General features: G+C 74.9%; 86 protein-coding genes and 1 tRNA gene (2 of these 87 only partly in view). 47 read left to right on the top strand and 40 right to left on the bottom strand.

The features are described from left to right. Positions 1-1,388: the 3' portion of an ATP-binding protein gene (locus ACFPP6_RS00660; RefSeq protein ID WP_382035677.1), read on the top strand. The gene continues 1,390 nt to the left of window position 1, outside the view; only the last 1,388 of its 2,778 coding nucleotides appear in the window; its start codon lies beyond the left edge, outside the window; the stop codon is at positions 1,386-1,388. Between the two features lie 68 nt (positions 1,389-1,456). On the opposite strand, the gene ACFPP6_RS00655 is transcribed toward ACFPP6_RS00660, so the two are convergent. The 10 genes from ACFPP6_RS00655 to ACFPP6_RS00610 form a co-directional block, all read right to left on the bottom strand. Further along, positions 1,457-12,007 carry an SDR family NAD(P)-dependent oxidoreductase gene (locus tag ACFPP6_RS00655; protein WP_382035674.1) on the bottom strand — a complete coding sequence of 3,517 codons (10,551 nt, stop codon included), beginning with the start codon at positions 12,005-12,007 and terminating at the stop codon, positions 1,457-1,459. A 19-nt stretch (positions 12,008-12,026) separates the two neighbouring features. Then, positions 12,027-22,904 carry an SDR family NAD(P)-dependent oxidoreductase gene (locus ACFPP6_RS00650; protein ID WP_382035671.1) on the bottom strand — a complete coding sequence of 3,626 codons (10,878 nt, stop codon included), beginning with the start codon at positions 22,902-22,904 and terminating at the stop codon, positions 12,027-12,029. Between the two features lie 82 nt (positions 22,905-22,986). Continuing rightward, positions 22,987-24,285, bottom strand: coding sequence for a methylaspartate mutase (locus ACFPP6_RS00645; RefSeq protein ID WP_382035668.1), 1,299 nt, complete (start codon positions 24,283-24,285; stop codon positions 22,987-22,989). Continuing rightward, on the bottom strand, positions 24,282-24,779 hold the full coding sequence (locus tag ACFPP6_RS00640; RefSeq protein ID WP_382035666.1) for a cobalamin B12-binding domain-containing protein: 498 nt from the start codon (positions 24,777-24,779) through the stop codon (positions 24,282-24,284). Before ACFPP6_RS00640 ends, ACFPP6_RS00645 begins: the two co-directional genes overlap by 4 nt. Then, complete coding sequence (locus ACFPP6_RS00635; protein ID WP_382035663.1) at positions 24,776-26,017, bottom strand: type III PLP-dependent enzyme domain-containing protein; 1,242 nt, start codon at positions 26,015-26,017, stop codon at positions 24,776-24,778. The genes ACFPP6_RS00640 and ACFPP6_RS00635 overlap by 4 nt, the downstream gene beginning before the upstream one ends. Next, positions 26,014-27,552 carry an AMP-binding protein gene (locus ACFPP6_RS00630; protein ID WP_382035660.1) on the bottom strand — a complete coding sequence of 513 codons (1,539 nt, stop codon included), beginning with the start codon at positions 27,550-27,552 and terminating at the stop codon, positions 26,014-26,016. The genes ACFPP6_RS00635 and ACFPP6_RS00630 overlap by 4 nt, the downstream gene beginning before the upstream one ends. A 54-nt stretch (positions 27,553-27,606) precedes the next feature. Then, complete coding sequence (locus ACFPP6_RS00625) at positions 27,607-29,133, bottom strand: AMP-binding protein (protein ID WP_382035658.1); 1,527 nt, start codon at positions 29,131-29,133, stop codon at positions 27,607-27,609. A gap of 20 nt (positions 29,134-29,153) precedes the next feature. Then, positions 29,154-29,405 (bottom strand): acyl carrier protein, encoded by a 252-nt coding sequence (locus ACFPP6_RS00620; RefSeq protein ID WP_382036760.1) that lies wholly within the window; start codon positions 29,403-29,405, stop codon positions 29,154-29,156. Between the two features lie 25 nt (positions 29,406-29,430). Further along, positions 29,431-30,375 carry an ACP S-malonyltransferase gene (locus ACFPP6_RS00615; protein WP_382035655.1) on the bottom strand — a complete coding sequence of 315 codons (945 nt, stop codon included), beginning with the start codon at positions 30,373-30,375 and terminating at the stop codon, positions 29,431-29,433. A 16-nt stretch (positions 30,376-30,391) separates the two neighbouring features. Next, complete coding sequence (locus ACFPP6_RS00610) at positions 30,392-31,288, bottom strand: proline iminopeptidase-family hydrolase (protein WP_382035652.1); 897 nt, start codon at positions 31,286-31,288, stop codon at positions 30,392-30,394. A gap of 240 nt (positions 31,289-31,528) precedes the next feature. Between ACFPP6_RS00610 and ACFPP6_RS00605 the strand changes: the two genes are divergently transcribed. From ACFPP6_RS00605 to ACFPP6_RS00580, 7 genes are all read left to right on the top strand, one after another. Further along, complete coding sequence (locus ACFPP6_RS00605) at positions 31,529-32,743, top strand: cytochrome P450 (RefSeq protein WP_382035649.1); 1,215 nt, start codon at positions 31,529-31,531, stop codon at positions 32,741-32,743. A gap of 35 nt (positions 32,744-32,778) precedes the next feature. Further along, the gene (locus ACFPP6_RS00600) at positions 32,779-33,999 is read left to right on the top strand and encodes a cytochrome P450 (RefSeq protein WP_382035646.1); all 1,221 of its coding nucleotides are present in this window, start codon (positions 32,779-32,781) and stop codon (positions 33,997-33,999) included. Positions 34,000-34,025: 26 nt separating this feature from the next. Then, a complete protein-coding gene (locus tag ACFPP6_RS00595; RefSeq protein ID WP_382035643.1) occupies positions 34,026-34,217 on the top strand; it encodes a ferredoxin in 192 nt (63 codons plus the stop codon). 21 nt (positions 34,218-34,238) lie between these two features. Next, positions 34,239-35,360 carry a thioredoxin family protein gene (locus ACFPP6_RS00590; protein ID WP_382035641.1) on the top strand — a complete coding sequence of 374 codons (1,122 nt, stop codon included), beginning with the start codon at positions 34,239-34,241 and terminating at the stop codon, positions 35,358-35,360. Between the two features lie 179 nt (positions 35,361-35,539). Continuing rightward, complete coding sequence (locus tag ACFPP6_RS00585) at positions 35,540-36,907, top strand: L-lactate MFS transporter (RefSeq protein WP_382035638.1); 1,368 nt, start codon at positions 35,540-35,542, stop codon at positions 36,905-36,907. After that, entirely contained in the window at positions 36,904-37,017 is a 114-nt protein-coding gene (locus ACFPP6_RS36545) for an MFS transporter small subunit (RefSeq protein WP_417801527.1), read from the top strand. Before ACFPP6_RS00585 ends, ACFPP6_RS36545 begins: the two co-directional genes overlap by 4 nt. Before the next feature lie 154 nt (positions 37,018-37,171). Then, entirely contained in the window at positions 37,172-39,394 is a 2,223-nt protein-coding gene (locus tag ACFPP6_RS00580; RefSeq protein ID WP_382035635.1) for a HelD family protein, read from the top strand. A 275-nt stretch (positions 39,395-39,669) separates the two neighbouring features. Here ACFPP6_RS00580 and ACFPP6_RS00575 read toward each other — a convergent pair whose 3' ends face one another. Next, positions 39,670-40,788 (bottom strand): GNAT family N-acetyltransferase, encoded by a 1,119-nt coding sequence (locus ACFPP6_RS00575; protein WP_382035632.1) that lies wholly within the window; start codon positions 40,786-40,788, stop codon positions 39,670-39,672. 286 nt (positions 40,789-41,074) lie between these two features. Between ACFPP6_RS00575 and ACFPP6_RS00570 the strand changes: the two genes are divergently transcribed. Beyond that, positions 41,075-41,278: a cold-shock protein gene (locus ACFPP6_RS00570; RefSeq protein ID WP_382035629.1), complete on the top strand. Its 204-nt coding sequence runs from the start codon at positions 41,075-41,077 to the stop codon at positions 41,276-41,278. Between the two features lie 18 nt (positions 41,279-41,296). On the opposite strand, the gene ACFPP6_RS00565 is transcribed toward ACFPP6_RS00570, so the two are convergent. From ACFPP6_RS00565 to ACFPP6_RS00545, 5 genes are all read right to left on the bottom strand, one after another. Continuing rightward, positions 41,297-42,304 (bottom strand): quinone oxidoreductase family protein, encoded by a 1,008-nt coding sequence (locus ACFPP6_RS00565; protein ID WP_382035626.1) that lies wholly within the window; start codon positions 42,302-42,304, stop codon positions 41,297-41,299. 42 nt (positions 42,305-42,346) lie between these two features. Next, complete coding sequence (locus ACFPP6_RS00560; protein WP_382035623.1) at positions 42,347-42,784, bottom strand: Rrf2 family transcriptional regulator; 438 nt, start codon at positions 42,782-42,784, stop codon at positions 42,347-42,349. A 126-nt stretch (positions 42,785-42,910) separates the two neighbouring features. After that, positions 42,911-44,149 carry a MalY/PatB family protein gene (locus tag ACFPP6_RS00555; RefSeq protein WP_382035620.1) on the bottom strand — a complete coding sequence of 413 codons (1,239 nt, stop codon included), beginning with the start codon at positions 44,147-44,149 and terminating at the stop codon, positions 42,911-42,913. 58 nt (positions 44,150-44,207) lie between these two features. Beyond that, positions 44,208-46,592 (bottom strand): glycoside hydrolase family 65 protein, encoded by a 2,385-nt coding sequence (locus ACFPP6_RS00550; RefSeq protein WP_382035617.1) that lies wholly within the window; start codon positions 46,590-46,592, stop codon positions 44,208-44,210. Further along, entirely contained in the window at positions 46,589-47,341 is a 753-nt protein-coding gene (locus ACFPP6_RS00545) for an HAD family hydrolase (protein WP_382035614.1), read from the bottom strand. The genes ACFPP6_RS00550 and ACFPP6_RS00545 overlap by 4 nt, the downstream gene beginning before the upstream one ends. Positions 47,342-47,491: 150 nt before the next feature. Between ACFPP6_RS00545 and ACFPP6_RS00540 the strand changes: the two genes are divergently transcribed. After that, on the top strand, positions 47,492-48,010 hold the full coding sequence (locus ACFPP6_RS00540) for a hypothetical protein (RefSeq protein WP_382035611.1): 519 nt from the start codon (positions 47,492-47,494) through the stop codon (positions 48,008-48,010). A 308-nt stretch (positions 48,011-48,318) separates the two neighbouring features. Here ACFPP6_RS00540 and ACFPP6_RS00535 read toward each other — a convergent pair whose 3' ends face one another. Continuing rightward, complete coding sequence (locus tag ACFPP6_RS00535; protein WP_382035608.1) at positions 48,319-48,978, bottom strand: TMEM175 family protein; 660 nt, start codon at positions 48,976-48,978, stop codon at positions 48,319-48,321. 200 nt (positions 48,979-49,178) lie between these two features. On the opposite strand from ACFPP6_RS00535, the gene ACFPP6_RS00530 reads away from it, so the two are divergent. After that, a complete protein-coding gene (locus ACFPP6_RS00530; protein WP_382035605.1) occupies positions 49,179-49,916 on the top strand; it encodes a dienelactone hydrolase family protein in 738 nt (245 codons plus the stop codon). A gap of 121 nt (positions 49,917-50,037) precedes the next feature. Here ACFPP6_RS00530 and ACFPP6_RS00525 read toward each other — a convergent pair whose 3' ends face one another. Continuing rightward, positions 50,038-50,589: a cupredoxin domain-containing protein gene (locus ACFPP6_RS00525; protein ID WP_168096794.1), complete on the bottom strand. Its 552-nt coding sequence runs from the start codon at positions 50,587-50,589 to the stop codon at positions 50,038-50,040. A gap of 303 nt (positions 50,590-50,892) precedes the next feature. On the opposite strand from ACFPP6_RS00525, the gene ACFPP6_RS00520 reads away from it, so the two are divergent. The 4 genes from ACFPP6_RS00520 (at position 50,893) to ACFPP6_RS00505 (ending at position 54,210) form a co-directional block, all read left to right on the top strand. Further along, positions 50,893-51,777, top strand: a complete 885-nt coding sequence (locus ACFPP6_RS00520; RefSeq protein ID WP_382035602.1) for a LysR family transcriptional regulator — start codon at positions 50,893-50,895, stop codon at positions 51,775-51,777. Between the two features lie 115 nt (positions 51,778-51,892). After that, positions 51,893-52,978 carry an S-(hydroxymethyl)mycothiol dehydrogenase gene (locus ACFPP6_RS00515; RefSeq protein ID WP_382035599.1) on the top strand — a complete coding sequence of 362 codons (1,086 nt, stop codon included), beginning with the start codon at positions 51,893-51,895 and terminating at the stop codon, positions 52,976-52,978. 62 nt (positions 52,979-53,040) lie between these two features. Then, entirely contained in the window at positions 53,041-53,634 is a 594-nt protein-coding gene (locus tag ACFPP6_RS00510; protein ID WP_382036757.1) for an MBL fold metallo-hydrolase, read from the top strand. A 189-nt stretch (positions 53,635-53,823) separates the two neighbouring features. Then, the gene (locus ACFPP6_RS00505; protein WP_382035596.1) at positions 53,824-54,210 is read left to right on the top strand and encodes a VOC family protein; all 387 of its coding nucleotides are present in this window, start codon (positions 53,824-53,826) and stop codon (positions 54,208-54,210) included. Positions 54,211-54,266: 56 nt separating this feature from the next. Here ACFPP6_RS00505 and ACFPP6_RS00500 read toward each other — a convergent pair whose 3' ends face one another. Then, positions 54,267-55,061: an SDR family oxidoreductase gene (locus ACFPP6_RS00500; protein ID WP_382035593.1), complete on the bottom strand. Its 795-nt coding sequence runs from the start codon at positions 55,059-55,061 to the stop codon at positions 54,267-54,269. Between the two features lie 182 nt (positions 55,062-55,243). Here ACFPP6_RS00500 and ACFPP6_RS00495 point away from each other — a divergent pair, with 182 nt between their 5' ends. The 3 genes from ACFPP6_RS00495 to ACFPP6_RS00485 are packed head-to-tail and all read left to right on the top strand — an operon-like array spanning position 55,244 to position 58,868. Next, on the top strand, positions 55,244-55,774 hold the full coding sequence (locus ACFPP6_RS00495; protein WP_382035590.1) for a 2Fe-2S iron-sulfur cluster-binding protein: 531 nt from the start codon (positions 55,244-55,246) through the stop codon (positions 55,772-55,774). Next, positions 55,771-56,772 (top strand): FAD binding domain-containing protein, encoded by a 1,002-nt coding sequence (locus ACFPP6_RS00490; protein WP_382035587.1) that lies wholly within the window; start codon positions 55,771-55,773, stop codon positions 56,770-56,772. The genes ACFPP6_RS00495 and ACFPP6_RS00490 overlap by 4 nt, the downstream gene beginning before the upstream one ends. Next, a complete protein-coding gene (locus tag ACFPP6_RS00485) occupies positions 56,769-58,868 on the top strand; it encodes a xanthine dehydrogenase family protein molybdopterin-binding subunit (protein ID WP_382035584.1) in 2,100 nt (699 codons plus the stop codon). The genes ACFPP6_RS00490 and ACFPP6_RS00485 overlap by 4 nt, the downstream gene beginning before the upstream one ends. A gap of 215 nt (positions 58,869-59,083) precedes the next feature. Here ACFPP6_RS00485 and ACFPP6_RS00480 read toward each other — a convergent pair whose 3' ends face one another. From ACFPP6_RS00480 to ACFPP6_RS00470, 3 genes are all read right to left on the bottom strand, one after another. Next, positions 59,084-59,206 (bottom strand): DUF6126 family protein, encoded by a 123-nt coding sequence (locus ACFPP6_RS00480; RefSeq protein ID WP_246430231.1) that lies wholly within the window; start codon positions 59,204-59,206, stop codon positions 59,084-59,086. Between the two features lie 120 nt (positions 59,207-59,326). Then, positions 59,327-60,148 carry an ABC transporter permease subunit gene (locus ACFPP6_RS00475; RefSeq protein WP_382035581.1) on the bottom strand — a complete coding sequence of 274 codons (822 nt, stop codon included), beginning with the start codon at positions 60,146-60,148 and terminating at the stop codon, positions 59,327-59,329. After that, positions 60,145-61,116 carry an ABC transporter ATP-binding protein gene (locus tag ACFPP6_RS00470; protein WP_382035578.1) on the bottom strand — a complete coding sequence of 324 codons (972 nt, stop codon included), beginning with the start codon at positions 61,114-61,116 and terminating at the stop codon, positions 60,145-60,147. The genes ACFPP6_RS00475 and ACFPP6_RS00470 overlap by 4 nt, the downstream gene beginning before the upstream one ends. Positions 61,117-61,354: 238 nt before the next feature. Between ACFPP6_RS00470 and ACFPP6_RS00465 the strand changes: the two genes are divergently transcribed. Continuing rightward, positions 61,355-61,642, top strand: a complete 288-nt coding sequence (locus ACFPP6_RS00465; protein ID WP_058041646.1) for a DUF1876 domain-containing protein — start codon at positions 61,355-61,357, stop codon at positions 61,640-61,642. A gap of 24 nt (positions 61,643-61,666) precedes the next feature. On the opposite strand, the gene ACFPP6_RS00460 is transcribed toward ACFPP6_RS00465, so the two are convergent. Next, positions 61,667-62,695 (bottom strand): hypothetical protein, encoded by a 1,029-nt coding sequence (locus ACFPP6_RS00460; protein WP_382035575.1) that lies wholly within the window; start codon positions 62,693-62,695, stop codon positions 61,667-61,669. Positions 62,696-62,804: 109 nt separating this feature from the next. On the opposite strand from ACFPP6_RS00460, the gene ACFPP6_RS00455 reads away from it, so the two are divergent. The 9 genes from ACFPP6_RS00455 to ACFPP6_RS00415 all read left to right on the top strand — a co-directional run bounded on the left by ACFPP6_RS00455 (position 62,805) and on the right by ACFPP6_RS00415 (position 73,782). Further along, positions 62,805-63,239, top strand: a complete 435-nt coding sequence (locus ACFPP6_RS00455) for a MarR family winged helix-turn-helix transcriptional regulator (RefSeq protein WP_382035573.1) — start codon at positions 62,805-62,807, stop codon at positions 63,237-63,239. Positions 63,240-63,408: 169 nt separating this feature from the next. Next, positions 63,409-67,272: an nSTAND1 domain-containing NTPase gene (locus ACFPP6_RS00450; protein ID WP_382035571.1), complete on the top strand. Its 3,864-nt coding sequence runs from the start codon at positions 63,409-63,411 to the stop codon at positions 67,270-67,272. A 256-nt stretch (positions 67,273-67,528) separates the two neighbouring features. After that, entirely contained in the window at positions 67,529-68,233 is a 705-nt protein-coding gene (locus tag ACFPP6_RS00445; RefSeq protein ID WP_382035568.1) for a CHAP domain-containing protein, read from the top strand. Between the two features lie 64 nt (positions 68,234-68,297). Next, entirely contained in the window at positions 68,298-68,498 is a 201-nt protein-coding gene (locus tag ACFPP6_RS00440; protein WP_382035565.1) for a hypothetical protein, read from the top strand. Positions 68,499-68,651: 153 nt separating this feature from the next. After that, positions 68,652-69,326, top strand: a complete 675-nt coding sequence (locus ACFPP6_RS00435; protein WP_382035562.1) for an AIM24 family protein — start codon at positions 68,652-68,654, stop codon at positions 69,324-69,326. Between the two features lie 16 nt (positions 69,327-69,342). Continuing rightward, positions 69,343-69,999: a lysophospholipid acyltransferase family protein gene (locus ACFPP6_RS00430; RefSeq protein ID WP_382035559.1), complete on the top strand. Its 657-nt coding sequence runs from the start codon at positions 69,343-69,345 to the stop codon at positions 69,997-69,999. 548 nt (positions 70,000-70,547) lie between these two features. Continuing rightward, positions 70,548-71,306: a response regulator transcription factor gene (locus ACFPP6_RS00425; RefSeq protein ID WP_382035557.1), complete on the top strand. Its 759-nt coding sequence runs from the start codon at positions 70,548-70,550 to the stop codon at positions 71,304-71,306. Beyond that, complete coding sequence (locus ACFPP6_RS00420) at positions 71,299-72,408, top strand: sensor histidine kinase (protein WP_382035554.1); 1,110 nt, start codon at positions 71,299-71,301, stop codon at positions 72,406-72,408. The genes ACFPP6_RS00425 and ACFPP6_RS00420 overlap by 8 nt, the downstream gene beginning before the upstream one ends. A gap of 78 nt (positions 72,409-72,486) precedes the next feature. Next, a complete protein-coding gene (locus ACFPP6_RS00415) occupies positions 72,487-73,782 on the top strand; it encodes a benzoate/H(+) symporter BenE family transporter (RefSeq protein WP_382035551.1) in 1,296 nt (431 codons plus the stop codon). 22 nt (positions 73,783-73,804) lie between these two features. Here ACFPP6_RS00415 and ACFPP6_RS00410 read toward each other — a convergent pair whose 3' ends face one another. The 6 genes from ACFPP6_RS00410 to ACFPP6_RS00385 form a co-directional block, all read right to left on the bottom strand. Then, entirely contained in the window at positions 73,805-74,302 is a 498-nt protein-coding gene (locus ACFPP6_RS00410; RefSeq protein ID WP_382035548.1) for a nucleoside deaminase, read from the bottom strand. Positions 74,303-74,407: 105 nt separating this feature from the next. After that, positions 74,408-74,881 (bottom strand): cyanase, encoded by a 474-nt coding sequence (cynS, locus tag ACFPP6_RS00405; RefSeq protein ID WP_382035545.1) that lies wholly within the window; start codon positions 74,879-74,881, stop codon positions 74,408-74,410. 55 nt (positions 74,882-74,936) lie between these two features. Next, positions 74,937-75,545: a carbonic anhydrase gene (locus tag ACFPP6_RS00400; protein ID WP_382035542.1), complete on the bottom strand. Its 609-nt coding sequence runs from the start codon at positions 75,543-75,545 to the stop codon at positions 74,937-74,939. 141 nt (positions 75,546-75,686) lie between these two features. Next, positions 75,687-78,101 (bottom strand): SpoIIE family protein phosphatase, encoded by a 2,415-nt coding sequence (locus tag ACFPP6_RS00395; RefSeq protein WP_382036755.1) that lies wholly within the window; start codon positions 78,099-78,101, stop codon positions 75,687-75,689. A 118-nt stretch (positions 78,102-78,219) separates the two neighbouring features. After that, positions 78,220-78,372: a hypothetical protein gene (locus tag ACFPP6_RS00390; RefSeq protein ID WP_382035540.1), complete on the bottom strand. Its 153-nt coding sequence runs from the start codon at positions 78,370-78,372 to the stop codon at positions 78,220-78,222. A gap of 203 nt (positions 78,373-78,575) precedes the next feature. Next, positions 78,576-79,109, bottom strand: a complete 534-nt coding sequence (locus ACFPP6_RS00385) for a MarR family winged helix-turn-helix transcriptional regulator (RefSeq protein ID WP_382035537.1) — start codon at positions 79,107-79,109, stop codon at positions 78,576-78,578. 70 nt (positions 79,110-79,179) lie between these two features. On the opposite strand from ACFPP6_RS00385, the gene pip reads away from it, so the two are divergent. Continuing rightward, positions 79,180-80,193: a prolyl aminopeptidase gene (gene pip / locus ACFPP6_RS00380; RefSeq protein WP_382035534.1), complete on the top strand. Its 1,014-nt coding sequence runs from the start codon at positions 79,180-79,182 to the stop codon at positions 80,191-80,193. Here the strand turns inward: pip and ACFPP6_RS00375 are convergent. The 3 genes from ACFPP6_RS00375 to ACFPP6_RS00365 form a co-directional block, all read right to left on the bottom strand. Continuing rightward, positions 80,190-80,999, bottom strand: coding sequence for an HAD family hydrolase (locus ACFPP6_RS00375; protein ID WP_382035531.1), 810 nt, complete (start codon positions 80,997-80,999; stop codon positions 80,190-80,192). The genes pip and ACFPP6_RS00375 overlap by 4 nt on opposite strands. Positions 81,000-81,060: 61 nt before the next feature. Continuing rightward, positions 81,061-81,501 (bottom strand): thiol-disulfide oxidoreductase DCC family protein, encoded by a 441-nt coding sequence (locus ACFPP6_RS00370; RefSeq protein ID WP_382035529.1) that lies wholly within the window; start codon positions 81,499-81,501, stop codon positions 81,061-81,063. An 80-nt stretch (positions 81,502-81,581) separates the two neighbouring features. Beyond that, positions 81,582-82,709, bottom strand: coding sequence for an FAD-dependent monooxygenase (locus ACFPP6_RS00365; RefSeq protein WP_382035526.1), 1,128 nt, complete (start codon positions 82,707-82,709; stop codon positions 81,582-81,584). Positions 82,710-82,877: 168 nt separating this feature from the next. Here ACFPP6_RS00365 and ACFPP6_RS00360 point away from each other — a divergent pair, with 168 nt between their 5' ends. From ACFPP6_RS00360 to ACFPP6_RS00340, 5 genes are all read left to right on the top strand, one after another. Then, positions 82,878-83,915 carry a GntR family transcriptional regulator gene (locus ACFPP6_RS00360; protein ID WP_382035523.1) on the top strand — a complete coding sequence of 346 codons (1,038 nt, stop codon included), beginning with the start codon at positions 82,878-82,880 and terminating at the stop codon, positions 83,913-83,915. A gap of 87 nt (positions 83,916-84,002) precedes the next feature. Beyond that, positions 84,003-84,710: a YoaK family protein gene (locus tag ACFPP6_RS00355; protein ID WP_382035520.1), complete on the top strand. Its 708-nt coding sequence runs from the start codon at positions 84,003-84,005 to the stop codon at positions 84,708-84,710. A 116-nt stretch (positions 84,711-84,826) separates the two neighbouring features. Beyond that, positions 84,827-86,050, top strand: coding sequence for an acyltransferase family protein (locus ACFPP6_RS00350; protein ID WP_382035518.1), 1,224 nt, complete (start codon positions 84,827-84,829; stop codon positions 86,048-86,050). Between the two features lie 47 nt (positions 86,051-86,097). Continuing rightward, positions 86,098-87,426 (top strand): sensor histidine kinase, encoded by a 1,329-nt coding sequence (locus ACFPP6_RS00345; protein WP_382035515.1) that lies wholly within the window; start codon positions 86,098-86,100, stop codon positions 87,424-87,426. Next, positions 87,423-88,094 carry a response regulator gene (locus tag ACFPP6_RS00340; RefSeq protein WP_382035512.1) on the top strand — a complete coding sequence of 224 codons (672 nt, stop codon included), beginning with the start codon at positions 87,423-87,425 and terminating at the stop codon, positions 88,092-88,094. Before ACFPP6_RS00345 ends, ACFPP6_RS00340 begins: the two co-directional genes overlap by 4 nt. Positions 88,095-88,130: 36 nt before the next feature. On the opposite strand, the gene ACFPP6_RS00335 is transcribed toward ACFPP6_RS00340, so the two are convergent. The 4 genes from ACFPP6_RS00335 to ACFPP6_RS00320 all read right to left on the bottom strand — a co-directional run bounded on the left by ACFPP6_RS00335 (position 88,131) and on the right by ACFPP6_RS00320 (position 91,193). Further along, positions 88,131-88,778 carry a DUF4360 domain-containing protein gene (locus tag ACFPP6_RS00335; protein WP_382035509.1) on the bottom strand — a complete coding sequence of 216 codons (648 nt, stop codon included), beginning with the start codon at positions 88,776-88,778 and terminating at the stop codon, positions 88,131-88,133. A 60-nt stretch (positions 88,779-88,838) separates the two neighbouring features. Further along, on the bottom strand, positions 88,839-89,486 hold the full coding sequence (locus ACFPP6_RS00330) for a DUF4360 domain-containing protein (protein WP_382035507.1): 648 nt from the start codon (positions 89,484-89,486) through the stop codon (positions 88,839-88,841). Between the two features lie 173 nt (positions 89,487-89,659). After that, a complete protein-coding gene (locus tag ACFPP6_RS00325) occupies positions 89,660-90,454 on the bottom strand; it encodes a GNAT family N-acetyltransferase (protein ID WP_382035504.1) in 795 nt (264 codons plus the stop codon). Positions 90,455-90,512: 58 nt separating this feature from the next. Then, positions 90,513-91,193 carry a ribonuclease H family protein gene (locus tag ACFPP6_RS00320; protein ID WP_382035501.1) on the bottom strand — a complete coding sequence of 227 codons (681 nt, stop codon included), beginning with the start codon at positions 91,191-91,193 and terminating at the stop codon, positions 90,513-90,515. Between the two features lie 372 nt (positions 91,194-91,565). On the opposite strand from ACFPP6_RS00320, the gene ACFPP6_RS00315 reads away from it, so the two are divergent. From ACFPP6_RS00315 to ACFPP6_RS00275, 9 genes are all read left to right on the top strand, one after another. Further along, on the top strand, positions 91,566-92,771 hold the full coding sequence (locus ACFPP6_RS00315) for an MFS transporter (protein WP_382035499.1): 1,206 nt from the start codon (positions 91,566-91,568) through the stop codon (positions 92,769-92,771). Between the two features lie 562 nt (positions 92,772-93,333). Next, entirely contained in the window at positions 93,334-94,650 is a 1,317-nt protein-coding gene (locus ACFPP6_RS00310; protein WP_382035497.1) for a condensation domain-containing protein, read from the top strand. A 131-nt stretch (positions 94,651-94,781) separates the two neighbouring features. Next, positions 94,782-97,943 carry a non-ribosomal peptide synthetase gene (locus tag ACFPP6_RS00305; RefSeq protein ID WP_382035494.1) on the top strand — a complete coding sequence of 1,054 codons (3,162 nt, stop codon included), beginning with the start codon at positions 94,782-94,784 and terminating at the stop codon, positions 97,941-97,943. Continuing rightward, positions 97,940-99,118 (top strand): acyl-CoA dehydrogenase family protein, encoded by a 1,179-nt coding sequence (locus ACFPP6_RS00300; RefSeq protein WP_382035491.1) that lies wholly within the window; start codon positions 97,940-97,942, stop codon positions 99,116-99,118. The genes ACFPP6_RS00305 and ACFPP6_RS00300 overlap by 4 nt, the downstream gene beginning before the upstream one ends. 59 nt (positions 99,119-99,177) lie before the next feature. After that, entirely contained in the window at positions 99,178-103,260 is a 4,083-nt protein-coding gene (locus ACFPP6_RS00295; protein ID WP_382035489.1) for an amino acid adenylation domain-containing protein, read from the top strand. Continuing rightward, complete coding sequence (locus tag ACFPP6_RS00290) at positions 103,257-105,944, top strand: condensation domain-containing protein (RefSeq protein ID WP_382035486.1); 2,688 nt, start codon at positions 103,257-103,259, stop codon at positions 105,942-105,944. Before ACFPP6_RS00295 ends, ACFPP6_RS00290 begins: the two co-directional genes overlap by 4 nt. Positions 105,945-106,219: 275 nt before the next feature. Beyond that, positions 106,220-106,849 (top strand): TetR/AcrR family transcriptional regulator, encoded by a 630-nt coding sequence (locus tag ACFPP6_RS00285; RefSeq protein ID WP_382035484.1) that lies wholly within the window; start codon positions 106,220-106,222, stop codon positions 106,847-106,849. A 91-nt stretch (positions 106,850-106,940) separates the two neighbouring features. Then, the gene (locus ACFPP6_RS00280) at positions 106,941-107,369 is read left to right on the top strand and encodes a hypothetical protein (protein WP_382035481.1); all 429 of its coding nucleotides are present in this window, start codon (positions 106,941-106,943) and stop codon (positions 107,367-107,369) included. Positions 107,370-107,457: 88 nt separating this feature from the next. Beyond that, positions 107,458-108,798 carry a PP2C family protein-serine/threonine phosphatase gene (locus ACFPP6_RS00275; RefSeq protein ID WP_382035478.1) on the top strand — a complete coding sequence of 447 codons (1,341 nt, stop codon included), beginning with the start codon at positions 107,458-107,460 and terminating at the stop codon, positions 108,796-108,798. A gap of 31 nt (positions 108,799-108,829) precedes the next feature. Here ACFPP6_RS00275 and ACFPP6_RS00270 read toward each other — a convergent pair whose 3' ends face one another. The 3 genes from ACFPP6_RS00270 to ACFPP6_RS00260 all read right to left on the bottom strand — a co-directional run bounded on the left by ACFPP6_RS00270 (position 108,830) and on the right by ACFPP6_RS00260 (position 113,255). Further along, complete coding sequence (locus tag ACFPP6_RS00270) at positions 108,830-112,219, bottom strand: NACHT domain-containing protein (protein ID WP_382035475.1); 3,390 nt, start codon at positions 112,217-112,219, stop codon at positions 108,830-108,832. 16 nt (positions 112,220-112,235) lie between these two features. Beyond that, positions 112,236-113,048 carry an AfsR/SARP family transcriptional regulator gene (locus ACFPP6_RS00265; protein ID WP_382035472.1) on the bottom strand — a complete coding sequence of 271 codons (813 nt, stop codon included), beginning with the start codon at positions 113,046-113,048 and terminating at the stop codon, positions 112,236-112,238. A gap of 133 nt (positions 113,049-113,181) precedes the next feature. Beyond that, a tRNA-Lys gene (locus ACFPP6_RS00260) sits at positions 113,182-113,255 on the bottom strand. Positions 113,256-113,433: 178 nt separating this feature from the next. On the opposite strand from ACFPP6_RS00260, the gene ACFPP6_RS00255 reads away from it, so the two are divergent. Both ACFPP6_RS00255 and ACFPP6_RS00250 read left to right on the top strand, forming a co-directional pair. Beyond that, positions 113,434-113,853 (top strand): DUF7144 family membrane protein, encoded by a 420-nt coding sequence (locus ACFPP6_RS00255; protein WP_382035469.1) that lies wholly within the window; start codon positions 113,434-113,436, stop codon positions 113,851-113,853. Positions 113,854-113,973: 120 nt separating this feature from the next. Next, positions 113,974-114,318 (top strand): hypothetical protein, encoded by a 345-nt coding sequence (locus ACFPP6_RS00250; protein ID WP_382035466.1) that lies wholly within the window; start codon positions 113,974-113,976, stop codon positions 114,316-114,318. Positions 114,319-114,382: 64 nt separating this feature from the next. On the opposite strand, the gene ACFPP6_RS00245 is transcribed toward ACFPP6_RS00250, so the two are convergent. Then, positions 114,383-114,646 (bottom strand): hypothetical protein, encoded by a 264-nt coding sequence (locus ACFPP6_RS00245; protein WP_382035463.1) that lies wholly within the window; start codon positions 114,644-114,646, stop codon positions 114,383-114,385. A 49-nt stretch (positions 114,647-114,695) separates the two neighbouring features. Between ACFPP6_RS00245 and ACFPP6_RS00240 the strand changes: the two genes are divergently transcribed. Both ACFPP6_RS00240 and ACFPP6_RS00235 read left to right on the top strand, forming a co-directional pair. Further along, complete coding sequence (locus ACFPP6_RS00240; protein ID WP_382035461.1) at positions 114,696-115,013, top strand: hypothetical protein; 318 nt, start codon at positions 114,696-114,698, stop codon at positions 115,011-115,013. 156 nt (positions 115,014-115,169) lie between these two features. Beyond that, a protein-coding gene (locus tag ACFPP6_RS00235) for a MurR/RpiR family transcriptional regulator (RefSeq protein ID WP_382036752.1) crosses the window boundary here: on the top strand, positions 115,170-115,343 show its beginning. Its footprint extends 768 nt past the window's final position; 174 of the gene's 942 nt are visible here — the first part of the coding sequence; it begins with the start codon at positions 115,170-115,172; its stop codon lies beyond the right edge, outside the window.

The raw sequence follows: 115,343 nt of genomic DNA, 5'->3' as shown, positions 1-115,343 counted from the left end.
CGGCGGAGACGATCAGCGCGTTAGGCGGCCTGCGCACGCGGACGGACGCCCGGCTCCTGGCCGAGATGGAGTTCGTCAGACAGTGGTTCTACGGCATGCCGCGAGCCCCGCAGCGCGCCGACGCCGGCCGGACCGGTCCCCTCGAACCCACCATGGCGGACCACACCAGCAGCCTCTGGGCCAGCGTCGCCCTCATGGCCGGCGGCACCGTCACCGACGAATCCGTGACGCACGTGGCCGAGGCCCTGCAGGCCCACCAGCTCAGCGACCTGCGGCTCGAACTCACCACGATCTCCCTGATGGTCATCGCGCACGCGGACCGGCCCGCGACCGCGGCGGAGGTGTGCGATTCCCTCCTGGCCGACGCCGGGCGGCGCGAGTCGACCACCTGGCAGGCCGTCCTCGGTGCCGTGCGGGCCGAAATCGCCCTGCTGCAGGGCGACGTGGAGACCGCCTCGGAGAAGGCCACCGAATCCCTCGGTCTGCTGCACCCGCAGGGCTGGGGCGTGCTGGCCGGCCTGCCGCTGTCGACGGCCCTGTTCGCGTACACGGCCCGCGGCCGCCACGAGGCCGCGGCGGACCTGCTCCAGCGCAAGGTGCCGGACAGCATGTTCCAGACGCTCTTCGGCGTGCAGTACCTGCGCGCCAGGGGACACCACTACCTGGCCACCGGGCGGGCCTTCGCCGCGCTCAACGACTTCGAGACCTGCGGCCAGCTCATGCAGGACCGCAGCCCGGAGCTGCAGGCGGGGATCCCCTGGCGGACCGACCTCGCCCAGGCCAACCTGCGCATCGGCAAGCAGCGCGCCGCCAAGGACTGGGCGCAGAAGCAGCTCAGGCTGCGCGGGAACTTCGGCTCCCGGACGCGCGCGATCACCCTGCGCGTCCTGGCCGGGGCGAGCCAGCTGCGTCACCGCACCGCCCTCCTCCGCGAAGCGGTCGACCTCCTCCAGGCCTGCGGCGACCGGCTGGAGCTCGCCCTCGCCTACGGCGAACTGTCCGCCGCCCACTACGAGCTGGGCGAGTTCGCCCGCGCCCGGCTCCTGGCGCAGCAGGCCGCCCAGGAGGCCGCGGTGTGCCGGATCGATTCGCCGGTCGGCAACCGCCTGGAGCGGGCCGAGCCGGAGGGCCCCGGCGCCGCTCCGGCCCTCAGCGACGCGGAGTGCCGGGTCGCGGCGCTGGCCGCGCTCGGCTACACCAACCGCGAGATCAGCAGCCGCATCCACGTCACCATCAGCACGGTCGAGCAGCACCTGACGCGCGTCTACCGCAAGCTGAACGTCGCCAGCCGCACCGAGCTGCCGTCCAAGGTGATCGAGTACCGGATACCGACGCCGTCGGACCCGGCCCCCGCGGGCCGGTCGGCCGCGGTGCGCGGCACCGCCTGAGCGGAGACGCGCCTCGCCGCGGCGGGCGGGCCGGGAGCTCCGAGGAGTTCCCGGCCCGCCCGCCGTTCTCACTTGTACGTCTCCAGCTCGTCGTCCAGGATGCCGAACAGCTCGTCCGCGGTCGCGGTCTCCAGTCCCGGACCGCTCTCCCGCTCCTCCTCCCGGGAGCCGGCGCCGGTCCACTTGGCCGTGAGGGCCCGCAGCCGGACCGCGACCCTGGCCCGCTGCTCCCCGTCCACGACCGCGGCGTCCAGCAGGGCTTCGAGGCGCAGCACTTCGGCCTCGGCGTCCGGCGCGGCCGCGGCCGCGTCCCCGACGAGCTCGCCGAAGAGGTGTCCGGCGATGGCGGCGGGGGTGGGGTGGTCGAAGGTCAGGGTCGCCGACAGCCGCAGCCCGGTGTCCGCGCCGATGCGGTTGCGGAGCTCCAGGGCGGACAGCGAGTCCACGCCCAGTTCGCCGAAGCCCCGCTCCGGGTCGACGGCGTCGGCGCGTGCGTGCCCGAGCACGTCGGCGACGTGCCCGCACACCATCTCCAGCAGCAGCTTCCTGCTCTCCGCGGGCGGCATTCCCGCGAGGCGCTGCGGGAGGGCGGCGGCCTGCTGCTGCCCTCCCGCGGCGACGGCGGGTGCGGCCTGCGCGGTCCGCCGGGCCGGTGCGCCGCCGAGGGCACGCACCATCGGCGGCGCGTCCTCGGTGGGCCGCACCCGCATGGGCAGGAGCACGGCGCGGTCCGCGGTCAGGGCCCGGTCGAAGAGGGCCAGCGCGCGGTCGGCCGGCAGCGGCTCGACGCCGTCGCGGGCCAGCCGCCGCAGCTCGGCCTCGCCGAGCGATCCGGCCATGCCCGAGGCGGTGTCCCACAGGCCCCAGCCCAGGGAGAGGGCGGGCAGCCCGGCCGCGCGCCGCCGGGCCGCGAGGGCGTCCAGGAAGCCGTTGGCGGCCGCGTAGTTGGCCTGGCCCGCGGCCCCCAGGGCGGCAGCGGCGGAGGAGAAGAGCACGAACGAGGCGAGGCCGAGGTCCCGGGTGAGCTCGTGCAGGTTCCAGGCCGCGTCGGCCTTGGGCCGCAGGACCGCGTCGAGGCGGTCCGGCGTCAGCGACGGCAGGAGGCCGTCGTCCAGCACGCCGGCGGCGTGCACCACGGCCGTGAGCGGGTGCGCCTCCGGTATCGCGGCGAGCAGCGCGGCCAGGGCCTCGCGGTCGGCCGCGTCGCAGGCGGCGACGGTCACCGTCGCGCCGAGCTCGCGGAGGTCGCCGAGGTCCCCCGGGTCGCCGCCGCGGCTGCTCAGCACCAGGTGCCGCACGCCGTGTCCGGTGATCAGGTGCCGGGCGAGCAGCCGGCCGAGGCTGCCGGTGCCGCCCGTGATGAGGACGGTTCCGTCCGGGTCCGGCCCGGTGAGGGCGGGGGCGGCGCCGGGGACCGGGACGGCCGGGGTCAGCGCGGGGGCGTACGCCTTGCCCGCGCGCACGGCGAGCTCCGGTTCCCCTGCGGCCACCGCCGCGGGCAGGGCGGCCAGGGAGGCCGGGTCGTCGTCGAGGTCGACGAGCGCGAGCCGGCCGGGGTGTTCGACGGCCGCGGACCGCACGAGGCCCTGAAGCCCGGCCTGGGCGAGTCCGGGTGCGCCCTCCAGGCCTGCCGCTCCCCGGGTGACGACCACCAGCCGCGCGTCGCCGGTGGACTCGTCGGCGAGGCGCTCCTGGAGCGTGGCCAGCATCGTGTGCAGGGCTTCCCGGGCGGCGGCGGGCCCGTCCTCGGCCGTGGGCTCCGGGGCGAACAGCACGGTCGCGGGAAGGGGGCCGGCCGCAGCGGGCAGCGGCACCGGCTTCCACGACAGTTCGTACAGGTCTCCCGGTGCCGGGGCGGCCGCGTTCAGCTGCTCCGCGGTCACCGGCCGGATGCGCAGCGAGGACACCGCGGCGACCGGCGAGCCCGCGCCGTCGTACAGGTGGAGGCCCATCTGCTCGGTGCCGTACGGGGTGAGCCGCAGCCGCACCGCCGAGGCGCCCGCCGCGTGGAGCGACACGCCCTCCCAGGCGAACGGCAGGGTCATGACCGTCGGGTCCTGGCCGTCGACCAGGTCGATGGCGTGCAGCGCCGAGTCGAGCAGCGCCGGGTGCAGCCCGAAGCCTGCGGTCTCCGCGCCCTCGGGCAGGGCGAGTTCCGCGTAGACCTCCTCGCCGGCCCGCCAGGCGGTGCGCAGGCACCGGAACAGGGGGCCGTAGCCGTAGCCCTGCTCGGCGAGGTGGTCGTAGGTGCCGGTCAGGTCGACGGGGACGGCGCCCGCGGGCGGCCAGGCGCCGAGCGCCTCGGGCTCGGCCGCGGGGGCGGGTGCGAGGACGCCGGTGACGTGCCGGGTCCAGGCCTCCCCGGCGCCCTCGATGCGCGCGTGGACGGTGACCGTCCTGCGCCCGGTCGGATCGGGGGCTCCGGCGACCACCTGGAGCTGCACCGCGCCCTGCGCGGGCAGCACCAGCGGCCGCTCGACGGTGAGTTCCTCGACCAGGCCGCAGCCCGTACGGTCCCCGGCCTGGACGGCCAGTTCGACGAAGGCGCTGCCCGGCAGGAGGACCACTCCGGCGACGGCGTGGCCGGCCAGCCAGGGGTGTGTGTCCAGCGAGACCCGGCCGGTCAGCGCGACGGCGTCGTCGTCCGCCAGCCGGATCTCCGCGCCCAGCAGGGGGTGGTCCGCGGGCGTCTGCCCGACCCCGCCGGCGCCGGCGGGTGCGGCCGGCTCGTCGTCGAGCCACAGCCGCTGCCGCTGGAAGGCGTACGTGGGCAGGTCGATCCGGCGGGCGCCGGCCGCGGCGAAGACCCGCTCCCGGTCGAAGGGCACCCCGCGGACCTGCAGCGTCGCCAGGGCGGTGGCCAGGGCGACGGGCTCCTCCCGGTCGCGGCGCAGCACGGGGACGAACAGCGAGCGTTCGGCGTCGTCCACGCACTGGGCGCCCATGGTGGAGAGCACCGCGTCGGGCCCGACCTCCAGGAAGGTCCGGACGCCCGCCGCCTCCAGGGTGCGGATGCCGTCGGCGAAGCGGACGGCCTCGCGGGCGTGGCGCACCCAGTACCCGGGCGAGGTCAGCTCCTCGTCCGTGGCCTGCACGCCGGTCAGGCCGGAGACGACGGGCACGGACGGCGGCGCGAACCGCAGGCTCCGCGCGACCTCCTCGAACTCCCCGAGCATCGGCTCCATGCGGGGCGAGTGGAAGGCGTGGCTGACCCGCAGCCGCTTGGTCCTGCGGTCGCCGAAGGCGGCGCCGACGGCGGCCACCGCCTCCTCGTCGCCGGACACCACCACGGCGCGGGGCCCGTTGACGGCGGCGATGTCGACACCGGCGCCGAGGTGCGCCCGCACCTCCTCCTCCGTCGCGTCGACGGCCAGCATCGCGCCGCCGGCGGGCAGCGCCTCCATGAGCCGTCCCCTGGCCGCGACCAGGCGGGCGGCGTCCTCCAGGGTGAGCACGCCCGCGACGTGGGCCGCGGTCAGCTCGCCGACGGAGTGTCCGGCGAGGAGGTCCGGCCGGATCCCCCAGGACTCCAGCAGCCGGAACAGGGCGGTCTCGACGGCGAAGAGGGCGCTCTGGGTGTACACGGTCCGGTCGAGCAGGCCGGCTTCGGCGCTGTCCGGCCCGGCGAAGACCACCTCGCGCAGCGGGCGGTCGAGGTGGGCGTCGCAGTGGCGGCACGCCTCGTCGAACGCGGCGCGGAACACGGGGTGCTGCGCGTACAGCTCCCGTCCCATCCCGGGGCGCTGGGCGCCCTGCCCGGTGAACAGGAAGGCGACCTTGCCGGCGACGGGCCTGCCGCGCACCACCCCCGGCGCCGTGGTGCCTGCCGCCAGCGCGGCGAGGCCCGTGGCGAGTTCGTCCCGGTCGCGGGCGACCACGGCGGCCCGGTGGCCGAGGGCGGCCCGGCCGGTGGCCAGGGAGAAGGCGAGGCCGGGAAGGGGGGCGTCCTCGACGGCCGCCAGGCGGGCGGCCTGCGCTGCGAGGGCCTCCGGGGTGTTCCCGGACAGCAGGACGGGCAGCAGGGGTGCCCCGGCCGCGGGCGCGGCGGCCTCCGCGGAACCGTCACCGGGCGCTGCGGAGCCGTCACCGGACTCCGCGGCCGGGGCCGGGGCCGGGGCCGGGGCCTCGATGATGGTGTGGGCGTTGGTGCCGCTGATGCCGAACGAGGAGATGCCGGCCCGGCGCGGGCGCCCGTCGGCCTCCGGCCAGTCCCGTGCCTCCGTCAGCAGTTCGACGCTGCCCACGGTCCAGTCGACCTGCCGCGAGGGCTCGCCCACGTGGAGCGTGGCGGGCAGGACGCCGTGGCGCATGGCCAGCACCATCTTGATCACACCCGCCACACCGGCGGCGGCCTGCGTGTGGCCGATGTTCGACTTGATGGAGCCGAGCCACAGCGGCCGGTCCCCGGGCCGGTCCTGGCCGTAGGTGGCGAGCAGCGCCTGGGCCTCGATCGGGTCGCCGAGCGTGGTGCCGGTGCCGTGCGCCTCCACCGCGTCGACATCGGCCGCCGACAGCCCCGCGCTCTCCAGCGCCTGCCGGATCACCCGCTGCTGGGACGGGCCGTTGGGTGCCGTCAGACCGTTGGACGCGCCGTCCTGGTTCACCGCCGAACCCCGTACGACGGCCAGCACCTCGTGCCCGTTGCGCCGCGCGTCCGACAGCCGCTCCAGGAGCAGCATGCCGGCGCCCTCGGAGAGGGCGGTGCCGTCGGCGCCGTCCGCGAAGGACTTGGCCCGGCCGTCCCCGGCGAGGTTGCGCTGCCTGCTGAAGTCCACGAACGTGTCCACGGTGGACATCACGGACACGCCGCCGGCCAGGGCCAGGGTGCACTCCCCCTGCCGCAGGGCCTGCACCGCCAGGTGCAGGGCGACCAGCGACGAGGAGCACGCGGTGTCCACGGTGAGCGTCGGGCCCTCCAGGCCCAGGGTGTAGGCGACCCGGCCGGAGGCGACGCTGCCGAGGCTGCCGTTGCCGAGGTAGTCCCGTACGGACTCGGGCGCGTTGCTGAGCCTGCTGCCGTAGTCGTGGTACATCACGCCGGTGAAGACGCCGGTGCGGCTGCCCCGTACCGCGTGCGGGTCGATGCCCGCGCGCTCCAGGGCCTCCCAGGAGGTCTCCAGCAGCAGCCGCTGCTGCGGGTCGGTGGCGAGGGCCTCGCGCGGCGAGATGCCGAAGAAGTCCGGGTCGAAGTCGGCGGCGTCGTGCAGGAATCCGCCCTCGCGGGTGCTGCACCGGCCGGCCTTGCCCGGCTCGGGGTCGTAGAGGCCGTCGAGGTCCCAGCCGCGGTCGGCCGGGAAGGGCGACATGCCGTCCCCGCCGTCGGCCAGCAGGCGCCACAGCTCCTCGGGGGTGGTGACGCCGCCGGGGTATCGGCAGGCCATGGCCACGATCGCGATGGGCTCGTCCGTCCCGGCGGGCGCCGCGGCGGGTGCGGCCCCGGCCGCGTCCGGGTCGTCGGGGCCGATCAGCTCGGCCTTGAGGTGGCGCACCAGCGCGGTGGAGTCGGGGTGGTCGAAGACGAGGGTCGCGGGCAGCCGGAGGCCGAGCGCGCCGGAGAGGCGGTTGCGCAGTTCGACCGCGGTCAGCGAGTCGAAGCCGGTCTCGCGGAAGGCGCGGCGCGGGTCGAGGACCATGTCGGCGTCGTGGCCGAGGACGGCGGCGACGTGGGTGCGGACGAGTTCGAGGAGCAGCGCGTCGCGCTCGGCGGGCGCCGCGGCGGTCAGCCGGTCCCGCAGACCGCCGCCCGCCGTGCTCGCCGCCGCGGTGCGCCGGGCGGGGGCCCGGACCAGTCCGCGGAGCACGGGCGGTACGGAGTCCGCGCGCCGGAGGGCGGGCAGGTCGAGGCCGACCGGCAGCAGCAGCGGTTCGCCCGCGGTCAGCGCGGTGTCGAACAGCCCGAGCCCGTCCTCGGTGGCCAGCGGCCGGACCCCGGAGCGCGCCATGCGCTCGACGTCGGCGTCGGTGAGGTGCGCGGTCATGCCGGTGCGCTGCTCCCAGAAGCCCCAGGCCAGGGAGACGGCGGGCAGGCCCCGGGCGGCGCGGTGGTGGGCCAGGCCGTCGAGGAAGGCGTTGGCGGCGGCGTAGCCGGACTGGCCCGCGCCGTCCACGGTGCCGACCGCCGAGGAGAACAGCACGAAGGCGGCGAGGTCGAGTCCCTCGGTGAGTTCGTGCAGGTGCCAGGCGGCGTCGGCCTTGGGCTTCAGGACGGCGTCGAGCCGTTCGGGGGTGAGGCCGGTGACGAGGCCGTCGTCCAGGGCGCCCGCCAGGTGGACGACCGCGGTCAGCGGGTGTTCGGCGGGGACCGCGGCGAGCAGGCCGGCGAGCCGGTCCCGGTCGGAGGCGTCGCACCGGGCCACGGTCACGTGCGCGTCCAGGCCGGCGAGGTCGTCGGACGGGACGCCGCTGCGGCCGGCGATCAGCAGGTGGCGCACGCCGTGCGCGGTGACCAGGTGACGGGCGATCAGGCCGCCGAGCACGCCGGTGCCGCCGGTGATCAGGACGGTGCCCCCGGGGTCGAGCGCGAGGTCCCCGGCGCCGCGGCCCGCCCGGGCCATCCTGGGCACGTGGGCCCTGCCCTCGCGGAGGGCGAGCTGGGGTTCGCCGGACGTCTCGGCCGCGGCGGCGGCGTCGCCGGGCGTGGCCGCGGCGTCCGCGTCGACCAGGACGAGGCGGCCGGGGTTCTCGGCCTGGGCCGCGCGGACCAGGCCCCAGACGGCGGCCGCGGCCAGGTCGGTGACGTCCTCGGCGCCGACGGCCACGGCGCCGCGGGTGAGCACGATCAGCCGGGAGGAGGCGGCGCGGTCGTCGGCCAGCCACCGGCGTACGGTCTCCAGCACCCGTCCGGCCTCCTCGCGCGTGGCGGCGAGGGGGTCGCCGGATCCGCTCACGGGGAGGACGGCGTACGCGGGCACCTCGTCCAGTTCGTCGAGGCCGCCGTCGCCGAGCACGGCGTGGGCGGCGGTGGCGGATCCGGCGGCGGGCAGGGCGGGCCAGTCGAGGCGGTAGAGGTCGTCGGAGCGGCCGGCCGCGGCGAGCGCGCCGGGGTCGACGGTGCGGGAGACCAGGCCGTCGACCGCGGCCACGGGCGCCCCGGTGGCGTCGGCCAGCTGGAGCGTCGTGACGTCGGTGCCGCTGATCCGTACGCGCAGGGCGGTGGCCCCGGCCGCGTACAGCGAGACGCCGGTCCAGGAGAAGGGCAGCCGGGCCGCCCCCTCTTCCGGTTCGCCGAGCCCCACGGCGTGCAGGGCGGCGTCGAACAGGGCGGGGTGGAGGCCGAAGCGCTCCGCCTCCACGGGCAGTTCGATCTCGGCGAAGGTCTCCTCGCCGCGCCGCCAGGCCGCGCGGAGCCCCTGGAAGGCGGGGCCGTAGTGGTAGCCCTGTCCGGCGAGCCGGTCGTAGACGTCGTCGACGGCGACCGGCCGCGCGCCGGCGGGCGGCCAGGCGGCGAGGTCGAAGCCGGCGTCCGCGGCGTCGGGTTCGAGCAGGCCGGAGGCGTGCCGGGTCCAGCCGGCGGCGCCGTCCTCCGGGCGGGAGTGCACGGACAGGGGGCGCTGCCCCGCCCCGTCGGCGTCGCCGACGCGGACCTGCACCTGGACGGCTCCCCGTGCGGGCAGCAGCAGCGGCGCCTCCAGCGTCAGTTCGCCGACGTGGCCGCAGCCGAGCTCGTCGCCCGCCGCGATCGCGAGCTCCACGAACGCCGTGCCGGGCAGCAGGACCGTCTCCCCGACGGCGTGGTCGGCGAGCCAGGGCGCGGTGGCGGTGGAGAGCCGGCCGGTGAAGAGCATGCCCCCGCCGTCGGCGACGGTGACCGCGGCGCCGAGCAGCGGGTGCCCCGGGGCCGCGAGCCCGGCCGCGGCCACGTCGCCCGCGGCGGCCGAGCGGCCGAGCCAGAACCGCTCGCGCTGGAAGGCGTAGGTCGGCAGGTCGGCCGGGCGGACGGGCATGCCGTCGAAGGCGGGCCGCCAGTCCACGGGGACGCCGTGCACGAACGCTTCGGCCAGCGACGCCAGCCACCGGGCCGGGCCGCCCTCGTCGCGGCGCAGCGAGCCGAGGCCGGTGATGGCCGCGCCGGCGGCGTCGGCGGTCTCCTCGATGCTGTGCAGGAGCACGGGGTGCGGGCTGCACTCGGCGAAGACGCCGTAGCCGCCGGCGAGCAGCACCCGGGTGGTGGGCTCGAAGAGCACGGTGCGGCGCAGGTTCGTGTACCAGTACCCGGCGTCGAGCCCGGCGGTGTCGAACAGGGCCCCGGTGACGGTGGAGTAGAACGGCACGTCCGCGGAGCGCGGGCTGACGGGCGCCAGTTCGGTCAGCAGCCGCTCGCGGATCGTCTCGACCTGCGCGGAGTGCGAGGCGTAGTCGACGGGCAGCCGCTTGACGCGGACGCCGTCGGCTTTGAGCAGCTCCTCCAGCGCGTCGAGGGCGTCGGTGTCGCCGGAGAGGACCACGGAGGCGGCCCCGTTGACGGCTGCCACCGAGATCCTGCCGTCGTAGGCGGCGAGCCGCTCCCCGATCCGCTCCTCGGGCAGGGCGACCGAGAGCATCCCCCCGCGGGCGGAGAGCTCGTCGGCGATGGCCCGGCTGCGCAGGGCCACGACGCGGGCGCCGTCGGAGAGGGAGAGCGCCCCGGCGACGCACGCGGCGGCGATCTCGCCCTGGGAGTGCCCGATGACGGCGGCGGGGCGGATGCCGTACGAACGCCACAGCCCGGCGAGCGACACCATGACCGCCCAGAGGGCGGGCTGGACGACGTCCACGCGCTCCAGGGGCGCCGCGTCGCGCACGGTGTCGAGCAGGTCCCAGTCGGTGAAGGGGGCGAGGGCCTCGGCGCACTCGGCCATCCTGGCGGCGAACACCGGGGAGGTGTCGAGGAGTTCGGCGGCCATGCCGGCCCACTGGGAGCCCTGGCCGGGGAAGACGAAGGCGATGCGGGACTCGCTCGCCCGCCGGCCCTGGACGACGTGGGGCGCGGTGGTCCCCTCGGCGAGGGCGGCGAGCCCCGCGAGCAGGGTCTCGCGGTCGTCGCCGATCACCACGGCGCGGTGGTCCAGGGCCGCCCGCGAAGTCGCCAGCGTGTGGGCGACGTCGGGGAGCGGGGCCGCGGCCGGGCCCTCCCCGGCGGCGCCGGTGAGGTGGGCGAGCAGCTGCCGGGCCTGGGCGGCCGGCCCCTGCTCGCCCTGGCCGGAGAGGACCAGCGGGACGGGCCCGGTGAGCGCGGTCGGCGCCTCGGGCCGTTCGGGCTCGGGGACGCTCTCCAGGATCACGTGGGCGTTGGTGCCGCTGATGCCGAACGAGGAGACGCCCGCCCGGCGGGGGCCGCCGGTGCCGGGCCACGCGCGGGCCTCGGCGAGCAGTTCGACGGCGCCGGAGTCCCAGTCGACCTGGGGCGTGGGCTCGTCGGCGTGCAGCGTCTTCGGCAGCCTGCCGTGGCGCATGGCCATGACCATCTTGATGACGCCGGCGACGCCGGCCGCGGCCTGGGTGTGCCCGATGTTCGACTTGACCGAGCCCAGCCACAGCGGCTGTTCGCGGTCCTGCCCGTAGGTGGCGAGCAGGGCCTGCGCCTCGATGGGGTCGCCCAGGGGCGTGCCGGTGCCGTGGGCCTCGACGGCGTGCACCTCGTCGGCGCGCAGCCCTGCCTCGGCCAGGGCCTGGCGGATGACGCGCTGCTGGGACGGGCCGTTGGGCGCGGTCAGCCCGTTGGAGGCGCCGTCCTGGTTGATGGCACTGCCCTTGACGACGGCGAGGACCGGGTGCCCGTTGCGCCGGGCGTCGGAGAGCCGCTCCAGGAGGAGCATGCCGGCGCCCTCGCCCCAGCCCGTGCCGTCGGCCCCGGCCGCGAACGACTTGCAGCGGCCGTCCAGGGACAGCCCGCGCTGGCGGCTGAAGTCCACGAACGTGTCGGGGGTCGACATCACCGTCACCCCGCCCGCCAGCGCCAGGGAGCACTCCCCCGTGCGCAGCGCCCGGACCGCGAGGTGCAGGGCGACCAGCGACGACGAGCAGGCCGTGTCGACGGTGACCGCGGGGCCCTCCAGGCCGAGGGTGTACGAGACCCGGCCAGAGGCGACGCTGCCGAGGTTGCCGTTGCCGAGGTACCCCTCGACGCCCTCGGGCACGTCCGTCAGCCAGCTGCCGTAGTCGTGGTACATGACGCCGGCGAAGACGCCGGTCCGGCTCCCCCGGACGGTGTGCGGGTCGATGCCCGCCCGCTCGAAGGCCTCCCAGGAGGTCTCCAGCAGCAGCCGCTGCTGCGGGTCCATCGCGATGGCCTCGCGCGGCGATATCCCGAAGAACGCCGCGTCGAACCCGGCGGCCCCGTAGAGGAACCCGCCCTCGCGGACGTGGGTTTTGCCGGGGGTGTCGGGGTCCGGGTCGTAGAGCCCTTCGACGTCCCAGCCGCGGTCGGCCGGGAAGTCCCCGATGGCGTCGGTGCCCTCGTCGACGAGGCGCCACAGCTGTTCGGGCGAGCCCACGCCGCCGGGGTAGCGGCAGCTCATCGCCACGATCGCCACGGGCTCCGAGGCGGCCGCCGTGATCTCGGCGTTCTGCCGGCGCAGCCGCTCGTTCTCCAGCAGTGACTCGCGCAGCGCCTCGACGATCTGCTCGACGGATGTGTCCACGGTAGGTGTCGCTCCCTGATTACTTGGCGTCGCTGCGGTCGAGTGCGGTCCGCACGAGATCGGCGATGTTCATGCTCTTGATGTCCGTCAGGCTCCGGGCGGCCGCGGCCGCGGCGTCGTCGTCCGGGCCCGGGCCGGGGTCCGGGGCGGGGCCGGCGGCGGTGTCCGGTCCGGACAGCGCCCGCAGGGAATCCAGCAGGCCGGCTTCGCGGATCCGAGCCAGGGGGATGCCCGCCAGCAGGTCGCGCAGGCGTGCGTCGTCGGCTTCCGCGGCCGGTGCCGCAGCGGTGCCCGGCGGGTCCGGTACGAGCCGGGTGAGCAGGTAACCCGCCAGCGCGGCCGGGGTGGCGTAGTCGAAGATCATCGTGGAGGGGAGCCGCAGCCCGCTCACCGCGTTGAGCTTGTTGCGCAGTTCCACGGCGGCGAGCGAGTCGAAGCCCAGCTCGGTGAAGGCGCGTCTGGGTTCGACCGACGCCGCGCCGTCGTGGCCGAGCACGGCGGCGACCTCGGCGCGGACCGCCTCCAGGACCGCGTGGTCGTGGTCGGCGGCCGGCAGGGTCTCCAGCCGGCGGGCCAGCGGCGCCCTGCCGGCGTCCCCCGGGCCGCTCTCGCCGCTCGCCTCGCGCCGGGGCGGGGCGGCGACGAGGCCGCGCAGGACGGCCGGTACGTCGCCGGCCCGGCGGCGCAGTGCCCCGAGGTCCAGCCTGACGGGCACGAGCGTCGCGGCGTCGGCCAGGAGGGCGGCGTCGAGGAGCGCGAGTCCGTCGGCGGGTTCGAGGGCGCCGATGCCGGCCCGGGCGATGCGCTGCCGGTCCGCCTCGTCGAGCTGCCCGCCCATGCCCCCGGGCTGGTCCCACAGGCCCCAGGCCAGGGAGAGGGCGGGCAGGCCGGCGGCCCTGCGGTGCGCGGCGAGCGCGTCGAGAAACACGTTGGCGGCCGCGTAGTTGCCCTGGCCCGTGGCGTCCAGCGTGCCCGCCGCCGAGGAGAACAGGACGAAGTTCGCCAGGTCCTGACCCTCGGTCAGCTCGTGCAGGTGCCACGCGGCGTCGGCCTTGGGTGCGAGCACCGTGTCGATCCGCGCGGGCGTCAGCGAGCCGATCAGGCCGTCGTCCAGGACGCCCGCGGTGTGCACGACGCTGCGGACGGGGTGCTCGGCGAGCAGGGCGGCGAGGGCGGCCCGGTCCGCGACGTCGCAGGCGACCACGTGGGCCTGCGCGCCGAGTCCGGCCAGTTCCTCCTGCAGCTGCCGCGCTCCCGGGGCGTCGGGGCCGCGGCGCCCGGCGAGGACCAGGCTGCGGACCCCGTGGCGCTGCACGAGGTGGCGGGCCACCAGCGCGCCGAGGCCGCCGGTGCCGCCGGTGATCAGCGTGGTGCCCCAGTCCGGGGCGTCGTCCCGGTCGCCGGGAGCGCCGTCCGGAGCGGCGGCCGCGGCCAGCCGCGGCACCAGCACCTCGCCGTCGCGCAGCACGACTTCGGGCTCCCCCGAGTCGAGGGCGGCGGCCAGGGCGGCCAGGGACGGCGGCCCGTCGCCGGTGCGGGCGAGGACGATCCGGCCCGGGTCCTCGGCCTGCGCCGCACGGACCAGGCCGCGTACGGGGGCCCCGGCGAGTCCGGTCCCGCTCAGCACGACGAGCTTCGCCGCGGCGAACCGCTCGTCCGCCGACCACTGCTGGAGGGTGCCGAGCACGCCGTGCAGGGCCGACCGTACGGCCGCGGGCACGTCGCCGGATTCCGGCCGTACGGGCAGGAGGACCGCGTCGGGCGCGGTGGCGCCGAGCGAGGCGAGGTCCGGGGACGCGGGCAGGCCGAGCCCGAGGTCGTCGGTGCCCAGCACCGCGAACCGGCGGTCGCTGCCGCTCCCTGCGGGCGCCTGCGGCAGCGGCAGCGGCACCTGCTCCACGGCGAACAGCGCGTCGTGGCCCGCGGTCAGGCGGCCGGCGGCGACGGGCCGGGTGGCGTAGGACCCGATGGTCGCGAGCGGCCGGCCGGAGGGGTCCGCCAGCTCGATCCGTACGCTCCCGGCCGCCGCCCCGCCCCCGCCGCCGGTGCGGGAGAGCCGGACGCGGGCCGCCGAGGCGCCGGTGGCGTGCAGGGCGACGTCCTCCCAGGCGAAGGGGAGCCGCACCCGGCCGTCGTCCTCCGCGGTCCCGTCGTCGAAGAGCGAGGTGACGTGCAGGGCCGCGTCGAGGAGCGCGGGGTGCAGGCCGTAGGCGGCCGCTTCGGCCCTGGCCGGGGCGGGGAGCGCGAGTTCGGCGAAGAGCTCCTCGCCGCGGCGCCAGACGGCCCGGACGCCGCGGAAGACGGGCCCGTAGGCGAAGCCGTCGGCCTGCAGGCTGTCGTAGAGCCCGGCGGCGTCGACCGGGTCGGCGCCCGGCGGCGGCCACTCGGCGAGGGGCTGCGGCTGCGGTCCGTCCCGGTCGGTGAGGAGCGCGGTCGCGTTGCGGGTCCAGCCCGCGCCGGGCGCGGCGCCCTCGGGCCGCGAGAAGATCTCCGCCGTGCCGCCTTGGGCCACCACCTGGAGCTGTACGGCTCCGCGCTGCGGAATGACCAGGGGCGCTTCGAGCGTGAGCTCCTCCAGGACGGGGCGTCCCGTCAGGTCGCCGGCGCGGATGGCGAGGTCGACCAGCGCGGCCCCGGGCAGCAGCACGGTGCCGAGGACGGCGTGTTCGGCGAGCACGGGGTGGGTGGCGAGGGAGAGCCGCCCGGTCAGCAGGACGCCGTCGGAGCCGGCCATCCGGATCTCCGCGCCGACCAGCGGGTGGTCGAGCGGGGTCTGGCCGAGCCCGCCCGCGTCGCCCTTGCGCGCGGGGACGTCGAGCCAGAAGCGCCGGTGCTGGAAGGCGTACGTCGGCAGGTCGGTCCGCAGGTCGGCCGGCCGGCCGGTGCGGCCGCCGTGGAGCACGGACCAGTCGACGCCGGCGCCGCGCGTGTGGACCCGGGCCAGGGCGCCGAGCAGTTCGCGCACCTCGGGCCGGTCCTTGCGGGAGACCGCCGTGAACTCGGCGGCGTCGGTGCAGTCCCGGCCCATCGCGGCGAGCACCGCGTCGGGGCCCAGCTCCAGGAAGGTGGTGACGCCCTGCGCCTGCAGGGCGGCGACGGCGTCCGCGAAGCGCACGGTCTCGCGCACGTGCCGGACCCAGTACTGCGGGGAGCGCAGCTCCGCTCCGGTGGCCGGGCGGCCGGTCAGCGTCGAGACGAGCGGGATGACGGGGTCGGCGGCCGTGAGCCCGGCCATGACCTCGCCGAACTCCGCCAGCATGGCGTCCATGTGGTGCGAGTGGAAGGCGTGGGAGACCCGCAGCCGCTTGGACCTGCCGAAGCCCTCCGCGAGGGCGAGGACCGCGTCGGCGTCACCGGACACCACGACCGAGCGCGGCCCGTTGACGGCGGCGATGCTCATCCCCTCGTCCAGCAGGGGCGCCACCTCGTCCTCCGCCGCCCGCACCGCGACCATCGCGCCGCCCTCGGGCAGCGCCTGCATCAGGCGGCCGCGCGCCGAGACGGCCGCCACCGCGTCCTCCAGCGACCAGACCCCCGCGACGTGCGCGGCCGCGAACTCGCCGACGGAGTGGCCCGCCAGCCAGTCCGGGCGCAGCCCGAAGGACTCCAGCAGGCGGAACAGCGCCACCTCCGTGGCGAACAGGGCGGCCTGGGTGCAGGCCGTCCGCTCCAGCAGCCCGGCGCGGTCGAAGCCGTCGTCGGGGCTGCCGAACAGGACCTCGGCCAGCGGCCGTTCCAGCGACTTGTCCAGCAGCGCGGCGGCCCGGTCGAAGTGCTCGGCGAAGACGGGGAAGGCCTCGTACAGCTCACGGCCCATGCCGAGCCGCTGCGAGCCCTGGCCGGAGAACAGGAACGCGAGCCCGCCCTCGGTGACCGAGCCGGTGACCAGGCCCGGCGCGGACGTCCCCTGCGCGAGCGCGGAGAGGCCGGCCTCGGCCTCGGCGCGGTCGGCCGCCAGGATCACCGCGCGGTCCCGGTGCGCGGTGCGGGCCGTCGCCAGCGCGAGGGCCAGGTCGGCCACTCCGGTGCCGGTCAGGGGCAGCAGCCGGGCGGCCTGGTCGCGCAGGGCGGCGGTGCCGCGGGCCGAGACGGGCAGCGCCACGAGCGCGGGGGCCGGGGCCTCGCCGGGCCCGGTCTCCGCTGCGGGTACGGCCTCCTCCGCCGCGGCCTCCTCCAGGATCACGTGGGCGTTGGTGCCGCTGATGCCGAACGAGGACACCCCGGCCCGGCGCGGGCGGCCGTCCTGCTCCCACGGCCGGGCCTCGGTGAGCAGGTCCACCGCCCCGGCCGACCAGTCCACCTGGTCCGAGGGGGCGTCCACGTGCAGCGTCCGGGGCAGCACCCCGTGGCGCATCGCCATCACCATCTTGATCACACCGGCGACGCCGGCCGCCGCCTGGGTGTGACCGATGTTCGACTTGATCGAGCCGAGCCACAGCGGCCGGTCCGCCGGCCGCTCCTGCCCGTACGTGGCGAGCAGGGCCTGGGCCTCGATCGGGTCGCCGAGCGTGGTGCCGGTGCCGTGGGCCTCGACGGCGTCGACGTCGGCGGCGGTCAGCCCCGCGCCGGACAGGGCGGCGCGGATCACCCGCTGCTGGGACGGCCCGTTGGGGGCGGTCAGGCCGTTGGAGGCGCCGTCGGAGTTGATCGCGCTGCCCTTGAGGACGGCCAGGACGCGGTGGCCGTTGCGGCGGGCGTCGGAGAGCCGCTCCACCACCAGGACGCCGACGCCCTCGCCCCAGCCGGTGCCGTCGGCCGCGGCGGCGAAGGACTTGCAGCGGCCGTCGGCGGCCAGGCCGCGCTGCCGGCTGAAGTCCACGAACGTGTCGGGGGTCGACATGACGGTCACGCCCCCGGCCAGGGCCAGGGAGCACTCGCCCTGCCGCAGGGCCTGCGCCGCGAGGTGCAGGGTGACCAGCGAGGACGAGCAGGCCGTGTCGACGGTGACGGCCGGTCCCTCCAGCCCGAGCGCGTAGGCGACCCGGCCGGAGACGACGCTGCCGAGGTTGCCGTTGCCGAAGTACGCGGCGACGTCCTCGGGCACGTCCGTCAGCCAGGTGCCGTAGTCGTGGTACATCACGCCGGCGAACACGCCGGTGCGCGAGCCGCGGACGGCCGCGGGGTCGATGCCGGCCCGTTCCAGCGCCTCCCAGGAGACCTCCAGCAGCAGGCGCTGCTGGGGGTCCATGGCGACGGCCTCGCGCGGGCTGATGCCGAAGAAGTCGGCGTCGAACTCCGCGGCGTCGTAGAGGAAGCCGCCCTCGCGGGCGTACGTCTTCCCGGGCGTGCCCGGCTCGGGGTCGTAGAGCGCGTCGGCGTCCCAGCCGCGGTCCCCGGGGAAGGCCCCGATGCCGTCGACGCCGTCGGCGACGAGCTGCCACAGCTCCTCGGGCGAGCACACGCCGCCGGGGTAGCGGCAGCTCATGCCGACGATGGCGATGGGCTCGTCCGCGGCGGCGGGGAGCTCCGTGGGCCGCGGCGGGGCGTCCTGTGCGGTGCCGAAGAGCGTGTCGCGGATGTGGTCGGCCAGGATCACCGGGGTGGGGTAGTCGAAGACGAGGGTGGCGGGCAGGCGCAGCCCGGTCGCCGTGTTCAGCCGGTTGCGGAGCTCGACGGCCGACAGCGAGTCGAAGCCGGTCTCGGTGAAGGCCCTGGCCGGGTCGACGGCGGCGGCGCCCTCGTGCCGCAGGACGGCCGCGACCTCGGTGCGGACGAGCTCCAGCAGCGTGCGGTCCCGCTCGGCGGGCGGCAGTGCGGCCAGTGGGCCGCCGGTGGTGGGCAGGGCCGGTGCCTGCGCCGCGGCGGCCCGCCGCGCGAGGGGACGCACCAGCCCGCTGAGCAGCGGGGGTATGCCGCCCGGCCGGGCCCGTACGGCGGCGGCGTCGACCTCGGCGGGTACGAGCCGGGGTTCGCCGGAGCGGACGGCGGCGTCGAACAGGCGCAGGGACCGCTCGGCGCTCAGCCCGGGCAGCCCGTACTGCGCGATGCGCGCCAGTGCCGTCGCGTCGAGGTCCGCGCCCATCCCGGCGTCGGTCGCCCACAGGCCCCACGACAGTGCGGTGACGGGCAGTCCGAGGGAGGCCCGGTGGTCGGCGAGGGCGTCGAGGAAGGCGTTGGCCGCGGCGTAGTTGCCCTGTCCGGCGCCGTCGAGCACGGCGGCCAGGGAGGAGAAGAGGACGAATGCCTTCAGGTCCCGGCCGCGGGTGAGCTCGTGCAGGTGCCAGGCTCCCTCCGCCTTGGCCCGGAACACCTCGTCGAGCAGCTCGCCGGTGAGCGAGCCGATCACGCCGTCGCGCACGGTGCCCGCGGCGTGGACGACCGAGTCGACGGGGTGGGCGGCGAGGAGCCCCTCGACGGCGGCCCGGTCGCCCACGTCGCAGGCCACGACGGTCACGCCGGCGCCCAGCGCGGTGAGTTCGGCCTCCAGCGCGGGCGCGGATCCCCTCCTGCCGGCCAGCACCAGGCTGCGGACGCCGTGGGTGCGCACCAGGTGCCGGGCCAGGATGCCGCCGAGGCCGCCCGTGCCGCCGGTGATCAGTACGGTGCCCCAGTCCGGTGCCGCGCCCCGCGCGGGCTGCACGGCGGTCAGCCGGGGGACGCTCAGTTCCCCGCCGGAGAGGGTGAGTTCGGGCTCCCCGGTGGCCAGGGCGGCGCTCAGGTCGGCGTCGGAGGGGGCGGCGTGCGGGCCGTCGTGCTCCAGCAGGACGAAGCGGCCCGGGTTCTCCGCCTGGGCCGAGCGCACCAGGCCGCGGACCGGCGCGTGGGCCGGTCCCGCGGAGGTGACGACGACCAGGCGCGCGGCGGCGAAGCGGTCGTCGGACAGCCAGGACTGCAGGGCGCGCAGGGCGTCTGCGGCGGCGGCCCGCCCCGCGGTGGCGAAGTCGCCCTCGTGGTCCCCGGCGCGGTGGACGACCGCGTCCGGCACCGGCCCGGTCCATGCGTCGTCCAGCACGTCGCCGAGCGCGGCCGTGCTCAGCGGCGGGGCCTGCGCGGGCCGGGCCGCGGGCACCGGCCGTACCGCGTAGAGCGGTTCGGCGTCCGGCACCGGGCGTGAGGTGAGGCCGCCGATGGTGGCGACGGGGGCCCCGGTGGCGTCGGCGAGCCGGAGGGAGAGCGTGTCCTTGCCGTCGCGGGAGATCCGGACCCGCACCGCCGAGGCACCGACCGCGTGCAGGCGGACCTCGCTCCAGGCGAACGGGACGAGTACCTCCGGGCGGGCCTGCTCCCCGAGGTCGGCGGCGTGCAGGGCCGCGTCGAGCAGCGCGGGGTGCAGTCCGAATCCGGCCGCGTCCGCCGCCGTGGCCGGGTCCAGGGCGACTTCGGCGCAGATGTCGTCGCCGTGCCGCCAGGCCGCGCGCAGACCCTGGAAGGCGGGCCCGTATCCGTAGCCCTGGGCGGCCAGGTCCGCGTAGACGCCGTCGAGGCCGATGGGCTCGGCGCCCTCCGGCGGCCAGGCGTCGAGGGGTGCCCCGGGCGGCGCGGCGGCGGCGACGAGGACGCCGGTGGCGTGCCGGGTCCACGCGCCGGGCTCCGCTCCGTCGGGCCGGGAGTGGACGGTCAGCGGGTGGCGTCCCGAGGCGTCGGGTTCGCCGACGGCGACCTGCACCGCCACTCCCCCGTCGGCGGGCAGTTCCAGCGGGGCGCCGAGGGTCAGCTCCTCGAGGGTGGTCGCGCCGGCGTGGTCGCCCGCGCGCAGGGCCAGTTCCACGAACGCCGTGCCGGGGAAGAGCACGCGGCCGGAGATGACGTGGTCGGCCAGCCAGGGGTGCGTACGGAGCGAGAGGCGGCCGGTCAGGACCACCTGGTCGGCGCCGACGGCGACGACGGCGCCCAGCAGCGGGTGGCCGGCGGGGAGCTGTCCGAGGCCGGTGGCGTCCGCGCCGGCCGTGCCCGGCTCCAGCCAGAACCGCTTGCGCTGGAAGCGGTAGGTGGGCAGGTCGATCCGCCGGCCGCCGCGGCCGGCGTGGAAGCGCGCCCAGTCGACGTGCACGCCGCGGCCGTGGGCCAGGGCGAGGGCCGATACGGTCTCGTGCTCCTCGGGCCGGTCGCGGCGCAACAGCGGGGCGAAGGCGAGGCCGGTTCCTTCGGCGCATTCCTCGGCCATCGCGCTGAGCACGCCGTCGGGGCCGAGCTCCAGGAAGGTACGGACTCCGGCTTCCTCAAGGCCGCGCACGGCGTCGTGGAAGCGCACCCGCGCGCGGACGTGCTCGACCCAGTAGCCGGGGCTGCACAGTTCGTCGGTGGTGAGGGCGCCGGTGACGGTCGAGACGACGGGGATCCGCGGCTCCGCGTAGGTCAGCACCTGGGCGATGCGGCGGAACTCCGCCAGCACCGGTTCCATCAGCGGCGAGTGGAAGGCGTGGCTGACCTGCAGGCGCTTGGTGCGGTGGCCCCGTGCGGCGAGGGCTTCGGCGATGCGGGCGACCTCGTCCCCGTCGCCGGATATCACCACGGACGCGGGGCCGTTGACGGCGGCGATGCCGGTGCGCGGGGTGAGCAGGGGCGTCACGTCGGCTTCGGCGGCCTGCACCGCGACCATGGCGCCGCCGGCGGGGAGCTGCTGCATGAGGCGGCCGCGCGCGGCCACGAGGATCGCCGCGTCCTCCAGCGTCAGCACGCCGGCCACGTGGGCGGCGGCGAGCTCGCCGATCGAGTGCCCGGCGAGGTAGTCGGGCCGCACGCCCCAGCTCTCCATGAGACGGAACAGCGCGACCTCGACGGCGAAGAGGGCGGGCTGGGCGTATTCCGTGTCGTGCAGCCGCGCGGCCTCCGGCGTGTCCGCCTCCGCGAACAGCACGTCGCTCAGGGGCGGTTGGAGCTGCATGTCGAAGTGGGCGCAGACTTCGTCGAGCGCGTCGGCGTAGGCCGGGAAGGCCCCGGCCAGGCCGCGTCCCATCGCGAGGCGCTGGCTGCCCTGGCCGGTGAAGAGGAACGCGAGCCCGCCGGGCCCGGCCACGCCGGTGGGGGCGGTGCCGCAGGCGAGGGCCGCCAGGGCGTCCTGCAGTTCGCCGCGGTCGCCGGTGACGATCGCGGCGCGGTGCGTCAGCGCTGCGCGCGTGGTGGCCAGGGAGAGGGCGAGGCCGGCCAGGGGCGCCTCGGCGGCGAGGGGCAGCAGCGCGGACGCCTGGGCGCGCAGGGCCTGTTCGCCGCGGGCCGACAGGAGGAAGGGCAGCACACCGGGGGTGCCCTCGTCCGCGGGCGCGGTGCCGGCCGGTTCGGCGTCCGCCGCTTCCGCCGCGTCCTGCTCGGGATGCTCGACGATGAGGTGCGCGTTGGTGCCGCTGACGCCGAACGACGAGATGCCGGCGCGTCGCGGGCGGCCCGTCTCGGGCCAGGGCCGGCCCTCGGTGAGCAGTTCCACGGCCCCCGACGACCAGTCGATGTGCGGGCTGGGCGCGTCGACGTGCAGGGTCCGCGGCAGGTGGCCGTGGCGCATGGCGAGGACCATCTTGATCACCCCGGCGACGCCGGCGGCGCCCTGGGTGTGGCCCAGGTTCGACTTCACCGAGCCGAGCAGCAGCGGCTCGCCGCCGTTCCGCTCCTGCCCGTAGGTCGCGAGGAGCGCGTGGGCCTCGATGGGGTCGCCGAGCGTGGTGCCGGTGCCGTGCGCGTCGACGGCGTCGACGTCGGCAGCGGTCAGCCCGGAGTTGGCCAGGGCCTGGCGGATGAGGCGCTGCTGGGCGGCGCCGCTGGGCGCGGTGAGGCCGTTGCTGGCGCCGTCCTGGTTGACGGCCGAGCCGCGGACGACGGCGAGCACGCGGTGGCCGTTGCGCCGGGCGTCGGAGAGCCGTTCGAGGACGAGGACGCCGGCGCCCTCGGCGAATCCGGTCCCGTCGGCCGCGGCCGCGAAGGCCTTGCACCGGCCGTCGCGCGCGAGGCCGCGCTGGCGGCTGAACGCGGTGAAGACGCCGGGTCCGCCCATCACGGCGACGCCGCCGGCGAGCGCCAGCGAGGACTCCCCCTGCCGCAGGGACTGGCAGGCCAGGTGGATGGCCACGAGGGAGGCCGAGCAGGCGGTGTCGACGGTGACGGCCGGCCCCTCCGTGCCGAGGATGTAGGCGACGCGGCCGGAGATGACGCTCGGCGCGTTGCCGGTGAGCAGGTAGGCGTCGAGGCCGTCGGGCGCGTCGTGCAGGCGCGGGCCGTACTCCTGCACCTCGGCGCCGAAGAACATGCCGGCCGCGCTGCCGCGCAGGCCCGTCGGGTCGATGCCGGCGCGCTCCAGCGCCTCCCACGCGGTCTCCAGCACCAGCCGCTGCTGGGGGTCCATCGCCGGGGCCTCGCGCGGGCTGATCCCGAAGAAGTCGGCGTCGAACCGGGTGGCGGTGTCCAGGAATCCGCCGGCGCGCACGTAGCTGCGCCCCGGTGCCTCGGGGTCGTCGTCGAAGAGGTTGTCCAGGTCCCAGCCGCGGTCCTCGGGGAAGCCGGACAGCACCTCGCCGCCGTCGGCCAGCAGCCGCCACAGCTCCTCCGGCGAGTCGATGCCGCCCGGGAAGCGGCAGCCGATCCCCACGACGGCGACGGGCTCGTCGGCGGGCCCGGCCGCGGTGGCCGCGGGCACCGGAGCGGGCCGGGCCGCGGCGTCGCCCAGGGCCCCGGACAGCAGCCGTTCGGCGAGGGCGACGGGGGTCGGGTGCTCGTAGGCGAGCGTGACCGGCAGGTCGAGGCCGGTCTCCGCGCTCAGCCTGCGGTGCAGGTCGACCGCCGCCAGCGAGTCGAAGCCCAGCTCGACGAAGGGGAGCGTGAGGTCCAGGGTTCCCAGGGCGTCGGGCCGGGCCGCCCGCAGCGCCGCCGACGCGTGGGCGTGCACGAGGTCGAGGACCACCCTGCGGTGTTCCGACGGCGCGGTGGTGGCCAGCAGCCGGGCCAGTGCTGAATCGGAACTGGGCTCGTTCATCCGCGCATCTCCACTTTCGGCCGAAACCGTTTTCCCGTTGACAGTAGTGAGACCCCGGCAAGGGCCACACCCTTAACGACCCCTAGGACGTGTGCGCCCCGGGGCCGATCGCTCCCCTGCCCGGTGTGCCGGACACCTGCTCGTGGTCGAACTTCCGGCGCACGTAGGACAGGGAATCCAGCAGTTCGCCGGAGGTGACGGTGCGGGACCCGCGCGTTTCCACCACGCCGGACAGCGGCAGCCTGCCGATGTCCGCCCAGCGGAGCCGCCCTTTTCCGTCGATGTAACTCCTGCTGCGCCCCATGTTGTCGGGGTGCAGGCAATAGGGGATGTCGAGATATCCCCTGCGGAATGCCAGCAGCATGGCCTCGCCGAGATCGGACGCCATATTGAGTACGGCGGCCACGAGGGCGGCGGCTTCCGCATAGGTCTGTGAATCGGCGCCCGCGTTCGCGGCGGTGACGGGCCGCCGGGTCCCGGCCGCGGTGGCCGCGGCGAATTCGAGCGCGCTGACGTTCTCCGCGACCGTCGGAATCCGTACGGATTCGGCGACGGTCTTCACGATCAGGCGTTCGGAGCCGGTCGCGGCGGCGAGTTCCGCCGCCTCGCCCAGCAGCCGGTAGGCGCCGTCCGGCGAGGCCGGGTAGACGCCCATGTAGGCGTAGATGACGACGTGCCAGTCGGTGTCGGGGAGCAGTTCCGCGCACAGCCGGCGCAGCGCCGCGACGGCTTCGGCGTCCTGCACCGGGCTCGTCTGCTGGGCATAGCTGACGGAGATGCTGCGCAGGCCGTGCCGGTGGAAGAACAGGGCTTCCAGCACGCTGATCGCGACCAGCTGGCTCGGCGGGCAGAGCTGTCCGAGCATGCACCCGCCGAACGTCTCCAGGTGCGGCTCCAGGCCGGTCTCCCGCAGCCGGACGAACAGCTCGCAGGAGCGCGACCAGTTGTCCACGGACTCCTGGAGCGGAATGCGCCCGTAGGGCAGGCAGTACGAGACGGGCCCGCCCTCGGAGGCGTCGAGTCCGACGGTCATCAGCGCCCGGAAGATGTCGACGGGGTCCGCCGAGCCGTGCCGGACCTGGACGGGGAAGTCCGGCCCGTGGGAGCCCTCCAGGACCCACCGCGTGGTGTCCGGGTCGTGGTTGACGATCGGGTAGCCGTTGAGCGACTCGCCCTCCAGGAGGGCGAGTCCGGCGGACTCCAGGTCCCGGACGCGGGTGTAGCTGTCCAGGGTGATCGTGCCGACCGTCCGCCCGTTCGCCGCCCGGGTCGCCCGCAGGCCGGCGCGCATCCGCTCGGGTTCGCTCATGCCCATCCTGGGCTGCACGACGAGTTCGCCGCCGGCGCGTGCCCGGCGGACGAACGCGCCGAACCCGGTCACGCCAGCGCCCGCTGCGGGAGCGCGTCGAGCAGCCGCCGGAAGGAGGCGATCCCCTCTGCGCCGTCGTCGAAGACGGCGTCGTACCCGGCGGTGACCAGGGCGCCGAGCTGCTCGGCGCTCTGGGCCCCGGCGATTCCCAGCTTGCCGCCGATGACCGCCGGCACGGCGCTCAGCCCGGGCTGCCGGCGCAGCCGGCTGATCAGCCGCATGCCGTCCCGGTAGCCGTGGCCGTTGACGCTGCTCACCACGAGCAGCGCGGGCCGGCGGGCGAGGCACTCGGAGACGACCAGTTCCTCGGGCGCGCAGGGGCCGAGGTTGACGACGCCGAAGCCGAGCTCCTCCAGCAGCAGTTGCAGGAAGACCAGGTTCCAGGTGTGCGAGTCGGAGGTCACGCCCGTGACGACGACGGTGGCGTCCCGCCGGGCGGGGGCCCGGTGCCCGGCGGGCTCCGCTCCCGGGCCCGGCCCCGCCCCCGTCGTGGCCGGGGTGCTCATCGCTCCCCCTGCCCGTACGCGTACGCGCGGGTGTGCTCGATCCGGGAGGCCGACACGACGTCGCCGCCGCGCACGACGATCTCGACCGGGGCCGGTCTGCCCAGGAACATCAGCAGGCTGGCGGTGGGCCCGTAGGCGCCCGCGTTGGGGACGGCGACGACGTCCCCGGGCGCGAGGGACGGCAGCGGGATGTCACGGCCGAGGACGTCCCCGGGGGTGCACAGCGGGCCGACGAGGCTGGCGACCTGTCCGGCCGGCGCCTGCGGCCCGTGGAGCTCCACGGACACCGGCAGGATCCGCCCGAGGCCGGACATGCCGCCGAAGGTGTTGATGCCGCCGTCCAGGATCGCGAAGCGCCGGCCGCGGCTCTCCTTGAGGTTGACCACCCCGGCGAGCAGCGTGCCGCTGTCGCCCACGAGGTGGCGCCCGGACTCGAAGGCGATGCGCGGGGCGCCCTCGCGCCACCCGGGAAAGTGCGCGTCCAGCGTCTCCGCCAGGGCGGCGCGCAGCTCGCCGTAGACCGGCCGGTCGCCGGTCACGGCGTACGGGGCCGCGAAGCCGCCGCCGATGTCCAGCAACCGGAACCGCACGCCCAGCTCTTCCTGCAGCCCGGCGGCCACCCCGATGGTGTGGCGGAACTCGGCGATCAGGCTCGCCTCGTCCTTGGCGTTGCTGAGCGGGAAGAAGTGGGCGCCCGCGACCCGGGTCCCCGGCACGGCGGTGAGCTCGTCCCGGAGGGCGGGCAGCGTCTCGCTGTCGAAGCCGAACTGGGATGGGACGCCGGTCATCCGGATGCTGGTCGAGGCGCTCGCGGAGGCGCTGTTGACCCGCAGCAGGCAGTCGGCGACGACGCCGAGCCGGCCGGCGACCTCCCCGACGCGCCGCAGGTCGCCGAGGGACTCGACGGAGAACAGCCGCACGCCCGCCTTCAGCGCCTCGGCCAGTTCGCCCTCGGTCTTGCCGGGCCCGGTGTAGAGGACGTCCGCCGTGGAGGCCCCCGCGGCGAGGACGGCGGCGAGCTCGCCGACGGAGCTGATCTCCGCCCGGCAGCCGCGCCCGGTGCCGGCGCACATCTCGCGGACGAGCTCCGGGTGCGGGTTCGCCTTCACGGCGTAGAAGAGGTGGGCCTCCTCGGGCAGGGCGGCGAAGAGGTCGCGCTTGGCCGCCGCGATGCGGTCGAGGTCGTAGACGTAGGCGGGCGTGCCGAAACGCTCGGCGAGCTCGGTGTAGCCGGTCACCGGTCGTTCCCTTCAAACAGCAGTGCGAGCTGCTTGCGCTCGTGCTTTCCGTGCAGGGTCAGGGGCAGGTCCTCGACGACCTTGCAGAGGCCGGGGACCTTGGCGGGCTCCAGCCGGCGGGCCAGCTCGCGCAGGACGGTGTGCGAGGCCACGTCGCCCTCGACGCACACCGCGAGGTCGCGGTCCCCGCTGGGCGGCAGGACGGCCGCGGCGCGGACGCCGGGGATATCCATCGTGGCGGCCTCGATCTCGGTGGTGCTCATGCGCACGCCCTTGCGCTTGAACACGTCGTCGCGGCGGCCCTCGTAGTAGAGGAAGCCGTCCTCGTCCACGTGCCCGTAGTCGCCGGTGTGCAGCCGCCGGGCACCGGTGAGCGGGTTCTGCCGGAACGTGCGGGCGGTGAGCTCCGGCGCGCGCCAGTAGCCGGGCATCACGTGCGGGCCCTCGACCACGATCTCGCCCGTCTCGCCCGTGGGCAGCTCGGCCCCGTCCTCGCCGAGGACGAACACCGTCGTGCCCGGCAGGGGCCGGCCGACCGACTCGCGCTTGCTGTCCTCGAACTCGGGCGGCAGGACAGAGATGCGCTTGCACTCGGTCTGGCCGCACTGGCGGATCACCTCGGCGCCGGGGAACGCCGCGCGCAGGGCGTCGGCCGTCGGCCTCGGCAGCGCGGCCCCGGTGTTGGTGAACATCCGCACCCGGGAGGTCCCCTCCGGCGCGGGCTCGCGCTCGGCCAGGGTCAGGATCATGGTGGCGAGGGACGGCACGATGGGCACCACCGTCGCCCCGGACTCCCGGATCCGCTTGAGCAGGACCAGGTCGGACTCGCCGTCGGCGAGCACCAGCTCGGAGCGGCCGAGGGCGGCCAGGAGGATCTTGTACAGCCCGTAGTCCCAGGAGATGGGGAAGCGGCAGAACACCACGTCGTCGGGGCGGTAGCCGAGTTCGAGGTGGATCGCGTGCGAGGCGAAGAGCATGGGCCCGTGCGGGCAGACGACCGCCTTCGGCGCGGCGGTGCTGCCGGAGGTGTACACCAGCGCCGCGATGTCCTCGGCGGACACCTCGACCGGGCCCGAGGCCCGCGCTCCCCGCTCGTGCAGGGCGGCGACCCCGCTCCAGAACTCCGTCGTCCCCACGACCGGGACCGGGGAGAACTCCGCGATCCGCGCCGCGGCCGCGTCGGCGGCGATCACCAGGCTGGGCTCGGCGTTGGCGAGCACCGAGCGGAGGTGGAAGTCCTTCATCCCCGGGTTCAGCGACACGAACACCGCGCCGCGCCGCGAGGTCCCGTAGAACAGGGCGACCAGTTCGCGGGTGCTGGGCACCTGCACGAGCACCCGGTCGCCGTGGCCTATGCCGCGGGCTTCCAGCCAGGCGTCGACCGCGTGGCTGTACGCGGTGAGCTCCCGGTACGTCCAGCGCCCGGCTCCGTCTCCGACCGCCGTGGCGTCGGGGGCGGTGTCCGCCGTGGCCTCGTCCAGCAGCGCGTGGACCAGCGCGGGCGGACGGGTATCCGATGTCGAATTACGGTTCACTGCGCCCCGTATGACCTTTCATGAGAGCCCTCCTGCACGGCCCGGGCGGCCGGCTCAGCCGGCTGCGGGCGCGGCCCGGAGGGCGAGCTTCTTGCGGTCGATCTTCCGGTTCGGGTTCAGCGGGAACTCCGCCAGGTGCACGTACTTCCTCGGGACGATCGCCAGGGGCAGCACGCTCCGCAGCTCGCGGGCCAGCTGCACCTGCGGCACGGCGGATCCGGTGTAGAAGACCACCAGTTCGGAGGTGTGGCCCGCCGCGACCGCCACGGTGACGGCGTCCTCCACGCCGGCGCAGGAGCGCACGGCGGCGTCCACCTCGGCCAGCTCCACGCGCACTCCGTGCACCTGGACCTGGGCGTCCTGCCGCCCCAGGTAGAGCAGTTCGCCGTCGTCCGCCCGGCGGACGCGGTCGCCGGTGCGGTACCAGCGCCGGCCGTCCCGGAGGAAGAAGCGGCCGGTGTCGTCGGAGGGGTCGAGATAGCCGGGCGTCAGCTGGGGCCCGGCGATGCACAGCTCCCCTTCGTCCGTGCGCTCCGTACCGTCCGGGCCCAGCAGCAGCACGCCGTGCCCGGCGTGCACCGCGCCGATCGGCACGACACCGTGCAGCCCGCGCCCGGCAAACCAGCGGTGGGCGGAGACCGTGATGGTCAGCTCGGTCGGCCCGTAGAGGTTCTCCAGGAACGCGCCCGGCGCCGCCGCCTGCCAGTCCTCGGCGTCCTGGCAGTTCAGCGCCTCCCCCGCGAAGAAACTCCACCGCAGGGACGGCATCGCCCCCGGCCGCAGCCCGCCCATGCGCCGGATCAGCGCGATGGCGCTGGGCGTGGAGAACCAGACGGTCAGCCCTTCCGCGGCGGCGAACGCCGGCATGTCCCGGAACGCCTGCGGCGGCGGAACGGTCAGGGTCGCACCGGCCCCCCAGGCACAGAACAGGTCGAACATCCCGCAGTCGAAGTTGAGGTCGAAGTTCTGCGAGAAGACGTCACCGGGCCCGAAGTCGTAGCGCTCGTCGAGCAGGCCGAAGTAGTGCGCGGTGTTGGCGTGCGTGACCGGCACGCCCTTCGGCCTGCCGGTCGAGCCGGAGGTGAACAGGACGTACGCGACGTCCGACGCCCGCACCGGCTGCGGCGACGCCAACGCGGCGGCCGGGTCGTACGGCACGGCCGGCATCGGCTGCCCCCCGGGAGGGAACAGCACCGGCAGCTCGGTGCCGGCCTCCCGCAGCGCCGTGAGCGCGGGCAGCGCGTCGTCGTCCGCGATCAGTGCGCCGACGCCGCTCGCCTCGATCATCTGCCGGGTGCGCAGCGCGGGGAAGGAGGGCTGCAGCGGGACCGTGGTGATCCCCGTGTACAGGCCGGCGAGGACCGCCGGGTACGCGGAGAGGCCCTTGCCCGCCAGCACGCCGATCGCCCGGGGCCGCTCCGGCAGCCCGGACAGCAGCGAGCCCGCCAGCGCCAGCGCGCGCTCGTGCAGCTCCCGGTAGGTCAGCGCGGCTCCGCCGGCCCGGACCGCGGGGCGGTCCGGCGACAGGGCCAGGCCGCGCAGGAAGCGGCCGGGCAGCGCGGCGTCCATGGTGTCGTCCATCGTGGTCCCCCCGGCCCCCGCTACGCGGCGGTGCCGGTCAGCATGCCCTCCACGGTCTTCCAGAGGATGCCGGGGTTCTCGAAGTTCTCCATGGCCAGCGCGCCGTCGAGGAACCGCACGTCATAGGTGCTCTCGAGGTTCCCGAGCAGCTCTACCACGCCCAGGGAGTCCAGCCCCAGGTCACGCAGGGCGGTGCCGCTCTCCAGGGGCTCGTCCGGTGCCAGGAACGGCAGGAACTTGCGCAGGAGCTGTTCGAACTGGTCGTCCCACATGGTGGATCCCATCGTCGGAGGGTGCTCAGGCGGCGCCGGCACGGCGCCGTGGTGTCATCGCCAGCCGCGGATTGGCCGGGATGACCTCGAAGTTGTCCGTCGTGCGGCCGACCCGGCCGAAGAGGCTGTCCGGGCCCGCGACGCAGACCCGCCCGACACCGGCCTCCTTGAGGGCGGTCACGACCGCCGGCCAGTTCAGCGGGCGGGTGAAGCTGTCCAGCAGCATCGTGCGGATGCCGTCGGCCGAGTGCAGGAGCGTGCCGTCCTGGTCGGCGACGACCGGCAGCTTGGGGTCGGCGAAGTCCAGGGTGGACACCACTTCCCGCTCGGCCTTGGCGCGCAGTCCCGCGAAGGCGGCCGAGTGCATGGGCGGCCGCATCGTGTACAGCGACATCCCGCCGACGGCGCGCAGCCGCTCCTGCAGCCAGGGGACCCGGCCCTCGGCCAGCGAGAGCATGAAGAAGTCGTCGTCGATGAAGCAGGAGATGTCGTGCCACTCGCCCTGCTCGTCCAGGTCGGCGAGGATCTCGTCGAGCCGCTCGCGCGGCGTGCGCACGAAGGAGAGCGTGACGACGTCGCGGTGCTCGTGCCGGAAGTACTCGTCCATGCAGCGGGCGAGTCCCGCGGTCATCCGTATCGCCTCGGCCACCGGCAGCGCCCCGGAGTAGGCGATGGCCGCCTTCTCGCCGAAGCTCGGCCCCGCGACGAACCCGGGCTCGATCCCCAGGTTCTGCCGCGCCCATTCGGCGGAGGCGAGACAGTTCACGAGAAAGGCGACCTGGGCCGCCTCGGAATAGTCCCCGTCGGCCTCGCGGAAAGCGTCGACCAGGGAATGGCCGAGCACGTCGTCGGCGATGGCGACGAGTTCGCGGGCGAACGGGTTCACCACCATGAACCGGCCGACGTCGGAGAACGCGGACGGGCCCATGCCGGGAAAGACGACGGCGGTGTTGTGGGTCTCGGCGGCCATGGCTGCCACGTCCTCTCTACAGGCTCTTCAGGAATCCGGTCAGCACCTCGGTGAACCGTTCCGGCTCCTCCAGGTGCGGCACGTGACTCGAATTCTCGAAGACCTCCCAGCGCACATCCGGAATGCGGTCGTGGAACGGCTGCATCGTCACCGCCGTCGCCTCGTCGTAACGGCCGTTGACGAGCAGGGTCGGCGCCTCGATCGCGTCCAGGCAGTCGATGACCGACCAGTCCTTGAGAGTGCCGATCACATGGAATTCGTTGGGCCCGTTCATCGTGTAGTACACGGTCGGGTCGTTGTAGATCTCCATGAAGGAGGAGAGGAAGTCCCGCGGCCACGGCAGGGTCCGGCACACGTGCCGGTCGTAGAAGACGCGCATCGCGGTGAAGTACTCGTCCGAGTCGGTCGTGCCGGCCGCCTCGTGGCGCCGCAGCGTCTCGTCCACGCCCGGCGGGAGCTGCGACCGCAGCACCTCCATCTCGCTCAGCCACAGGGGGTACGAGGCGGGCGAATTGGCGATGACGAGACCGCGCAGGCCGGAGGGGCGGGCCGAGGCGTGCCGGGCGGAGAGCAGCCCGCCCCACGACTGGCCGAACAGCACGTAGTCGTCGGCGATGCCGAGGCGCTCCAGCAGGTTGTCCAGCTCGTCGAGGAAGAGCCCGGGGGTCCAGAAGTCGGCCCCGCGGTCGGGCAGGTGCGTCGATCCGCCGTTGCCGAGCTGGTCGTAGTGGACGACCGGCCAGCCGGCGTCGGCGAGGGCCGTGAGGCCCAGCAGGTAGTCGTGCGTACTGCCCGGGCCGCCGTGCACGGCGACGACGGCCGGCCGGCCCGCACGGAGTTCACCGGTGATCCGGTACCAGGTCCGGTACTCCCCGAAAGGGACCGTTCCCTTTGCGCTGGGGTCCGAGGACACGGCAAGCACCTCACTCGACGTCGTGCAGGGGGTCGGGACCGACGCTAACCCGCTGCGGCGCCGCACCAGGACCCCTAACGGCCCCTAGCGGAGCGGGGGTTGCCGCCGGGCCGTGCCGGCGCCGTCGAACTGGGGCCGGTAGGGGGTGCTTCCGCGCACCGGGGGTGTTTAGCGTGCGAACGGCGGCAGCCCGTTTCCCACGTGCCCGCCCGTACGACGTACCGAGTGCGAGAGGGCATCATGAACCCATCTGCCGAGCAGCACCCCGCGTTTCCCATGGCCCGCCGGTGCCCCTTCGGCCCGCCGGAGGAGTACGCCAAGCTCCGCGCGACGGAACCGGTCTCCCGGGCGACCCTCAAGGTCAACGGCAAGCCCGCCTGGCTGATCACCAGGCACGAGCACATCAAGAAGGTGCTCGGCGACTCCCGGGTGAGCGCCAACCTGAAGCTGCCGGGCTATCCGCTGCAGGTCCCGGTGCCGGAGGAGATGCTGCAGGCCGTCCCGCTGACGTTCCTGTCGATGGACCCGCCGGACCACACCGTCCAGCGCCGCATGCTGGCGCCCGAGTTCAGCGTCCGCCGGATGCGGGAGCTGCGGCCCCGTGTCCAGCAGATCGTGGACGAGCGCATCGACGCGATGCTCGCCGCGGGCGGCCCGGTGGACCTGGTGACCGCGCTCGCGCTGCCCGTCCCCTCCTTGGTGATCTGCGAGCTGCTCGGCGTCCCCTACGAGGACCACCCCCGGTTCGAGACCTGGGCCGGGCAGATCATGAGCCGCGACATCAGCGAGGAGGAGCGCGGGCGGGCCCACTACGAGCTCGACCGGTACGTCGACGGACTGGTCACCGCCAAGGAGAGCGAGCCGGGCGACGACATGATCAGCCGGCTGATCGAGAAGAACCGCGCGGAGCCGGCGGTCGAGCACGCGGACATCGTCAGCATGGCCCGGCTGATGCTCGTCACGGGCCACGAGACGACCGCCAACATGATCGCCCTCGGCACCCTGGCCCTGCTGGAGCACCCCGAGCAGCTCGCCGCGGTGAAGGCGGACTCCGCCCTGCTTCCCCGGGCCGTCGAGGAACTGCTGCGCTACTTCAGCATCTCCGACTCCGGCACCGCGCGCGTGGCCCTGGAGGACATCGAGATCGGCGGCACCGTCATCCGCGCCGGCGAGGGCATCCTCCCCCTCAACAACGCGGCCAACCACGACGAGGCCGTCTTCGCCGACCCCGACACGCTCGACATCCACCGCGAGGAGGCGCGCAGCCACCTCGCCTTCGGCTACGGCGTCCACCAGTGCATCGGGCAGAACCTCGCGCGCCTCGAACTCGGCGTCGTCTACGGCACGCTCTTCCGGCGCATCCCCGGCCTCCGCCTCGCCGCCTCCCCGGAGGACCTGCGGTTCAAGGACGACGCCATCGTGTTCGGCGTCCACGAGCTGCCGGTCACCTGGTAACCATCCGCACCACGTACCGAGTTCGAGAGGGCACCATGACGCACTCCGCCGACCGGGCGCGCCACCCGGCGTTCCCGATGAAGCGCACCTGTCCCTTCAGCCCGCCGGAGGAGTACGCCAAGCTCCGCGCGACGGAACCGGTCTCCCGGGCGACCCTCAAGGTCAACGGCAAGCCCGCCTGGCTGGTCACCACCTACGAGCACGTCAAGCAGGTGCTCGGCGACTCCCGGGTGAGCTCGAACCTCAAGCTGCCCGGCTACCCGCACCAGTTCCACATCCCCGAGGAGATGCTCCGGTCGGTGCGGCTGATGCTGCTGTCGATGGACCCCCCGGACCACACCGCCCAGCGCCGCATGCTGATCCCCGAGTTCACCGCACGGCGGATCAAGGCCATGCGCCCGCGGATCCAGGAGATCGTGGACGAGCGCATCGACGCGATGCTCGCCGCGGGCGGTCCGGTGGACCTGGTGACCGCGCTCGCGCTGTCCGTGCCCTCACTGGTGATCTGCGAGCTGCTCGGCGTCCCCTACGAGGACCACGCGCAGTTCGAGGAGTGGTCGGCGGTGATGATGAACCACGACGCCGCCCCCGAGGAGTACGGAGCGGCGGTCCAGGCCCTGGACGGCTATCTGGACGCGCTGGTCACCAGCAAGGAGGAGCGGTCGGGCGACGACCTGATCAGCCGGTTCATCGAGAAGAACCGGGTGGAGCAGGTCGCCGACCACACCGACGTGGTGACGATGGCGCGGCTGATGCTCGTCGGCGGCCACGAGACCACCGCCAACATGATCGCCCTCGGCGTGCTGGCGCTGCTGGAGCACCCCGGGCAGCTGGACGCGGTCAAGGCCGACCCGGACCTGCTGCCCCGGGCCGTCGAGGAACTCCTGCGCTTCTTCAGCATCTCGGACTCGGGCGCCGCGCGCGTGGCCCTGGAGGACATCGAGGTCGGCGGCACCGTCATCCGCGCCGGCGAGGGCATCCTCCCCCTCAACAACTCCGCGGACCACGACGAGGCCGTCTTCCCGGACCCGGACACGCTGAACATCCACCGCGAGGAGGCCCGCAGCCACCTCGCCTTCGGCTACGGCATCCACCAGTGCATCGGCGCGAACCTCGCCCGCGTGGAACTGGAGGTCGTCTACGGCACCCTCTTCCGGCGCATCCCCGGCCTGCGCCTGGCCGCGCCCCTGGAAGAGCTCAGGTTCAAGGACGACGCCATGGTCTACGGCGTCTACGAACTGCCCGTCACCTGGTGACCGGATCCGGAGAGAGGTTCCCCGCCATGCGCGTCAGCGTGGAGACCCCGCGGTGCGTGGGGTCCGGTCAGTGCGTGATGCTCATCCCGGAGGTCTTCGACCAGGACGACGACGGAATCGTCGTCCTCCTCCAGGAGGCGCCGCCGGAGGAGGTGTACGAGGACGTCCGCCAGGCGGCCATGACGTGCCCGACCCAGGTCATCGGCGTCGACGAGTAGCGGACGCTTAGCATGGGGCGCATGCATGCGCGTCTGATCCAGTTCCCGGAGCACGGCCTTCCAGGCACCCTCGTCCGCTACACCGAGGGCGGGGGCGAGCCCGTGGAGGTGGAGCCGCGCGGCCCGGTGGCACTGTCCTCCGGCTCCCGGCTCGTCTACGTGATCGACGCGGAGGATGCCGAGGCGGCCGACAAGGAGGCCCTCGCGGACGGCCTCGCCGGGCTGCCGTCCGACGCGTTCGTCGTCGCCGACCTGGGCGGCGCGACGGACGACATGCTGCGGGCCGTCGCGGGGCAGCGGGCGGTCAGGACGCTCGTGCTGTCGGGCGACTTCACCGACGAGGGCGTCGCGGCGCTGGGGACCATGCCGGAGCTGACCGACCTGGTGCTGGAATCGCCCCGGTTCACGGGGGCGGGGCTGGCCGCGCTCGCCGGGTCGGAGACGGCCGGCTCGCTCGACACCCTCGTCCTCAGCGGCACCACGGCGTTCGAGCCCCGGTCGCTGGCCGCCCTGGCGGAGGTGCCGCACCTGGCCTCCCTCGCCTTCGAGGGCGTCCCCGTCGACCACGCCCTCGCCGACGCCCTGGTCGCACTCACGCCGCACCTCGCCGAGGTGTCGGTGGCCGAACGCCCCGGCCACGACCTCGCCCTCGACGTGCTGGAGCGGCTGCTGACCGCCGGGCTCGGCGTCAACGGCATCTCCGCGCCGCCGGAGAACGCCGCCCTCTTCGCCCGCGCCGCCGCCGAGGCCGCGGACACCGGCGCCTTCGAGGACGGGGAAGGCGAGGAGGGCGAGGAGCCGCAGGAGCGCGGCGTGCTGCGCGAGATCACCGACGAGGCCGAGCTGGACCGGCTGCTCGCCGGCCCCGTGCCCGTCCTGGTCGACCTCACCGCCCCGTGGTGCGGCCCGTGCTCGCTGCTCACCCCCGTCCTGGAGGACGTGGTCGAGGCCTGCGGCGACGCCCTGACCGGGGTGAAGATCGACGTGGACCGGGCCGACTGGGCGCAGGAGCGGTTCGACGCGATGGGCGTGCCCACCGTGATCCTGGTGCGCGAGGGCAAGGAGAGCTTCCGCTTCAGCGGTGTCGCCTCCGCGGCCCAGGTCACCGGCTGGCTGGCCGCGGTGGGGGTCACCGCCGGCTGAGCGGGCCTGACGCGGTCCGGTGCGGTTCGGCCGCGCCCGAAGGGGCGCGGGGAACTGCGCGACCGGCCACGATGCACCTGCAGGTGACGCACCCGGCCGTCGGTGCAGCGCTCGGCTCCCCGGCGGCCGGTTCTCCCGCGGTCTGGGCGCAGGCCCCGAGCGCGCTGTAGCGTCCGTCCATGCCTGCCCGATCCGGTGTCGTCGCGCCGCCGGGGTGGAGCCGCTGGCTGGTCCCGCCCGCTGCGCTGTCCATCCACCTGGCCATCGGCCAGGCGTACGCCTGGAGCGTGTTCAAACCGCCGCTGGAGTCCTCGCTGGGCCTGTCCGGCACGGCCTCGGCGCTGCCGTTCCAGGTGGCGATCGTGATGCTCGGCCTGTCGGCCGCGTTCGGCGGCACGCTCGTGGAGCGCAACGGCCCGCGCTGGGCGATGTCCGTGTCGGCCGTGTGCTTCTCGTCCGGCTTCCTGGTGGCCGCCCTGGGGGCGGCCACGCGACAGTACTGGCTCGTCGTGGCGGGCTACGGCCTCATCGGCGGGACCGGGCTGGGCATCGGCTACATCTCACCGGTCTCCACGCTCATCAAGTGGTTTCCCGACCGCCCGGGCATGGCCACCGGCATCGCCATCATGGGCTTCGGCGGCGGTGCCCTCATCGCCTCGCCGTGGTCGGCCGCGCTGCTGTCGCACTTCGGCACGGACTCCTCCGGCATCGCGCGGACGTTCCTGGTGATGGGCGTGGCGTACGCCGTGTTCATGACGCCCGGCGTGCTGCTCGTACGGGTGCCGCCCGGTTCCCGGCAGCCGCCGGGAGGGGCCGCGGACCGCGCGCCGTCCCGGGAGCTCGTCACGAGTGCTCAGGTGTCGGCCCGCAACGCCCTGCGCACGCCGCAGTTCTGGTGCCTGTGGGTCGTTCTCTGCGCGAATGTCACGGCCGGCATCGGCATTCTGGAAAAGGCCGCCCCGATGGTCACGGACTTCTTCGCGGACTCCTCCTCCCCCGTGAGTGCGGCCGCCGCCGCGGGATTCGTCGGCGTGCTCTCGCTCGCCAATATGCTCGGCCGGATCGTCTGGTCCTCCGCCTCGGACATCACCGGCCGCAAGAACGTCTACCGGCTGTATCTCGGCGCGGGCGCGCTCATGTATCTCGTCATCGCCCTCGCCGGCAGTTCGTCCAAGCCGCTGTTCATCGTCTGCGCCGGTGTGGTGCTGTCCTTCTACGGCGGCGGGTTCGCGACCGTGCCCGCGTACCTCAGGGACCTCTTCGGGACCTACCAGGTCGGTGCGATCCACGGCCGGCTGCTGACGGCGTGGTCCACCGCCGGGATCCTCGGGCCGCTCATCGTCAACTCCGTCGCCGACGCCGGGAAGTCCGCCGGCCGGACGGGGCCCGGCCTCTACACCACGTCCTTCCTCGTCATGATCGGGCTGCTGGCCGTGGGCTTCGCGGCCAACGAGCTCGTCCGGCCCGTGCACCCGCGCCACCACGAGCCGGCCGGCGACGGGGGCCGGCCGCCGGCGGCCGTACCGGAGAAGGGGGCGGGGCGGTGACACCCGCGCGCAAGGCGGTGCTCGTGCTGAGCTGGCTGTGGGTGGGGGCGCCCTTCGCCTACGGAGTGTACGAACTCGCCTCAAGGCTTCGGCAATTGTTCACCGGGTGAACCGCCCGGAAAGCAGGAAATCCCCCGGCCGGATTGACGGACGGGGGATTTCTCGGCGTATATTGAATGTTTCCCTGCCTTGCTGAAATCAGGGCAGGGGGAAGCCTTATGAAGTCATAGTACCCCGGCGGGAGCTGAATTGTCAATCGCGGACATGCGCAACGAGCAAGAATTCATCGATCTGCTCCACGAACGCCTGGCCGAGCTGCGCGCCGGAGCCGAGACGGCGGTGGCGCAGGCCCTGGCGCAGGGCGGCAGCACCTTCCAGGCCCGGCTGGAGCGCGATGTCATGGTGGCCGAGCAGTCCGGGCTCCTCTCCGCCTTCAACGCCGGCGAGCGGGGCCTGTGCTTCGGCCGGCTCGCCTTCCGGGACGGCCGCGACCACCACATCGGCCGCATCGGCATCCGGCGCGACGACGCCGAGCGCACCCCGCTCGTCATCGACTGGCGCGCCGAGGTCGCCCGCCCGTTCTACCTCGCCACCGGGCACACCCCCATGGGGCTGCGCCGCCGGCGGCACATCACCACCGAGGGCCGCCGCGTCACCGCCCTGCACGACGAGATCCTCGACCTCACCGACACCGAGCGCACCGGGCACGAGGGCTCCGACGCCGACGCCGTGCTGCTCTCCGCCCTCGACGCGGCGCGCACCGGCCGGATGCACGACATCGTGCAGACCATCCAGGCCGAACAGGACCGCATCATCCGCGCCCCGCACCGCGGCGTCCTCGTCGTCGAGGGCGGGCCCGGCACCGGCAAGACGGTGGTCGCCCTGCACCGCGCCGCCTTCCTGCTGTACGCCCACCGCGAGCAGCTGGCCCGGCGCGCCGTGCTCATCGTCGGCCCCAACCCCGCCTTCCTCGGCTACATCGGGGAGGTGCTGCCCTCGCTCGGCGAGACGGGCGTGCTGCTCGCCACCCCCGGCGAGCTCTTCCCCGGCGTCACCGCGACCGGCACCGACACGCCGCGGGCCGCCGAGGTCAAGGGCGGCGCGGCGATGGCCGGCGCCCTGGCCGCCTACGTCCGCGACCGGCAGACCCTCCCCGGCCCCGTGACCGTCATCGACCACGAGGACGGCGAGCTGCACCTGGACGCGGACATCGCCTCCGACGCGCGGCACCACGCGCGCGCCACGAACCTGCCGCACAACCTCGCCCGCCCCTATTTCGCCTTCCATGTCATCGACGCGCTCACCCGGCAGCTCGCCGACCGCATAGGCGCGGACCCCTTCGGCGGGCCGAACTTCCTGGGCCCCGACGACATCGCCCAGCTCGGGAAGGCCATCGCCGCGAGCGCCGCGGTGCACGCGGCCATCGAGGAGCTGTGGCCCGCCCTCACGCCTCAGCAGCTGATCGCGGACTACCTCGCCGACCCCGTCCACCTCCCCGGGGCCGACGCGGCGGCCATCCGGCGCGAGGGCGGCGCCTGGACGCCCGCCGACGTCCCGCTGCTGGACGAGGCCGCCGAGCTGCTCGGCGAGGACGACTCGGCCGCCCGCGCCGCCGCCGAGGCCGAGCGGCAGCGGCAGGTCGCCTACGCCCAGGGCGTGCTCGACATGTCCTACGGCTCCCGCACCCAGGAGTTCGAGGACCGGGAGGATGAGGATTCCGAGGTGCTGGCCGCGCACGACCTCGTCGACGCGGAGCGGCTCGCCGAACGGCACGAGGAGGAGGACCACCGCAGCGCCGCCGAGCGCGCCGCCGCCGACCGCACGTGGGCCTTCGGCCACATCATCGTGGACGAGGCCCAGGAGCTGTCCTCGATGGCCTGGCGGCTGCTGATGCGGCGGTGCCCCACCCGCTCGATGACCCTGGTCGGCGACCCCGCGCAGACGTCCGAGCCGGGCGGCTGCGGCGCGTGGCGGACCGTCCTCGAACCGTACGTCGGGGACCGCTGGGAGCACGTGCGGCTCGGCGTCAACTACCGTACGCCGGCCGAGGTCATGGAGGTCGCGGCGGGCGTCCTGCGGTCCGCGGACCCGTCCTTCGAGCCCCCGCGCTCGATCCGCTCCACGGACGTGCGCCCCTGGGCGCTGCACACCGGCGACCTCCCGGGCGCGGTCGCCGAGGCCGTCGCGAAGGAGCTCCCGCAGGAGGGCCGGCTGGCGGTCATCGCACCGCGCCCGCACCACGCGGCACTCTCCGCGGCCCTCCCGGACGCCGCCCACGGTCCGTCACCGGACCTGACGCGGCCGGTGGTCCTCCTGGACCCGCGGCAGGCGAAGGGCCTGGAGTTCGACGCGGTCATCGTGGCGGAACCGGCGGAATTCGGCCTGAGCGACCTGTACGTGGCCCTGACCCGGGCGACGCAACGCCTCGGGATCGTGCACACGGGCACGCTTCCGGAGGGCTTGGACACCGTGGTGCCCGTGCACTGACCCACTGGGCCGGCGCGGCACCGCCGCGGGGGTTGCTCGCCGGGGCGGCGGAACCAAGTACCCGGGCGCCGACACCGGCAAGTTGCCCGCACCCTGAACCCCGCACGGGCCGCCCGCCGCCGCGACGGCGAGCAACCCCCACCCAGCGGACCGGAGGTGCCGAACCGGCCTCCGGCCGAGGACGGCCCGGCACCGCCGGACGCCGCCGTGGGGGTCGCTCGCCGCGGCGGCGGATCCGGATGCCGCAGCACCAGGGCAGAAAGGGTGCCCGCCCGTCACCCCGCCCACGACGGCCGGACCCACGCCGACGGCGAGTCCGGCGCGGGGCCGTCCCCCTCGGGCGCGGGGTCCGGCAGGTCCAGGGCCCGTGCGGCGAGGCCCTCCCGCGCCCGGTCGCGCACCCGGCCGCCGGTGGTAACGGCCACCGTCCACAGGGGCTCCAGCCGTGCGCCGCGCCGCGACTTGGCCCGGGACGTGCCGATGCCGAGGTGCACGGCGCGGGCCCCCAGCTCGTGGGCGAGCCGGAGCGGCTCGTAGAACATCAGGCCGAAATAGCAGCCGCGCGTCCCGGGGCGGGACTCGTCGACGCCGATCAGCCGTACCCACAGCACGTCGCGGTAGTGGAAGACCAGGTGGCAGCCGACCGTGCGGCCCGCGAGCCGGGCCCGTACGACGTAGGCGCCGGGGAGCTCGGCGCAGCGGGCCAGGTAGCGGGAGAAGCGCGAGCCGGGCCGGTCGTGGACGGAGCCGTACATGCGCTCGTGCAGCGCCAGCAGGTCGCCGGTGTCGTCGTCGGGGCCGGTCAGCGGGCGGGCGGAGAAGGCGACGCCCGCCATGGTGTACCGCCGCAGGTCGTCCTTCACCTGATTGCGGTGGGTCTTCTCCAGCCCGGCGAGGTAGCCGTCGAAGCCGGTGCCGGGAACGTCGAGCCAGGCGTCCCAGGCGATGAGGCCGGCCGGATGGCCCGCCGTCTCGAAGGCGGCCGCGGGCCCGCTCGGCAGGTACGGCAGGAGGGCGGCCTCGGGTGCGGGTTCCCGTTCGCCGGGGGCCAGCAGGCCCTCGGCGACCTCGTCGGCCGGGAGCCTCTCCGGCCCGTAGCGCAGTTCGTTGAGGTAGCCCGTGCGGGGCCCGGCGACGACGCAGCGCTCGGCCGGGAGCCGCCCGTGGAGGAGGAAGCCCGGGTGGTAGCGCGCGGTCTGCACCGCCGGGCCGTCGGTGAGGGGGATCAGGGCCGCGGCGCGCTCCCGGGCGCACATCAGCAGCCAGCGGTACCGGTGGCCGTGCCCGTGCAGCAGCTCCAGCCAGGAGTCGCTGCTGTACAGGCCGCGCGCCGGGGCCAGGGGATGGCGCGCGGTCGCTTCCGGCAGTGATGCGTACGCGTACGAGCCGATCACTTGGTCCTTTCCGCCGCTGCGGTCACGGACACCCGGAGCACCGGCCGTCGCCGCCCGTATCGCTCCCGGTCGTCGAATATAGCGGCACCGTGCCGCCAAATGGGGGCAAACGAGGACGGGAGACGGGAAGCGGCGGCATTCCCTCCGAAGGGGTGAAGAGAGGGAAACGGAGGGCATCTCCGCCCGTCGGGAGGGGAAAGGTGAGGGACCGGGCCGGAGGTGACCGGCCGCGGCCGGCGCGTCGAGCCCGACGCACCGTGCAAGCAGGACGAAGGACTGGAATCTCATGGCAACAGGCAAGGTGAAGTGGTTCAACGCGGAGAAGGGCTTCGGCTTCATCCAGCAGGACGACGGCGGCCCCGACGTGTTCGTCCACTTCTCGGCCATCCAGACGCAGGGCTTCAAGGAACTGCAGGAGGATGACCGCGTCTCCTACGACGTCACCCAGGGCCCCAAGGGGCCCCAGGCGGAGAACGTCGTCCGTGAGTGAGGGGCTGCGCCCCCGGCCCTACCGGCCGTCTCCGGCGACCCTCAGCAGGACGCGTCCGAACGGCCGGTCCTCGATGAGGTGACGCTGCGCCCGGGCGGCCTCCTCCAGGGGGAACTCCCGGGCGACGACGGGGTCGAAGCGGCCCTCGGCCAGCCAGCCGGTCACCGTGCGCCGCGCCGCGGCCGCCGTCGCGGGCGGGAACATGTTGAACATGTAGCCGTGGACCCGCGCGGTCCGCCAGATCAGGTCCGTCACGTCGACGGTGCCGCGCGTGCCCCCGGCGTAGCCCACGGAGACGTAGTTCCCGCCCCGGGACAGGCAGGCGAGGGCGTCGCCCAGCAGCGGCCCGGCGACGCCGTCGACGACGACGTCCACGCCCTTGCCGCCGGTCAGGCGCGCGACGCCCTCGCGCAGGGTCTCGCGGGAGAGGTCGACGACGTGGGCGAAGCCGGCCGCGCGGGCCCGCTCGGCCTTGGCGGTGCTGCCGGCCGTGGAGATCACCAGGGACGCCCCCAGCTCGGCGGCCACCTGGGCGGTCCCCATGCCCACCGCCCCGCCGATGCCCGGGGCGAGCACGCTCTGCCCCGGGCGGATCCGGGCCAGCTCGGTCAGGGCGAGGTAGGCGGTGACGTGCCCGGCTCCCGCCTGCAGCGCCGCCATCTGCCGGTCCGTCACCCCGTCGGGGACGGGCGACAGGTCCGCGGGGTACTCGGCGACGTACTCGCGCCAGGTGCCGTCCACGCTCAGGCCGCGGCCCTGCCCGGTGACGGTCACCCGGGCGCCCGCGGCCAGCCCCGACGTGCCCGGGTCGGCCACCACGCCGACGGCCGCCCCGCCGGGCACGATCGGCAGCGGCTTGTGCAGGTCCGGTGACATCCGCCCGGCCCGGACGGTGTCGTCCAGCGGGCTGACCGTGCCGTAGGTGATGCGGACCAGGGCCTGCCCGGGCGCCGGCTCGGGCACCGGCAGGTCGACCAGCCGGAGTTCGTCGTAGCCGCCGTGCTTGTCGTACTGGATCGCGCGCATGAGTCTCCCTGGTCCGTTCGTGTGCGGCCGGTGCTCCGGCCCTCAGCCGGCCCGGCCGGCCAGCGTGCCCCGCAGGACGTCGGCGATCGAGGTGCCGCCGAGAGCGCCGTGCACGGCCGCCTCGGCCCCGCCGTAGACCTCTTCCAGGGCCGGCCGGATGCCCGCGCCGACCGGGCACTTCTGGTTGGGCTCCGCCCGGTGGAGGGCGAACAGCGGCTCGGTCTCCACCGCCCGGTAGACGTCCAGCAGGGTGATGGCGTCCGCCTCGCGCAGCAGCCGCCAGCCGGCGCCGGCCCCGTGCAGGGCCTCCACCAGGCCGGCCTTGCGCAGCTCGCCCAGGCTCCGCCGGATGACCACCGGGTTGGTGTTCACGCTGTCGGCGATCTGATCCGACGTCACCACGTCCCGGCCGCGGCCCTTCACCAGCGCCATCCAGGTCAGTACGTGGACGGCCACGGTGAGCCTGCTGTTCGCGGCCATCGCATCCTCCTCGGCTCGTCGGGCGGTTCTCCGGCCCCGGCGGTGTAACTATTTCAGTTACGACACCGGGGTTGTCAAGATCCTCTTCCGCCGGCCCCGGTCGGCGCCCGCCCCGGGGCCCGCCCCTCACCGACCCACGGCCGCCGCCATCCGGCGCACCGCCTCGGTGAGCACCTCGGGCGAGGCGGCGAAGTTCAGCCGCAAGTGGCCCGCCCCGCCGGTGCCGAAGGGGAGGCCGCCGCTCAGCGCGACCCGGCCGCGCTCCAGGAAGAAGGCCGCGGGATCGTCGCCCAGCCCGAGCGCCCGGCAGTCCAGCCACGCCAGGTACGTGCCCTCCGGGCGCAGGTACCGGATCTCCGGCAGGTGCCGCTCCAGCAGTTCGCCCAGCAGGCGCCGGTTCTCGTCCAGCGCCGTCAGGACGGCGTCGAGCCAGTCGCCGCCGCCCCGCAGCGCCGCGGTGTGCGCCACGACCCCGAAGTGGCTGGGGCCGTGGCTGACGATCCGGGGCAGCCGGGCCAGGTCGTCCGCCGCGGCCGGGCCCGCGACGGCCACGGCCGCCTTGAGGCCCGCCAGGTTCCAGGCCTTGGAGGCGGACAGCAGGCAGAAGGCATTCTCCGCACCGGGCACCGACAGGTACGGCACGTATTCCGCGCCGGGCAGCACCAGCGGGGCGTGGATCTCGTCGGCGACGACGCGTATCCCGTAGGCGTTCGCGAGCTCCGCCACCGCCGTCAGCTCGGCGCGGGTGTGCACCGCACCGGTCGGGTTGTGCGGATTGCACAGCAGGTACGCGGCGCGCCGCCCGCCCGCGGCCGCCCGCCGGAACGCGGCCTCCAGGGCGCTCGTGCGCAACCGCCCGTCCTCGCCCAGCGGGGCCTCGACCACGCGCCGGTCCTCGTGCTCCACGAACCCGTAGAACGGCGGGTACACGGGAGGGCTGACGACGACCGCGTCGCCCGGGCCGGTCACGAGCTTCAGCATCTCCACCGAGCCGCGCATCACGTCCGCGACGGTCGCCGTGCGCTCCGGCACCACGCCGTCCCAGCCCCAGCGCTTCCTGGCGAAGGAGTCCAGGGCCTCGGCGTAGCCCGACCCGGTGGGGTATCCCGTGTCGCCCAGGGCGAGGGCGCCGGTCAGGGCACGCGCCACCGCGCCGGCCGGCATCGCGTCCATCTCGGCCACCCACAGCGGCAGGACGTCCGGCGGATAAGCGCGCCACTTCGCGCTCGTACGGCGCCGCAGCTCGTCGAGGGAGAGCCGGCGCAGGGGATTGCCCTCCTCGCCGGACGCGGGAACACCGGACGCGGGGGCACCGGATGCCGGGACATCGAACACGCGGGCTTCGGACTCGCAGTCATCGGACATGCAGATCATTGTCCGAACGCGGGGGCGGGGCCGGTAGTGGGGCATTCGAGCCGGGCGCTCACATCTCCGCCGCCCCGCCCTCCTGCCGCCCCGCCGCCCAGCCGCGGTGCGCCGGCTGCCGTCCCGCGGGCTGCGCCGGAGCGGGCGTGTCCGGGACGTCCGGCACCTTCCGGCTCACGAGCGCGCCCTGCTTCAGCGTCATCGGCTCCCCGTAGTGCTCGACCTCCAGGGCGTCGCCGTCCATCAGCTCGTACGTCGCGGTCTGCCCGGTGATCTCGACGCGCAGCCGGCGCTGCAGCACCTGCACCGTGAACGCCAGCCGGCCCAGCTGCTCGGGGAGCCGCGGCGCGAAGCCGACCGAGCCGTCGCAGTGGCGCAGCCCGCCGAAGCCCGCGACCAGGGCGATCCACGTGCCCGCGAGCGAGGCGATGTGCAGGCCGTCGCGCGTGTTGCTCTCCAGGTCGGACAGGTCCATCATCGCGGCCTCGCCGAGGTAGTCGTACGCCAGCCGCAGCTGCCCCACCTCGGCCGCCATGACGGCCTGGACGCACGCGGACAGCGAGGAGTCGCGCACCGTCAGCGGCTCGTAGTAGGCGAAGTTCTTGGCCTTCTGCTCGTCGGTGAAGGCGTCCCCGCGCAGGTACATGGCCATGACCAGGTCCGCCTGTTTGATCACCTGTTTGCGGTAGATGTCGAAGTAGGGGAAGTTGAGCATCAGCGGGTACTGGTCGGGAGCGGTCCCGGCGAAGTCCCACACCTGGTGGCCCGTGAAGCCGTTGGACTGCTCGTGGACGCCGAGCACCTCGTTGTACGGCAGGTTCATCCGCGCCGCCGCGTCCCGCCACGCCGCCGTCTCCTCGTCGTCCACGCCGAAGCCCGAGGCGAGGTCGGGGTGGCGCTCGGCCGCGTCCGCCGCGGCCCGCAGGTTCTGCTGCGCCATCAGGTTCGTGTAGACGTTGTCGTCGGCGACGGCGCTGTACTCGTCCGGGCCCGTCACCCCGTCGATGTGGAACTGCCCCTGGTGGTCGTGGTGGCCCAGGGAGCGCCACAGCCGTGCCGTGTGGACCAGCAGCTCCAGGCCGACCTCCCGCTCGAAGGTGATGTCGCCCGTGGCCAGCTGGTAGCGCACCACGGCGTCCGCGATGTCGGCGTTGACGTGGAACGCCGCCGTGCCCGCCGGCCAGTAGGCCGAGCACTCGTCGCCGTTGAGGGTCCGCCAGGGGAACGCCGCGCCGTTCAGCCCCAGCTGCCGGGCCCGGTTGAGCGCGGCGGGCAGGGTGGCGTGGCGCCACCGCAGCGGCTGCGCCGCCGCCAGGGGCGCGGTGCACGTGAGCACCGGCAGGACGAAGGTCTCCGTGTCCCAGAAGCTGTGGCCGTCGTAGCCCGGGCCCGTCAGCCCCTTCGCGGCGATGGCCCGGCACTCCGCGCGCGCCCCCGCCTGCAGCACGTGGAACAGCGCGAACCGCACGGCCTGCTGGATCTCGGCGTCGCCGTCGACCTCGACGTCCGCCCGCTCCCAGAACTCGTGCAGGTACTGCTCCTGCTCGGCGCACAGCCCCCGCCAGCCGGTGCTCGTGGCGCCCGCCAGGGCCGCGTCCACCTGGTCGCGCATCGCCGGCAGCGAGCGGGTGCTCGACCAGCCGTAGGCGACGGTCTTCTCCAGCCGCAGCCGCTGACCCGGCCGCAGCACCGTGGTGACGGTGTACCGGCTGAGGTCAGCGCTGCTCTTCGAGTACGTCTTCGTCTCCTCGGGGCCGCCCACGGCGTGGACGGCGGCCGTCGCGACCCGCAGCCCGCTGCGCTGGGTCCGGTGCACCAGGCGCAGCACGCCCTCCTCGGCCGAGTGCTCCTCCGGGACGAGCGGCGACTCCAGCACCGCCGCCACCCGGGGGTCCCCGCCGGCGCGGGGCAGCTGCTCGTTGGCCACCAGCTCCGACTGCAGGACGATCCGCGCCTCGTCGTCGACCGGCTCGACCTCGTAGGCCACGGCCGCGACCGCCCGCTGGGTGAAGGACACCAGTCGCGTCGAGCGCACCCGCACCGTCCGGCCGGAGGGCGACGTCCACTCCACGGTGCGGTGCAGCAGGCCGGTGCGGAAGTCCAGCACCCGCTCGTGGTGCAGGAGGCGGCCGTAGCGCAGGTCGAAGGGCTCGTCGTCGACGAGCAGCCGGACCACCTTGCCGTTGGTGACGTCGATGACCGTCTGCCCCGACTCCGGATAGCCGTAGCCGGCCTCCGCGTACGGCAGCGGGCGCAGCTCGTACACCCCGTTCAGGTACGAGCCCGGCAGGCCGTGCGGCTCGCCCTCGTCCAGGTTGCCGCGCCAGCCGATGTGGCCGTTGGCCAGGGCGAAGACGGACTCGCTCTGCGGCAGCACCTCCAGATTGAGCTCGGTCTCGCGCAGGCACCACGGCTCGACGGCGTAGGCCGGATGGGTGATCACGTGTGCTCGCCCGCCTCTCCCAGCAGTTGCTCCAGGTCCTGGACGACCACGTCCGCGCCGTGGCTGCGCAGGGCCTCGGCCTGGCCGACGCGGTCCACGCCGACGACGTAGCCGAAGTCGCCCGCCCGGCCCGCCTCCATGCCCGCCAGCGCGTCCTCGTAGACGGCCGCCTGAGCCGGGGACACCCCGAGCTCCCGCGCCGCCTCCAGGAACGTGTCCGGGCGGGGCTTGCCGGGCAGCTTCCGCTCGGCGGCGACCACGCCGTCGATCCGCACCTCGAACAGGTCGTCGATGCCCGCCGCCACGAGCACGTCGTGGCAGTTGGCGCTGGAGGAGACCACGGCCCGCCGCAGGCCGGCCGCGCGGGCGGCGTGCACGTAGCGCACCGAGCCCTCGAAGGCCTCCACGCCCATCTCCTTGATCTTCTCGAGGACGATCGCGTTCTTCCTGGTCCCGAGGCCCTGGACGGTGTCCCGCTCCGGCGGGTCGTCCGGTTCTCCCTCGGGCAGGCGGATACCCCGCGAGGCGAGGAACGAACGCACGCCGTCGGCCCGGGGCATGCCGTCCACGTACCGGTCGTAGTCCTCCACCGCGTCGAACGGGCGGAAGCCCTCCCCGTCGCGCGCTTCGAGGAACGCGTCGAACATCTCCTTCCAGGCGGCCGCGTGCACGGTCGCCGTCCGCGTGAGCACCCCGTCCAGGTCGAACAGACAGGCGCGGATGGACTCGGGAAGGCCGAGGCTCGTCATGCGGCCATGATGCCCCGTCGGACGGGCGCGCGCCCGGCGCATACACTCGCTTGCGCCCGTCGCCCAGCAGCCGCTCCCGTCCACCCGAAGGCCGTGTACGCCCGGGCGGGCGCGTGCGGAGTGCTCCGTTCAGACCCGTAAAGTGATCAAATGACCCATCCCGTTGATGCTGTCGATGCCGCCGCGGTCGCCCTGGGCGAGCGCGTCTGGATCCCCCACGAGGAAGAGCTGGCCCTCGGCCGGGCCTTCCTCGCCCACCGCGACGCGGTCGAGCCGCGCCTGCTGCCGGACATGCCGCGCAGCACCGACCCGCAGGGGTGGATCACCCAGCACGTGCTGTGGCTGGAGGACGTGGCGGCCCTCGCCGAGAACGTCCGCGACCAGTGGTACGCCCACCTGCCGACCAGTCACATGACGGCCCTGATCTCCGCCTACGCCGAGCACGCCCGCGCCGTGGCGCCGCTCGCCGCGCACCTGCGCGAGGCGTGGGCGTCGGAGTCGCCCGCGCCGCGCACGCAGGAGCAGGTCACGTGGTGGGAGGACTGGCACCTCCCGCCCGCCCAGCGCCAGCAGCTCGACGCGCTGACCCACCGTCTGATCGTCATCGGCTCGGTGGTCGTCGCGGCGGTCACGGGGGCTTGGAACGAGGCTCCTGCCGAGGGCGTCTGACGGCAGGCGGGGCGGGGGTCCGGTGCCCGGTGCCTGGTCCGTCCCGGCGCCGCGGCACCGCAGCCGCCGCCCCGCGGCCTGGATCCGGCGCGCTCACAGGCTGCCTGCTCCGCCCGGGGCGAGGGGGCCATTCTCCAGTTGCCCGACCCATCGCGACCCATGACGCACTGATGGCCTCGCCCCGTACTCCGGCAGTGTCGAGCTGTTCGGAGAGGGGCGAGACCGTGCCATCCGCTGCGTCGGGAACGGGCGGCTCCGAACTCCCGGGCTCCGCACCGTCCCGCGCATCGCGGAAGCCCGTGAGATCGTCAGCGCACGCGGTGGCAGGCCCGGCTGCCCCAGCGGACGACGTGTTTGAGGGGGATCGACAGAAGCCAGGTCACCAGTCCTGCCCGGGGGGAGACGGCGAAGGCCAGCACCACGGACGCCGCGCAGATCACCACGACCGCGCCGAGCTCGATGGCGGTGGTCCAGCCGACGTGGTCGGCGACCGGCCGGGCCCGGAGGCGCGGGCGTCGCCAGAGGGTGAGGAACAGCGCCAGGTGCAGCAGGCTGATCAGGGCGATGGTGGCGGCGTAGGTGGCCACGGCCTCCGGCTCCGCACCGCCGTACTCGGACAGCAAGGCGGTGGGGAACGGCAGCAGCGCCACCGCGCCGAGGCCGGCCAGTGTCAGGCGCACCACCAGGATGTCGGCCCGCCGCACGTGGTTGAGGATCTGCCGCTGATCGCGCCAGAGGGCGGCCAGGACGGCGAAGCTCAGCGCGTAGGCACCGAGCTTGGGCCACACCTGGTGCATCTCGTGCTCAAAACCCGCCCTGCTCAGCCCGCCGGGGACGGAGACGTCCAGCACCAGCAGCGTCATCGCGATCGCGTAGATCCCGTCCGACAGAGCGGCCAGCCGATCCGGGCTCTCCACCCCCGGCCCCTCGCCGGCGTCCGCCGTACCGTCCGCACCGCTCACCGCCATGCCCGTCACGGTAGGAGACGAGCACCCTGGGCGCCCCGCGGCCACGCACCGCCGTCACCCGATCTCAGCAGTGGCCCCCTCGGGCCCCCCGTCCGGGGATGGCATCGGGGTACGTTCAAGAATCAGGGTTCCCCCCCCCCGCCGCGGATACGGCCGGTGTTCGATGGCGGAGGCAAAGTTCCTTGACGTAGCGTCATGAGATGTCCGAACTCATCGACCTGTCCGAGCTCAGCGTCCGGTACGGCGGAGCCCCCGGGCTCCATGGCCATCTCGCGCGGCCCCCGGGGGAGGAACCCCGGCCGGGCGTGGTCGTCCTCTTCGAGGCGGCGGGCGCCGATGCGGTCAACCGCCGGCTCAACGAACGGATGGCCGAGGCGGGTTACCTGGCGCTGATGCCCGATCTCTACCGCGGCCGGTCCCCCTACCGCTGCCTGGTTCCGGCGATGCGGTCGCTGATGTCCGGCCACGGCCCGGTGTACGGGGACATCGAGGCCGCCCGGCAGCGGCTGCTGGCCGACCCCGGCTGTACGGGCAAGGTCGGGGTCATCGGGTTCTGCATGGGCGGCGGCTTCGCACTCGTCCTGGCGGGCCGGGGCGGTTACGACGCGGCCTCGGCCAACTACGGGCGGCCGCCGGACGACTTGGAGGCGGCGATGCGGGGCGCGTGCCCGGTGATCGCCAGCTACGGCGCGAAGGACCGGGCCTTCCGGGGCCACGCGGACCCGCTCCGGGAGGCGCTGGAGCGTGCGGGCGTCCCCCACGACGTCAAGGTCTACCCGGATGCCGGGCACTCGTTCTTCAACCACGCCGACAACGTGCCGCTCCTGATGCGGCCGGTGATGCGCGCGGTCATGGGCATCGGCCCGGAGCCGGCGTCGGCCGCGGACGGCTGGCGGCGCATCGAGGCGTTCTTCGCCGAGCACCTGGCCGCGGACTGACCCGGGGCCGACCGGCGGCGGACCGGCGGGCGGCCGGGGGCGGGGCCCGCCCGGGCCCGGCCAGGGCGCGCTCCTGGCCGGGCCGGACCTACGGCTTCGTGCAGCGAGGGTCCAGCGTGGTTCAGTGCCCGGCGCCTGCTGCCTTCCCGAGGGTCCCCGACGTGTTGCAGGCGATGTCGGTGCCGACCGAGTTGACGCCGTCCTTCTTGGCCTGACCGCCCTGGTACTCGTAGTACAGGTAGGTGTAGAACTCGATGCGGCGGCTCGGGCCGCAGGCCGAGTCCGCGGCGACGTTGTAGGTCAGGGTCACGGTGCGGCTGGCGCCGGGGAGGATCGGCACGGCGTAGTTCATCGAGCCGCTCTGCTTGCCCGTGACGTTGCAGCTGGTCACGTCGCCGGTGCAGGAGGCGAACGCGTACTTCAGCGCGGGGTCCTGCGACGTGCTCCACGTCGGCTGTATGGACTGGTACACGAACTGCGTGTTCGTGGACTGGTCGTTGGTGAACTTGAGCGTGATGCTCACCGTGGACCCGGGCGTCGCGGACGCCTTGTCGACGGTGACGGTCATCGGAGGGGTGTCGGCGGCGGAGGCCGGCTGGGCCATGCCCAGCAGGGCGACGACAGAGGCGAGAGTGGCGGACAGCCCGAGGCGTCCGAACAGTGATCTGCGCATGGCCCGGGAGAGTAGACAGGCACGTCACGTCCTGACTGCACCGCAGGTGCAGGACCGGCCACCCACGAGAAGGCCGCTGAGGCCTCCGGAGCAGGTGTGGGCTGGGAGTCATCGGTTCCGCAGGTGCAGGAGTTGGCCTGGAAGTGCTGTCGGGACGGGTGTGACGGGGCGTTCGAATGGCCGGCCTGCCGCACCGGAGGGCCCTCTATCGGCCAGACCGGCTTTGCCGGGGGCACGCGCCCCGGGCACGGCCTGCGAGGGCCCCGCGGGGAGCCCGTGATCCAGCACCTACGATGCTGAATCATGGAACTCAGACACCTCGAACACTTCGTCGCCGTCGCCGAGGAGCAGCACTTCACGCACGCGGCGGAACGGCTGCGGGTGGCGCAGTCGGGGGTGTCCGCCTCGGTGCGGGCCCTGGAACGGGAGCTGGGCGCCGAGCTGTTCCTGCGCACGACGCGGCGCGTGGGACTGACGGACGCCGGGCGGGCGCTGCTGGTGGAGGCGCGGCGGACGCTGGCGTGCGCGGCGGCGGCCCGGGAGGCCGTCGCCGCGGTGCAGGGGCTGATGGGCGGCACGCTCTCGGTGGGGACCGAGCAGTGCATGGGCACGGTGGACGCGGCCGCGCTGCTGGCCTCCTTCCACGCGCTGCACCCGCAGGTGGAGGTGCACATGGAGCAGGCGGGCTCGGGCCGGCTGCTGGAGCAGGTGCGGCGCGGCGAGCTCGACGTGGCGTTCGTCGTGCACGACGGCTTCCACGAGGGGGTGCGGCTGCGGCCGGTCGCGGAGGAGCCGCTGATGCTGCTGTGCCGGGCGGACCACCCGCTGGCCGGCCTCAGCGGGCCGGTGCCCCTGGCGCGGCTGGCCGGGGAGGTGTTCGTGGACCTCCACCCGGACTGGGGCGCCCGCCGGGCCGCGGACCTCGCGTTCGCCGACGCGGGCGTGGCCCGGAAGGTCGCGCTGCAGGTCAACGACGTCTATACGCTGCTCGACCTCGTCTCGCGCGGCCTGGGCGCGGCGGTCGTGCCGCGTCCGGTGACGGTCAAGGAGCAGGCGCGCGGGCTCAGTGCGGTGCCGCTGGAGGGGCCGACGCTGTGGAAGGTGGCCGTGGCCGTGCCGGCGGCGGGCAAGCCGACCGCGGCCGCCCGAGCGCTGCTGGCCATGACTGATCAGGGAACTGCCGACTGATCAGGAGAACTGCTGAATGTGATCGGTCGGGGATGTTGGACACCGTCCGGATTCCCGCGCAGAGTGGGGGGCGGTCCGACCACAAGATCCGACCACCGAGAAAGGCAGCACCCCCATGGCGCAAGAAGTACGCGGTGTCATCGCACGAGGCAAGGGCGATCCCGTGCGGGTCGAGACGATCCTCGTCCCGGACCCGGGACCGGGCGAGGCCGTCGTGAAGATCCAGGCGTGCGGGGTGTGCCACACCGACCTGCACTACCGGGAAGGCGGGATCAACGACGAATTCCCGTTCCTCCTCGGCCACGAGGCCGCCGGTGTGGTCGAGTCGGTCGGTGACGGAGTGACCGAAGTGGCGCCGGGCGACTTCGTGATCCTCAACTGGCGTGCGGTCTGCGGCCAGTGCCGGGCGTGTCTGCGCGGCCGCCCCTGGTACTGCTTCAACACGCACAACGCGAAGCAGAAGATGACGCTGACGGACGGCACGGAGCTCTCCCCCGCGCTGGGCATCGGGGCGTTCGCGGAGAAGACGCTGGTGGCCGCCGGGCAGTGCACCAAGGTCGACCCCGCCGCGGCGCCCGCGGCCGCCGGCCTGCTGGGCTGCGGCGTGATGGCCGGCCTGGGCGCGGCGATCAACACCGGTCAGGTGGGCCGGGGCGACTCGGTCGCGGTCATCGGCTGCGGCGGCGTGGGCAACGCCGCGGTCGCCGGGGCCCGGCTGGCCGGCGCCGCGAAGATCATCGCGGTGGACCTCTCCGACGCCAAGCTGGAGCAGGCCAAGGCCCTGGGCGCCACGCACACCGTCAACTCCTCCTCCACGGACGCCGTCGAGGCGATCCGCTCGCTGACCGGAGGCAACGGCGCCGACGTCGTCATCGACGCGGTCGGCCGCCCGGAGACCTACCGCCAGGCCTTCTACGCGCGTGACCTGGCCGGGACCGCGGTGCTGGTGGGCGTGCCCACGCCGGAGATGAAGCTGGAGCTGCCGCTGCTGGACGTCTTCGGGCGCGGCGGCGCGCTGAAGTCCTCGTGGTACGGCGACTGCCTGCCCTCCCGTGACTTCCCCATGCTGATCGACCTCTACCTGCAGGGCCGCCTCGACCTCGACGCGTTCGTCAGCGAGACGATCGCGCTGGACGGGGTGGAGGAGGCGTTCCACCGGATGGAGAAGGGCGAGGTGCTGCGCTCGGTGGTGCTGCTGTGAGCGCGGCGGAGACGGCACCCGACGGCGGCAAGGCCCGCATCGAACACCTCGTCACCTCCGGCATGTTCGCCCTGGACGGCGGCGTCTGGGAGGTCGACAACAACGTCTGGATCGTGGGCGACGACCGGGAGGCCGTCGTCATCGACGCGGCCCACGACGCCGAGGCGATCGCAACGGCGGTCGGCGACCGCCGGCTGGTCGCGATCCTGTGCACCCACGCGCACAACGACCACATCGACGCGGCGCCGGAGCTCGCGGCGCGCACGGGCGCTCCGGTCCTGCTCCACCCGGACGACCGGATGCTGTGGGACCGGACCCACCCGGACACCGCGCCCGACGGGGACCTGACGGACGGCCAGGTGCTGTCCGTGGCGGGCGTCGAGCTGAAGGTGCTGCACACCCCCGGCCACAGCCCCGGCGGCGTCTGCCTGTACGCGCCGGCGCTGGGCACGGTCTTCACCGGCGACACCCTCTTCCACGGCGGTCCGGGCGCGACGGGCCGGTCCTTCTCGGACTTCCCCACCATCATCGACTCGATCCGCAAGCGCCTGCTGTCGCTGCCGCCGGACACGGTGGTGCGCACGGGCCACGGGGAGAGCACGACGGTCGACGGCGAGGCGCCGGCCCTGCCGGAGTGGATCGCGCGCGGGCACTGACCCGGGCCGCCTGACCGGTCTCCGGGCCGGTCCCAGGCCGGTCTGCGGGCCGGTCTCCCGGAGTAGGTCCAAAGCCCGATGACACCGTGCAGGGCGGCCGATTACGGTCTATCCCGGGCATCGGGGCGCCTTCACCATCCGGGTGGAACGCGGCCGGTGTCCGGGAGATGCCTGTGGAGGCATTGCATCGTGTCAGTCGAGTTGAATCACACCATCGTTCACTCGCGGGACAAGCGGGAGTCCGCCGCGTTCCTCGCGAACATCCTGGGCCTCGAGGTCGCGCCCGACATGGGGCCCTTCACCCCCGTGGTCACGGGCAACGGCGTCACGCTGGACTTCGCCACCAGCGACCAGCCGGAGATCGTCCCGCAGCACTACGCGTTCCTGGTCCCGGAGGAGTCCTTCGACGGCATCTTCGCCCGGATCAAGGAAGCGGGCGTGCCGTACTGGGCCGACCCGTACCGCACGCGGCCCAACGAGATCAATCACCACGACGGCGGACGGGGCGTCTACTTCCCCGACCCGTCCGGTCACTACCTCGAAGTGCTCACCCGCCCGTACGGAAGCGGCTCGTAGCACCGGGAGAACGGAAAGGGGCCCCGGGCCGGGGAACGGCCCGGGGCCCCTCCGCGTCAGCGCAGGGCGTACCCGCCGTCCGGGTAGAGCACCGAGCCCGTCATGAAGGTGTTCGTGAAGAGGAAGAGCACCGCGTCGGCGATCTCGCCCTCCGTCCCGGGCCTGTGCAGCAGGCTGTCCCTGCCGTACTGCGCGAAGCTCGCCTCGCGCACCGCGGCCGGGCGCTGCGCCCACAGGTTGCCGTCGACCGTGCCGGGCGAGACGACGTTGACGCGCACGGGCGCGAGCTCCACCGCGAGCCCGCGTCCGAGCCCCTCGATCGCCGCGTTGCAGGCGACGTAGGCGGGTGCGGCGGCCGGGGGGCGTACGCTCGCGGCGCCGGACATCAGCACGACGGAGGCGTTCTGCGTCAGCTTGGGCGCCGCGTACTTGACGGCGTGGTACTGGCCCCAGAACTTCGACACGAACGGGCTCTCGGCGTCGCTGTCACTCAACTCCAGCATGGGGCCCACCCGGTAGGAGGCGGCCGGGGTGAAGAGGTGGTCGATCCGGTCGACGCCGTCGAAGAAGCGGGCCAGCGACTCCTTGTCGGTGGTGTCCACCGCTGCCCAGCCCGCCCGGTCCCCGAGGGACTGCGCGGCCGCGGCGAGCTTGTCCTCGTTCCGCCCGCCGAGCACGACGCGCGCGCCGGCCGCGACCGCGCGCCGCGCGACCTCCAGGCCGATGCCCGACCCGCCGCCTACGATGACGACGTCACGGCCGGTGAGCGGAGCGGCGGTGGGAGGTGTCGTTGCAGGGGCGGAGGAGGGGGCGGAGGCAGAGGCGGAAGCGGGGGAATGCGAGCTGGTCATGCGGGCGCCTTCCGGTGGTCGCGGACTCTCCTGGCCCGAACCACCGCCCATGATCGTTTCATTCCCGCGCCGGGAGGCCGCGGCTGCACCGAACGGGTGCAGTGCCGGCCCCGCGCGTTTACGCGGAGGCGGAGAGGGGACCTCGTGACGGTGCCGGAGGGAACCAGTGAAGGCGAGGCACCGTGGCCGCACCGCAGACCACCTCCCCCGTGACCCTGCACGTCAACGGCGTCGCGCACCACAGGGAATTCGACCACCGGACGACCGTGCTCGACGCCCTGCGCGAGCACCTGGGGCTCACCGGGGCCAAGAAGGGGTGCGACCACGCGCAGTGCGGGGCGTGCACGGTGCTCGTCGACGGACGGCGGGCGAACAGCTGCCTGCTGCTGGCCGTCGCCCACGACGGCGCGGAGATCACCACCGTGGAGGGGCTGGCCGAAGGGGACGCACTGCATCCCCTCCAGGAGGCGTTCCTCGAACACGACGGCTTCCAGTGCGGCTACTGCACGCCGGGGCAGCTCTGCTCCGCGGTGGGGATGATCGCCGAGGCGGGCGAGGGTGCACCCTCCCACGTGACGCCCCTGGCGGCGGCACCGCCCGGAGCGCCCGTCCCCTTGTCCCCCGACGAGATCCGCGAGCGGATGAGCGGCAATCTGTGCCGCTGCGGCGCGTACGTGAACATCGTCGCCGCGATCGGGGACGTGGCGCGGTGAAGGCCTTCGCCTATACGCGCGCCGACGACGTGGACGGGGCGATCGCCGCCCTCGCGGCCTCCCCCGGCGCCGCGTTCCTCGGAGGCGGCACCAACCTGGTCGACCTGATGAAGCTGGGCGTCGCCACCCCGGGGCTGCTGGTGGACGTCAGCCGCCTGCCGCTCACGGAGACCGAGGAGACGCCGGGCGGCGGGCTGCGCATCGGGGCCAACGTCCGCAACAGCGACCTCGCCGCCCACCCGGCCGTGCGGACGCGCTACCCCGCGCTGTCCCAGGCGGTGCTGGCGGGCGCATCCGGGCAGATCCGCAACACGGCCACCACGGGCGGCAACCTCCTCCAGCGCACCCGCTGCCTGTACTTCCAGGACGTGGGCAAGCCGTGCAACAAGCGGGTGCCGGGGAGCGGCTGCCCGGCCCGCGAGGGGGTGCACCGCGATCTCGCGGTCCTGGGCCACTCGCCGCAGTGCGTCGCCACGCACCCCTCGGACATGGCCGTGGCCCTGGCGGCGCTCGACGCGGTCGTCCACCTGCGCGGGCCCGGCGGCGAACGCGCCGTCCCGCTCCGCGACTTCCACCGGCTGCCCGGGGACGATCCCTCGCGCGACACGGTCATCGGGCCGGCCGAACTCGTCGTCGCGGTGGAGCTGCCGGCGCCGCCGCCCGGCCGGTCCGCCTACCGCAAGGCGCGCGACCGCGCGTCGTACGCCTTCGCGCTCGCCTCCGTAGCCGCGTCCCTCGACGTCCGCGCGGGCCGGGTGGAGGACGTGCGCCTGGCCTTCGGCGGCCTGGCCCACAAGCCCTGGCGGGCGCGCGTCGCGGAGGACGCGCTGCGCGGCGCCCCGGCCACCGAGGAGTCCTTCGCGGAGGCCGCCGAGGCCGAGCTGGCAGCCGCCGAGCCGCTGCGCGACAACGCCTTCAAGGTGCGGCTGGCCCGCAACCTGGCCGTGCGGGTGCTCGCCGGGCTCGCCGCGCCGGGCGGGGAAGGGACCGTCTCATGAGCGGCGTCCCCGGCCCCGTCCGTCTCGAAGGCCGCGAGAAGGTCACCGGGTCCGCCCGCTACGCCGCCGAGCACACCCCGCCCGGCACCGCGTACGCCTGGCCCGTGCCCGCCGCGGTCCCCCTCGGCCGGGTCCTGTCGGTCGACGCCGCGGAGGCCATGGCCGAGCCCGGCGCCCTGGCCGTGCTCACGCACGAGAACGCCCCGCGCCTGAAGGACGTGGACGACCGCACCCTGCTCGTGCTCCAGAACGACCGGGTGCCGCACCGCGGCTGGTACGTGGCGCTGACGGTCGCCGAGACCCCGGAGGCGGCGCGCGCCATGGCCGCCGCGGTGCGGGTCGCGTACGCGACCGAGGAGCACGACGCCGTGCTGACCCCGGACCATCCGCGCCTGTTCGTCCCCGAGGTGGTCAACGCGGGCCTCCCGGCCTGCCGCGAGCGCGGTGACTTCGACGGCGCCTACGAGCGCGCCCCCGTCCGCATCGACGCCACGTACACGCTGCCGGGCCTGCACAACCACCCGATGGAGCCGCACGCCTCGACCGCGCGCTGGGAGGACGGCCGGCTCTTCGCCCACGACTCCTGCCAGGGCACGACGGCCGTCCGGGAGACCCTGGCCGCCCTGTTCGGCATGGACGAGGAGCGGATCACGGTCGTCGCCGAGCACGTGGGCGGCGGCTTCGGCTGCAAGGGCACGCCGCGCCCGCAGATCGTCCTCGCCGCGATGGCCGCCCGGCACACGGGCAGGCCCGTGAAGGCCGTGCTGCCGCGCGCGCAGCTCGCGGCCGTGGTCGGCCACCGGCCGCCGCTCGTCCAGCGCCTGCGGCTCGGCGCGGGCGAGGACGGGGTGATCACTGCGCTCGCGCACGAGGTCACCACCCACACGTCCACCGTCCGCGAGTTCGTGGAGCAGGCGGCGGCCCCTTCGCGCGTGATGTACGTGTCCCCCAACAGCCGCACCACGCACCGGGTCGCCGCGCTGGACGTCCCGAGCCCGTCGTGGATGCGGGCGCCGGGCGAGGCCTCGGGGATGTTCGCGCTGGAGTGCGCGATGGACGAACTCGCCGGCGCCGCCGGGGTGGACCCGGTCGAACTGAGGGTCCGCAACGACACCGCGACCGAGCCGGACAGCGGAAAGCCGTACAGCAGCCGGCACCTGGTGGAGTGCCTGCGCGAGGGGGCCCGCCGCTTCGGGTGGGACGCCCGCGACCCGCGGCCCCGCTCGCGCACCGAGGGCCGCCTGCTGATCGGCTCGGGGGTGGCGTCGTCCCTCTACCCCGTCTTCCTCATGCCCTCCACGGCGCAGGTGCAGGTCACCGGGGCGGGGCGCTACCTGGTGCGGGTCAACGCCACCGACATCGGCACGGGGGCGCGGACCGTCCTGGCGCAGATCGCGGCCGAGGCGCTGGGCGTCGCGCCGGACGTGGTCGCCGTCGAGATCGGCAGCACGGAGCTGCCGGCGGCCTCGCTCGCCGGGGGCTCCGCCGGCACCGCCTCGTGGGGATGGGCCGTGCACAAGGCCTGCCGCGCGCTCAACGGGATGATCGACGAGCGCGGGGGCACGCTGCCGCCGGACGGCCTGACCGCCACGGCCGACACCAAGGACGACATCGCCTCCGACCCGCCGCACGCGAAGGCCGCCTTCGGCGCGCAGTTCGCGGAGGTGGCGGTCGACACCGACACCGGGGAGGTGCGCGTCCGCCGGCTGCTGGGCGTCTTCGCCGCCGGGCGCATCCTCAACGCCCGCACCGGGCGCAGCCAGTTCATCGGGGCCATGACGATGGGGGTGGGCATGGCCCTCATGGAGGGCAGCACGATGGACGCCCGCTTCGGCGACTTCGCGGAGCGGGACTTCGCCTCGTACCACGTGCCGACGTGCGCGGACGCCCGCGGCGTCGAGGCCCACTGGATCGACGAGCACGACCCGTGGCTCAACCCCATGGGGAGCAAGGGCATCGGGGAGATCGGCATCGTCGGCACCGCCGCGGCGATCGCGAACGCCGTGCACCACGCGACGGGGGTGCGAGTCCGCGACCTTCCCGTGCTGCCGGAGAAGGTCCTGGCCGGCCTGGAACAGGGCCCGCCGGCCGGTTAGCCCGGCGGCCGCCCGGACCGCCGGGAAGTCCGTGCGAGTCCGGCGACGACCGCCTGTGCGGCCGGGACCCAGCGCCTGCGGTGCCGTGCCACCTGGACGGGCACGTCGGGGAACGGGGGCCCGGCCGGCGCGGCCCGGCGGACGCGCGGGTGCGGGTGACGGGGCAGGCGGTGCCGGTGGCCGGCTGAGGACGGGGGCGCGGGCGGCCCCGGCCGTCACTTGTCGGCGTGGCCGCCGAGGTAGAACAGCAGCCAGATGAAACCGGCGAAGAGGTGGGTGACGAAAACGTAGACCAGGACCCGGAAGGCGACTTGCCGCTCCGCCCGCTTCTCGCTCATGACGGGCCTCCTTCTGGTGTGACCGATCGCCGCCGTACCGGCGCGAGTCTACTCCTCGGACGCGGCCATCGCTTCACGGAGGGTGATCGGGGCGTACGGCACGCGGGAGCGCGGAGCGCCTCAGGGGGCGAGGTCGCGGCGGGCGACGAGGCCGAACGCCAGGAGGACGCCCGCGGCGCCGACGCCGGCGAGGACGCCGAACTGTCCCCAGGGCACGGTGCCGTGGGCCAGGGCGTCGCCCGGCGTGTAGTAGTGGAAGGGGCTGACGAAGCGCAGCGGCGCGGCCTTCGACCAGGCCATGGCGACGAAGTTGACCGCGAAGCCGACCGCGCCGAGGGCGATCGTCACCCCCATGACGCGCGTCCTGCTCCGGCCCGCCGCCGAGACGGCCAGGGCGGGGCCCGTCAGGCACAGGGCGAAGCCGAAGCCCAGCAGCCCGGCCGCGTAGACGCCGCTCTGGGGGACGGCGTCGCTCAGGTCGGGCAGGAGCGCCACGCCGGCGGACACGGCGAGGGTCGCTGCCGCGTTGAGCAGCAGCGAGACGAGGACGAGCGCGGCGGTCCGCTCGGCCAGCAGCCGCGCCCGCGAGACGGGGCGGACCATCAGCAGCTCGATGGTGCCCGCCTCCACGTCCGCGGCGACCGCGGCGGCGGCCAGCGAGCCGACGGCGGTCAGCTGCATGGCGATCCAGAAGGGGTGGGTGAGCCCGGCGCCCAGCAGGCCGGGGTAGCTCGCGATCGACACGTCGCCGTTCGATCCGCTGAACGCCTTGAAGGCGTCCGGGAGCTTCCGCCCGCTCGCGCCGAAGATCTGATCCGGCGTGACGGTCGTCGTGATCACCACGATGAGGGTCTCGAAGGCGGCGATGCCCACGGCCAGGGCGGTGATCATCCGGCGGCGGCGGTGCAGGGCCAGCCGCAGCAGGGGGAAGCCGCCGGTCATGGGGGCTTCCCCTGACCCGGATCGCCCCGGACGTCCCGCCCGTCGCGGTCGTCCCGGCCGCCGCCGTGGTTCCGGTAGAGGTCGAGGAACGCCTCGTCCAGCCCGGCCTCCTCGACCGTGAGGTCGCGCACCGGCAGCGCCAGCAGCTCCCGCAGGACGGCGACCGTCCGGTCCGGCGGGATCATCAGCACGGCCTGGTCGCCGTGCCAGTCGGGCGACCAGCGGTCGGCGGCGCCGAGCGGCCGCCGGCCGAGGCCGTCGGCGAAGGCCAGGCGCACCTTGCGGGCCCGGGCCTCGCGCAGGGCGGCGACCGCCCCGACGGTCACCAGCCGGCCGGCCCGGACGATGGCCACCCGCTCGCACGTCCGCTGGACCTCCGGCAGCACGTGGCTGGAGAGCAGTACGGTGCGCCCGGCCGCGCGGACCTCCGCCAGCAGGGCGTAGAAGGTCTCCTGGACGAGGGGGTCGAGCCCTTCGGTGGGCTCGTCGAGGATCACCAGCTCGGGCTCGTGCTGCAGGGCCTGGACCAGGCCCAGCTTCTGCTTCATGCCGCGCGAGTAGGCGCGCACGGGGCGGTCCAGGTCCGGGCCGGAGAGGCCCAGGCGCGCGCAGAGCTCGTCCTGGAGGCGGGCGGGGGCACCCTGCAGCGCCGCCAGCAGCCGCAGCGTCTCGCGGCCGGTGAGCTCGGGGTAGAGCCGCAGTTCCCCGGGGAGGTAGCCGAGGAACGGGGCGAGCCTCAGATGGTCGGCGAAGGGGTCGCGGCCGAGCACCCGGACCCGGCCCTCGGTGGGGCGCAGCAGCCCCACGAGGCAGCGCATCGTGGTGGTCTTGCCCGCCCCGTTGGGCCCGAGGAAGCCGAAGACCTCGCCCTCGCCGACGCCGATGTCGAGTCCCTCGACGCCGGTCGTGCGGCCGTAGCGCTTGGTCAGCGAGACGATGTCGATGACGTTGCGCGTGCGCTCAGCCAAGGCCGCCTCCCGGACGGTCGCCGGCGGGTCTCCCTCCTTCCCAGCTTCGGTCAGCCGGTGCCGGGCCGCCACGGCTCCGGAAGAGCCGGCGGGCCGTGGCCGGAGGCCGGGCCGCCGGGCGCGGGGTGCTGACGGCCCGGCCCCGTGCCGGACGGCGGCGCATGGGCGAAGCTGGAAGGAGACCGGAGGGAGACCGGGGGAGAGGCGGGCGGAGGGGCCGAGCGCAGAGGAGCCGACGATGCCGCACACAGCCGAATGGAACGTCCACCTCGACCTGGTCGAGGAGGACGGGAGGACGAGGGCCCGCGCCACGCTCGACACCGGGGCGACGACCGTCACGGGCAGCGGGACGGCCACGTGCGCGCCGGGCGACAAGGACATCCCGGCGATCGGGGACGAGTTCGCGGCCGGCCGGGCCCTGCGCGACCTGGGCGAGCAGCTCCTGCACGCCGCGGAGCACGACGTCGCCGCGGTGGGCGCCGCCCCCGAGCCCCGGCGGTCGCCGATGTACGGGTGGCCGCTGTGAGGCCGTGAGGCGGGCCCGCCGGGGTCAGACCCCGACCGTCTCCTCCATCTCCTCCTCGGCCGCGGGCCCGGTCCCGGCGGCCGGGCGGGTCCTGCGCGCCTCGACGGCCCACGCGACGGCGGTCACGACGGCGCCCAGGAGCAGCCACAGCGCCAGCGTCGCGACGTGGCGGCCGAGCCCGGTGCTGTCGAAGTAGACGAGGCTGCGCGTGCCCTCGACGAAGCCGGCGCCGTTCCAGAAGGAGTGCAGCGCGGCGAAGAAGCCGTTCTGCAGCTCGGGCCGGTACACGCCGCCCGCGCTGGTGAAGTTGAGCATCACGAACAGCACCATCATGCCCAGCGTCGTCCAGCGCTTGAGGAAGGTGTGCAGCCCGACGCCGACGAGCAGGATGCCCGCCGAGTAGGCCCAGGCCATCCCCCACAGCCCCCACAGGCCGTGGTCGACGAGGTGGAAGACGGGCCCGGCCAGCGCGGCGCCGATCAGGCCGACCACGAACGAGGTCGCCACCGCCAGCGCGGCGCGCAGCCTCATGGGCAGGGTGCCGCCCGCGGCACCCAGCACGGCTACGGAGGCGTACGAGCCGATGCTGACCGCGACCAGCAGGAAGAAGATGCCCTGGCCGGTCGGGTCGCCCTCGGCGGGCGGCGCGACGTCCGTGACCTTCAGGGGGGCGCCGGTGCGGGCGGCGACGGGCGCGAAGACCTTCTGCACGGCCATGGCGGTGGTGTCGGACCCGGCGGAGGCGACGAGCAGTTCGGGCGCGTGCCGGTCCGGTATGTACGCGCCGGAGACGTCGCGGTGGCGGAGCGCGCGGACGGCCTCGTCGCGGTCGGCGACGGTGCGGACGGCGAGCCGGTCCCCCGCCTTGTCGGCGATCCCCCGCGCCAGGGTCCCCGCGCCCGGGCCGGACTCCACGACGGCGACGGGCAGTTCGTGGGGGGTGGGCTGCGCGAACGCGCCCAGGTAGGCGAGGCCCATTCCGATGCACATCAGCAAGGGGGTGAGCAGGTGGCTCAGTACGTGGCGCAGCGCGCCGCGGGTGGCGGGTCCCATCGTGTCCTTCCTCGGCCAAATCGGTTGGCAACAGGCTGGTAATTGGTTGGCTTATACAACTTTCCCTTTAAGTTGTACTATACAACCAGACCTCGAAAGGAAGCCCGCCGTGCCCGATCGTGACGCCTCCGTGGAGACCATCCAGCGCGAGCTGACCGCCTTCGCCCGCCGCGCCCGGGCCGCGGCGGCCCGCATGCACCCCGAGCTCTCCCTGGTCTCCTTCACCCTCCTCGCCCACCTGGAGGACCGCGGCGGCTGCCGCGCCACGGACCTGGCCGCGCACTACCTGCTGGACAAGTCCACGGTCAGCCGGCAGATCGCGGCCCTGGAGCGGCTGGGCTTCGTGGAGCGCCGGCCCGCCCCCGAGGACCAGCGCGCCCAGGTGCTGCACCTGACCCCCCGCGGCGCCGGGACCCTCGCGCAGGTCACCGCCAACCGCCGGGCGGCCTTCCGGGAGCGCCTCGCCGACTGGGACGCGGCCGACCTGGACCGCTTCGCCGGCTATCTGCTGCGCTACAACGCCTCGGCGCGACCGCTCGACTGAGGCGCCGCACCCCGGCCGGGACACCGCGCCCACTCCCCGAATCCGGGGTGGTTGGTCACTCGATGGGCTGTTTTGCCGCCATTGCGGGTGAGTCGCCCTCCCCGGAGCCGTTATGCAGGCCTGACGGATACGGCCTGCCGGCAGGCCCGGACGGAAGGGTGTGGGGACCGTGCAGCCACGCGGAGACGACCGTGACCGGGGCGGCCCCCCGCCGTCCGTGGCCGCGTCGCCGGGAGAGGAGCTGCGCCGGCTGCGGCAGGAGCGGGGCATGTCCCTGGCCGGGCTGTCCCGTGCCGTCCACTACACCAAGGGCTATCTGAGCCGGGTCGAGACCGGCGAGAAGCCGATGACGCCCGAGGTGGCCCGGCGGTGCGAAGAGGCCCTCGGCGCCGGCGGGGTGCTGTCCGGGCTCGTGCCGGAGCCGGCCGAGGGGCGGCGCTCCGCGCGCAACGGGCTGCTGGAGGTGTGCCCGTACCGGGGCCTGGCGGCGTTCGACGCCGCGGACGCGAGCTGGTTCTTCGGCCGGGACCGGGCGACGGCCGCCCTCGTCCGTCAGCTGACCGAGCGGCTGGACGGCTCCGGGCCCACCGCCGTGGTCGCCGCGTCGGGCACCGGCAAGACGTCGCTGCTGCACGCCGGGCTGGTGCCCGAGCTGCGCCGGGGCGTCCTGCCCGTGCCCGGGTCGAACCGCTGGCCCGTGGTCACGATGCGCCCCGGCGAACGCCCCCTCGACGAGCTGCTGGGCCGGGTGGCGGAGGCCGCCGCGGCGGATCCCGACCATCTGACCAGGGCGCTGGCCCGCGGCGGGGCGGGGGCGCTGGCCCGCGCCGTCCACGCCGCGCTGAACCGCCGTCCGCGGGGCGCCGGGAGAGCGGGAGCGGCGGGCGCGGAGGGGGCGGAGCCGGCCCGGGTGGTGCTCGTCGTCGACCAGTTCGAGGAGGTCTTCACGCTGTGCCCGGACGCCCGGCAGCGCGCCGATTTCGTCCGCGCGCTGCACGCCATGGCCACGGGCCCCGCGCCCGCCGACGGCCGGGAGGGCTCCGCGGCGCTGGTGGTGCTGGGCATGCGGGCCGACTTCTACGGCAGGTGCCTGGCGTTCCCCGAGCTGGCGGCGGCGCTGCGCTCGGGCCAGCTCCCCCTGGAGCCCCTGCGGGCGCAGGAGCTGCGCGACGCCGTGGTGCGGCCCGCCCACGCGGTGGGCCTGGAGCTGGAGCCGGGCCTGGCCGAGCTGATCCTGCGCGACCTGGGCGCCGGGGACGACGGCGGGGACCGGGAGGGCGGCGGGTACGAGCCCGGTGCGCTGCCGCTGCTCTCCCACGCCCTGCTGGCGACCTGGCAGCGGCGCAGCGGCCGGCTCCTGACCGTGGCGGGATACCAGCAGGCGGGCGGGATCGCGGGGGCGGTCGCGGCGACGGCGGAGCGGGCGTACGGGCGCCTGTCGCCCGGCTGCCGGGAAGCCGCCCGGGCGGTCCTGCTGCAGCTGGTCCGGGTGGACCAGGACGGGCGGTCTGCGCGCCGGCGGGTGTCGCGCGAGCGGCTGTCGCAGGACCTCGGGGCACAGGCCGGGGCGGCGCCGGAGGTGGTGGAGGCCTTCACGCGGGCGCGCCTGCTCACCGTCGACGCCGACCAGGTCACGCTGGCCCACGAGGCCGTGCTGCGGGCGTGGCCTCGGCTGCACAGGTGGATCGAGGCGGACGCGGCGGCGCTGCACGGCTGGCAGCAGTTGAGCGCCGCGGCCGGGCAGTGGGAGGCCGAGGGGCGCGACCCCGCGCTGCTGCCGCGGGGCAGCAGGCTGGCCGCCGCGCACGAGACCGCGAGCCATCCCCTGGCCGCGGTGGGCGGGGTAGAGCGGGCGTTCCTGGATGCGGCGACGGCCCTGGCCGCCGCCGAGCAGGAGACGGAGCGGCGACGGGCCCGGCGGCTGTACCGGCTGCTGGTGTCCATGGCCGTCCTCCTCGTCCTGGCGCTGGCCGGCGGCGTGGCGGCGGTGCACCAGGGGATGCGGGCGGAGGCCGAGCGGCACGCGGCGCGCTCGGAGGAGCTGGCCTTCCGCGCCGTCTCGGGCGGCGCGCCCCGGCCCGAGGTGGCGATGCTGCTGGCGACCGGAGCCTGGCGCGACGCCCACACCCCGGCCGCGGCCAGTGCCGTGCTGAGCACGCAGGCGCAGCCGTACGCCGGGCGGCTGGCCGGGCACCGCAAGCGCGCCCACGCCGTGGCCTGGCTGCCGGGCGGGAAGCGGCTGCTGTCGGCGGGGGCCGACGCCACCGTCCGGGAGTGGGACGTGCGGACGCGCCGGCAGGTGGGGGCGGCGCGGAGCGGGGCGGCGGTGCGCGCGCTGGCCGCGGCGCGGCAGCGGAACCTGGCCGCCTGGGGGGACGAGGCGGGCGTCGTCACCGTGCGGGAGGGCACGGGCGGGCGGGCCGTGGCGCTGCCTGCGCGGAGCAGGCACCGCGGGCCCGTCCGGGGAGCGGCCCTGTCGGACCGCGGGGACCTGCTGGTGACGGCGGGCGAGGACGGCACGGTGCGCCTGACGCGCCTGGGCGGCGGCGCGGCCCGCACCGAGGTCCGGGACGCCGGGCTGGGATGGCTGTACGCGGCCGCCGTCAGCCCGGACGGCGGCCAGGTCGCGGCCGCCGGATTCGACGGGCGGGTGTGGGTCCTCGACGTGGACAGCGGGCGGTCGAGGGTCATCGGCAGCCGGGACTTCGGCCGCGTCCGGGCCCTCGCCTTCTCGCCGGACGGCCGCCGCCTGGCCACCGGCGAGTGGCTCAACCGCATCGGCCTGTGGGACACCCGCACCGGCGAGCGCGAGGCCGCCCTCGAAGGGCCCTCCGACTCCGTCTTCGGCGTGGCCTTCTCCCCCGACGGCACCCGGCTCGCCGCGGCCAGCCAGGACGACACCGCCGGCATCTGGGACGTCGCGGAGCACCGCCGCATCACGCAACTCGCCAGCCACATCGGCCCCGTCTACGCCGTCGCCTACTCCCCCGACGGCCGCACGCTCGCGACGTCCGGGGAGGACGGCTCGGTGCGCCTGTGGACCCCGCAGGCCGCCGTCACCACCCCGCTGCCGGGCTCGGCCTGGCAGGACGGGGCCCTCAGCCCCGACCGCTCCCTCCTCGCCGTCGCGGGGCGGGACGGCACGCTGCGCCTGCTGCGCACCGCGGACCGCGGCCTGCGCACGGTGCGGGCCGGGAAGGAGCCCGTGCGCGCGGTGGCGTTCAGCCACGACGGGTCGCTGGTCGCCACGGGCGACGAACACGGCACCGCCGCCGTCTGGCGCACCGCGGACCTCAGCCGCCCGCTCCACCGCTGGCGGGCACACGGCCGGGCGCTCACCTCGCTCGCCTTCCGCCCCGGCGACGCCGGAGCGCTCGCCACCGCCTCCGAGGACCACAGCGCGAAGCTGTGGCGGCTCGCGGGGGGCACCGCCGTCACGGAGCGGACGCTGCTGGGCCACGACGACGGCGTCTACCGCGTGCTCTTCCTCGGCCGGGACACCCTCGCCACCGGCAGCCTCGACAACACCGTCCGCATCTGGCGCTACTCCGACGGCCGTGCGCTGCGCAGCCTGACGGAACACGAGGACACCGTCTTCGGACTGGCCCTCAGCCGCGAGGGCGTCCTCGCCACGGCGAGCCGCGACCACACCGTCAAGCTCTGGGACCCCGAGGGCCGCACGAGCCTGCGCACCCTGGCCGGGCACACCGGCCCCGTCACGTCCGCGGCCTTCAACCCCGCCGGCACCCGGCTGGTGACCACCGGCCGCGACAACACCGTACGGATCTGGGACCCGCGCGACGGCCGCCTGCTGCTGACCCTGACCGGCCACACCGGCCGGGTCCGGGCCGCGGCCTTCCTCGGCGACGACGGCCCGGTGGTGTCGGTGGCGGAGGACGGGACGGTGCGCTGGTGGAACCTGGACGTGCCGGAGGTCCTCGCCCGCACCTGCAGGGCGCTGGGCAGCGCCACGGACCGGCCGCTGTGGGAGCGCCTGCTGCCGGACGTGCCGTACGCGCCGGGCTGCCCCTGATCGCCGGCCGTTCCTGATACCCGGCCGCTCTTGATCCCCGGCCGCTCCTGAGCGCCCGCTTTCCCCTTCCACCGGCGGCACTTCACCCACATGCGCATCACCGCCGGTGGGACGCGGTTGCCCGCCGCCTTGTCCGCCGAGGCAACAGGAAACCCCTGTTCCGCACCGCTGCCCCGCTCCGAGACTCGAAGTACCGGGACAACAGGGGTGAAACCACCCCCCGGTGATACGGCCTCAGCCGAGACAAGGAGCCCCCGTGAACAGCCGTCGCCTCCGCAACCGCAGCCTCGTCCTTCCCACCGCCGTCGTGCTCCTGGCCCTCACCCTCACGGGTGCCACGGCCGCCCTCGCCGAGGGCGCACCCACCGCCGTCACCATGGCCCCGGCCGCATGGGCCACACCGGGGCCGGACGGCGCCGGGACGGCCGAGCGGCAGAAGATCGTCGACCGCGCCCTCAGCGCCCTGACCACCCCCAAACGCTTCCGCCTGGAGCGCGGCGGGCCCGTGTACCTGAGCCGGCCGGGCCACCCGGACCGGGACACCAACTACCTCGGCAAGGGCAACAGCAACGCCAACATGAACGAGTACAACGACTTCGCCAGGAACCCGAACCACCGTCAGTGGTGCGGCTTCTTCGTCGCCCGGATGTGGGCGAACCGCGGCGTGCCCGCCGACCCCGGCAGCAGCCGGGCCTGGCGCAGCGGCACCGGCGACCGGTGGCACCCGTACGCGGCCGACCGGCTGCCACAGCCCGGCGACGTCCTGATGTGGGCCGGGCGGAACCACGCGGGGCACGTCGCCGTCGTGGTCGGCGTCTCCGGCACCCGGGTCACGACCGTCGAGGGCAACACCGGCCACCACAACGACAGCATCGCCCGGCAGCGCTACGAGTGGACCGGCGCCGGCCCCGTGCTGAAGGACAGGACCAAGGTCATCCAAGGCTTCGCCTCCCGGTTCTGACCCTGCACCCCCCGCCCCGTCTCCCCTCCCCCTTCACCCTCACCGCCCCCGGAAGGACGCTCCCATGGAAACCCGTTCCTCCCCCCTCGCCCGCCTCCGCACCGCCGGTGGGCTGCTCCTGGCCGCGCTCACCCTCGCCGGCGGAGCCGTCGCCACCACGGCCACGACGACCGTCACCGTCACGGCGACCACCACCGCCACCGGCGGCACGGACGCGGCCGACCCGTGCCGGGCCTTCCAGGCCGGGGCCTGCCCCCACCGGTGACACGGCCGGTCGCGCTCCACCGGCTGCGCGCAGCAGGGCCGCCGTCCCGCGGGCGGCCCTGCCTCCGCACGCCCGGCCGGGAGCCCGGCGCGCCGCGACCGCCCCGGCTCGCGCCGTTGCCGCCCGTCCGCCAAATGGGTGATCATGCGCATCATGCACAGTGACCTCTTCGCCCAGCAGAACATGGCCAAGCCCGCCGCCGCGCCCGGCATGGCCGTCCACAACGCCAAGTCCATCGTCTACGCCGTCGACGGCGAGTGCTACGCGCGCCAGGGGTCCATGGTCGCCTTCCGCGGCGAGCTGCAGTTCGAGAAGCTCGGCCAGGGCGTGGGCAAGTTCCTCAAGCGCGCCGTCACCGGCGAGGGCCTGGCGCTGATGGCCGTGCGGGGCCGCGGCGAGGTGTGGTTCGCGCACGAGGCCGCCAACTGCTTCATCGTCGACATCGCCCCCGGCGAGAGCCTCACCGTCAACGGCCGCAACGTCCTGTGCTTCGACCCGACCCTCTCCTACGAGATCCAGACCGTGAAGGGGGCGGGCATGACGGGCGGCGGGCTCTTCAACTCCGTCTTCAGCGGCCACGGGAAGCTCGGCGTGATATGCGAGGGCAACCCCATCGTCATCCCCGTCTCCGCCCAGGCCCCGGTCCACGTGGACACCGACGCGGTCGTCGGCTGGTCCGCCTCCCTGCGCACCTCGCTGCACCGCTCCCAGAGCCTCGGCTCCATGCTGCGCGGCGGCTCCGGCGAGGCCGTCCAGCTCAAGCTGGAGGGAGAGGGCTTCGTGATCGTCCGGCCGAGCGAGGCCAAGCCGCAGCAGCAGAACGGCTGACCCGGTGCTCGGTCGCATGGCCTCCGCCGTGCTGCCCGCGGCCGGGCGGCTGACGGTGACGACCGACGACGCGGCCGGTGCCGGGCCCGCGCCCGGCAGCATCGTCGCGGCGAACCACACCTCGCTGGCCGACCCCGCCGTCGTGCTCGCCGCCCTCCACCGGCTCGGAGTCTCCCCCGTCGCCCTGGCCGCCGCCGGCCTGTGGCGGATCCCGCTGCTCGGACGGCTGCTCACCCGGGAGGGGTACGTCCCCGTCCACCGCGGCGACCCGCGGGCGGTCCGGGCCCTCGACGGGGCCGGGGCCGCGCTCGCGAGCGGCCGGACCGTGCTCATCTACGGCGAGGGCGCCATACCCCGCCGCGGGGACTCCGGCGAGGCAGCGCCCCGCCCCTTCCGCGGCGGGCTCGCCCACCTCGCCCTCGCCACCGGGGCCCCCGTCGTGCCCCTGGGGCAGGCGGGAGCGCGCCGCATCTGCTCCGGCAGCCGGACCCGGCAGCTCGCGGGTGTGCTCACCGCGCCCGTGCGCCGGCCGCCGCTGCACGTCCACATCGGCGCCCCGCTCCGGCTGACCGGCGACCGGGCGGCGGCCACGGCGCGCGCCCACGAAGCGGTGACCGGCGCCTGGCGCACGGCGGCCGCACGCCTGGGAGAACCGGCGGGCCCGGCGGCCTGAAGCCGCCGGGCCCGCCTTTCGCGCCTTACCGTCTGGCCTGGGGATCGTCGCAGGCCCCGCCGTTGCCGCCCTTCCCTTCCGGAACGATCTCCGAGGCCCAGCCCTCGGGAGGTTCCTGGTACGGGCTGCAGGTCCCGCACGAGGCACACGTCCACCTGCCGTGTACCCCCAGGACGACGGATCCGCAGCCGCTACAGGTGTTGGTGGTGTAGTAGGGCTCGCCGGGTGCGGCGTGTGAGCGCCATGCCTGCTCTTCCATGTCACCCAGACTGCCATGAACACTGTGAGCACGAGGACTTCCCGTCAGGACCGTTGATGGTCGACGCGCCACATTCGGGACAGTTCATGACCCCCCTTCCTGCCTGCGGCGCTCGCCGGGCAGCGTCAAATGCCGGTGGACCAGCCGTAGTTGCCTTCACCATCGGCCAACCGGGCCGAAGGCACCAGACACCGTGCTCGAAGTGTGATAAGCGCGATGAGCGGGGGCGCGGCCTCCGGTGGCACGGACCCGCGAGGCGCCGCGCGCCGGGCGGTGCGAGGCTTGCGGCATGCAGCAGACACCGCAGCCTTCCCGCGTCCTCGTCGTGGACGACGACCCGACCGTCGCCGAAGTCGTCGCCGGCTACCTCGGCCGCGCCGGCTTCACCGTCGACCGGGCCGCCGACGGCCCCCGCGCGCTGGAGCTGGCCGCGGCGGTCCGGCCCGACCTCGTCGTCCTCGACCTGATGCTCCCGGGCATGGACGGGCTGGAGGTGTGCCGCCGGCTCCGCGCGGCCGGCCCGGTCCCGGTGATCATGCTCACCGCGCGCGGCGACGAGGAGGACCGGATCCTGGGCCTGGAGGTGGGCGCGGACGACTACGTCACCAAGCCGTTCAGCCCCCGGGAGCTGGTGCTGCGCGTCGGGTCCGTCCTGCGCCGCGCGCACGCGCGCTCCGCGAGCCCCCGTCCGGCACCCCTGCTGCGGGCGGGCGGCCTCGTGCTCGACCCGGCCGCCCGGCGCGCCACCAAGGACGGCGCCGAGCTCGCCCTCACCCTGCGCGAGTTCGACCTGCTGTCCTTCCTGCTGCGCCACCCGGGCCGGGCGTGCTCCCGGGAGGAGCTGATGAACGAGGTGTGGGGCTGGGAGTTCGGCGACCTGTCGACGGTGACCGTGCACGTGCGCCGGCTGCGCGGCAAGATCGAGGACGACCCGGCCCGGCCGCGGCTGATCCGGACCGTCTGGGGCGTCGGCTACCGCTTCGAGGCGGACGGCGTGCGGCCTCCGGACGGGCCGGACGCCCGCAGCGAAGGGGCCGGCCGTGCGTGACCTCCTGCTGATCGCCCTCTACTCGTTCCTCGGCGCGGCGGCGGCCGGGCTGCTGGGCGCGCTCGCCCTGCGGGCCCTGCGCCACCGCTCGGTGGCGGTCTCCCTCACGGTGGTGGCCGTCGTCTCCGTCGTCGCGATGCTGGCCGGGACGCTCGCCGTGGCCCGGGCGATGTTCCTCTCCTCGCACGACCTGACCGTCGTCACGACGGTCTGCGCGACGGCCGCCGTGGTCTCCCTCGCCACCGCCCTGCTGCTGGGCCGCTGGGTGGTGGCGCGCAGCAACGCCCTGACGCGCGCCGCGCGTTCCTTCGGCGACGAGGGCAGCTTCGCGGCCCCGGGCGGCGGCGCCACGGCCGAGCTCGCCGCGCTCGGGCGCGAGCTGGCGGCGACGAGCGGGAAGCTCGCGCGCTCGCGGGAGCGGGAGCAGGCGCTGGAGACCTCGCGGCGCGAGCTGGTGGCCTGGATCTCGCACGACCTGCGGACCCCGCTGGCCGGGCTGCGGGCGATGTCCGAGGCCCTGGAGGACGGCGTGGCGGAGGACCCGCCGCGCTACCTGCGCCGGATGCGCACGGAGGTGGAGCGCCTCGACGCCATGGTCGGCGACCTCTTCGAGCTCTCCCGCATCCACGCGGGCGCGCTGCCGCTGCACCCGAGCCGGATGTCGGTGTACGACCTGGTGGACGACGCCCTCGCCGGGGCGGGGCCCCTGGCCCGCGAGCACGGCGTCCGGCTGACCGGGGACGGCGTCGAGGCGGTGCCGGTCGAGGTCGACGGCAAGGAGATGACCCGCGTCCTGGGCAACCTCCTCGTCAACGCCATCCGCCGCACTCCCGCCGACGGCACGGTCGCGGTCGCCGCGCACCGGGAGGCGGACACGGTGGTGCTGTCGGTGACGGACGGCTGCGGCGGCATCCCGGAGGAGGACCTCCCGCGGGTCTTCGACACGGGCTGGCGCGGCACCGAGGCCCGTACGCCCCCGGGCGGCGCGGGACTGGGCCTGGCCATCGTCCGCGGCATCGTCGAGGCGCACGCGGGCCGCGCGGCCGTGCACAACGTGCCCGGCGGCTGCCGCTTCGAGGTGGTCCTGCCGGTGGCGCGCTAGCCGGGGCACCGGCCGCCCCACCGCCGGGCGTCCGCAAGTCGGTTGACGAAGATCAACTCGTGTAGTGGACTCGCACGGGTGCCCACGCCTCGAATGACCCGGCTCGCGCAGCGCGTACGCTCCGCAGCACCCGCCGACGCGGTCACGGCGGGCTCCCTCGCCGTGCTCATCGGCATCACCAGCTCCGTGGCCATCGTCGTCACCGCGGCGGAAGCGGCCGGGGCCACCCCGGCTCAGCTCACGTCCTGGATGTTCGCCCTGGGCATCGGCATGGGGGTCACCTGCGCGGGGCTGTCGCTGCGCCACCGGGCGCCGGTGGTCACGGCCTGGTCCACGCCCGGTGCGGCCCTGCTCGCGACCGGCCTGCACGGGGTGTCGATGGCCGAGGCCGTCGGCGCGTTCCTCCTCTCGGCGGTCCTGGTCATCGTCAGCGGCGCGACCGGCTGGTTCGAGCGCGTCATGGACAGGATCCCGGTGCCGTTGGCGTCGGCGCTCCTGGCGGGCGTGCTCGTGCAGTTCGGCACGGGGCTGTTCACGAAGATGCAGCAGGACTTCGCCGTGGTGTTCCCGATGTTCGTGGTCTACCTGGCCTGCAAGCGGTGGCTGCCCCGGTACGCGGTCATCGGCGCGCTGGCCACCGGGGTCGTGGTGAGCGCCTTCCGGGGCTCGTGGCACCTGCAGGGGCTGCACGTGGCGCTCGCCGAACCGGTCTTCGTGCGCCCGGAGTTCTCCTGGCAGGTGCTGATCGGCGTCGGCCTGCCGCTGTTCGTGGTGACGATGGCGTCGCAGAACCTGCCGGGGGTGGCGGTGCTGCGCGGCGCGGGCTACCGCACGCCGGTCTCGCCGCTGCTCACCTGGACCGGGATCGTCAACGCCGTGCTGGCCCCGTTCGGCTGCTTCGGGCTGAACCTGGCCGCGATCACCGCGGCGATCTGCACCGGCGAGGAGGCCCACCGCGACCCCCGCAGGCGCTACCTGGCCTCCGTGTGGGCGGGCCTGTTCTACATCGCGGTCGGTCTCTTCGGCGGCGTCGTGGGCTGGCTGCTGACCGCCATGCCCGCCGCCCTCGTCATGGGCATCGCCGGGCTCGGCCTGCTCGGCACGATCGGCGGCTCCCTCACGGCCGCGCTCGCGGACGCGCGCATGCGCGAGGCGGCCGTCGTCACCTTCCTGGCCACCGCGTCGGGCATGACCCTGGCCGGCATCGGCTCGACGTTCTGGGGCCTGCTGGCCGGCGTGCTGGCGACCGTGGTGCTGAACGGGCGCCGCCGCGAGCCCGCGGCGGCGCGGGAGCCGGAGACGGGCAAGGAGACGGAGACCGTGGAGAAGCCCGCCGGGCCGGTGGGCGCCGCGGAGGAGAAGGCGGCACGCTGAGGAGCCGCCGCGGCCGCCCCCGTCAGGCGGTGGGGGCTCCGGCCACGCGGCGCTCGCCGCCGTTGCGCTCCTGCCAGAACCGGTAGACGGCGGTGGCCTCGTCGCGGGGCTCGTGGCGCATCGGCAGCCGCCGCTCGCTCCAGTCCTTGGCGAACTCCGCGTAGAAGGTGTTCAGCTCGAAGTACTTGCGGTCGTCGACGTAGTGGGGCTCGTAGTCGTCGCGCCGCGTGAGGAAGACGACCTCGTCGGGGCTGCAGTAGTAGAGCGAGCCCAGGCACATCGGGCAGGGGTGGGCGAGCACGTAGATCGTGGTCCCGGTCAGGTGCTCGGTGCCGAGCCTGGTGCAGGCCTCGCGGATGGCCAGGATCTCGGCGTGCGCGGTCGGGTCGGAGGTCTGGGCGACCAGGTTGGGGCTCTCGGCGAGGATCTCGCCGTCCTTGACGATGACGGTCGCGAAGGGGCGGCCGCCCTCCTCGACGTTCTTGCGGGCGATGTCGATGGTGCGCCGGACGAAGTCCATGGTGCGGGTGCTCCTGGGGAGGGGTGGGTACGGGCGGGCCCCGCGCCCGGCGGACGGCCGGGCGCGGGGCATCCTGCCGGATGCGTTACGTACGACGACGGTGCGTCAGAAGGGCTTTGTCGGCAGGTACTTGCCGTCGAGCGTGATCACGGCGCGCTCGCCGCCCTCGGGGTCGGCGACCTTCTTCACGTCCAGCTTGAAGTTGATCGCGCTGATGATGCCGTCGCCGAACTGCTCGTGGACCAGGGCCTTGAGGGTGGTGCCGTAGACCTGGAGCATCTCGTAGAAGCGGTAGATGGTCGGGTCGGTCGGGATGCCGCCGGGGATGGAGCCGCGGGTCGGTACGGTCCGCAGCAGCATCGCGGCGTCGTCGTCCAGGCCGAGCAGCTCGGCGACGGCCTTGGCCGCACCGGCCGGGAGGGCGTGCTGGCCGAGGACGGCAGCGGTGACGAAGGCGACGGACAGGCCTGCGGCGTCGGCCAGCTCCTGCCAGGTGAGGTCCTTGCGGGTCTTGGCCTCGACCGCGGCGATCGCGAGCTGCTGACGGGCCTGGGGGTCGAACTGGGCGTGGACGGTCATGGGACTTCCTTCACTGGTGAGGTGACTGGTGATGTGGGGGGGTTGGCAATAGCCGTCAGGCGGCCGGAAGGGCCGCGAAACGGCCGTTCGCCGCGTCGAGTTCCTCGACGGCGCCGGTGCCGATGTCGAAGACCCAGCCGTGCAGGCGCACCGCGCCGCGGTCGAGGGCACGGGCGACGGAGGGGTACGTCGCCAGGTTCGCCAGCTGGGCCAGGACGTTGGCGCGCACCATCGCGTCGACCCTGTCCTCCGCGGAGGCGGTGCGGCACCTGGCGCGGGCGGCGTCGGCGTGCCGCAGCCAGTCGGCCAGGGCGGGCAGGGCCGAGAGGTCCCGGCCCTCGGCGAGGGCGGTCATGGCGCCGCAGGCGGAGTGCCCGCAGACGATGACGTCGGCCACGCCGAGGACGTCCACGGCGTACTCGACGCCGGCCGCCACGGCGTCGGCGCCGGGTGCGTGGGCGGGCACGAGGTTGCCCGCGGTGCGGATGACGAACAGCTCGCCCGGCTCGCGCTGGGTGATCAGTTCGGGGACGACGCGGGCGTCGGAGCAGCCGATGAACAGCGCACCGGGCCGGTGCGTGGTGGCGAGCCGCTCGAAGAGCTCCGCGCGGGCGGGGAAGACGTTCCGCCGGAAGCGCTGGACTCCCTGGGCAAGGTGGTGCATGGGTCACTCCCTTGGTGGATGCCGGTGGGGGCCGACGTCATCCACTGTGCATGACCTGCACCTATAACGTCCAAGAGATGGAATCCATGACTTCGATAGAGCTCATCTATACCTGCTCCGGCCCGGTCCGGCCGGGAGCCGTCACGGCAGCAGCTGCTCCGTCCAGACCGTCTTTCCCTCACGGCCGTACCGTGTGCCCCAGCGCTCGGTGAGCTGGGCGACGAGGAACAGGCCGCGCCCGCCTTCGTCGGTCGTCCGGGCCCGGCGCAGGTGGGGGGCGGTGTTGCTGGTGTCGGAGACCTCGCAGATGAGGCGGGGCCCGCGGATGAGCCGCAGGGTGACCGGCCCGCCGGCGTAGCGGTAGGCGTTGGTGACGAGCTCGCTGACGATGAGCTCGGTGGTGAACGCCAGCTCGTCCAGCTCCCAGGCGCTGAGCTGTTCGGCCATCAGCGTGCGGGCCTGCCCCGCGGCGCGGGCGTCCGACGGCAGCGTCCAGGTGGCCACGCAGTGCTCCGGGAGCACGCGGGTGCGGGCGACGAGGAGGGCGACGTCGTCCCCGGGCTCGGCGGGCAGGAGGGCGTCCACGACGGCCTTGGCCGTCTCCTCCACCGAGCGGTCGGGGCGCGCGAGTTCCTGCGAGAGGCGGTCGAGCGCCGCGTCGATGTCGAGGTCGTGGCTGTGGATGAGGCCGTTGGTGAAGAGCGCCAGGAGGCTGCCTGCGGGCAGTTCGATCTCGGTCGCCTCGAAGGGCAGCCCGCCGAGGCCGAGCGGCGGCCCGCCGGGGAGGTCGAGGATGCTCGCCTGCCCGCCGGGGGCGACCACGACGGGCGGCGGGTGGCCGGCGCGCGCCAGGGAGCAGACGCGGGAGACGGGGTCGTAGACGGCGTAGAGGCAGCTCGCGCCGGTCACCTGGTCCAGGGGGAAGTCCCGGTCGTTGCTCTCCTGTTCGGCGGCGAGGCGGTACACGAGGTCGTCGAGGTGGGAGAGGACCTCGTCGGGGTCGAGGTCGAGTTCGGCGAGGGTGTGGACGGCGGTGCGCAGGCGCCCCATGGTGGCCGCGGCGTCGATGCCGTGGCCGATCACGTCGCCGACGACGAGGGCGACGCGCGCCCCGGACAGGGGGATGACGTCGAACCAGTCCCCGCCGACGCCTTCCACGGCGCCCGCCGGGATGTACTGGTGGGCGACCTCGGCGGCCGGCAGCTCGGGCAGGTCGCCGGGCAGCAGGCGGCGCTGCAGGGCCAGGGCGGCCTGGTGCTGGCGGGTGTAGCGGCGGGCGTTGTCGATGCAGACGGCGGCGCGGGCGGCGAACTCGCCCACGAGGGTGAGGTCGTCCTCCTCGAAGGGGTCGGGGCGGCGGGAGCGCCACAGGCTGACGAGGCCGAGGACGAGGCCGCGGGCGGCGAGCGGCAGCATCATGACGGAGTGGGCGCCCAGGGCCCGGGCGTGGGGGGCGCGTTCCTGCGCCACGAAGGCGAGGTCCTCGGGGGTGCGGAGCTCCGGCACGAGGATCGGGCTCTTCTCGGCCAGGCACCTGCCCTGAGGGGTCTCCGGGCCGAAGCGGATGAGCCCGCCGAGCGGGTTGAGGGCCTCCTCGGCGCCCGGGGTGTCGGACCTGACGGCCGTCCGGCGGACGGGCCCGAAGCCGTCCTGCGAGGGCTCCTCGCCTCGGCTGACGGGTTCGAGGAGGTCGACGGTGACGGCGTCGGCGAGCTCGGGGACGAGGACTTCGGCCAGCTCGCGGGCGGTGGTGGTCACGTCCAGCGTGGTGCCGATGCGGGCGCCCGCGTCGTTGAGCAGGGCGAGCCGGAGCCTGGCCCGGTGCCGTTCGGTGACGTCTTCGACCAACTGGGTGACGCCGAGGATGTCCCCGGCCGAATCCTCCATGCGGAACGCGGAGACGGAGACGTAGCGGACCTGGGAGGGGTCGGCGAGCAGCCGGCACGGCTGCTCCGTGAAGATCATCGGCCGCCCGGTCTCCAGCACCTCGCGCAGGCGGCGCTCCACCGTCTCCGTGTCCGCCGCCACCAGGAAGTCGCCCGTGCGGTGGCCGCGCGCCTGCTCGGCGGTGATGCCGCCGATCCGGGCGACGGCCCGGTTGATGCGCAGGATGCTCAGGTCCGGGGCGTGGACGGCCAGCCCCACGGGGGCGGTCCGGAACAGCCCGTCCAGCACGGAGCGGTCCGTCTCCCACTGGATCACCTCACCGGCGGGGGCGCCGACCAGGAACCACTCGGGGGCGGCCCCTGCGCGGACGATGCGGCGGGCGCGGACGCCCACGAGGAGGCGGTGGCCGTCGCGGTGGACGACGGGGAGGATGCCGAACCAGCCGGAGTCCTGCAGGCATGCGGCGGCCGCCGCCAGGACCGCGTCCCGGTCGCCCGGGTCCACCAGCGCCTCCAGCCCGGGCCGCCCGATCACGTCGCCCGCCGGGTGGCCCAGCAGCACCTCGGCACGGTCCCCCCAGCCCACCACGGTCCCCCGGTGGTCCAGCACGACCGACGCCGAGTTGCCGACCGAGAAGGGGTCCTCGGGGCTCTCGTGGAAGAGCGTCATCGGTTCGTCCGTCACACCGTCCTCCTTCCGTCGGACGCGCCGTGGCTGCCGTCTTCTGCTTCCACAGTGATGGGTGAGGGGCGTCGGCGCTTGCCGACCCGGCGGGCCCGTGACCGCCTCAGACGATGCGCCGGCGCCTGCGCGGGCCGCGGTGCCTGCCCGGCGCGCGGCGCGGCGCGGCGGGGCCGGTCAGTATGCGTTCCTCGTAGCGGCCCAGGGCGAGGATTCCGCACAGCAGCAGAGGGGGGAGGGCGAGCGCGAAGACGACCACGGGAGGCTCCTGCCGGGAGGAGGGACTCATAGGTCGCGTTGCCGCACAGGGGCGGCGCAAACCTGGCCAAGTGGCGCACATGGGTGGTCCGCGCTCCCCCATGTGGAGGAAGAGCATCCGTGAGCATCCGTGGGGCGTACGGGGCCGGACGGGCCGGCCCGGCACCCCGGGCGCGTCCAGGCCCCTGCACGTCCTGGGGCTTGCTACACGTCCTGGGCCTCGGCGCTGCCCACGGCCCCCGGCGGCAGCGCCTCGGTGATCCGCTGCCGCATCGGGCGCCGGCGCAGGGCCTCGAGCGCCTCGGTGACGAGCTCGCTGAGCGGATACGACAGCTCCGCCTCGAATTCCGCGGCCGCGGCGGCCGTGGCCGCCCATTCGGCGTCCAGCACCGGCAGCAGCGACTCGGCCCGGGCGGTCAGGCGCACGACGCGCTGCCGTGCGTCCCGCCCCGGCGCGAGGACGACGAGGCCCTCCTCGGCCATCCGCGCCACCGTCTGGCTCGCGGCCGAGTGGGTCACGCCCACGGCTCGCGCGAGGTCGCGGATGGTGCCCGGCCCCGAGGCCGCCAGCGCGCGGACGACCGGGGTGAAGCGCGGGCGGAACCCGTCCAGGCCCAGGTCCGCGTACACGGCGCCGACGTCGCCGTCGAGCAGTTCCAGGAGGTGGCGCAGCCGGGTGCCGAGCAGCTCGGGGCCGGGCGCGTCCCGGGTCTCTGGGGTATCCGGGGAAGACGTCACATGACGTAATGTAACAGCGCTGTTGTATTGACGCGCGGGGCCGCCGCGCCAGGGCGGGAGGGCGACGCGCATGGGAGCAGACACGGACGGGCTGTACCCGCCGGTCGAGCCGTACGAGACGGGCCTGCTCGACGTCGGCGACGGCAACCTCGTGTACTGGGAGGCCTGCGGCAACCCGGAGGGCAAGCCCGCGCTCGTGGTCCACGGCGGGCCCGGCTCGGGCTGCGGCACCGGCGTGCGCCGGTACTTCGACCCGGAGCGCTACCGGGTCGTCCTGTTCGACCAGCGCGGCTGCGGCCGCAGCACCCCGCACGCGAGCGACCCCGCGACGGACCTGCGGCACAACACCACCGCGCACCTGATCGCCGACATGGAGCTGCTGCGCACGCACCTCGGCATCGACCGCTGGCTGCTGTACGGCGGCTCGTGGGGGTCGACGCTGCTCCTGGCCTACGCGGAGACGTACCCCGAACGGGTCTCGGAGATCGTCGTCTCCGGCGTCACGACGACCCGCCGCTCGGAGATCGACTGGCTCTACCGCGGCGCGGGCCGGTTCTTCCCCGAGCAGTGGGAGCGCTTCCTCGCCGGGGCCGCCGGCACACCGCGCGACGGCGATGTCGTGGCCGCCTACGCGCGTCTGACCGAGCATCCCGACGCCGCCGTGCGGGAGAAGGCCACGGCCGACTGGTGCGCCTGGGAGGACGCGGTCCTCTCCGGCGAGACCGGCGAGGCCGACGGGGCCACGGCGCCCTACAGCGGCCGGGCGGCCGCCGACCGGCTGGCCCTGGTGCGCATCTGCGCGCACTACTTCTCCCACGGCGCCTGGCTGGAGGAGGGAGCGCTGCTGCGCGACGCGGGCCGCCTGGCGGGGATCCCGGGCGTTCTCGTCCACGGCCGCCTGGACATGGCCGGCCCGCTCGGCACCGCGTGGGAACTCGCCCGCGCCTGGCCCGGGTCCCGGCTGGTCGTCGTCGACGGAACGGGGCACCTGGGGACCGCCGCGACGCGCCGTCACGTGCTCGGCGCCCTGGACGCGTTCGCCCGGCGCGGCGGGCCCGCGCCCGCGCGGGGCCGGGCGCGCTAGGCCGGCCCGAAGAGCTGCTCCAGGACGGCGGCGACGCCGTCCTCCTCGTTGGTCCCCGTGCGCCGCCGCACCGAGGCGAGCACCGCCGGGTGGGCGTTGCCCATGGCGTAGCCGGTGCCCGCCCAGGTCAGGATCGTGAGGTCGTTGGGCATGTCCCCGAAGGCGACGACCTCCTCGGCGGGGATGCCCCGCCCCGCGCACAGCTCCGCCAGCGTGCCGGCCTTCGTGACGCCCGGTGCGCTGATCTCCAGCAGCCCGCGGCCGCCCGAGTGCGTGAACTGCGCCTCGGTGCCCGCCGCTTGCTCGGCGGCGGCGAGCAGCAGGTCCGCGTCGAGCCGCGCCGACCAGGCCAGCAGCTTGGCGATGGGGACGTCCGCCGTCCACAGGTCCGCGAGGCAGGCCACGGGCGACTCCGCCCCGGCGTCCTCGGGCAGGCGCAGCCCGTACGCCGGCTCGTACAGCACGTTCCGGCCGGTTTCGACGGCGAAGCCCACGTCCGGCACGACGGCCGACAGCGCGGCGACGACCTTGCGGGCGACGTCGACGGGCAGGGCGCGGGACGCGGTGACGGTACGTGCCGCGAGGTCGTACACGAGCGCGCCGTTGCTGCACACGGCCGTGCCGGCGAGGCCCGTCGCGGCGGAGAGCCGGTCGACGAAGCGGGGCGGGCGGGCGGTGACGAAGACGACTTCGGCGCCGGACGCGGTCGCCGTGCGCAGGGCGCGCAGGGTGCGCGGGGAGAGGGTCTTGTCGTTGCGCAGGAGGGTGCCGTCGAGGTCCGTGGCGATCATGCGAGGGCGCGTCATCGCCCCACGCTACCTCAGGGATCCGGCGCCGCAGGAGCCGCGGAGGACGTGAACCCGCAGATCAGCGGCCCGCGTTCGGACGCCCCGCCTCCGTGTCCGCCCCCGCGCCCGCCCCCGCGCCGGGGCGGCGTCCGGCGGGCAGGGCGCAGGCCGCCGTGCCGCCGGGCATGCGGTGCCGGTTGTCCGCGACCATCCGGTACAGGCCGTGCGCGACCCAGCGCACGGGCGGCAGCGTGAGCACCGCGCCGGGGACGGCCCATCCGCCGCGAGCGCTGAGCAGGAGCTTGGCGACGGCCTGGGCGCCGCCGTGCACCGTGCCGCCGGGAGCGATCCACAGCAGCTCGTGCTCGGCCCGTTCCTGCGTGACGCCCAGCGCCTCCAGGTCCGCGAACTGCCATGCGACGACATCGCAGTGCGGCCGTACGTACTTCTCGGCGCAGCGCACCGAGGTCGTGCAGAAGCCGCAGTCGCCGTCGTAGACGAGCACAGGTCGGGTTCCCATGGGGCCATCATGCCGCGCCGGGCGCCGGGCCCGGCGGCGGGGTCCGGCGAGGGCTCCCACCCGGCGGTTCAGCCGTCGAGTCAGCCGTCGAGCGCGATGCCGTGCTTCGCCTTCTCCATCGACTCCTCCGACGCGTTCCCGCCGGCGTTCTCCTGCGCGAGCGCCTGGTTGAGGGCGGCGAACGGCCGCATGCGCGCCTCGTAGCGGGCGAAGGCGGCGTCGTGTCCCCCGTCCCCCTGCCGGCCGAGTTCGCAGGCCAGGACGTAGGCGCCCACGAGTGCCAGGCTCGTGCCCTGGCCGGAGAGGGGCGACGCGCAGTAGCCGGCGTCGCCCGCCAGGGCCACGCGGCCGGTGGTCCAGCGGTCCATGTGGATCTGGGCCATCTCGTCGAAGTAGAAGTCCGGGGCCTCGCGCATGGCCTGCAGGAGCCGCGGCGTCTCCCAGCCCACGTGCGCCAGCCGCTCGGCCATGAGCGCCTTCTGCTGCCCGGTGTCGCGGTAGTCGTACGCGACGGGGTCCGACTTGAAGCCGAGCGTGGCCCTGATCTCGCTGTTGTCCCGCACCGGGTAGACGCAGTAGGTCGCGCCGCCCGCCGCGGACTCCTCGTTGAGCCATATCTCCCAGTTGTCGAGGCCGAGGAAGTTGGGAGCGCTGAAGACCGTGATGTAGGCGCCGAGGCGCCGGATGAACCGCTCCTCCGGGCCGAAGGCCAGCTGCCGGACGCGCGAGTGCAGGCCGTCCGCGCCCACGACGAGGTCGAAGGTCCGCTCCGGGCCCTGCTCGAAGGCGACCCGCACGCCGTCCGGCCCCTCGTCGAGAGCGGCGATGGAATCCCCGTGGAGGAACTCCACGCCTTCGCCGAGCGCCTGCCGGTGCAGCAGCCCGGTGAGGTCCTCGCGCAGCAGCTCGACGTCCGCGCTGTCGAGGCGGCCGCCGCTCAGGGTCATCTCCTCGGAGCGCCACACCTCCTCGCCCCGGCCGTCGAGCATCGCCATGCCGCGCAGCCGGGTGCGGACGCCGCGCACCTCCTCCAGGATCCCGGTCCGGTCGAGGACGTCGAGGGCGACGCCGCGGACGTCGATGGCCTGGCCGCCCGGGCGGACGGCGGGGGCCCGCTCGACGACGGTCGCGGCGAGGCCGTTGCGGCGGAGCCAGTAGGCGAGGGTGAGCCCGGCGACGCCGGCTCCGGAGATGAGGACGGTCTTCATGACGAGCACCTTCTCGAATGCGCTGCTTACGCTGTACGCGACTGAATGTACGCCGTAAGCGCAGCGTTGACAAGCACTTTGAGGCTTCTGCACTAGTACAGAAGCCCCTTCACCGACCCCTCCCCTGCTAGGCTCTGTACTAGTACAGGAAGAAGAAGGAGGCCCTCCTTGGCCGGCACGTCGGTTCCCCCCTACCTCCGCATCGCCGCCGAGCTGCGGCGGCGCATCGCGGACGGCGAGCTCGCCCCCGGCGACCGCGTCCCGTCCACGCGGCAGATCGCCGAGGACTTCGGCGTCGCCCTCGCCACGGCCACGAAGGTGCTGACCACCCTGCGCCAGGAGGGGCTCGTACAGGCCCGGCCGCGCGTGGGCACCGTGGTCGCCGGCCCGGAGCGGCCCCGGCCCGAGCGTGCCCGGCCCGACCGCACCCGGCCCGAGCGTGCCCCGCGGGCGGCAGCCGCCGCGCCCGCGGCGAAGGGCTCCGCCGCACCGGCGCCGCCCGGCACCGAACACGAGCTGACCCGCGCCCGCATCGTCCGGGCGGCCGTCGCCCTCGCCGACGCCGAGGGACTGGCCTCGCTCTCCATGCGCGGCGTCGCCGGGCGCCTGGGGGTCGCCGCCATGTCGCCCTACCGCTACGTCAGCAGCAAGGACGACCTGGTGCTCCTCATGGCCGACGCGGTGCTCGCGGAGCTGTCCTACCCCGACGACGCGCCCGCCGGCTGGCGGCAGCGCCTGGAGCTGGGGGCTCGCGCGCTGTGGGCGGTGCACCGCAGGCACCCCTGGCTCGCGCACATCGGGCCCCTCACCCGCCCCCTCGCCGTGCCCCGGCTCATCGGCTACTCCGAGTGGATGCTCGGCGCGCTCGACGGCCACGGCCTGGCTCCGGCGACGATGCTCGACCTGAACGTCCTGCTCTACAGCTACGTCCAGGGCACCGCCGTCCACTTGGAGCGGGAGGCCCAGGCGGCGAGCGAGTCCGGGCTGTCCGGGGAGGAGTGGATGGACTCCCAGGCCGCCGCCTACGACGCCCTCACCTCCTCCGGCCGCTACCCCGTCTTCGCCCAGGTGATCGGGGCGTTCGCCGAGGGCGACGGCTACGACCTGCGTCTCGACGAGGTCTTCGAGCTCGGCCTCACCTCGATGCTGGACGGCCTGACCGCGCTGGTCGAGGGCCCGGGGGCGGGGCCGGGGCGGAAGGCCTGAGGCGGGAGGCCTGAGGCGGGAGGCCTGAACGGCCCACGGACAGCGCAATCGGCGCCGGGGCGGGCGGGCCCGCCGACAGTTGTAGGCGTGAAGCCGCAGCCCGGCGCCGCCCTCACGACGGCCATGGTGGCGCTGACCGTGACGACGGGGATGGTCGAGGCGGTCAGCTTCCTCGCGCTCGGCCCCGTCTTCACCGCCGTCCAAACGGGCAACACGCTCTTCCTCGGCTTCGCGGTCGTCGGATCCGGCGAGTTCTCCGCCGCCGCGTCGGGGGCATCGCTCCTCGGGTTCGCCGTCGGCGCCGCCCTGGGCGCGCGGCTGAGCTCCCGCGCGGACGCCCGCGGGCGCCGGTGGTTCGCACCGGCCCTGGTCGCGGAGTCCGTGCTGCTGGCCGTCGCCGCCCTGACGGGCTGGAGCATCGAACGGTTCGGCCATCCCCTGACGTTCCGTCAGTATCTGGTGACGGCGCTGGTCGCCCTGGCGATGGGCATGCGCAACGTCACGACGTTGCGGGCGAGCGTGCCGGACATGCCGACCACCGTCATCACCCGCACCATGACCGCCCTCATCGGCACCTCCCCCTTCGGCCTCGACTCCAGGATCCCCTCCGGCAGCGGCTACGAGCTCCGCCGCACGGCGTCGGTCGGCGCGATGTTCGCGGGCGGCCTGCTGGGCGCGTGGATGCTCCACGAGGCCGTACGCCCTCCCGCCGTCCTCCTGGTGACGTCCGCCTGCGTCCTGACCGTCGCCCTCGCCCTCACCTGCGCCCCGCGCCACCACACCCCGGACCCGTAGTACTCCGGAGCTACGCCGCGGGTGCACTCCCGCGGGGGACGCCGGCCACGGGCCGTGGTCCGTAGCTTCCGTGCCGGAAGCACCACCCGCATCCGGCACGGAAGGAACCGCCCTTCATGGCGTCCCCCACGCAAGCTCCCCGGCACCGCGCCGGTCCCCCGCGGCCCGCCCTGCGCGGCGCGACGCCGCCCGCGCGCGACCGCGCCGTCGACGGCCTGCGGGCCCTCGCCGTCCTCGGTGTCGTGGGCGGTCACTGGCTGGTGACGGCCCTGGTCGCCGACGGCGGAACGGTGCACGGCGCGAGCCCGCTCACCCACCTGCCCGGACTCGCCCCCGCCTCCTGGCTGTTCCAGACCCTGGCCTTGTTCTTCCTGGTGGGCGGGCAGGTGGGCGTGATGAGTCACGTGTCGGCCCGCGCACGGGGCATGACGTACGGGCAGTGGCTGCGCGGCCGGCTCGTCCGCCTCTTCCGTCCGGTCGCCGTGGTCCTGGCGGTGTGGGCCGTCGTGACGGGCGTGCTGCTGGCGTCGGGCACCGGCACCGGGACCGTGCTGACGCTGCTCAAGCTGGTGTGGTCGCCCCTGTGGTTCCTCCTGGTCCTCGCCGCGCTGACGGCGGCGACCCCGCTGGTCGCGAAGGTGTCCCCGGCGTGGCCGTTCGCCGTCGTCCTGTGCGTCGACGCGATCCGGTTCGGCCTGGACGGGCCGGCGTGGCCGGGATGGGTGAACGTGGCGGCGGGCTGGCTCGTCCCGTACTGCCTGGGCGCCGCATGGGCCCGTGGCCGCCTCCGCGGCCGCGCGACCGGCCTGGCGCTGCTGGCCGGGGGCGTGCTCGCCACCGCGCTGCTCGTGACCTTCGCCGGCTATCCGGCGGCCATGGTCGGGGTGCCCGGCGCGGAGGTCTCCAACCTCAGCCCGCCGACCCTGGCCGCCGTCACGTTCGGGCTCGCCCAGTGCGGCGCCGCCCTCCTGCTCCTCGGCCCGCTGCGGCGGGTGCTGCAACGCCCGGCGGCCTGGACGGCGGTGGCGCTGGTCAACCTCTTCGCGATGACGGTCTTCCTCTGGCACCAGACCTCGATGATGGCGGTCACCGGGGCCGGGCTGCTCGCGGGGACGCCCCTGCCCGGTCTGCACACCGTCCCCGACGGGCCCGGCTGGGTGCTCGCCCGGCTCGCGTGGCTGCCGGTGTTCGGGGCGGCGCTGCTGGGGTGCTGGGCGCTGTTCCGCCGCTTCGAGCACGGGCGTCCCCGGAGCCTCGGGTACACGCGGGTCGTGCGCGAGCACCAGACCGGTCCGGGTACGGCGCTGCGGCGTCCTCAGGCGTTCGTGCGCAATACCTAGAATGGATCATGTGAGCGCCCGGCGGCGCGGGGGGCACGGGGGACGGAATGCGCGTGGATGAACGGCTGCTGAGGGCGCTGGCGGCGGGTCCGCGCGCCGTGTACGAGGACCTGTGGACGGTGGCGCGCGACCCGCTGCCGCGCGGGAGGCACCTGGGCCGGCTGCCGCACATCCACACGATCGTGCTCGTGATCCTCCTGGGCATGCTCAACGCCAACGAGGCCGGGCACGGCAGGTACGGGGCGGACTCGGCGACGGGCCTCCTGATCGTCATGCTCCAGTCGGCGGCCGTCGCCGTCGCCATGGTGCGCCCGGTGCCCGCCTGGTGGTTCTCCACCGGCGTGCTCTTCGCATCCGCACTGGTCGGGGAGGGCTCGTTCGACCACAACAGGCTGTGGCCCTGGAGCGTGGCCGGAATCGCCCTGCACGCCCTCGTCCTGCTCCTCCTCGCGCTGCGGATCCGCCCGCAGAGCGCCGCCGTGGCACTGGCGGTCACCGTGCTGACGGGGCTGGCCGACACGGCCCTGGCGACGCAGGACCACAACCTGGCCGTCACCCGGGGCTCCATGGTCTTCGTCGCGGCGGTGGTGATCGGGGCGGCGCGGCGCTCGGGCCGCCTGGCCAAGGCCCGGCTGGCCGAGCAGGAGGTGCTCACCGCGGAGGAGCGGGCCCGGCGCACCCTGCTGGAGGAGCGCAACCGCATAGCCCGCGAGCTGCACGACGTCGTCGCCCACCACATGTCGGTGATCTCCATCCAGGCCCAGGTCGCCCCGCACCTGGTCACGGACCCGCCGCAGGAGCTCAAGGAGAACCTCGCGGGCATCCGCCAGAACGCCGTCGAGGCGCTGGCCGAACTGCGGCGCGTCCTGGGCGTGCTGCGTTCGGAGGACGCCCTGGCCGACGGGGTGCGGCACACGCCCCAGCCCACCCTGGACCGGCTGGACGAACTGCTCGGCAACGTCCGCGGCGCCGGTCTCGCGGTCACCTCCTCGGTCACCGGCGAGCCGCGCCCGCTGCCGCCGGGCGTGGAGCTGTCGGCCTTCCGCATCGTCCAGGAGGCCCTCAGCAACGCGATGCGGCACGCGCCCGGGGCGCCGGTGCGGGTGGAGACCGCGTACGGGGCGCGCCGGGTCACCGTGCGGGTCGTCAACTCCGCGCCGGACGGGCCCGCTCCGTGCTCGCCGGGCGCCGGGCACGGGGTGCTGGGGATGCGCGAGCGGGCCGCCATGCTGGGCGGCGACCTGGCCGTGGGCCCCACCCCTGACGGCGGCTACGAGGTGACCGCCGTCCTCCCCTGCGACCCGTCCGGCCCTTCCCGCCCTTCCGGCCTTCCCGGACTCCCCGCCCCTTCCGACCTTGCCGAGGACGCCCGGTGACGACCATTCGCGTGCTGATAGCCGACGACCAGATGATGGTCCGCCAGGGCTTCACGGTGCTGCTCAACGCCGAACCCGGCATCGAGGTGGTCGGCCAGGCCGTCGACGGCCTCGACGCCGTCGCCAAGACCGCCGAGCTCGCTCCCGACGTCGTCCTGATGGACATCCGGATGCCGGAGCTCGGCGGCATCGAGGCGACCCGCCGCATCACCGCCCCGGCGGAGGCCGCCGCCAAGGTGCTCGTCCTGACCACGTTCGATCTCGACGAGTACGTGTACGAGGCGCTGCGCGCGGGCGCGTCCGGATTCCTGCTGAAGGACGCCTCGGCCGAGGACCTCGCCCGGGCCGTCCGGGTGGTCGCGGCCGGGGACGCGCTGCTCTCCCCGAACATCACCAAGCGGCTGATCTCCGAGTTCTCCCGGATGACCGGGGCTCCCCGCGCGCCGCTGAAGGAGCGCGTGGGGAGCCTGACGGAACGTGAGACGGAGGTGCTGTCCCTGGTGGCCCAGGGCCTGTCGAACGCGGAGATCGCCGCGCGGCTGGTCGTGGCCGAGCAGACCGTCAAGACGCACGTGAGCAGGATCCTGGTCAAGCTGGGGCTGCGGGACCGGACCCAGGCCGCGGTCTTCGCGTACGAGACGGGCCTGGTCAGGCCGGCCGGCTACTGAGGCGGTCCGGCGGGCACGGGGACGAGGGGCGGCCCGTCAGCGGGGGCACTGCTTCCAGGCGAAGTGGTAGAGCGTGCTGATGCTGCCGTCGGTCGAGTCCATCGCGAGGAGGCTGGTGGTGCGCGTGGTGTCCGACGTGCCGGCGTCCACCCGGAGTTCGGTGTTGATGTTCAGGTAGCGGACCGCCCCGCAGGGCGCGTAGACGAGCGACTCGATCTCCGTGATGTCGGACGTCTGCCAGTTGTCGTGGAGCGGGCCCGTGAAGTGGTGGTTCACGTACGTGGTCTGCGACATGCCCTGGAAGTAGTAGTTGGCCCGTTCCAGGCCGGTCGCGCCCTTCTCCAGGTGGGCGAAGCCCCGGTAGTCCGCCTCGGCGACCGCGTACGTGAAGCCCGGGGGGACGCGGACGTTCAGGCTGAGCTGGCAGTTCTTGCGGAAGTCGGTCGGCTTGGCACCCACGCCCACCTGAGCCTGGTAGTTGCTGTAGGTCACGGTAAAGGCGGTGTTGTCAGGGCTGACGGTCACGTCGGCCGTACCGGCCGGACAGCCCGAGCCGTTGACCCCCACCACATCGATCACGATCTTGTCGGGCGGAGGGTCCCCGTCCGCAGCGGCCGACGACGGCACCAGCGAAGCGGCGAGCAAGGCGACGGCCGCGCTGCCGATCACCACCGGTCTCAACATGGAGATACCTCCCCCTGGTCCAGGAATCACGGACGAACACCTCTGACCCGGGACGGCCGGTCAGGGGCATTCCTTCCACGAGAAGTGGTAGAGCGTGCTCACGCTGCCGTCGGTGGAGTCCATCTCCATGAAGCTGGTGCTGTTCGACGGGTCCGAGCTGCCCGCGCTCACCCGGAGCTCGGTGTTCACGTTGAGCAGCCGCTGTGCGCCGCAGGGGGCGTAGACGACTTCCGACGCGTCCGTCACGTCCGTCGTCTGCCAGTTGTCATCGAGCGGACCGGCGAAGCGGTGGGAGACGGAGGTCGTGTGGGACATGCCCTGGAAGTAGTAACTGGCCCGCTCCATGCCCACGGCGCCGCTCTCCAGGTGCGCGAAGCCGCGGTAGTCCGCCTTGGCGATCGCGTAGGTGAAGCCCTGCGGGACGTGGATGTTCAGGCCGAGCTGGCAGTTCTTGCGGAAGTCGGTCGGCTTGGCGCCGACGCCCACCTGGGCGAGGTACTTGCTGTAGGTCACCGTGAAGGCCGTGTTGTTTGGCGCGACCGCCACGGCGGCCGTCCCCGCCGGGCAGCCGGAACCGTTGACCGCCATGACGTCGATGACGACCCTGTCCGGCGGAGGCACCCCGTCCGCGGCGGCCGACGAGGGTGCCAACGATGCGGCGGCCACCAGCGCCACGGCCGCTCCGGCGGTCATCACCGGTCTGAACATGGGATTCCCCTTTCCTTCCCCCGTGCGGACTCGCTGTGCGCGCGGCCCATGCCACCACCGGGGAGGGGTCGTGCATAGGCCAGGTTGAGCCGACCCTGAGGGACCGGTCGGCCACCTCCTGGGCCCCAGTGGCCCCGGTGGCACCGATGGCCTTGTCGGCACCACCGGCAGCGTCAGCAGAAGGGAACGGGGACGTCCTGGGCGCGCTCGAAGGAGTGCATGCGGCCGACGGCCGTGAAGCCCCGGCGCGCGTACCAGTGGCGCGGCCAGTCCTCGGCTTCGGCGATCAGGAAGCGCGTGCCGCAGCCCGCGGCGGCCGACATGCGCAGGGCGGCCGCGAGGACGGCGTCGCCGTGGCCGCGCTTGAGGTGGTCCTCCGACGTGACCAGGTCCTCGATCTGGGCCGTGCCCGAGGCGCGGTCCATGTACAGGTCGGCCCAGGAGGCGACCTCGCCGTCCTCCGCGCGCGAGCCGATGAAGTGCACGACCTCGGCACCGCGCCGCCGGGCCTCGCGGCGCTCGACGAGGTGGCGCACGACCTCCTCCCCGGCGTCCGGGAGGAAGTCGTGCCAGCTCCGGGTCAGCGGCCCCCGGAGGTCGTCCAGGTCCACGACGCCCGCCTCGCGCCCGGCGCCCGGAGCGGGCGCGGGGCCGGAGTGCAGCATGACCAGGCAGACCGAGTGCTGGTAGCCGGCCCGCACCAGGGGCTCCGCGCAGGCCGCCCCGGTCGCGTCGTCCAGGACCGATATCAGGCGGTACGGAAGGTCCCCCAGCGCTTCGTCCGCGAGGGCGGGCAGCGCAGCGGGGTCCACCGCGCCGTCGACGACGACCTGGTTGTTCCCCCGGGAGTGGGCGAAGGCGTCGTCGCGCACGGCGAAGCCGCCCGGGAAGGCGAGGGTGCGCCCGGCCTGACGGCGGGCGAATTCCGAGACGAAGGCGTGGATCCGCCGCAGTTCGAAGTCCGGCATGGGCCGAGCGTAGGCGGCGGCCCGTGCCGGGCGCGCGGCAATTACGGGGCGGCGGCGATCACGTGGCCGCGGCGCACGACGGGTGGCCCCATCCGCGCTCGCCCTTGGAGATCTTCTCGCCGACCGCGTACGGCTGGCCGCACGGACAGCGGCCCGCGAACTTCGCCTTGATCGTCGCCGTTCCGGAGGAGCGCGGCTTGCGGCTCTTCGGCGGGCCGGAGCGCCGGGGCGCCGCGGCCTCGCGCTGCGCCGGCACGGGCATGCCCTCGGCTCCCTGCGCGGTGCCGGCCGGCTGCTGCAGCGACGCCGCGTCGCTCGCGGCCTGGTCGGCGATCGCGTTCAGGGGGTCGCCGTTGTCCTGGTGGGCCGGAACGTACCGGAACTCGACGGTGCGGCCCGCGAGGAGGGCGTCGATGCGCACGACGAGGTCGCGGTTGGCCACCGGCGAGCCGGACGAGGTCTTCCAGCCGTTGCGCTTCCAGCCGGGCAGCCACTTGGTCACGGCGTTCATCGCGTACTGCGAGTCCATCCGCACCTGCATCGGCACGGCCGGGTCCGTGGCCTCCAGGAGCCGTTCGAGGGCGGTCAGCTCCGCGATGTTGTTGGTCGCCCTGCCGAGGGGGCCGGCCTCCCAGCGCTCGGGGGTGCCCGTCGCGTCGGCGACGACCCAGGCCCAGCCTGCGGGGCCGGGGTTGCCCTTCGATGCCCCGTCACAGGCGGCGATGATCTGTTCAGACATCCCTCGATCATGCCAGGGTTCCCGGCCCCGCCGTGCGCGTCCGGCGGGACGGCCCCGCCCCGTCCGGCCTCCGGACCCGGCGGACGCTCTGCGGTATCCGGACACCGATTACCGGACATTCCCCTGGTGCGACCCGCCCGGTGGCCCCCTGCTCCCACCCGAGGGCGGCCACCGCAGGTCACGCCGGGTGCCGTTCAGATGCCGAGCACCTTCGGTTCACTGGGCGGTCGACAGGAGTTGTCCATATTGAGAACGTTAATGACCGAAAATATCCGTCATTTTTGACTGAGCGCATGGTCATGCCCAAATGTCTGCCAAATGTTGTCAATGAAGCCTCACAGCGGCGGCCTCTTACGGAATAGGGATTTCCGTTTGCTGCTGACCGGTGCCGCGGTGAGCCAGATCGGCGCTCAGGTGACCGTGGTGGCCCTGCCCCTGGTCGCCGTGGTCGTGCTCGAGGCCTCCCCCATGGAGGCCGGCCTGCTGACCGCCGCCGAGACCGCGGCGTTCCTGCTGGTCGGCCTGCCGGCCGGAGCGTGGGTGGACCGGATGCGCCGGCTGCCGGTCCTCATCCGCGCCGACGTCGTCCGCGCGGCGGCGATGGCGAGCCTGCCGCTCGCCGCCTGGTCCGGGTCCCTGACCATGGCGCACCTCTACGTGGTCGCCCTCGTCACCGGCGTGGCCACCGTCTTCTTCGACATCGCGCACCAGAGCTACCTTCCGTCCCTCCTGCTGCGTGAACAGCTGGTCTCGGGCAACGGCGCACTGGAGACGGCGCGTTCGTCCGCCCAGGTCGCGGGCCCCGGGCTGGGCGGCGCCCTGGTGCAGCTCCTCGGCGCCCCCTTCGCGCTGCTGGCCGACGCGATCGGCTACGTGCTGTCCGCCGTCTTCCTGCGCGGCATCCGGGCCCCCGAACCGCAGCCCGCACCCGCGCCGGGCGTCCCGCTGCGCGCCCAGATCGCGGAAGGCCTCGCCTTCGTCTTCCGGCACCCGGTCCTGCGCATGATCGCCTGCGCGACGGCGCTCGCTAACTTCTTCACCGCGATGCTCATGGCCGTCCAGACGGTGTTCCTGGTGCGGGTGCTGGACCTGCCGCCGGGCGTCCTGGGGCTGATGATGTCCGCCTCGGCCGTCGGCGGCCTCGCCGGTGCGCTGTGCGCCGGAGTGCTCGCCCGCGCGGTCGGCCAGGCGAGAATCATCTGGCTGTCGACCGTCGTCACCGGCCCGTTCGCCCTGCTCTGGCCGCTGGCCGGCCGGGGCGCATCCGCCGTGTGGTTCGCCGTCGCCTCCGCGGCCGTCTTCTTCGGCGCCGTCGTCTACAACGTCGCACAGGTCAGCTTCCGGCAACTGCTGTGCCCCGACGAGCTGCTCGGCCGGATGAACGCCACGCTGCGCTTCATGGTGTGGGGCACCATGCCACTCGGCGCGCTCGTCGGCGGAGCCGTCGCCGAGGCGGCCGGAGCGCGCGCCGCCGTGTGGGTGTGCGCCGTCGGGCTCCTGCTGGTGCCCGTGCCGCTCCTGGCGTCGCCCCTGCGCCGCCTGCGCGAACTGCCACCGGCGCCCGCGGTCACCGGCTGACACGGCACGTACCCCGCCCGGCGGCGGACGGACGACCGCGGTACCCGGCCCCGGCCTCCGCCGGCAAGAGCCCCACCGCCGGCACCCCGGCCGCTCGGACCGTACCCGGCAGCCGCCCTGACCGGCGGCACCGCCCGGGCCGCCCCGAGCACGGCCCGCCGAGCGGACCCGACCGTACGAACCGTCCTCACCGGCCGGGCCATCGCGATCACCGGCCCGTCCCGGCACCCGACCCGACTCGCGACCCGCGCCGACCGGCCGGGCCACCCCGATCACGGACCCCGTCCCGACCGTACGAGCCACCCGGCCGGCCGGGCCACCCCGATCGCCCACGCCGGCCGGTCACCGGCCCGTCCCGACCAGCCGACCCGTCCCGACTCCCCGGCCGCCGCGGCCGTACGAAGCATCCCGGCCGGCCGCTCCGCCCGCCCGTCCCGGCCGACCGCGCCACCCCGGCCGTACCCGCCGCAACCGCAGCTGGCTCGCAGTCCGCAGCTCGGTGCATGTCATCGCTCCTCTCGTCCCACGAGCCGTCGCGCCCCTCGGCGCACGGGAGGTCATCGTGCAACCCGGCAACATCACCTCGTCCTATCTCGCCCGCTACCGGCGCCTCACCGAGGGTGCCGCCGAGCCCGGCGGCGCACCGCTGCCCGTGACGGGCGCGCAGCGGCGGTTCCTGCTCTCCCGGCAGCTCGACCCTGCCGGGCGGCCGGTGCTGGTCCCGTTGTTCTTCGCCTTCCCCGCGGGGGCCGTCGACACCCGGCGGTTACGGGCGGCCGCCGGGCACCTGGCCGCCCTGCACCCGGCGCTGCGCACGCGCCCGCTGGTGCGGCGCGGGGTGCCGGTCCAGGTGCCCGGCGACCCCGTCGGACAGGTGGACCGGGTCCGGCCGCGGCCCGGGGAGAGCGCTCGCGACGCCCTGCTGCGCACGCTGGCCGAATGGCCCGTGGACGGCCCGCCGTTGCGGTTCGTCCTGGCGGACGACGGCGGTCCGCAGGAGGTCCTCGCCGTGGTCCTGGACCACACGGCCTGCGACGAGCAGTCCCTGGGCCTGATCACGGCGGGCCTCACCGAGGCCTACCGCGACGGGCTCGGGCCGCGGGACGTGCCCGCGGACGCGGCGGCCGGCGGCATGGCCGCCTACGCGGACGCCGTGCACCGCCAACTCGCCGCCGAGGAGCGGGCGTCGCGGCCGGAGGCCCTCGCCTACTGGGCGAAGCGCCTCGCGGGCCTCCGCGGCGGCGGCGCGAGCGCCCCGGTGCACGCGCCGGCCCGCCCCGCCCCGGGCACCGGCACCGGCACCGCCCTGCGCCGGATCCCGGTCCCCGGCGACGGCGCGCGTTCCACGGCCTTCCCCGTCCTCCTCGACGCCTGTTCCGGGGCGGCCCGCACGCTCCACGGCCCGGACTCCGTACCGGTCCTGGGCTACCCGTGGGGCGGCAGGCCCCCCGGCGCCGAGCCGGTCCTCGGGTGCTTCCTCAACACCGTCGCGCACCCGGCGGACGACACCGGCCTCGCCGAGCGCGCCTCGGCCTGGTGGGACGACCTCGACCGCGCCGACACCCCCTTCGACGAGGTGGTCCACGCGGCCCGCCGGGCCGGGGCACCGTGGTCCGGCCGGCTGGACGGCCTCCTCACCTTCGAGGACCTCGGCCGCCGGCCACCGCTGCGGCTCGGCGACGCCACGGGCCGGGAGACGCACGCCGACGGCCGCCCCGTACAGGCCCCCTTCGCCGTCTCGGTCTCCTACGGCTCCGACCTCCTGGTCCGCATGGCCTGGGACCGGTCCTCCGTTCCGGACCACCGTGCGGAAGAGGCCTTCGACCACCTGACCGACGCGCTCGCCTCGCGCACTGCGCACCCCGCGCCCGCGGGCTGAGCCCGCCGCAAGCCGCCCTGCCCCGCGCCGCACCGCCCGACCGGCGTGCGGTGCCCGGGGCGGCCCTCCACCGGCCGCTCGGGCCCACCCGGCCCCCGGCCCGCACACCTCCCGAACCGGAAAGGTTGATCATGTTCGGACTCTCCACGTCCCAGGAGATCGTCTGGCTGCACGAGCAGATGCTGCCCGGCAGTCGCGCCTACAACTTCACCGCCACCGTGGACCTGCGCGGCGCCCTCGACGAGGCCGCGCTGCGGGAGGGACTGGCGGCCGCGCTGGACCGGCACCCCGGTCTGCGCCTCGAACTCGTCGACTCCCCCGGCGGCCTGCCCGGCCAGCGCGTGCGCGAGAACTGCGCGCCCCGGCTGCGGACGGTCGACCTCAGCGGCGAGGCCGGCCCCGAGGAGACGTTCGCGACGCTGCTGCGCACCGAGGCCGAGACGCCCCTCGACGTGCACGAGGCGCCGCTGCTGCGCTGGTGCCTCGTCCGGCTCGGTGCGGATCACCACCGCCTCGTGCACGTCGAGCACCATCTCGTGCACGACGGGCACTCGTTCGCGATCCTGCTGCACGACGTGTTCACCGTCTACCGGGCCCGCGTGCTGGGCGAGCGGGCGGCCCTGCCGCCGGCCGCCTCCTACACCGACCACGTCGAGGCCGCCGACAGCCCCGAGCGGGCGGCCCGGCGCGAGGCGGGCCTGGCGTACTGGCGGAACGAGCTGGGCGACGCGTCGTTCGACCTGCCGCTGCCCGGTCTCGCCCGGCCCGGGGCCCGGCGCCGGCACGCGGGCGGCCAGCTGCGGCAGGCCGTCGACGCCGCGCTCGCCGAGCGCCTGCGCGCCCACAGCCGCACCCAGGGCCACACCCCCTTCTCCACGCTCCTCGCGCTCTTCGCCGAACTCCTGCGCCGCCACAGCGGGCGCGCGGACCTCGTCGTCGGCACCGCGGTCGGCAACCGCCCCGAGGGCTTCGAGTCGGCCACCGGCATGTTCGTGAACACGATCCCGCTGCGGCTGCGCCTGGACCCGGCGGCCGGGGCGGACGAGGCGGTGGACGAGGTCACGGACAGCCTCATCCGGGCCCTGCCGTACCAGGACGTCCCGGTGCAGGTGCTCACCCGCGAGCTCGGCCTGCACACGTCCGGCGCGGACAACCCGCTCTTCAGCGTCATGTTCAGCGCACACGACGCGGCGCTGCCGGAGGTCGAGGTGCCGGGCCTGGAGGTGTCGCTGTTCGAGGGCTTCAACACCGGCACCACCCGCTTCGACCTCGACCTGGTGCTGCTGCCCGACGACCGGCGCACGGTCGGGCCGCGGCAGGGCGCGGCCGGCATGACGCTGGTCTGGGACTACGACCGGGACCTGTTCGACGAGGACGCCGCCCGGCTGCTGGCGGACCGTTTCCTCGGCCTCGTACGGGCCTATCTGGAGGCTCCGGAGGCGCCTCTCGCGGCCCTCGGCGCCCCGCCGGCCGCCGTACCGGCGCAGGCTCACGAGTCCGGGGCCGCGGACGCGCCCGACGCCGTGCTCGACCCCGTCACCCGTCACGACCCCGGCCTCCCCGCCCTCGTCAGCGGCGCCCGGAAGATCACCTACGGTGAACTCGACCGGCACGTCGACGAGCTGGCCGCGCGCCTGCGGGCGGCGGGCGTCACCGCCGGTCAGCCGGTCGCGGCCGTCCTGCCGCGCGGCGTGGACACCGTCGTGACCCTGCTCGCGTGCCTGCGCATCCGCGCGGTCTACTGCCCGCTGTCCCCCAACGACCCGGCGAGCCGCCTGGAGACGCTGCTGCGGCGCCTGTCCCCGGCCCTGGTCCTGGCCGACCGCGAGAGCGCCCTCGCGCTGCCCGCGGCGGGCCTGCCGGTCCCGGTCGCGCTGCTCGACGCCGGCACCGCCTTCCCTCCCGCCGCGCCGGCCGCGCGCGTCGAGGGGGCGGCGTACGTCATCCACACGTCCGGTTCCACGGGCCTGCCCAAGGCCGTTGCGGTCGGCCGGGCCGCGCTCGCCCACCACGCGACGACGGTGGCCGGGCGCTTCGGGCTGCGCACCGACGACAAGGTGCTGCTCTTCGCCCAGCCCTCGTTCGACGTGGCGCTGGAGGAGGTGCTGCCGTCCCTGCTGGCCGGTGCGTCCCTGGTCGTGCCGCAGCGGGAGGTCCCGACGGCGGCCGAGCTGATCGCCGTCCTGGCCGCCCGCCGGGTCAGCGTCGCCAACCTGCCGACGAGCTACCTCCTGGCCGTACGGGAGGAGCTGTGCGAGGCGCTCCGCGACGGGAGGTGGGAGCCTCGGCTGCTGGTCGCCGGCGGCGAGCGGCTGCCGGCCGCCGCGCTGCGGGACGTCCTCGCCGCGACGGACGCGACGGTCCTCAATGCCTACGGGGTGACCGAGGCGACCATCACCTCCACGGTCCACGAGGTGACCCGCGAGGGCACCGGCGGCACCGGCGAGGGCGGCGAGGTGCCGCTGGGGACCGCGCTGCCCGGCGTCGGGGTGCACGTCCTGGACGCGGGTCTGCAGCCGCTGCCCGTGGGCGCGGTCGGCGAACTCGCCGTCTCCGGCGCGGGGCTCGCCGAGGGCTACCTCGGCGGCGGCGAGGCCGCGGCGGCCACCGCGGCCCGGTTCGTCGCCGTGCCCGCGCTCGGCGGGGCCCGCGCCTACCTGACCGGCGACCTCGGCTACCGGGACCGCGACGGCCTGCTGTGGTTCCTCGGCCGCCGCGACAACCAGGTCAAGCTGCGCGGCTACCGCATCGAGCCGGAGGAGATCGAGGCGGTGGCCTCCGAGGTGCTCGGCGGGCGCTCGTGCGCGGTCGTCCTCGGCCGGGACGCGACCGGCGGCCCCTGCCTGACCGGCTTCGTCGACGGCGGCGAGGAGCCCGACCAGGCCCTGCTGCACAAGGCGCTGTCCGAGCGGCTGCCCGCCGCGCTCGTGCCCGCGCGCTGGGTCCGTCCGGCGGCGGCCATGCCCACCCTGCCCGGCGGCAAGCCCGACCGCGCCGCGCTGGCCCGCCTCGCCGCCGAGGCGGGAACGGCCGCCGGCCCCGCGGCCCCGCAGGAGGAGGACGGCGCCGACCCTGCCGTCGCCCTGCTGGCCGAGGGCTGGCGCGAGGTCCTGGGGCACGACCGGTTCTCGCCGTCCTCCCACTTCTTCCAGGTCGGCGGGCACTCCCTGCTGGCCGCCCACCTCGCCGCCTGGCTGGAGACCCGGCTCGGCACGCGCCCGCCGCTGCGCGTCCTCTTCCAGCACCCCGTCCTCGCCGACCAGGCCCGCGCCCTGACGGAGGCCGCCCGATGAGCGCCACCACCCCCTCCTCCGTCCTGGAGACGGAGCACCGCGAGATCGCCGACGCCTTCACCGCGTTCGTCCGCCGCGAGCTGGTCCCGCTGGCGGCCGAGCTCCCGGAGAACGGCGACATGCCGCCGGCCGACCTGCGCACGTACGTCCGCCGCCGCTCGGCGAAGCTGGGCTTCTACGCCGGCGACCACCCCGAGGAACTGGGCGGCTCCGGCATGCCGTTCAGCGCCGTGGTGCTGCTGCACCACGCGGCCGGCCGCAGCGGCTGCCCGCTGGCCCCGTACGCGCTCGCCGGCTCGGACGGGCCGAGCCCGCTGCTGCGCCAGGGCACCGAGCAGCAGATCGAGCAGTACCTGAAGCCGCTGGTGCGCGGCGAGGCGACGCGCTGCCTCGCGCTGACCGAGCCGAACGCCGGGTCCGACGCCTTCCACCTCACCACCACCGCCGCGCGGGACGCGGACGGCGGCTGGGTGCTGTCGGGGCGCAAGACGTTCGTCAGCAACGCCGGTCACGCGGACTTCGTCATCGTCGTGGCCCGGGCCGTGGACGCCGACGGGGGCGACGGCGGTCCCACCGCGTTCGTCATGGGCATGGACCAGCCGCGCCTGCGCATCGGCCAGCGCTACCAGGGCATGTCCGGCGAGGAGTTGTACGAACTGGTGCTGGACGAGGTGCGGCTGCCCGCCGACGCCGTCATCGGCGGCGAGGCGGGCGTCGGCGCGGCGCTCGGCAACGGCATCGACAGCCTCTCCCGCGGCCGGCTCGTGGTGGCGGCGATGTGCAACGGCATCGCCGAGCACGCGCTGGAGCTGGGGGTTCAGTACGCGCGCGAGCGGCGGGCGTTCGGAGAGCGCATCGGCGCGTACCAGCACGTCCAGGAGCACCTCGTGAGCAGCCGGGCGGAGGTGGAGGCGGCCAAGCTGCTGACGCTGGCGTGCGCGCGGCTGGTGGACGAGGGCGTGGAGGCCCCGGAGAACGCGGCGCTCGCCAAGCTGACGTCCTCCGAGACCGCGGTCCGCGTCGTGGACCGGTCCCTGCAGGTGCACGGGGCGACGGGCTGGGTGCGGGGCCACCCGCTGGAGTTCCTGTACCGGTACGTCCGCATGATGACGATCATCGAGGGGACCTCCGAGATCCAGAAGGTGATCGTCGCCCGGGCCATGGGGCTGGGCTGACCGCTTCCATACCCCTTCGCCCCTCCGATCTCCCTTCCTACGTCATCCACGGAGGAATGATGACTTCTTCACCTGACACCGCCCCGGCCGCCGGCCTGTCCGCCGGTCCTTCCGCCGGCCTGTCCACCGCCCTGTCCGTCGCCCACGGAGGCACCGCCACCGCGCACGGCTGGGACGACGTCCTGGCCCGGTACGCCGACCAGGTCTCCCGGGACCCGGACGCGCCCGCCGTCGAGGACGGCGAACTGACCTGGACCTACGCCGAACTCGACGCGCTGGCCGGGCTGACGGCCGACGCGCTGCGCGACCGCGTGCGCCCCGGCGACCTCGTGGGCGTCTGCCTCGACCGCTCCGTCGCCCTGGTCGCCACGGCCGTCGCCGTCGCCCGGCTCGGGGCCGTCTACCTCCCGCTCGGGCCGCGCCCCGGCGAGCGGCGGCTGGCCGCCGTGGCGGACGGGCTCCGCGTCACCTGCCTGATCGGCGCGCCCGGTGCGCTGCCCGCGGCGTACGACGGCGCCGAGCGGCTGGCCCTGCCGCTGCCCGCGGCGGGCGCGAACGCGCACGGGGAGCCCGTCGCCGCGTTCCCCGCCGCCCGCGCCGACGCCGGCCGGCCCGCCGTTCCCGGCGGCACCTTCTACGCGGTGCTCACCTCGGGGTCGACCGGAACGCCCAAGGCCGTGGCGGTGGACTCCGCCGCGCTCGCCGCCCGCCTGCGCTGGTACGCCGCGCGCACCGGCGCCCGCCCGGGCGACCGGCACAGCCTGCTGGTCGGCGTCTCCTTCGACCCGCACGTGCTGGAGCTGTGGACCGCCCTGACCTCCGGCGCGGCGCTCGCCGTTCCCCCGGACGACGTCCGCTGGGACCCGGACGTCCTCACCGCCTGGTGGCGGCGCGCGGGCGTGACCGCGGCCATCCTGCCCACCCCCCTGGCGGAGATCGTCCTCGAACGCCCCTGGCCGGACCTGCCCGCGCTGCGCCACCTGAGCATCGGCGGCGACCGGCTGCGCCGCCGGCCCGGACCGGACGTCACCGCGCGCGTGGACAACGCCTACGGCCCGGCCGAGGCCACGGTCGTGGCGACCGCGCACGCCCTGGAGGCGGACGGGGACTCCGCCGGCACGCCCCCGCCGATCGGCACGCCCATCGACGGCACCGTCGTGTGCGTCACGGACCCCGCCGGGCACGTCGTGCCGCGCGGCGAGGCGGGCGAACTGCGGATCGGCGGCGCGGGCCTCGCGACCGGCTACCTGGACGAGGCCCTGACCGCGCGCCGCTTCGTCGCCCCGCCGCCGGAGGTGACCGGAACCGACCGCGTCTACCGCACCGGCGACCGGGTGCGGATGCGGCCGGACGGCGTGCTGGAGTTCCTCGGGCGCCTGGACGACCAGGTCAAGGTCCGCGGCGCGCGCATCGAACCGGCCGAGGCCGAGGCCGCGTTCGAGGACGACCCGCGCGTCCTGCGGGCCGTCGTCGCGGCCGAGTCCTCCCCCGAGGGCGACGTCCGGCTGATCGCGTTCGTCCGGCCCGCCCCCGGGGCCGGGGCCCCGCCGGCGGTTGAGCTGCTGGAGGCGGTCCGCAGGCGCCTGCCCGAGCAGGCGGTGCCGTCGGCGCTGCGGTACGTGGAGACGTTCCCGCTCGACGCCAACGGCAAGGTGGACCGGGCGGCGCTGCTGGCCGGAACGGCTCCTGCGGAGGCAGCGGCCGGGGCAGCGGCACCGGCCGCGGCGGGAGACGCCGCCACCGGCACGGACACGGAGCGGATCGTCGTCGAGCTGTGCCGCGGCGTCCTCAACCGCCCGGAGACCGGTCCGGACGACAACTTCCTGGGATCCGGCGGCGATTCGCTGACGGCGGCACGGCTGCTGACCGGCCTGGAGGAACGATTCGGCGTCCGGCTGCGGGCACCCCAGCTGCTGCGCCAGCCCGACCTGCGCAGCCTGGCGGCACTGGTGGACTCCCGCCGGGAGAAGGCACCGGCGCAGCACAGCGCCGTTCCCGCCGGCCCGGACAGCGCGCCGGGCCCCGGCACGGAGAACCCGGCCGGATCCGCAGGCTCCGGCCGGGCTCACACACCGGCGACGGCAAACCCCGCCCCGGGCACACCTGTTCCCGCAACCGCGAGCACCACACCCGGCCACGGCGCGGACAGCCCCACCGAGCCCGCAGGCCCCCACCAGGAGCACACACCCGCTACCGCAAACCCCACCCCGGGCACCCCCGTTCCCGCGGCGCCCGACGCCGTACCCGGCCACGGCACGGGCGCCCCGGCCGGGGCCCTGAGCGCCTCGCCGGGCAGCCCCGTGCCCGGCGGGCCCTGCGGCGTCCTGGGGTGCGTTCTCGCCCACGCCGCCGCGGATCCGGCCGCCCTCGCCGTGACGGACGGCGAACTCACCCTCACCTACGGGGAGCTGACCGCGGCCGCCCGGCGCCTGGCCGGCGCCCTGAAGGCCCGTGGCGTCGGGCAGGGCACTCCCGTGGGCCTGCTGCTGCCGCACTCGGTGGGCGTCGTCGTCGCGGAGCTCGCGGTCTGGTGGGCGGGCGGCCACTACGTACCGCTGGACGCGGCGTACCCGCGCCCCCGTACCGAGGCGATGCTCGCCGACGCCGGCGTCTCCCTGGTCGTCGGCGAGAAGGACCTGCTCGAAGCAGCGGGCGTACCGGCCGTCCGGGCGCTGGTCCTGACCGCGGGCGGGCTCGCCGGGAGCTGTGCCGCGGAGCACTCCGAGGACGACCTGCCGGAGCCGGCCGCGTACGACCCCGGCGCGACGGCGTACGTGATGTACACCTCCGGCTCGACGGGCCGGCCGAAGGGCGTCGCGATCACCCACCGGGGCGTGGCGGAACTGACCACCGACCCGGACTACCTGACGGTGGGCCGGCGGGACCGGGTCCTCCTCCACTCGGCGCCGACCTTCGACGGCTCGCCCTTCGAGACGTGGGTGGCCCTGGCCAACGGCGCCGCAGTGGCCGTCTCCACCGCGGGCAGGCAGTCGCTGGACAGCCTGGTACGGGACGTGGAGCGCCTGGGCGTCACCGTGGCGTTCCTGACCACCGCGCTCTTCCATCACCTGGCCGGGCGCCGCTCGCCGGTCTTCGCCGTGCTGCGCTCGGTGATCGTGGGCGGCGAGGCGCTGTCGGCGCGGCACGCGCGCGCGGTCCTGCGGGCGCACCCCTGGCTGGAGCTGGTCAACGGCTACGGGCCGACCGAGACGACCAGCTTCGCCACCGCCCACCGCGTGCGGGACGCCGATTGCGACGCCCCGCCGCCGATCGGCCGCCCCCTGGCCGGGGCGACGGTGCACGTCCTGGACGAGCGCGGCGACGCGGTGCCCGCGGGCACCCGCGGCGAGCTGTGGGTCGGCGGGCCGCGCCTGGCCGCGGGCTACCTCGGGCAGCCCGGGCCGACGGCGGAGCGCTTCGTGGAGCATCCCTCGGCGGGGCGGATCTACCGCACGGGCGACGTCGTGTCGGCCCGGCCCGACGGGACACTGGACTTCCACGGCCGGGTCGACGACCAGGTCAAGGTCCGGGGCTTCCGGATCGAGCCCGGCGAGATCGAGCACGCCCTGCGGGACCACCCGCGCGTGGCGGACGCCGCCGTCACCGTCGTGCGCCCGGGCGCCGACGACGCCCGGCTCGTGGCGTTCGTCGTGCCGGACGGCGAGGGACAGCCCGCCGTCGCGGCGCTGCGCGGCCACCTGGCCGGGCGGCTGCCCGCGCACCTGCTGCCCAACGCGTGGTCCGTGGTCGACGCGCTGCCGCTGACGGGCAACGGCAAGGTGGACCGCCGGGCCCTCGCCGGGCGGCCGCTGCCCGGCCGTTCGCCGGCCGCCGGGGATCAGGAGCCGGCGCCCGTACGGCAGGAGCTGACGCCCGTGCAGCAGGCGGTGGCCGACGCCTGGGGCCGCGCGCTGGAGTGCGAGGTCGGCACGCCGGACGCCGACTTCCTCGCCCTGGGCGGGCATTCGCTGCTCGCGCTGGGCGTCGTCGACGACCTGCGCGAGGACCTGGGCGTGGAGCTGACGCTCGCCGCGTTCTTCTCGGCGCCCACCGTGGCCGGGCAGGCCGGACTCATCGAGGAGGCACTGGTGGAGATGTACGGCACGGAGCCGGAGACCGAGGAGAACGGGGCGTCCCTGTGAGCGGTACGGCTTCGGAGACCTCCCGGCAGGAGACGCTGCTGCGGCTGGCCCGGCGCCGCAGCGCCGACGCCCGTGCGCGGCAGGAGCGCCCTGCGCCCGCACCGGCGGACGACACCGGGGGCGGCCGCGCGCCGCTCTCCCACGCGCAGCACCGGATGTGGCTCATGGAGCGCCTCGGCCAGGGCGGCGCCGTCTACAACGTGCCGTTCGCGACCCGGGTGCGCGGTCCGTTCGACGCGGACGCGTTCGGCCGGGCCCTGACGGGGCTGGTGCGCCGTCACGAGGTGCTGCGCACCCGCTACGGGCAGGCCGGCGGCGAGCCGTACCAGGAGGTGACGGCGGCGCGGCAGGTGCCGGTGCGGACCGTGGACGCCGCGGGGGACGCCGCGCGGAGGCTCCTCGACGCGGAGGCGGCGCGCCGGTTCGACCTGGCGGCCGGCCCGGTGCTGCGGGCCCTGCACGTCCGGCACGCCGCGGACGACCGCACCCTGCTGCTGACGTTCCATCACATAGCCGTCGACGGCGGCTCCCTGGAGGTGATCGCCCGCGAGCTCGGCGAGCGCTACCGGGCGGAGCTGGAGGGGCGCGACGGGGAGCCGGAGCACCCCGCGCCGCGGTACGCGGACCTCGCCCGGCGGGAACGGGCCGGGTCGGACGCGCTCGACGCGGGCCTTGCGTACTGGGCGGAGCGGCTCGCGGACGCCCGCCCGGTGCCGCTCCCCCGGGCCGCGGCGGAGGCCGGCGGCCGGGGCGAGGCGCGCACCCTGTCCGTGGCGGCGGCGCCCGGGACCGTCGACGGCCTGCGGGCGGCGGGCCGCGCGCACCGCGCGACGCTGTTCACCGTCGTGCTCTCGGCGGCGTTCGCGGCGCTGCTGGAGACGACCGGCGAGGAGGACCTCGTCGTCGGGTGCGCCAGCAGCCACCGGGACACGGCCGGGGCCCGCGATCTGGTGGGCCTGTGCGTCAACACGCTCCCGATCCGGCCCCGCCTGGCCGGGGCCGGGGACGCCGGGGCGCTGCTGCCGCGGGTGAGGGACGCGCTGCTGGAGGCGCAGCGCCACCGCCACGTGCCGTTCGACCTCATGGTGGAGCGGCTCGGCGCGGCGGCCCGTGACAGCGGCGGCAACCCCCTGGTGGGCGTCACCGCGGACGTCCTGGGCCGGCCCGCGGCACTGCGGCTGACCGGGGCGCGGTGCGAGCCGGTCGACATCGAGCTGGGCGGGGTCAAGTTCGGCCTCGGCCTCTACCTGGAGGAGGGCACGGACACCGCCGGGCCGCGCTGCCTGGTGCGCTTCGACCGCGGACGGGTCGACGAGGGAGCGGCCCGGAAGCTGCTGGAGTGTTTCGCGGAGATGCTGGACTCGCTGGCGGCGGGCCGGAACCGCCCGCTGCCGGCCGGTGCCGGCCGGGGCGCGGCGAGCGCCGGGGCGCCGGAGCCCCGGGAAGAGCGGTCGGCCCCGCAGGAGCGGGAGACTCCGCAAGGGCCGGAGCGCCCGCAGGGGCCGGGGCTCGGCGTCTCGGCGGAGGCCGCGGCGGCGGTCTTCGGCGAGCTGCTGGGCGAACGCCCCGGCCCCGACGGCGACTTCTTCCTCCTCGGCGGGCACTCCCTGCTCGCGGTACGGGTCGCCGAGCGCCTGCGCGAGCGGCTGCGGGTGCCTCTGACGGGGCTCGACGTCCTGGAGCAGCGCACCCCGCGCGCGCTGGGGGCCCTGCTGGACGAGCGGGCCCGCGAGCGCCGCCACCCGGCGGCCCGCACCCCGGCAGCCCGTACACCGTCCGCGCGGGCGGGCACGGTCCTGGTCACGGGCGGCACCGGCGGGGTCGGGGCGTTCGTCCTGCGGGAGCTGGCCGCCCGGGGGCGCCCGGTGCGGGCGCTCGTCCGGCCCGAGTCGGCGCACCTGGTGGCGGCCGACGGGGTCGAGGTCGCCGAGGGCGACCTCGCCGACGCGGACAGCCTGCGCGCGGCGGTCTCCGGCGGCGTGGACGCGATCATCCACGCGGCCTGCACCTTCACCTCTCCGGAGGTGGACGTCGCGGCGATGCGCGTCCTGCTGGACGGCTGGCGGCGCGGTTCCTTCGTCTTCGTCAGCAGCGTGGACGCGTACGGGCGCCCGTCCGTGACGGACGTCGCCGAGGACACTCCGCCGCAGGAGCCGCTCACCGCGTACGGGCGGGCCAAGCTCGACTGCGAGCGGATGCTGTGGGAGGCCGCGGGCGCGTCCGGGCGGGGCGGGGCGGGCGTGGTCCGCGCCCCGATCGTCTGGGGGCCGCACCCGAGGCTGCGCGACCAGCTGCGCTGGGGGGCGACGGGCGCGCTCTTCCAGGCCGCCCGCGCCGGCCGGCCGGTGGTCCTGCCCGCGGCGGGCGCCGTTCCCCCCTCCGGCGACCTCTGGTCCGGCGTTCCCTGGATCCACGCCGCGGCCCTGGCGAGGATCCTGGTCACGTGCGCCGAGCGGCCTCCGCAGGGCACGGTGAACGCCATCGGCGGGCACGTCGGCTGGGGGGAGTTCGCCACCGAGCTCGTGCGGCTGCTGGAGAGCCCCAGCGAGATCGTCCCCGCCCCCGATCCGGCCCCGGGCCTCCTGCACCGCCACCGCTACCGCGCCGAGGCCCTGGCCGAGGAGCTGGTGGAGCGCCCGGGCGAGGACTGGCGCTCGGCGGTCGCGGCGATGCTGGCGCTCTGACGACCCGGCCGTCCGGCACGCGGAAAACCGTCGGGCCGCCAAGGCGATCACCTTGGCGGCCCGACGGTATTACGTGCACCCGCCGTGAAGAACGACCGAGCCCGGCGGATGTCACGCCCCGGCCGGGAGATGATGCGGAATCCCGTGACCGACGACCCGACCCGTAGGGGGCGTGGGCGCGGCCACCGCCGCCCGGCGCCCGGAACCAGCAGCGGTACATCTGTACCATAATGGTCCTCCCATCACCCCGTGAGCGACCGGGAGGCCCCGCAGCCATGGCCGAGCAGAACGCCCCCAGGCGGCGGCGCGACCCCCAGCGGCGGATCGCCGAGATCGCGGCAGCCACCGAGCGGGTCATCGCCGGGCGCGGCATCGAGGGGCTGACCCACCGGGCCGTCGCCGAGGAGGCCGGCGTCCCCCTCGGGGCGACGACGTACCACTTCGCGACCAAGGACGATCTCATCACCGCCGCTCTGGAGCGCTCCGTCGAACGCTTCGGCGCCTATCTCGAGGACTGGGTGGCCAGGCGCCCCGAGCTCACCCCCGAGCAGCTCACCGTGCTGCTCACCGACGCGCTCATGGGCTGCTTCGGCCCGGCCCGCGACACCCAGGTGATGGAGTTCGAGCTGTACATGGCCGCGCTGCGGCGCCCGGCCCTGCGCGCGGTCGCCGACCGGTACATGCAGCTGAGCACCGACGCCCTGCTCCCCTACACCGACCCGGTGACCGCCCACGCCGCGACCGTGGCCATGAACGGCATCACCCTGCGCGGCCTGGCCGGCACCCGGCCCCCCACCCGCACCGAGGTCGAGGCCGTCCTGCGCCGCATCCTCACCCCCAACCCCGCTCTGCCCTCCCCCGGGCATGGCCTGAAACCGCCGCTCCGCACGGGACGCGTCCCGTAGCATCCGAGAACTCGCACGACACACGAACAGCTGTCGCAACGACTGGTACGGCCAGGCGGATCCGCGGCAGTCCGGGGGGGAAGGAACCTTCATGACGTCGTCCCGCTTCGCGCAGCGCCTCGCCGGCGCCGCGGCCGCCGCACTCGTGATGGGCGCGGGCGCGCTCGCCACCGCTCCGTCCGCTGCCGCCAAGGCCAACCTCCTGGAGATCGGCAAGGTGGCGCTCCACGAGCCCGGCCTGCAGGCGGACGTCACGTACTCCTGCGACCCGGGCATGAACCACCAGCTCGTCGCCAACGCGGTCAAGCTGGGCACGACCGGTCACGACGAGTCCGTCGCCGCGGGGACGATCAAGGTCGGCAAGCTCACGTGCGACTACGACAGCCACGCCGCCCGCGTGACGCTGCGCCCCGCCACGGGCTCGCACTTCGCCAAGGGCGACCGGGTGAAGGTCACGGTCTTCTACTTCGACGACGAGGGCTTCAGCTACGCCCACCAGGAGTCCGTCACGAGGCTGTGAGCCCGGGGGTTGCCGGGGCGCGGCCGACACAAAACTGACATACGAGTATTGGCCACGCTCCGGACCCCGAGTCACTAGCCTGTGGCCGGTGGCAGCAAGCGAGACAGATCATGACGACCGTCCACCGCACAGCCCTGCCCGCCGGCGGCCGGACCTCGACGCGGACCTGGACCGGCTCGGGGAACAGCTGGCCGAGTTCGCCCGCGCCCAGGAGCGGATGCGGGGCTTATTGGAGGCCATACTCACCATCAGTGGTGAGCTGGAGCTCCCGGTCGTGCTCCGCCGCATCGTGACGACGGCGATGGAGCTCGTCGGAGCGCGCTACGGCGCCCTCGGCGTGCTGGACGAGGAGGGCACCAAGCTCGCCGAGTTCATCCCCGTGGGCCTGCACGGCGAGGAGGAGGAGCGGCTCACCGGCGTGGCCCTCCCCCACGGCGAAGGGCTCCTCGGGCTGCTCATCACCGACCCCCGCCCCCTGCGCGTGGACGTCATCGCCGACCACCCCCAGGCCGCCCAGTTCCCGCCGGGCCACCCCCCGATGCGGTCGCTGCTCGGCGTCGCCATCACCGTGCGCGGCAAGGTCTACGGCAACCTCTACCTCGCCGACCGGCAGGGCGGCGGCACCTTCGACGCCGACGACGAGTCCGTGGTGGTCGCGCTGGCGGGCGCCGCCGGCGTCGCCATCGAGAACGCCCGGCTCTACGGCCGCGTCCGGGCAGGCGCGGAGCAGTTCCAGCGGCTGCTGCTGCCGAGCCTGCCGGACCTCTCCCCGTTCGACGCCTGGGCGACGTACCAGCCGGCCGCGGACCCAGCCCTGCTCGGCGGCGACTGGTACGACGCGCTGGTGCTGCCCGACGACACCCGCGTGATGATCGTCGGGGACGTGCTCGGCCACGACGTCCGGGCCGCCGCCACCATGGCCCAGATCCGCAACATGCTGCGTGCTCTGGCCTTCGATTCGGACGCGCTGCCCAGCGAACTGCTCAGCCGCCTGGACCGTACGCTCGAGGCGGTCGCCGAGCCCACGATGGCGACGGTCTGCCTGGTGCGCATCGCGCCCCGCGACGGCGGGTGGTCCCTGGTCTGGAGCAGCGCGGGACACCCGCCGCCCCTGATCGTGACCGCGGACGGCGGCACGCACTTCCTCGACGCCGAGCCGGACGTGCCGATCGGGGTGGACGCCGGCTTCGCCCGCCACGACCACCGGTACGTCCTGCCCGCCGGGGCCACCGTGCTGATGTTCACCGACGGCCTGGTGGAGCACCCGGGCCACGGGCTGGACGCCGGCCTGCGCACGATCGCCGACGTCGCGGCGACCCGTGCGGGAGCGCCCCTCGGCGTCCTCGGCCGGGCCGTGGCCGAGGCCCGCCCCAGCGACGGCCACGACGACCTGGCCCTGCTCGTCCTGCGGGCGCCGGAGCGGAGTTGAAGCACAGGCCCGGGGGGGGTGAAGCCGCGGGTCAGGAGGACGGGGTTCGCGACCGGTTCGCCATGTCCTCCCAGAACTTCCGCAGTTCGCCCGCAGTCATGCCCTGCCACGGCGCCCGCTTGCGCCGCACATAGGACAAGGGGTTGAGGTAGCTCCTCCAGCGGTAGCGGCGCAGGAGCGCCTGCTGCTGCCTGCAGAAGATCTCCCGCACCTCGGCCCGCGGCTGCGCGCCCATGGCGGGGTAGGGACACAGTTCGAAGGGGCAGTCGCGCAGGCAGGTGCTGCCCGGCGGCGCGTCCCCCGCCGTGCCCACGGTCCGCCGCGGACGGAACGGGCGCCGGTCGTCGGTGAAGCACGGGGGCAGCACGGTGCGGTCCGCGCGTACCAGGCGCTCCTCCAGCTCGGCCGGCTGCTGGCCGTCCCGTTCGGTGAGGTTGCGCAGCAGGAAGACGTCGGCGAGGAGTTGCTGGGCGCGGGGGTGCAGGGTGCTCCACCCGGCCGACGGCGGAATCCAGAGGTTGTGCTTGCGGTAGGCGCCGGGAGCCGCGGCGGAGGAGCCGACCTTGCTCGCGGCCCCGATCTCGTCGATCCACAGGAACCGCTCCGGGTGTCCGCTCTCCAGGGCGAGCACCGCGAGGTTGCCGGCTTCGGCGACGAAGGGGTGCAGCCGGTCCCCCCTGCGGGTGCGGTCGCCCGGGTGCAGGGCGCGCGGGTCCTGGTTGCTGCCGGCCAGGGCCAGCCAGCGCTTCACGGCCTGGGTGGGATCGGCCTTCCTCGCCGGACCGGCCGTGCCGGACCCCTCCTGGGCGCTTCCCGGGCGGTCCGGGAGTTCCCACAGGCACAGGGCGTGGACGAGGGTCATCTGCGCGTACCAGTAACGGGCGTGGGCCAGCATGCTCTCCGCCTGGGTGACGAGGAACGTCCGGGCCTCCTCGTTCGTCTGCGGATGCCGCTCCCGCCGGTTGGCCGCGCTCTTGAACCCCTGGGCGAGGGCGATCTCCAGGGAGAGCGTCAGGTCCGCCCCGTGCGAGCGGGTGTGCCGGGGCTCCAGGTGCGCGAGCCAGAGGCCGAGCCGCTCCTTCGCCTGCTCCCGGTGCTTCGCGGTCACGGAGCCGACCACCATGGGCACGAGCCAGGCCCTCATGACGAACCGCCGCCAGATCCGGAGCCGCTGCTCGCCGGCTCCCTTGACCCGCTTCTCGTACTCCGCGTACTGCTCGTCGCCGGGCTTCAGCTTGAGGAGGGCCTCACGGTTGCGGTGTTCCACCTGCAGTTGCTCGCGGAACGCCGTCTCGTACTGCACCCAGGGGTCGTCCGTGCCGGGTTCACCCGCCCTGGGCAGGGGGAACATGGTGCGCAGGGTCTCGAAGGCCTGGTCTCCCCCGGCGCCCATCTCCTGCGCGACGGCGAGCTGGAGCGGGTAGGAGGGTTCGACGGTGGCGATCTCGAAGAACCACTTGTAGGCCGGGGACCGGCCGTGAGCGGGGTCGTGCTCGTCGGCCTCCGCCGCGCCGACCGCCCGCAGGACCTCCCCGAACCGGTGCACGAGCCGTTGCTTCGCCTCGTCGAGCGTCCTGCGGTCGTCCTCCGTGAAGGCTCCCCACCGCTTGCAGAGCGTCTCGGCGATGCGCGCGTGTTCGGCGGCTCCTGCGATCCGGTCGATCTGGAGGGCGGTGGTGTACATGTCGAGGGCCTTGGCGTCCTTGCGGGACTTCGCCGCTTCGAGGAGGTGGCGGACCACCGTGTGCTGATCGGAGGCGTCGGCCGACCTGGAGTTCAGGGTCAGCCCGATGAGGAGCTCCCGGCCGGGGCCGGGCTCCTTGAGCGCCGCGGGCAGGAGGCCGTGCTTCCTGGCGCCGAGGTAACGGGAGCCGAGGTACGCCTGGAGGATGCTGTGCTGGAAGCGGACCCTCTCCCCGCGCGTCTCGACCAGACCGAGCCGCTCCCCCTGGGTGGCGCACAGCGCCAGGAGCGCGCGTTGCCGGGGTTCGTCGACGTCTTTGCAGCACCCCTCGCCGAGCCGCTGCAGGAGCAGGTCCTGGATGTCCTGTTCCTTCCTCAGGTCGGCGAGCCGGACCTCCAGCTGATCGTGCAGCAGCCCGATCCCGGCCAGCGCGGAGATGACCTCGATGATCATCCTGCGCTGCTCGGGGTCCAGCGCCACTTCGCCGTGGATCCGGCCGGCGGTCAGCGCGCTCCGCCACGCGTCGAGCAGGCGCGTCTGCAGGGTCGCCCGGTCACCCTTGCGGGTGTCCAGCTCCGCCCAGCGCTTGGCGCCGGTCAGATGCTCCAGGAGGTGGTGTTCGCGCAGCTCGCGCGCGATCTGCAGGTACAGCGGGGACTCCGCCACGGCCGCCGTTTCGACGATCCAGTCCATCCGGTGGCTGTCCAGGTCCGGGTGGCCCTCCTGCAGGTATTCCAGCGCCGCCTCCTCGCTCAGCGGTTCCAGCTCGACGGTCGCGGCCCGGGTGTGCTCCAGCGGCGCGTGGGGACGGGAGGCGATGACCAGCGGGAGCTTCTGCTCCTCCGCCCGCTCGATCGCCCGGCGGATGAGGACGTCCCGCTCCTTCTGGTCCTCGCCGCCGGAGAACGTCTCCTCCAGGCCGTCGGCGAGGATGACGGCCTTGTCGTCCATGCAGAGCTGGCGCCACACCCGGTCGCTGTGCCGCGCGGAGAGCACGTCGCGCTCCACCACCTCGCTGAAGCGCCTCATCGCCACCTCGCGGAAGTCGAGGCGCGTCCCGGTCAGGTCGGCGTCCCGCAGCCTGATCGGGACGGGGACGGCGCCCTTCTCGGCGAGTATCCGGGTGAGCTGGACGAGGACCGACGTCTTCCCGGCGCCCACACCCCCCACGAGGAGGTACGGCCGCCGGGTGCGCCGGTCGCGCAGCCCCCGGGCGATGATCAGGCACATCTCCTTCCGCCCGACCACGTCCGCGACGACCGGACCGGCCGTCGGCACGATGCTGCGCGGGTCCTTCCTGGCCGCCCGGGTCATGGGCCGGCGCACCGAGGCGTAGGTCAGGACGAGGAAGCAGAAGGTGGCGAGGCCGAGGCTGAGGAACGGGGCCAGGAATCCGTAGACCACCGCGCAGCCGTTGCCCCGGTCCCGGCACCACTTCTCCACCGGGGAGGAGTCACCGGCGACGAGGGCGAAGACACCGAAGCCGACCCAGGCCAGGAGGAGGGGTACGGCCACGTAGGAGAGCCGCTGCAGGAGCGACCGCCTCATCCACCACCGCTGGGCCGGCGCCACCTTGCGGCGGGCGGCCAGCCGGACCCGCAGGGCACGCTCGAAACGGCCCACGGTGTCGGCGGCGTGGGACAGGGAGCGCCGGGGCCGGACCAGGAGCGGAGCCTTCCGGGGTACGACCTTGTCCTTGGGGTGCCTGATCTTGTAGCCCATGGCGAGTGAGCGCATTCCGTGGTTCCGTCCATCATGGGCGCCGCACCGTCACCGCGGCGTGACCGCGGCGTCTGTGCCCGTCGACACCGCGGGCGGCCGGGCGGAGGCCGGCCACGAGGCCGAGCAGTTCCGGCGTCGGGCGCAGGCCGAGTTCGCTCCGGAGGAGCGCCCGGTACTGCCGGAATTCGCGGAGCGCCTCGGACTGGTTGCCCTCGGCGAGATGGGCGGCGATCAGGGCCGCGCGGGCGCTCTCCCGCAGGGGGTCGGCGCGGACGGCCGCACCGGCGGCCGACACCGCGTGGGCGAAGTGCCGCGTCCCGACGAACCGGTGCGCGAGCGCTTCGAGCGCGTGCAGCCGCAGCTGCCGCCACTCCTCCGCTTCGCGCAGCGCCCACTCGTCGCACCATCCGGGCAGCAGGTCCTGGGAAAGGCCCTCGATCTCCCGGGTACCGACGTGCGGCGTGCCGGGGTCGCGGCTGCCGGGGGGCGGGGATTCCGGGCCGTCCAGGACGGCCCGGGCGAGGGAGCGGAGCCCGTGGAGGTCGACCGCGACGCCTTCGGCGAGTGCCAGCTCCGCGGGGCCGACGTCGAGGACCCGGCGGCACCCCGCGCCGCGGAGGCGGTTGAGGGCCGAGCGCAGGGCCGCGTGGGCACGCGCCTCGGACACGTCGGGCCACAGGTTCTCCGCGACGGTGCTCCGTGCGACCCCGCCGGGGCGGAGGGCCACATAGGCCAGCAGGCGCTCGGATCCCGCGGGGATGCGGACGAGGACGTCGCCTGCGGCCAGGCGGAATCCGCCGAGCAGGGCGATGCGGAGGGTCGCGCCTTCGTCTCTTGAGGGCACCCTTCCATCGTGGGCGGGCGCCCGCCGCGTGTCGAATCGCGAGAATGTCACGGAAAGCGCCCCGGGAATTGCGTTCCGTAATGCCGGGGGTGCAGAAAAAGCCCCCGCCGACGAATCGGCGGGGGCTTCGCTGTGCGCCGCCAGGGACTCGAACCCCGGACCCGCTGATTAAGAGTCAGCTGCTCTAACCAACTGAGCTAGCGGCGCGCGACATGAATATTACATGACTTTCGCGGGCGTGCCGACCAGGCCGGCCGGGCCGACCAGCGGGAGCCCGGCATCCGCAGGAGCTCCCTCGCGTGGACAGCGACGGCGGGAGGGGAAACCATGGAAGCGAGGGTCCGCCTGTCATACGGGCTGTCGTACAGACAAGGGAGGTAGTCCCATGTCATCCACCCTCCATCCGCATTCGGAAGGCTCCCGGGCCGCTGCCGGCGGGCTGACCTTGTTCGCGGCCGTGATGATGCTGATCGCGGGCTTCGTCGATATCTTCCGGGGAATCATGGCCATCGTCCATGACAACGTCTTCGTCAGTACGCCGGACTACGTCTTCAAATTCAGCCTGGCGGGCTGGGGATGGATCCACCTGTTCCTCGGAATCGCGGCGCTGATGGTGGGCGTCGGCCTGTTCCGGGTGTCCCTGTGGGCCAGGATCCTCGGCGTGGCCGTCGCGTCGCTGCTGCTGATCGCCAATTTCCTGTCCATCCCGTACTACCCGCTGTGGTCGATCGTGGCCATCGCGCTGTGCGCCCTCGTCATCTGGGGGCTGTGCGTCGTCCAGCACGAGGACGTCCAGGGCAGCTGAGCGACGTTCCGGCCGCGCGGCCGGGCCGCCCGGGAGCAAGCGCCTCCACCGCAGGCCCGATGCCCAACTGAGTACGACAGCGGATGTGCTCGGGCGATGGTCCTGACCAAGGTGGACCTCATGACGGATGCTCATGAGGGCCCTGCGGATGCCGACGCGGAGAACCGGGCCCCGTACGTGACGGCCATGCTGGTGCTCACGCTGCTGTTCCTGACGCCCGGCATCGGGCTGTGGGTTCTGGAGCTGCGGTCCGCCGGGCACCACGGGACGGGCACCGGATGCGCCCGGCTGGGCGCCGCGATCGTCGGCGCGCCCGCGGCGGGGGCGCTCCTCGGCGGCATGCTGGCCGCCGTCCGCCGCAGACACGGCGGACCGGCGGCGGCGACGGGCGCCTTCCTCGGCGCGATCGGCCTGTGCGCCTACGGCGTCCGCATCTTCTCCGAGACGTTCCAGCTGCTGCCGTGACCCCGGGGACCGCCCTGCCCCCGGGGAGGGCCCGGGCCGGACGGGCCGGCCGGAGACGCGCCGGTCAGGAATGCTGGAAGACGAGGCGGGTCCGGGCCCGCCGGTCGATGACGTCCCGGCGGATCCAGGTCCGCAGGACCACGTACGGGTCGCCGTCGCGCACCAGCGGGTCGGGGTCGCGCAGCGCGAGGAAGAGCAGGTCCACCAGCTCGTCCAGGGGGACACCGGCCGGGACGGCGCAATCGGACCCCCATATCCGCTGCCAGTCGACCGCTTCGCCTGCATGCGTGTCGATCGGCGCCCTGCGTCGTTCATTCGGTGAAGACATTTCGTGCATTTCCTGTGCATTCCTCTGCAATCGACTGGAAGGATCAGTGATGCGCTTCATCCGCCCCGCACTCGTCGCCCTCGCCGGATGCGCTCTCGCCATGGCCCTGCCCACGGGATCGGCGGTCGCCGCCAAGGGCTGGTTCTCCTGGGCCGGGCCCAAAGGCGCCCCGTTCTACGTCCAGAACCCGCCGGACGGCCGCTGCCTGACGATGAGCGACGAGGCCCGCGGTGCGCACAACGGCACGGGGGTCCCGGTGGCCCTCTACACCGACAAGACCTGCAAGCGACAGACGCTCCGCCTGTCCCCCGGCAAGGACGCCCCCCGCAACCTCCGCTTCGCCAGCGTGAAGTTCGGCTCCCGCTGACCGCCCTCCCCGCTCCCGGGCACCGCCACGGGTGCGCACGCCCTCTCCCCGGCCGGACCTTAAGATCACCGCGGCCGCGGTGACAAGGCGATCGATGCCGGCCCCCACGGCGCTTCAGCTATGTTGAGCGCCGTGGGACGAGAACGAGGCACACCGGTGCCATCAGGGCAGCAGGCGCGCGCTCAGGCGTCCGCGATCACACCCGGGAAGCCGGGCGGATCGGGGAAGCGGCCCCGCGTCCCGGAGCCGCTTCCCGCGGACAAGGTCCGGGCCCTGTTCGGCGGCCACCGGCTGTCTCCCGGGCAGCGGCGCATCGCGCAGTACATCACC

The organism is Streptomyces aureoversilis, assembly GCF_042657885.1.
Taxonomy (GTDB): Bacteria; Actinomycetota; Actinomycetes; order Streptomycetales; family Streptomycetaceae; genus Streptomyces; species Streptomyces aureoversilis.
Note: the sequence above shows the minus strand (reverse complement) of the source record. Positions and strands in the feature narration are given on the sequence as shown.

Coding starts and splice junctions, on each gene's coding strand:
- ACFPP6_RS00650 (WP_382035671.1), bottom strand. CDS start 22,904: ATGAACGAGCCCAGTTCCGATTCAGCACTGGCCCGGCTGCTGGCCACC.
- ACFPP6_RS00640 (WP_382035666.1), bottom strand. CDS start 24,779: ATGAGCACCCCGGCCACGACGGGGGCGGGGCCGGGCCCGGGAGCGGAG.
- ACFPP6_RS00625 (WP_382035658.1), bottom strand. CDS start 29,133: ATGGACGACACCATGGACGCCGCGCTGCCCGGCCGCTTCCTGCGCGGC.
- ACFPP6_RS00620 (WP_382036760.1), bottom strand. CDS start 29,405: ATGTGGGACGACCAGTTCGAACAGCTCCTGCGCAAGTTCCTGCCGTTC.
- ACFPP6_RS00615 (WP_382035655.1), bottom strand. CDS start 30,375: ATGGCCGCCGAGACCCACAACACCGCCGTCGTCTTTCCCGGCATGGGC.
- ACFPP6_RS00605 (WP_382035649.1), top strand. CDS start 31,529: ATGAACCCATCTGCCGAGCAGCACCCCGCGTTTCCCATGGCCCGCCGG.
- ACFPP6_RS00600 (WP_382035646.1), top strand. CDS start 32,779: ATGACGCACTCCGCCGACCGGGCGCGCCACCCGGCGTTCCCGATGAAG.
- ACFPP6_RS00595 (WP_382035643.1), top strand. CDS start 34,026: ATGCGCGTCAGCGTGGAGACCCCGCGGTGCGTGGGGTCCGGTCAGTGC.
- ACFPP6_RS00590 (WP_382035641.1), top strand. CDS start 34,239: ATGCATGCGCGTCTGATCCAGTTCCCGGAGCACGGCCTTCCAGGCACC.
- ACFPP6_RS00585 (WP_382035638.1), top strand. CDS start 35,540: ATGCCTGCCCGATCCGGTGTCGTCGCGCCGCCGGGGTGGAGCCGCTGG.
- ACFPP6_RS00580 (WP_382035635.1), top strand. CDS start 37,172: ATGCGCAACGAGCAAGAATTCATCGATCTGCTCCACGAACGCCTGGCC.
- ACFPP6_RS00570 (WP_382035629.1), top strand. CDS start 41,075: ATGGCAACAGGCAAGGTGAAGTGGTTCAACGCGGAGAAGGGCTTCGGC.
- ACFPP6_RS00565 (WP_382035626.1), bottom strand. CDS start 42,304: ATGCGCGCGATCCAGTACGACAAGCACGGCGGCTACGACGAACTCCGG.
- ACFPP6_RS00560 (WP_382035623.1), bottom strand. CDS start 42,784: ATGGCCGCGAACAGCAGGCTCACCGTGGCCGTCCACGTACTGACCTGG.
- ACFPP6_RS00555 (WP_382035620.1), bottom strand. CDS start 44,149: ATGTCCGATGACTGCGAGTCCGAAGCCCGCGTGTTCGATGTCCCGGCA.
- ACFPP6_RS00545 (WP_382035614.1), bottom strand. CDS start 47,341: ATGACGAGCCTCGGCCTTCCCGAGTCCATCCGCGCCTGTCTGTTCGAC.
- ACFPP6_RS00540 (WP_382035611.1), top strand. CDS start 47,492: ATGACCCATCCCGTTGATGCTGTCGATGCCGCCGCGGTCGCCCTGGGC.
- ACFPP6_RS00535 (WP_382035608.1), bottom strand. CDS start 48,978: ATGGCGGTGAGCGGTGCGGACGGTACGGCGGACGCCGGCGAGGGGCCG.
- ACFPP6_RS00530 (WP_382035605.1), top strand. CDS start 49,179: ATGTCCGAACTCATCGACCTGTCCGAGCTCAGCGTCCGGTACGGCGGA.
- ACFPP6_RS00525 (WP_168096794.1), bottom strand. CDS start 50,589: ATGCGCAGATCACTGTTCGGACGCCTCGGGCTGTCCGCCACTCTCGCC.
- ACFPP6_RS00520 (WP_382035602.1), top strand. CDS start 50,893: ATGGAACTCAGACACCTCGAACACTTCGTCGCCGTCGCCGAGGAGCAG.
- ACFPP6_RS00515 (WP_382035599.1), top strand. CDS start 51,893: ATGGCGCAAGAAGTACGCGGTGTCATCGCACGAGGCAAGGGCGATCCC.
- ACFPP6_RS00510 (WP_382036757.1), top strand. CDS start 53,041: ATGTTCGCCCTGGACGGCGGCGTCTGGGAGGTCGACAACAACGTCTGG.
- ACFPP6_RS00500 (WP_382035593.1), bottom strand. CDS start 55,061: ATGACCAGCTCGCATTCCCCCGCTTCCGCCTCTGCCTCCGCCCCCTCC.
- ACFPP6_RS00485 (WP_382035584.1), top strand. CDS start 56,769: ATGAGCGGCGTCCCCGGCCCCGTCCGTCTCGAAGGCCGCGAGAAGGTC.
- ACFPP6_RS00480 (WP_246430231.1), bottom strand. CDS start 59,206: ATGAGCGAGAAGCGGGCGGAGCGGCAAGTCGCCTTCCGGGTCCTGGTC.
- ACFPP6_RS00475 (WP_382035581.1), bottom strand. CDS start 60,148: ATGACCGGCGGCTTCCCCCTGCTGCGGCTGGCCCTGCACCGCCGCCGC.
- ACFPP6_RS00465 (WP_058041646.1), top strand. CDS start 61,355: ATGCCGCACACAGCCGAATGGAACGTCCACCTCGACCTGGTCGAGGAG.
- ACFPP6_RS00460 (WP_382035575.1), bottom strand. CDS start 62,695: ATGGGACCCGCCACCCGCGGCGCGCTGCGCCACGTACTGAGCCACCTG.
- ACFPP6_RS00440 (WP_382035565.1), top strand. CDS start 68,298: ATGGAAACCCGTTCCTCCCCCCTCGCCCGCCTCCGCACCGCCGGTGGG.
- ACFPP6_RS00435 (WP_382035562.1), top strand. CDS start 68,652: ATGCACAGTGACCTCTTCGCCCAGCAGAACATGGCCAAGCCCGCCGCC.
- ACFPP6_RS00430 (WP_382035559.1), top strand. CDS start 69,343: ATGGCCTCCGCCGTGCTGCCCGCGGCCGGGCGGCTGACGGTGACGACC.
- ACFPP6_RS00425 (WP_382035557.1), top strand. CDS start 70,548: ATGCAGCAGACACCGCAGCCTTCCCGCGTCCTCGTCGTGGACGACGAC.
- ACFPP6_RS00410 (WP_382035548.1), bottom strand. CDS start 74,302: ATGGACTTCGTCCGGCGCACCATCGACATCGCCCGCAAGAACGTCGAG.
- cynS (WP_382035545.1), bottom strand. CDS start 74,881: ATGACCGTCCACGCCCAGTTCGACCCCCAGGCCCGTCAGCAGCTCGCG.
- ACFPP6_RS00400 (WP_382035542.1), bottom strand. CDS start 75,545: ATGCACCACCTTGCCCAGGGAGTCCAGCGCTTCCGGCGGAACGTCTTC.
- ACFPP6_RS00395 (WP_382036755.1), bottom strand. CDS start 78,101: ATGACGCTCTTCCACGAGAGCCCCGAGGACCCCTTCTCGGTCGGCAAC.
- pip (WP_382035534.1), top strand. CDS start 79,180: ATGGGAGCAGACACGGACGGGCTGTACCCGCCGGTCGAGCCGTACGAG.
- ACFPP6_RS00375 (WP_382035531.1), bottom strand. CDS start 80,999: ATGACGCGCCCTCGCATGATCGCCACGGACCTCGACGGCACCCTCCTG.
- ACFPP6_RS00370 (WP_382035529.1), bottom strand. CDS start 81,501: ATGGGAACCCGACCTGTGCTCGTCTACGACGGCGACTGCGGCTTCTGC.
- ACFPP6_RS00365 (WP_382035526.1), bottom strand. CDS start 82,709: ATGAAGACCGTCCTCATCTCCGGAGCCGGCGTCGCCGGGCTCACCCTC.
- ACFPP6_RS00350 (WP_382035518.1), top strand. CDS start 84,827: ATGGCGTCCCCCACGCAAGCTCCCCGGCACCGCGCCGGTCCCCCGCGG.
- ACFPP6_RS00345 (WP_382035515.1), top strand. CDS start 86,098: ATGCGCGTGGATGAACGGCTGCTGAGGGCGCTGGCGGCGGGTCCGCGC.
- ACFPP6_RS00335 (WP_382035509.1), bottom strand. CDS start 88,778: ATGTTGAGACCGGTGGTGATCGGCAGCGCGGCCGTCGCCTTGCTCGCC.
- ACFPP6_RS00330 (WP_382035507.1), bottom strand. CDS start 89,486: ATGTTCAGACCGGTGATGACCGCCGGAGCGGCCGTGGCGCTGGTGGCC.
- ACFPP6_RS00325 (WP_382035504.1), bottom strand. CDS start 90,454: ATGCCGGACTTCGAACTGCGGCGGATCCACGCCTTCGTCTCGGAATTC.
- ACFPP6_RS00320 (WP_382035501.1), bottom strand. CDS start 91,193: ATGTCTGAACAGATCATCGCCGCCTGTGACGGGGCATCGAAGGGCAAC.
- ACFPP6_RS00305 (WP_382035494.1), top strand. CDS start 94,782: ATGTTCGGACTCTCCACGTCCCAGGAGATCGTCTGGCTGCACGAGCAG.
- ACFPP6_RS00300 (WP_382035491.1), top strand. CDS start 97,940: ATGAGCGCCACCACCCCCTCCTCCGTCCTGGAGACGGAGCACCGCGAG.
- ACFPP6_RS00295 (WP_382035489.1), top strand. CDS start 99,178: ATGACTTCTTCACCTGACACCGCCCCGGCCGCCGGCCTGTCCGCCGGT.
- ACFPP6_RS00285 (WP_382035484.1), top strand. CDS start 106,220: ATGGCCGAGCAGAACGCCCCCAGGCGGCGGCGCGACCCCCAGCGGCGG.
- ACFPP6_RS00280 (WP_382035481.1), top strand. CDS start 106,941: ATGACGTCGTCCCGCTTCGCGCAGCGCCTCGCCGGCGCCGCGGCCGCC.
- ACFPP6_RS00270 (WP_382035475.1), bottom strand. CDS start 112,219: ATGCGCTCACTCGCCATGGGCTACAAGATCAGGCACCCCAAGGACAAG.
- ACFPP6_RS00255 (WP_382035469.1), top strand. CDS start 113,434: ATGTCATCCACCCTCCATCCGCATTCGGAAGGCTCCCGGGCCGCTGCC.
- ACFPP6_RS00250 (WP_382035466.1), top strand. CDS start 113,974: ATGACGGATGCTCATGAGGGCCCTGCGGATGCCGACGCGGAGAACCGG.
- ACFPP6_RS00245 (WP_382035463.1), bottom strand. CDS start 114,646: ATGTCTTCACCGAATGAACGACGCAGGGCGCCGATCGACACGCATGCA.
- ACFPP6_RS00240 (WP_382035461.1), top strand. CDS start 114,696: ATGCGCTTCATCCGCCCCGCACTCGTCGCCCTCGCCGGATGCGCTCTC.